At 70.4% G+C, this 114828-nt stretch carries 101 protein-coding genes, 1 tRNA gene, 1 pseudogene and 1 riboswitch (1 of these 104 only partly in view); of the genes and pseudogenes, 38 read left to right on the forward strand and 65 right to left on the reverse strand.

The genetic code is table 11. From position 1 onward, the window contains the following. Nucleotides 1–12: 12 nt before the first annotated feature. Nucleotides 13–306, reverse strand: coding sequence for a co-chaperone GroES (gene groES / locus MTQ12_RS00745; RefSeq protein WP_247423169.1), 294 nt, complete (start codon nt 304–306; stop codon nt 13–15). Nucleotides 307–1137: 831 nt separating this feature from the next. On the opposite strand from groES, the gene MTQ12_RS00750 reads away from it, so the two are divergent. Then, nucleotides 1138–2736, forward strand: a complete 1599-nt coding sequence (locus tag MTQ12_RS00750; protein WP_247423171.1) for an AMP-binding protein — start codon at nt 1138–1140, stop codon at nt 2734–2736. Nucleotides 2737–2812: 76 nt separating this feature from the next. On the opposite strand, the gene MTQ12_RS00755 is transcribed toward MTQ12_RS00750, so the two are convergent. From MTQ12_RS00755 to MTQ12_RS00795, 8 genes are all read right to left on the reverse strand, one after another. Continuing rightward, nucleotides 2813–3658: a formate/nitrite transporter family protein gene (locus tag MTQ12_RS00755; protein WP_282599070.1), complete on the reverse strand. Its 846-nt coding sequence runs from the start codon at nt 3656–3658 to the stop codon at nt 2813–2815. 88 nt (nt 3659–3746) lie between these two features. Beyond that, nucleotides 3747–4970: a resuscitation-promoting factor gene (locus MTQ12_RS00760; RefSeq protein WP_247423173.1), complete on the reverse strand. Its 1224-nt coding sequence runs from the start codon at nt 4968–4970 to the stop codon at nt 3747–3749. A 196-nt stretch (nt 4971–5166) separates the two neighbouring features. Continuing rightward, a complete protein-coding gene (locus MTQ12_RS14920) occupies nt 5167–6468 on the reverse strand; it encodes a transglycosylase family protein (RefSeq protein WP_348983826.1) in 1302 nt (433 codons plus the stop codon). 253 nt (nt 6469–6721) lie between these two features. Then, entirely contained in the window at nt 6722–7642 is a 921-nt protein-coding gene (locus MTQ12_RS00775) for a TatD family hydrolase (protein ID WP_247423176.1), read from the reverse strand. Continuing rightward, nucleotides 7642–9165 (reverse strand): methionine--tRNA ligase, encoded by a 1524-nt coding sequence (gene metG, locus MTQ12_RS00780; RefSeq protein ID WP_247423178.1) that lies wholly within the window; start codon nt 9163–9165, stop codon nt 7642–7644. Before metG ends, MTQ12_RS00775 begins: the two co-directional genes overlap by 1 nt. Nucleotides 9166–9219: 54 nt before the next feature. Continuing rightward, nucleotides 9220–10095, reverse strand: a complete 876-nt coding sequence (gene rsmI / locus MTQ12_RS00785; protein WP_247423180.1) for a 16S rRNA (cytidine(1402)-2'-O)-methyltransferase — start codon at nt 10093–10095, stop codon at nt 9220–9222. A gap of 17 nt (nt 10096–10112) precedes the next feature. Then, a complete protein-coding gene (locus MTQ12_RS00790) occupies nt 10113–10586 on the reverse strand; it encodes a DUF4190 domain-containing protein (protein ID WP_247423182.1) in 474 nt (157 codons plus the stop codon). A 185-nt stretch (nt 10587–10771) separates the two neighbouring features. Next, nucleotides 10772–11434, reverse strand: a complete 663-nt coding sequence (locus MTQ12_RS00795; RefSeq protein ID WP_247423184.1) for a DUF4190 domain-containing protein — start codon at nt 11432–11434, stop codon at nt 10772–10774. A gap of 128 nt (nt 11435–11562) precedes the next feature. Between MTQ12_RS00795 and MTQ12_RS00800 the strand changes: the two genes are divergently transcribed. From MTQ12_RS00800 to MTQ12_RS00830, 7 genes are all read left to right on the forward strand, one after another. Next, on the forward strand, nt 11563–13269 hold the full coding sequence (locus MTQ12_RS00800) for a phospholipid carrier-dependent glycosyltransferase (RefSeq protein WP_348983827.1): 1707 nt from the start codon (nt 11563–11565) through the stop codon (nt 13267–13269). 119 nt (nt 13270–13388) lie between these two features. After that, entirely contained in the window at nt 13389–14546 is a 1158-nt protein-coding gene (locus MTQ12_RS00805; protein WP_247423186.1) for an acylneuraminate cytidylyltransferase, read from the forward strand. A 53-nt stretch (nt 14547–14599) separates the two neighbouring features. Further along, the gene (locus tag MTQ12_RS00810) at nt 14600–15484 is read left to right on the forward strand and encodes an N-acetylneuraminate synthase family protein (protein ID WP_247423188.1); all 885 of its coding nucleotides are present in this window, start codon (nt 14600–14602) and stop codon (nt 15482–15484) included. Nucleotides 15485–15547: 63 nt separating this feature from the next. After that, nucleotides 15548–16528, forward strand: a complete 981-nt coding sequence (locus MTQ12_RS00815) for a glycosyltransferase (RefSeq protein WP_247423190.1) — start codon at nt 15548–15550, stop codon at nt 16526–16528. Continuing rightward, a complete protein-coding gene (locus MTQ12_RS00820; RefSeq protein ID WP_247423191.1) occupies nt 16525–17883 on the forward strand; it encodes a hypothetical protein in 1359 nt (452 codons plus the stop codon). Before MTQ12_RS00815 ends, MTQ12_RS00820 begins: the two co-directional genes overlap by 4 nt. A 125-nt stretch (nt 17884–18008) precedes the next feature. Further along, nucleotides 18009–19220: a DUF6716 putative glycosyltransferase gene (locus MTQ12_RS00825; protein WP_137318992.1), complete on the forward strand. Its 1212-nt coding sequence runs from the start codon at nt 18009–18011 to the stop codon at nt 19218–19220. A 43-nt stretch (nt 19221–19263) separates the two neighbouring features. After that, complete coding sequence (locus MTQ12_RS00830; protein ID WP_247423192.1) at nt 19264–21555, forward strand: DUF6716 putative glycosyltransferase; 2292 nt, start codon at nt 19264–19266, stop codon at nt 21553–21555. On the opposite strand, the gene MTQ12_RS00835 is transcribed toward MTQ12_RS00830, so the two are convergent. Further along, on the reverse strand, nt 21498–22784 hold the full coding sequence (locus tag MTQ12_RS00835) for an N-acetylmuramoyl-L-alanine amidase (protein WP_247423193.1): 1287 nt from the start codon (nt 22782–22784) through the stop codon (nt 21498–21500). The two genes, MTQ12_RS00830 and MTQ12_RS00835, sit on opposite strands and share 58 nt — an antisense overlap. A 10-nt stretch (nt 22785–22794) precedes the next feature. Here MTQ12_RS00835 and MTQ12_RS00840 point away from each other — a divergent pair, with 10 nt between their 5' ends. Beyond that, complete coding sequence (locus tag MTQ12_RS00840; protein ID WP_247423194.1) at nt 22795–23202, forward strand: hypothetical protein; 408 nt, start codon at nt 22795–22797, stop codon at nt 23200–23202. 583 nt (nt 23203–23785) lie between these two features. Here MTQ12_RS00840 and MTQ12_RS00845 read toward each other — a convergent pair. Continuing rightward, nucleotides 23786–24346, reverse strand: coding sequence for a GtrA family protein (locus MTQ12_RS00845; RefSeq protein ID WP_137318989.1), 561 nt, complete (start codon nt 24344–24346; stop codon nt 23786–23788). A gap of 254 nt (nt 24347–24600) precedes the next feature. Between MTQ12_RS00845 and MTQ12_RS00850 the strand changes: the two genes are divergently transcribed. Genes MTQ12_RS00850 through MTQ12_RS00860 form a run of 3 tightly spaced genes read left to right on the forward strand, consistent with a single transcriptional unit; the run spans nt 24601 to nt 27130 of the window. Further along, nucleotides 24601–25560, forward strand: coding sequence for an ATP-binding cassette domain-containing protein (locus MTQ12_RS00850; protein ID WP_247423195.1), 960 nt, complete (start codon nt 24601–24603; stop codon nt 25558–25560). Continuing rightward, nucleotides 25557–26231, forward strand: coding sequence for a methionine ABC transporter permease (locus MTQ12_RS00855; protein ID WP_247423196.1), 675 nt, complete (start codon nt 25557–25559; stop codon nt 26229–26231). Before MTQ12_RS00850 ends, MTQ12_RS00855 begins: the two co-directional genes overlap by 4 nt. A gap of 59 nt (nt 26232–26290) precedes the next feature. Then, on the forward strand, nt 26291–27130 hold the full coding sequence (locus tag MTQ12_RS00860) for a MetQ/NlpA family ABC transporter substrate-binding protein (RefSeq protein ID WP_247423197.1): 840 nt from the start codon (nt 26291–26293) through the stop codon (nt 27128–27130). Between the two features lie 172 nt (nt 27131–27302). On the opposite strand, the gene MTQ12_RS00865 is transcribed toward MTQ12_RS00860, so the two are convergent. The 10 genes from MTQ12_RS00865 to MTQ12_RS00910 all read right to left on the reverse strand — a co-directional run bounded on the left by MTQ12_RS00865 (nt 27303) and on the right by MTQ12_RS00910 (nt 39899). Beyond that, nucleotides 27303–30059 (reverse strand): stealth conserved region 3 domain-containing protein, encoded by a 2757-nt coding sequence (locus tag MTQ12_RS00865; RefSeq protein WP_247423198.1) that lies wholly within the window; start codon nt 30057–30059, stop codon nt 27303–27305. Nucleotides 30060–30108: 49 nt separating this feature from the next. Continuing rightward, nucleotides 30109–31107, reverse strand: coding sequence for a hypothetical protein (locus tag MTQ12_RS00870; protein ID WP_247423200.1), 999 nt, complete (start codon nt 31105–31107; stop codon nt 30109–30111). Nucleotides 31108–31109: 2 nt separating this feature from the next. Then, on the reverse strand, nt 31110–32573 hold the full coding sequence (locus tag MTQ12_RS00875) for a stealth family protein (RefSeq protein ID WP_247423202.1): 1464 nt from the start codon (nt 32571–32573) through the stop codon (nt 31110–31112). A 279-nt stretch (nt 32574–32852) separates the two neighbouring features. Continuing rightward, the gene (locus tag MTQ12_RS00880; protein ID WP_247423204.1) at nt 32853–33905 is read right to left on the reverse strand and encodes a glycosyltransferase; all 1053 of its coding nucleotides are present in this window, start codon (nt 33903–33905) and stop codon (nt 32853–32855) included. Further along, nucleotides 33902–34777, reverse strand: coding sequence for a CDP-alcohol phosphatidyltransferase family protein (locus MTQ12_RS00885; RefSeq protein WP_247423636.1), 876 nt, complete (start codon nt 34775–34777; stop codon nt 33902–33904). The genes MTQ12_RS00880 and MTQ12_RS00885 overlap by 4 nt, the downstream gene beginning before the upstream one ends. Nucleotides 34778–34813: 36 nt before the next feature. Further along, the gene (gene tagD / locus MTQ12_RS00890) at nt 34814–35209 is read right to left on the reverse strand and encodes a glycerol-3-phosphate cytidylyltransferase (RefSeq protein ID WP_247423206.1); all 396 of its coding nucleotides are present in this window, start codon (nt 35207–35209) and stop codon (nt 34814–34816) included. Between the two features lie 198 nt (nt 35210–35407). Then, nucleotides 35408–36703 carry a CDP-glycerol glycerophosphotransferase family protein gene (locus MTQ12_RS00895; RefSeq protein ID WP_247423208.1) on the reverse strand — a complete coding sequence of 432 codons (1296 nt, stop codon included), beginning with the start codon at nt 36701–36703 and terminating at the stop codon, nt 35408–35410. Between the two features lie 175 nt (nt 36704–36878). Then, a complete protein-coding gene (locus tag MTQ12_RS00900) occupies nt 36879–37118 on the reverse strand; it encodes a hypothetical protein (RefSeq protein ID WP_247423210.1) in 240 nt (79 codons plus the stop codon). Nucleotides 37119–37255: 137 nt separating this feature from the next. Continuing rightward, on the reverse strand, nt 37256–39079 hold the full coding sequence (locus MTQ12_RS00905; RefSeq protein ID WP_247423212.1) for a formate--tetrahydrofolate ligase: 1824 nt from the start codon (nt 39077–39079) through the stop codon (nt 37256–37258). Between the two features lie 202 nt (nt 39080–39281). Continuing rightward, nucleotides 39282–39899: a hypothetical protein gene (locus MTQ12_RS00910; RefSeq protein ID WP_247423214.1), complete on the reverse strand. Its 618-nt coding sequence runs from the start codon at nt 39897–39899 to the stop codon at nt 39282–39284. Between the two features lie 264 nt (nt 39900–40163). Here MTQ12_RS00910 and MTQ12_RS00915 point away from each other — a divergent pair, with 264 nt between their 5' ends. The 3 genes from MTQ12_RS00915 (at nt 40164) to MTQ12_RS00925 (ending at nt 42950) form a co-directional block, all read left to right on the forward strand. Then, a complete protein-coding gene (locus tag MTQ12_RS00915; RefSeq protein ID WP_247423216.1) occupies nt 40164–41171 on the forward strand; it encodes an aldo/keto reductase family protein in 1008 nt (335 codons plus the stop codon). A gap of 472 nt (nt 41172–41643) precedes the next feature. Then, entirely contained in the window at nt 41644–41853 is a 210-nt protein-coding gene (locus tag MTQ12_RS00920) for a hypothetical protein (RefSeq protein ID WP_247423218.1), read from the forward strand. A gap of 53 nt (nt 41854–41906) precedes the next feature. Continuing rightward, nucleotides 41907–42950 (forward strand): hypothetical protein, encoded by a 1044-nt coding sequence (locus MTQ12_RS00925; protein ID WP_247423220.1) that lies wholly within the window; start codon nt 41907–41909, stop codon nt 42948–42950. Here the strand turns inward: MTQ12_RS00925 and MTQ12_RS00930 are convergent. From MTQ12_RS00930 to MTQ12_RS00945, 4 genes are all read right to left on the reverse strand, one after another. After that, complete coding sequence (locus MTQ12_RS00930; protein WP_247423222.1) at nt 42926–43417, reverse strand: NUDIX domain-containing protein; 492 nt, start codon at nt 43415–43417, stop codon at nt 42926–42928. The genes MTQ12_RS00925 and MTQ12_RS00930 overlap by 25 nt on opposite strands. 76 nt (nt 43418–43493) lie before the next feature. Then, the gene (locus tag MTQ12_RS00935; protein WP_282599071.1) at nt 43494–44240 is read right to left on the reverse strand and encodes a DNA-3-methyladenine glycosylase I; all 747 of its coding nucleotides are present in this window, start codon (nt 44238–44240) and stop codon (nt 43494–43496) included. A 45-nt stretch (nt 44241–44285) separates the two neighbouring features. Then, complete coding sequence (locus MTQ12_RS00940) at nt 44286–45155, reverse strand: LysE family transporter (protein WP_247423223.1); 870 nt, start codon at nt 45153–45155, stop codon at nt 44286–44288. A 317-nt stretch (nt 45156–45472) separates the two neighbouring features. Then, a complete protein-coding gene (locus MTQ12_RS00945) occupies nt 45473–46849 on the reverse strand; it encodes an NAD-dependent succinate-semialdehyde dehydrogenase (RefSeq protein WP_247423225.1) in 1377 nt (458 codons plus the stop codon). 199 nt (nt 46850–47048) lie between these two features. On the opposite strand from MTQ12_RS00945, the gene MTQ12_RS00950 reads away from it, so the two are divergent. After that, nucleotides 47049–47402, forward strand: coding sequence for a nuclear transport factor 2 family protein (locus MTQ12_RS00950; RefSeq protein ID WP_247423226.1), 354 nt, complete (start codon nt 47049–47051; stop codon nt 47400–47402). Here MTQ12_RS00950 and MTQ12_RS00955 read toward each other — a convergent pair. Continuing rightward, nucleotides 47378–48124, reverse strand: coding sequence for a 3-hydroxyacyl-CoA dehydrogenase NAD-binding domain-containing protein (locus tag MTQ12_RS00955; protein ID WP_247423227.1), 747 nt, complete (start codon nt 48122–48124; stop codon nt 47378–47380). The genes MTQ12_RS00950 and MTQ12_RS00955 overlap by 25 nt on opposite strands. 105 nt (nt 48125–48229) lie before the next feature. Here MTQ12_RS00955 and MTQ12_RS00960 point away from each other — a divergent pair, with 105 nt between their 5' ends. Then, nucleotides 48230–49141 (forward strand): hypothetical protein, encoded by a 912-nt coding sequence (locus MTQ12_RS00960; RefSeq protein ID WP_247423228.1) that lies wholly within the window; start codon nt 48230–48232, stop codon nt 49139–49141. Nucleotides 49142–49378: 237 nt separating this feature from the next. Here MTQ12_RS00960 and MTQ12_RS00965 read toward each other — a convergent pair whose 3' ends face one another. From MTQ12_RS00965 to MTQ12_RS00995, 7 genes are all read right to left on the reverse strand, one after another. Further along, nucleotides 49379–49885 carry a GyrI-like domain-containing protein gene (locus tag MTQ12_RS00965; RefSeq protein WP_247423229.1) on the reverse strand — a complete coding sequence of 169 codons (507 nt, stop codon included), beginning with the start codon at nt 49883–49885 and terminating at the stop codon, nt 49379–49381. A gap of 1 nt (nt 49886) precedes the next feature. Further along, entirely contained in the window at nt 49887–51530 is a 1644-nt protein-coding gene (locus MTQ12_RS00970) for a long-chain-fatty-acid--CoA ligase (protein WP_247423230.1), read from the reverse strand. A gap of 379 nt (nt 51531–51909) precedes the next feature. Continuing rightward, nucleotides 51910–52806 carry a crotonase/enoyl-CoA hydratase family protein gene (locus MTQ12_RS00975; protein ID WP_247423231.1) on the reverse strand — a complete coding sequence of 299 codons (897 nt, stop codon included), beginning with the start codon at nt 52804–52806 and terminating at the stop codon, nt 51910–51912. A gap of 70 nt (nt 52807–52876) precedes the next feature. After that, complete coding sequence (locus MTQ12_RS00980; RefSeq protein ID WP_247423233.1) at nt 52877–53641, reverse strand: glucose 1-dehydrogenase; 765 nt, start codon at nt 53639–53641, stop codon at nt 52877–52879. Nucleotides 53642–53647: 6 nt separating this feature from the next. Then, nucleotides 53648–54430 carry an enoyl-CoA hydratase-related protein gene (locus MTQ12_RS00985; RefSeq protein WP_247423235.1) on the reverse strand — a complete coding sequence of 261 codons (783 nt, stop codon included), beginning with the start codon at nt 54428–54430 and terminating at the stop codon, nt 53648–53650. A 102-nt stretch (nt 54431–54532) separates the two neighbouring features. After that, nucleotides 54533–55507 (reverse strand): NADPH:quinone oxidoreductase family protein, encoded by a 975-nt coding sequence (locus MTQ12_RS00990; RefSeq protein ID WP_247423237.1) that lies wholly within the window; start codon nt 55505–55507, stop codon nt 54533–54535. 101 nt (nt 55508–55608) lie between these two features. Further along, nucleotides 55609–57153: an acyl-CoA synthetase gene (locus MTQ12_RS00995; protein ID WP_247423239.1), complete on the reverse strand. Its 1545-nt coding sequence runs from the start codon at nt 57151–57153 to the stop codon at nt 55609–55611. A 285-nt stretch (nt 57154–57438) separates the two neighbouring features. Here MTQ12_RS00995 and MTQ12_RS01000 point away from each other — a divergent pair, with 285 nt between their 5' ends. Beyond that, complete coding sequence (locus MTQ12_RS01000; RefSeq protein ID WP_247423242.1) at nt 57439–58011, forward strand: PaaI family thioesterase; 573 nt, start codon at nt 57439–57441, stop codon at nt 58009–58011. Continuing rightward, nucleotides 58008–59096: a zinc-binding dehydrogenase gene (locus MTQ12_RS01005; protein ID WP_247423244.1), complete on the forward strand. Its 1089-nt coding sequence runs from the start codon at nt 58008–58010 to the stop codon at nt 59094–59096. The genes MTQ12_RS01000 and MTQ12_RS01005 overlap by 4 nt, the downstream gene beginning before the upstream one ends. A 310-nt stretch (nt 59097–59406) precedes the next feature. Here the strand turns inward: MTQ12_RS01005 and MTQ12_RS01010 are convergent, their stop codons facing one another. From MTQ12_RS01010 to MTQ12_RS01030, 5 genes and pseudogenes are all read right to left on the reverse strand, one after another. Continuing rightward, on the reverse strand, nt 59407–60039 hold the full coding sequence (locus MTQ12_RS01010; RefSeq protein ID WP_247423246.1) for a DUF1697 domain-containing protein: 633 nt from the start codon (nt 60037–60039) through the stop codon (nt 59407–59409). Between the two features lie 138 nt (nt 60040–60177). Continuing rightward, complete coding sequence (locus tag MTQ12_RS14925; protein WP_348983834.1) at nt 60178–60609, reverse strand: hypothetical protein; 432 nt, start codon at nt 60607–60609, stop codon at nt 60178–60180. Between the two features lie 45 nt (nt 60610–60654). Next, nucleotides 60655–61721: pseudogene (locus MTQ12_RS01020) on the reverse strand (AMP-binding protein); the annotation flags it as partial. A gap of 203 nt (nt 61722–61924) precedes the next feature. Next, nucleotides 61925–62593 (reverse strand): TetR/AcrR family transcriptional regulator, encoded by a 669-nt coding sequence (locus MTQ12_RS01025; RefSeq protein WP_247423248.1) that lies wholly within the window; start codon nt 62591–62593, stop codon nt 61925–61927. Nucleotides 62594–62616: 23 nt separating this feature from the next. After that, entirely contained in the window at nt 62617–63369 is a 753-nt protein-coding gene (locus tag MTQ12_RS01030; RefSeq protein ID WP_247423250.1) for a 3-hydroxyacyl-CoA dehydrogenase, read from the reverse strand. Between the two features lie 244 nt (nt 63370–63613). Here MTQ12_RS01030 and MTQ12_RS01035 point away from each other — a divergent pair, with 244 nt between their 5' ends. The 7 genes from MTQ12_RS01035 to MTQ12_RS01065 all read left to right on the forward strand — a co-directional run bounded on the left by MTQ12_RS01035 (nt 63614) and on the right by MTQ12_RS01065 (nt 72930). Then, nucleotides 63614–64756: a thiolase family protein gene (locus MTQ12_RS01035; RefSeq protein ID WP_247423252.1), complete on the forward strand. Its 1143-nt coding sequence runs from the start codon at nt 63614–63616 to the stop codon at nt 64754–64756. 40 nt (nt 64757–64796) lie between these two features. Next, entirely contained in the window at nt 64797–65966 is a 1170-nt protein-coding gene (locus MTQ12_RS01040) for an acyl-CoA dehydrogenase family protein (RefSeq protein ID WP_247423254.1), read from the forward strand. A gap of 267 nt (nt 65967–66233) precedes the next feature. Further along, the gene (locus MTQ12_RS01045) at nt 66234–66770 is read left to right on the forward strand and encodes a TRAP transporter small permease (RefSeq protein ID WP_247423256.1); all 537 of its coding nucleotides are present in this window, start codon (nt 66234–66236) and stop codon (nt 66768–66770) included. A 27-nt stretch (nt 66771–66797) separates the two neighbouring features. Beyond that, nucleotides 66798–68318 carry a TRAP transporter large permease gene (locus MTQ12_RS01050; RefSeq protein WP_247423258.1) on the forward strand — a complete coding sequence of 507 codons (1521 nt, stop codon included), beginning with the start codon at nt 66798–66800 and terminating at the stop codon, nt 68316–68318. A 190-nt stretch (nt 68319–68508) separates the two neighbouring features. Next, complete coding sequence (locus tag MTQ12_RS01055; protein ID WP_247423260.1) at nt 68509–69807, forward strand: C4-dicarboxylate ABC transporter substrate-binding protein; 1299 nt, start codon at nt 68509–68511, stop codon at nt 69805–69807. Between the two features lie 192 nt (nt 69808–69999). Beyond that, the gene (gene dctP / locus MTQ12_RS01060) at nt 70000–71301 is read left to right on the forward strand and encodes a TRAP transporter substrate-binding protein DctP (protein ID WP_247423262.1); all 1302 of its coding nucleotides are present in this window, start codon (nt 70000–70002) and stop codon (nt 71299–71301) included. Between the two features lie 330 nt (nt 71302–71631). After that, a complete protein-coding gene (locus MTQ12_RS01065; protein WP_247423264.1) occupies nt 71632–72930 on the forward strand; it encodes a C4-dicarboxylate ABC transporter substrate-binding protein in 1299 nt (432 codons plus the stop codon). 73 nt (nt 72931–73003) lie between these two features. Here MTQ12_RS01065 and MTQ12_RS01070 read toward each other — a convergent pair whose 3' ends face one another. The 3 genes from MTQ12_RS01070 to MTQ12_RS01080 all read right to left on the reverse strand — a co-directional run bounded on the left by MTQ12_RS01070 (nt 73004) and on the right by MTQ12_RS01080 (nt 77399). Further along, nucleotides 73004–74605, reverse strand: a complete 1602-nt coding sequence (locus MTQ12_RS01070) for an AMP-binding protein (RefSeq protein ID WP_247423266.1) — start codon at nt 74603–74605, stop codon at nt 73004–73006. A gap of 195 nt (nt 74606–74800) precedes the next feature. After that, nucleotides 74801–75973 (reverse strand): PLP-dependent aspartate aminotransferase family protein, encoded by a 1173-nt coding sequence (locus tag MTQ12_RS01075; protein WP_247423269.1) that lies wholly within the window; start codon nt 75971–75973, stop codon nt 74801–74803. A gap of 121 nt (nt 75974–76094) precedes the next feature. Next, entirely contained in the window at nt 76095–77399 is a 1305-nt protein-coding gene (locus tag MTQ12_RS01080) for an MFS transporter (RefSeq protein ID WP_247423271.1), read from the reverse strand. 222 nt (nt 77400–77621) lie between these two features. Here MTQ12_RS01080 and MTQ12_RS01085 point away from each other — a divergent pair, with 222 nt between their 5' ends. Further along, on the forward strand, nt 77622–79040 hold the full coding sequence (locus MTQ12_RS01085; RefSeq protein WP_247423273.1) for an SLC13 family permease: 1419 nt from the start codon (nt 77622–77624) through the stop codon (nt 79038–79040). A 72-nt stretch (nt 79041–79112) separates the two neighbouring features. On the opposite strand, the gene MTQ12_RS01090 is transcribed toward MTQ12_RS01085, so the two are convergent. Both MTQ12_RS01090 and MTQ12_RS01095 read right to left on the reverse strand, forming a co-directional pair. Continuing rightward, nucleotides 79113–79658, reverse strand: coding sequence for a GNAT family N-acetyltransferase (locus MTQ12_RS01090; protein ID WP_247423275.1), 546 nt, complete (start codon nt 79656–79658; stop codon nt 79113–79115). Further along, nucleotides 79655–80617, reverse strand: a complete 963-nt coding sequence (locus MTQ12_RS01095; RefSeq protein ID WP_137318947.1) for an ornithine cyclodeaminase family protein — start codon at nt 80615–80617, stop codon at nt 79655–79657. Before MTQ12_RS01095 ends, MTQ12_RS01090 begins: the two co-directional genes overlap by 4 nt. Before the next feature lie 298 nt (nt 80618–80915). On the opposite strand from MTQ12_RS01095, the gene MTQ12_RS01100 reads away from it, so the two are divergent. Further along, complete coding sequence (locus MTQ12_RS01100; protein ID WP_175406885.1) at nt 80916–81236, forward strand: GNAT family N-acetyltransferase; 321 nt, start codon at nt 80916–80918, stop codon at nt 81234–81236. A 33-nt stretch (nt 81237–81269) separates the two neighbouring features. Here MTQ12_RS01100 and MTQ12_RS01105 read toward each other — a convergent pair whose 3' ends face one another. Both MTQ12_RS01105 and MTQ12_RS01110 read right to left on the reverse strand, forming a co-directional pair. Continuing rightward, nucleotides 81270–81644, reverse strand: a complete 375-nt coding sequence (locus MTQ12_RS01105; RefSeq protein WP_137318945.1) for a DUF488 family protein — start codon at nt 81642–81644, stop codon at nt 81270–81272. Continuing rightward, nucleotides 81641–81985 (reverse strand): cupin, encoded by a 345-nt coding sequence (locus tag MTQ12_RS01110; protein WP_247423277.1) that lies wholly within the window; start codon nt 81983–81985, stop codon nt 81641–81643. Before MTQ12_RS01110 ends, MTQ12_RS01105 begins: the two co-directional genes overlap by 4 nt. 188 nt (nt 81986–82173) lie before the next feature. Between MTQ12_RS01110 and MTQ12_RS01115 the strand changes: the two genes are divergently transcribed. Then, nucleotides 82174–83631 carry an NAD-dependent succinate-semialdehyde dehydrogenase gene (locus MTQ12_RS01115; RefSeq protein WP_137318943.1) on the forward strand — a complete coding sequence of 486 codons (1458 nt, stop codon included), beginning with the start codon at nt 82174–82176 and terminating at the stop codon, nt 83629–83631. A gap of 126 nt (nt 83632–83757) precedes the next feature. Here the strand turns inward: MTQ12_RS01115 and MTQ12_RS01120 are convergent, their stop codons facing one another. The 4 genes from MTQ12_RS01120 to galU form a co-directional block, all read right to left on the reverse strand. After that, a complete protein-coding gene (locus MTQ12_RS01120; RefSeq protein ID WP_247423279.1) occupies nt 83758–85608 on the reverse strand; it encodes a hypothetical protein in 1851 nt (616 codons plus the stop codon). Between the two features lie 111 nt (nt 85609–85719). Beyond that, nucleotides 85720–86388, reverse strand: a complete 669-nt coding sequence (locus tag MTQ12_RS01125) for a GNAT family protein (RefSeq protein WP_247423281.1) — start codon at nt 86386–86388, stop codon at nt 85720–85722. Between the two features lie 3 nt (nt 86389–86391). After that, nucleotides 86392–87162 carry a hypothetical protein gene (locus MTQ12_RS01130; protein ID WP_247423283.1) on the reverse strand — a complete coding sequence of 257 codons (771 nt, stop codon included), beginning with the start codon at nt 87160–87162 and terminating at the stop codon, nt 86392–86394. Continuing rightward, a complete protein-coding gene (gene galU / locus MTQ12_RS01135) occupies nt 87159–88091 on the reverse strand; it encodes a UTP--glucose-1-phosphate uridylyltransferase GalU (RefSeq protein ID WP_137318939.1) in 933 nt (310 codons plus the stop codon). Before galU ends, MTQ12_RS01130 begins: the two co-directional genes overlap by 4 nt. A gap of 23 nt (nt 88092–88114) precedes the next feature. Between galU and MTQ12_RS01140 the strand changes: the two genes are divergently transcribed. From MTQ12_RS01140 to mscL, 4 genes are all read left to right on the forward strand, one after another. Continuing rightward, nucleotides 88115–88846 (forward strand): 5-formyltetrahydrofolate cyclo-ligase, encoded by a 732-nt coding sequence (locus tag MTQ12_RS01140; RefSeq protein WP_247423285.1) that lies wholly within the window; start codon nt 88115–88117, stop codon nt 88844–88846. A gap of 67 nt (nt 88847–88913) precedes the next feature. Then, the gene (locus MTQ12_RS01145; protein ID WP_247423287.1) at nt 88914–89288 is read left to right on the forward strand and encodes an FmdB family zinc ribbon protein; all 375 of its coding nucleotides are present in this window, start codon (nt 88914–88916) and stop codon (nt 89286–89288) included. A 154-nt stretch (nt 89289–89442) separates the two neighbouring features. After that, nucleotides 89443–90135, forward strand: a complete 693-nt coding sequence (locus tag MTQ12_RS01150; RefSeq protein ID WP_247423290.1) for an SAF domain-containing protein — start codon at nt 89443–89445, stop codon at nt 90133–90135. A gap of 267 nt (nt 90136–90402) precedes the next feature. Further along, complete coding sequence (mscL, locus tag MTQ12_RS01155) at nt 90403–90867, forward strand: large conductance mechanosensitive channel protein MscL (RefSeq protein ID WP_247423293.1); 465 nt, start codon at nt 90403–90405, stop codon at nt 90865–90867. Nucleotides 90868–91032: 165 nt separating this feature from the next. Here the strand turns inward: mscL and MTQ12_RS01160 are convergent, their stop codons facing one another. Both MTQ12_RS01160 and MTQ12_RS01165 read right to left on the reverse strand, forming a co-directional pair. Further along, nucleotides 91033–91275 carry a hypothetical protein gene (locus MTQ12_RS01160; protein WP_247423295.1) on the reverse strand — a complete coding sequence of 81 codons (243 nt, stop codon included), beginning with the start codon at nt 91273–91275 and terminating at the stop codon, nt 91033–91035. An 8-nt stretch (nt 91276–91283) separates the two neighbouring features. After that, nucleotides 91284–96269: a DUF4011 domain-containing protein gene (locus MTQ12_RS01165; RefSeq protein ID WP_247423298.1), complete on the reverse strand. Its 4986-nt coding sequence runs from the start codon at nt 96267–96269 to the stop codon at nt 91284–91286. 153 nt (nt 96270–96422) lie between these two features. Here MTQ12_RS01165 and MTQ12_RS01170 point away from each other — a divergent pair. Next, nucleotides 96423–96495 (forward strand) — tRNA-Arg (locus MTQ12_RS01170). A gap of 85 nt (nt 96496–96580) precedes the next feature. Here MTQ12_RS01170 and MTQ12_RS01175 read toward each other — a convergent pair. The 4 genes from MTQ12_RS01175 to MTQ12_RS01190 form a co-directional block, all read right to left on the reverse strand. Next, nucleotides 96581–97363, reverse strand: a complete 783-nt coding sequence (locus MTQ12_RS01175; RefSeq protein ID WP_247423300.1) for an EcsC family protein — start codon at nt 97361–97363, stop codon at nt 96581–96583. 120 nt (nt 97364–97483) lie between these two features. After that, nucleotides 97484–99073 (reverse strand): hypothetical protein, encoded by a 1590-nt coding sequence (locus MTQ12_RS01180; protein WP_247423302.1) that lies wholly within the window; start codon nt 99071–99073, stop codon nt 97484–97486. A 14-nt stretch (nt 99074–99087) separates the two neighbouring features. Continuing rightward, nucleotides 99088–99678: an ATP-binding cassette domain-containing protein gene (locus tag MTQ12_RS01185; RefSeq protein WP_247423304.1), complete on the reverse strand. Its 591-nt coding sequence runs from the start codon at nt 99676–99678 to the stop codon at nt 99088–99090. Nucleotides 99679–99785: 107 nt separating this feature from the next. Continuing rightward, the gene (locus MTQ12_RS01190) at nt 99786–100787 is read right to left on the reverse strand and encodes a universal stress protein (RefSeq protein ID WP_137318931.1); all 1002 of its coding nucleotides are present in this window, start codon (nt 100785–100787) and stop codon (nt 99786–99788) included. A gap of 365 nt (nt 100788–101152) precedes the next feature. Here MTQ12_RS01190 and MTQ12_RS01195 point away from each other — a divergent pair, with 365 nt between their 5' ends. Further along, nucleotides 101153–101425 carry a GlsB/YeaQ/YmgE family stress response membrane protein gene (locus tag MTQ12_RS01195; RefSeq protein ID WP_137318930.1) on the forward strand — a complete coding sequence of 91 codons (273 nt, stop codon included), beginning with the start codon at nt 101153–101155 and terminating at the stop codon, nt 101423–101425. A 219-nt stretch (nt 101426–101644) separates the two neighbouring features. On the opposite strand, the gene MTQ12_RS01200 is transcribed toward MTQ12_RS01195, so the two are convergent. From MTQ12_RS01200 to pdxH, 5 genes are all read right to left on the reverse strand, one after another. Beyond that, nucleotides 101645–102148 carry an HNH endonuclease gene (locus MTQ12_RS01200; RefSeq protein WP_137318929.1) on the reverse strand — a complete coding sequence of 168 codons (504 nt, stop codon included), beginning with the start codon at nt 102146–102148 and terminating at the stop codon, nt 101645–101647. Nucleotides 102149–102607: 459 nt separating this feature from the next. Next, nucleotides 102608–103510 carry a C40 family peptidase gene (locus tag MTQ12_RS01205; protein WP_247423306.1) on the reverse strand — a complete coding sequence of 301 codons (903 nt, stop codon included), beginning with the start codon at nt 103508–103510 and terminating at the stop codon, nt 102608–102610. A 2-nt stretch (nt 103511–103512) separates the two neighbouring features. Continuing rightward, nucleotides 103513–103655, reverse strand: a riboswitch (cyclic di-AMP (ydaO/yuaA leader). Between the two features lie 258 nt (nt 103656–103913). Continuing rightward, the gene (locus MTQ12_RS01210; protein ID WP_247423308.1) at nt 103914–104609 is read right to left on the reverse strand and encodes a metal-dependent transcriptional regulator; all 696 of its coding nucleotides are present in this window, start codon (nt 104607–104609) and stop codon (nt 103914–103916) included. A 109-nt stretch (nt 104610–104718) separates the two neighbouring features. Beyond that, a complete protein-coding gene (locus tag MTQ12_RS01215) occupies nt 104719–106191 on the reverse strand; it encodes an aldehyde dehydrogenase family protein (protein ID WP_247423310.1) in 1473 nt (490 codons plus the stop codon). 97 nt (nt 106192–106288) lie between these two features. Further along, the gene (pdxH, locus tag MTQ12_RS01220) at nt 106289–106960 is read right to left on the reverse strand and encodes a pyridoxamine 5'-phosphate oxidase (RefSeq protein ID WP_217494910.1); all 672 of its coding nucleotides are present in this window, start codon (nt 106958–106960) and stop codon (nt 106289–106291) included. A 97-nt stretch (nt 106961–107057) separates the two neighbouring features. Here pdxH and serC point away from each other — a divergent pair, with 97 nt between their 5' ends. After that, a complete protein-coding gene (serC, locus tag MTQ12_RS01225) occupies nt 107058–108191 on the forward strand; it encodes a phosphoserine transaminase (protein ID WP_137318925.1) in 1134 nt (377 codons plus the stop codon). Between the two features lie 181 nt (nt 108192–108372). Here serC and MTQ12_RS01230 read toward each other — a convergent pair whose 3' ends face one another. The 4 genes from MTQ12_RS01230 to MTQ12_RS01245 all read right to left on the reverse strand — a co-directional run bounded on the left by MTQ12_RS01230 (nt 108373) and on the right by MTQ12_RS01245 (nt 110566). Beyond that, nucleotides 108373–108870: a DUF456 domain-containing protein gene (locus tag MTQ12_RS01230; protein ID WP_247423312.1), complete on the reverse strand. Its 498-nt coding sequence runs from the start codon at nt 108868–108870 to the stop codon at nt 108373–108375. A gap of 17 nt (nt 108871–108887) precedes the next feature. Continuing rightward, the gene (locus MTQ12_RS01235) at nt 108888–109859 is read right to left on the reverse strand and encodes a DUF3027 domain-containing protein (RefSeq protein ID WP_247423314.1); all 972 of its coding nucleotides are present in this window, start codon (nt 109857–109859) and stop codon (nt 108888–108890) included. Next, nucleotides 109859–110233 (reverse strand): cold shock domain-containing protein, encoded by a 375-nt coding sequence (locus MTQ12_RS01240; protein ID WP_137318922.1) that lies wholly within the window; start codon nt 110231–110233, stop codon nt 109859–109861. The genes MTQ12_RS01235 and MTQ12_RS01240 overlap by 1 nt, the downstream gene beginning before the upstream one ends. A 99-nt stretch (nt 110234–110332) precedes the next feature. Beyond that, nucleotides 110333–110566 carry a hypothetical protein gene (locus MTQ12_RS01245; RefSeq protein WP_137318921.1) on the reverse strand — a complete coding sequence of 78 codons (234 nt, stop codon included), beginning with the start codon at nt 110564–110566 and terminating at the stop codon, nt 110333–110335. Nucleotides 110567–110687: 121 nt separating this feature from the next. Between MTQ12_RS01245 and MTQ12_RS01250 the strand changes: the two genes are divergently transcribed. Together MTQ12_RS01250 and MTQ12_RS01255 are read left to right on the forward strand one after the other, a co-directional pair. After that, a complete protein-coding gene (locus tag MTQ12_RS01250) occupies nt 110688–112898 on the forward strand; it encodes a helicase-associated domain-containing protein (RefSeq protein WP_247423316.1) in 2211 nt (736 codons plus the stop codon). Further along, nucleotides 112895–114595, forward strand: coding sequence for a DNA repair helicase XPB (locus MTQ12_RS01255; RefSeq protein WP_247423318.1), 1701 nt, complete (start codon nt 112895–112897; stop codon nt 114593–114595). The genes MTQ12_RS01250 and MTQ12_RS01255 overlap by 4 nt, the downstream gene beginning before the upstream one ends. Nucleotides 114596–114619: 24 nt before the next feature. Here the strand turns inward: MTQ12_RS01255 and MTQ12_RS01260 are convergent, their stop codons facing one another. Continuing rightward, a protein-coding gene (locus MTQ12_RS01260) for an EamA family transporter (protein ID WP_247423319.1) crosses the window boundary here: on the reverse strand, nt 114620–114828 show its 3' portion. The gene runs 823 nt beyond the window's last position; the window shows 209 of its 1032 coding nt (coding positions 824–1032); the start codon falls outside the window, past its right edge — the gene reads right to left on this strand; its stop codon occupies nt 114620–114622.

Below are 114828 nucleotides of genomic sequence, written 5' to 3' on the forward strand. Positions count from 1 at the left end.
GTCGGAAGCGGTTCAGCCGATGACGGCGAGCACGTCGCGCGCCGAGAGGACGAGGTACTCCTCGCCCTGGTACTTGACCTCGGTGCCGCCGTACTTGGAGTAGATGACCTTGTCGCCGACGTTGACGTCGAGCGGGACGCGGTTGCCATTGTCGGCGACGCGGCCGGGGCCCACAGCGACGACCTCGCCCTCCTGGGGCTTCTCCTTGGCGGTGTCGGGGATGACGAGACCGGAAGCAGTGGTCTGCTCGGCCTCGACCTGACGGATGACGAGCCGATCTTCGAGCGGCTTGATGGAGACCGACATGTTCGGCACTCTCCTTCGTGTGTAGTCGTTCCGAATTCTCAGATCCGGGGGCGTCCGACGGGCACGCGCACGGTGCGCGCGTGACCGGTGGACGTCCGGTCGACCTCTCGTCGTCGCGGGTGCCGAGTGGCCGGAGCCGTTTCTGAGTCCTGTTAGCACTCACTGGTGTGCTGTGCTAATTCGACTCTAGGACGGGGTTGGCACTCGGTCAACTCGAGTGCCAGATCGAGTGTCGGATTTTGAGTCGGCCCACAGGGAACAGGGTCGTGAGGACCTGCGGTCGGGCCGGCGGGGCCTGAGACGAAGGGGGCCTTTGCCCTGCCCGTCAAGGCTGCAGCCGGCACTGCAGACTCCGTCGCACGCCCGACCTGAAAGCGCGATCGGAACGAGTCTGGGGCTGGAGACTCCCGCGATTCCTGCAGCCGCCCACTCGAACAGACCTGTTTTCGCGGGAGTTTGCAGTTCCGGCAGGAGTTCTATCACCCACCGCCCGCGAATGGGCCGTTCTGAGGTCGTGATGCGTCCAGAAGCGCGATGCAGGCAGAAGCGCGATGCAGGCAGAACCGCGAGGCAGCGAGAAGCGTGATGGAGCCGAGGACCCGGTGGCGCGAACCGCTCTCCTGCGCGTGGACACCATAGTGCGCGCCCTTGACACCTGGTCTAAAATCGCCCTAGCGATCATTCACTGATTCTGTCGCCGAGGTGCCGGCCCGGTCACCGGGCACGTTGCCTCAGCTCGCGCTCGCCCGCCGGGCGGAGCCCCCGTCCACGAGCACCCGCACCGCCGCACGCACCACCCGTCACCGCTGAACACAGTCGTTTGGAGGCCCCATGTTCACCACGCCCGCCGAGATCTACGAGCACTCGTTCCGGATCCACGCCACCCGCCCCGCCGTCCGCGAGGACGACCGCGAGTTCACCTATCGCGACATCTGGGCCTGGTCGGACGCCACGATCGATCTGCTCCGCGAGCTCGGCGTCGGCCCCGGTGACGTCGTCGCGATGTACGCGGGCAACCGCGCCGAATGGATCGTCTTCGACACCGCCGTCGCCCGGCTCGGCGCGGTGAAGACCCCGGCGAACTACATGTCCGCGCTCGACACCGTGCTCTACCAGCTCGAGTTCGCCGGCGCCTCCGTCGTCATCACCGACTACGAGCTCGGCAGCGCGCTCGCCGAGCGCCTCGCCAGCAACCCCGAGGCCCCCGCCGGCACCACCACCCCCGGCCGCCCGCGGATCGTCCAGCTCTCCGATCCGGCCGGCCGCACGATCCCCGGCGCGATCCCCTTCCCCGAGGTCCCGGGAGCCGACTACACCCCGCGGGCCGGCGAGATCCCGGCCGACCCGCACGTCCGATCCCAGCTCAACTTCACCGGCGGCACCACCGGTCGGCCCAAGGCGGTCGCCCACACCCGCCGCTCGGCGGCCGCCGCGTTCTACATCCAGATGATCGAGGCGGACATCGCCGTCGGCGAGCAGATGCTCGTCATGTCCCCGCTCGCCCACGCCGCCGGCGCCCTCGCGCTCGCCGGGATCGGCCGCGGCGCCACCGTGCGCATCCTCGCGGCCTTCGACGCCCAGCGCGTCGTCGATCTCCTCATCGAGGAGGGCATCACCTGGACCTTCATGGTCCCGACGATGATCTATCGGGTGCTCGACATCATCGACGCCCTCGACGAGCTCCCCGATCTGCGCCTGCGCACGATCGTCTACGGCGCCGCCCCGATGTCGCCCACCCGCCTGGAGCACGGCCTGCGGATCTTCGGTCAGGTGTTCATCCAGCTGTTCGGCCAGACCGAGGCGCCGCAGTTCTGCACCCGCCTGTCCAAGCTCGACCACGACCCCGCGCGCCCGCACCTCCTCGCCTCGTGCGGCAACCCGACGCTCTTCACCTTCGTCAAGGTCACCGACGACACCGGTGCGGAGCTGCCGCTCGGCGAGCTCGGCGAGATCACGGTGAAGACGCCGTTCGCGCTCACCGAGTACGTCGGCAACCCGGAGGCCACGGCGGAGAAGTTCTGGGACGGGTGGGTCCGCACCGGCGACATGGGCGTGATGGACGCCGACGGCTACGTCTACCTCAAGGACCGCCGCAATGACATGATCATCTCCGGCGGCTTCAACGTCTACTCCCGCGAGGTCGAGGACGTGCTCGCCGGCCACCCGCAGGTGGCGCAGGCCGCGGTGATCGGGGTCCCGCACCCGGACTGGGGCGAGGCCGTCCACGCCATCATCGTCGCCCGCACCGTGCCCGAGGCGCCCCTCACCGATGCCGCCCTCATCGAGTTCAGCCGGGACAAGCTCGCGAACTATGCCCGCCCCAAGACCGTCGAGTTCGTCGCCGAGCTGCCGCAGACGCCGTTCGGCAAGATCGACAAGAAGGCGCTGCGCGCCCCGCACTGGGAGGGCCGCGACCGCTCGATCGGCTGACCGGACGGCTGGGCGGGTCGGGCCTACCGGATCTCCGGGCCGCTCGATCCGCCCCTGGGCAGCCCCACCCGGCCCCTCAGCTCGCTTCCTTCTCGAGGTCCTCGAGCGAGAGGTCACCGCGGCGCACCGCGGAGAGGATGCGGTGGGTGCGCAGCAGGCGCGGCAGGGTGATGATCAGCAGCCCGCCGAGCATGTTGAGAGGGATGACGACGACGAACCACGACAGGAAGTCCCCCACGGTGACGGATGCGCCGGCGAGCATCGCGCCGAAGATCACGATCGCGTTGAGCGCGCCGTGGAGCATGCCGAGGCCGATCACGAGCAGCCCGGAGATCATGCAGATGAGCGCGACGACGACGTCGTTCGAGGTCCCCTGCTGCATGCGCGTCGAGAGCGTGATCGTCGCGCCGGCGAGCAGGGAGAGCCCGATCATCGTCCCCACGGATTCGGGGTAGAGATAGCCGTAGGCGGTGTCGATGAGGGTGTCGTGGTAGTCCGGCAGCGCGAGCACGGTGAGCCAGGCGAAGACGAAACCACCGACCAGATTGCACACGAGGGTGACCGACCACAGCCGGAACAGCTGGGTCCACGTCCCCTGCCCGGCGACGATCGCGTTGATCGGCAGCAGGAACTCCTCGGTGAAGAGCTCCGAGTGGGCCATCTTCAGCGCGAGCAGACCGACGCCGAACGCCATCCCGGCGAGGATGTCGGAATCGGTGGCCTGCTTGACGAGGATCATCGCGAGGATGCCGAGGCCGATGTCGATGCCGCCGAACAGCCCGGTGACGATGAGCTCGATCCACGTCCGGTTGAGACGCTCGGTGCCTTCGGTCACCGTGAATGCCGCTTCGCCGAGCAGCTCCTCCTCGATGTCGAGGTCGGTGTCGCCCATCCGTTCGCGCTGTGCCTGCTGATCCACCATGGGCACAGACTATCGGCCCGGCACATGCGTGCCGGGCCGAGGGAGTCGGGGTTCCGCAGCACATGCCGCGGATCGCGGGGTCAGTCGCTCAGGCGCAGGCCCACTGTCCCCAGCCGGCCTTCTCCTGGAGGATCTTGGCGCGCTTGAACTGCTCCTGCGGGCTGGCGTCGACCGGGTTGCCCTTGCCGCCCACCGACTGCCAGGTGGCGAGCTTGAACTGGAAGAGCCCGAAGTGCGCCCGGTTCTGCTGGTTGACGGCGCGCGGGTTGAACTCCGACTCGCACTTGACGATCTTGTACCAGCGGGTGCCGGGGCCGCCGAGCATGTCAATGATCTCCTGCTTGCTCATCGTGCCGCCGGAATCCCCGGAGCCGGAGCCGCTGGAGCCGGAGCCGCTGGAGCCGGAGTCTTCGGACGACCCGGAATCGGAGCCGCCGCCGGTGGAGGAGTCCTCGGACGGTGCGGGCTCGGGCGCGCGGGTGCCCTTGACGACGACCGCGTCGACGGGCTCGGCGACGACCTTCTCCGAGACCTTCTCCTTCTTGACCTCGGCGCCGTCGACGGTGCGGATGTCGTAGACGACCTCGCGCACGCCGTCCTTGCCCTTCTCCTCGACCTTCGTCTCACCGCGGTCGAGTGATGCGGATTCCTTGACGGTGGTCTTCTTCTCGATCTTCTCCTCGACGGCCTTCGTCTCCGACTTCACGCGGAGCACGTCGAGCACCTGGCCGTCGGACACGGGCGCGGTGAGCGGCGCGGACACGATGTCCTCCCCGGAGACCTCGACGCCGGCCTCGGCGAGCACTTCGGAGACGGTCGTCGTCGTGGCGTTGACGACCTTCTGCTCGCCGTCGGCCACGACGGTCACGCCCTTGGGGGTGACGACCTCGAACGCGGCGCCGTCCTCGGTGAGGGTCTCGTCGAGCGGCAGGGACACCTCGGCGCCCTCGGCCTCGACGCCCAGGTCGGCCAGTGCCTGGCCGACGGTGTTGGCGGTGGTCCACTCCTCGACGGGCACGCCGTCGATGGTGAGGTCGAGGTCCTTGGCGGTGTTGAGCACGATGTTCATGTCGCGCTCGATCTGCGCCTCGGCGCCGGGCTGCACGGCGTCGCGCTCGTCGACCTCGAGGCCCTGCGCGGCGAGCACGTCGCCCACCGAGGAGCCGAAGGTGCGCACCTGCTCGGACTGCCCGTCCACGGTGAGGTTGACCGACTTGTTCAGCGCGACGAACGCACCGGTGCCGCCGACGAGGGCGGTGATGATCACTGCCTGTCCGGCGATCTGAACCTTGCGGTTGCGCAGCATGTCCATGTGTCTCCTCCAGATGCGCTCGGTGAGGATCGCTCACCGGGTCACGCTTCCGTGCTCCGCGCGGCCCCTGTCGAGGTGCCCGCGGGCGGTGCGTTCGTGTTCCGTCGTCGTGCTCAGTGGTGCGGTGGTGCTCGGTGGTGCAGTCGTGCCGCGGCGCTCAGCAGCTCCGGGCTGTGGGGAAGTGTTCCGGGTCCGCTCAGCGGATCCCGAGTTTGCGGGTGCAGGCCGGCCAGGCGCCCCAGCCCTGCTGCTTCTGGACCTTCTTGGCGATGTCGATCTGCTGCTCGCGGGTGGCCTGGTGGGCGTTGGGGGCGTACTTCCCGCCGCCGAATCCCTTCCAGGTCTGCGAGCTGAACTGCAGGCCGCCGTAGTAGCCGTTGCCGGTGTTGATCGACCAGTTGCCGCCGGACTCGCACTGCGCGAGGCGGTCCCACACGCTGCCGTCATCGACGTCCGGGGCCTTCTTGCCGGAGTTGCCGCCCTCGTCGGAGTCCGTCTTCTTCGAGGAGTCCTTCTTCTTCGAGGAGTCCTTCTTCTTCGAGGAGTCCTTCTTCTTCGAGGAGTCCTTCTTCTTCTCCGAACCGCCGGTCGAGTCCTGGGAGTCCTTCTTCGAGTCCGAGCTCGAATCCCGCTCCGGGGCCGGGGCGGGGGCCGGCGCGCGGGTGCCCTTGACGACGACCTCGTCGACGGGCTCGGCGACGACCTTCTCCGAGACCTTCTCCTTCTTGACCTCGGCGCCGTCGACGGTGCGGATGTCGTACACGACCTCGCGCACACCGTCCTTGCCCTTCTTCTCGACCTTCGTCTCACCGCGGTCGAGCGATGCGGACTCCTTGACGGTGGTCTTCTTCTCGATCGTCTCCTCGACGGACTTGGTCTCCGACTTCACGCGGAGCACGTCGAGCACCTGCCCGTCGGTGACCGGGGAGGTGAGCGGCGCGGACACGATATCCTCCCCGGCCACCTCGACGCCGGCCTCCGCGAGGACCTCGGACACAGTGGCGGCGGTCGCCTCGACGATCTCCTGCTCACCGTCGGCCACGACGGTCACACCCTTGGGGGTGACGACGTCGACGGTGGCTCCGTCCTCGGTGAGGGTCTCGTCGAGCGGCAGGGACACCTCGGCGCCCTCGGCCTCGACGCCCAGGTCGGCCAGCGCCTGGCCGACGGTGTTGGCGGTGGTCCACTCGTCGAGGGCGATGCCGTCGACGGTGAGGTCGAGGTCCTTGGCGGTGTTGAGCACGATGTTCATGTCGCGCTCGATCCGGGTGTCGGCACCCGGCTGCACGGCGTCACGCTCATCGACCTCGAGGCCCTGCGCGGCGAGCACGTCGCCCACGGTCGACCCGAAGGTGCGCACCTGCTCGGACTGCCCGTCGACCGTGAGGTTGACCGACTTGTTCAGCGCGACGAACGATCCGGCACCGCCGACGAGCGCCGTGATGACCACGGCCTGGCCGGCGATCTGGACCTTGCGATTGCGCAGAATCGAGTGCACGCGTGTTCCTCCGAGGGAGTCTGAGGGCAGGAAAAAGACTGCACCAAGCGTAACCGGTTCGTTATCAAAATGGCAATCCTGTTACATGCGCAAGACAACGCCCGAGGTCAGGGCCGCGTTACCGACCTCGCACCGGGTCACAGCGCAGGTCACGAAAGGGTGTCGCAGCCCGCTCCCAGCTGTCCGCTCCCAGCTGCCTGTTCACCGTTTCCCGGTCACTGCCGTCGGTGCGCCACCAGTCGGCGCCCCCGCCTCACAGGGCCCAGGTGCCGAAGGCCTGCTCGGCGTTGGCGGTGATCTGCTCGCAGAGCTCGGCGAGCGGGGCCTCGCGCACCTCGGCGAGCTTCCGCAGCGTCACTGCGGTGAGGTACGGTCCGCCCGGCCGGCCGCGGTGCGGGTGGGGGGTGAGGAACGGGGCGTCGGTCTCGCTCAGCAGCAGGTGCGCGGGCACCACTGCCGCTGCGTGCCGCAGGTCAGCGGCGTTCTTGAAGGTGATGTTCCCGGCGAAGGACATGTAGTAGCCGCGCTCGGCGCACTCCCGGGCGAAGGCGGCATCCCCGGAGAAGCAGTGGAACACCGTGACATCCGGCGCACCCTCCTCGGCGAGGATCCGCAGCACGTCGGCGTGGGCGTTGCGGTCGTGGATCTGCAGGGCGAGGCCGCGCCGCTTGGCGGTCTCGATGTGGGCGCGGAACGACTCCTGCTGCGCGATCACGCCCTCGCCCTCGGTGCGGAAGTAGTCGAGGCCGGTCTCCCCCACCACCCGCATCCGCGGGCCGGCGGTCAGCGATTCGATCTCGGTGAGCGACTCCTCGAGGAGGCCCACCGCGGCCAGGCGCGGGGCCTCGTTGGGGTGGATCGCCACCCCGCCGAGCATCCAGTCCCGGCCGGCGGCGGCCTCGCCGGCGACGAGCTCGGCGGTCCAGCGCGCCGAGCGCATGTCGCAGCCGATCTGCATGATCCGGGTGATCCCGGCCTGGATCGCGGTGTCGTGGAAGAACGACAGCGGCGGGAACTCCTCGTCGTCGCCGGGTTCGACCTCCGGGCTCGGCTCCCCGGACTTGATCGGCCCGCGGGCCCCGGTGCAGATGTCGAGGTGGGTGTGGGTGTCGACGCCCGGGTGCGGGAGCGGTGCGGGCACCTCGGGATAGTCTCCGGCGGCGCGGGATGCCATCAGTCCTCCTGGAACTTGGGGAACACCGGCACGGGCTTGGGCAAAGGCGTACCGGCGACGAGCGGGGTGTCGAGGGCGGCGAAGTCGCGGGCGTCGGCCGGCACCGCGAGCAGGTCGAGGAGCTGCGCGGTGGACTGCGGCATCACCGGCTGCACGAGCAGGGTGATGATCCGCACGACCTCGATGGTCACCCACAGCACGGTGGCCATGCGCGCCTCGTCGGTCTTCTTGAGCTTCCACGGCTCCTGCGCGCTGAAGTACTTGTTCGCCGCCGCGAGCACCTTCCAGCACGCCTCGAGGTAGAGGTGGAGGCTCTGCGTGCCGATGTGCTCGCGGGCCTGCATGTAGGCGCCGCGGGCGGCGGCGAGCAGCGCCTCGTCCTCGGCGGTGAGCGGTCCCGGGGTGGGCACCGCGCCGTCGCAGTTCTTCGCGACCATCGACAGCGAGCGCTGCGCGAGGTTGCCGTACTCGTTGGCGAGGTCGGTGTTCTTGCGGGTGACGATCCCGTCGTGGGAGTAGGAGCCGTCCTGGCCGTAGGAGATCTCGCGGAGCAGGAAGAAGCGCACGGTGTCGAGCCCGTAGCCGTCGACGAGGTCGTAGGGGTCGACGACGTTGCCGACGGACTTCGACATCTTCTCGCCCTTGTTGAAGAGGAAGCCGTGGACGTGCACGCGGCGGGGCAGTTCGATCCCGGCGCTCATGAGGAACGCCGGCCAGTAGATCGCGTGGAAGCGGGCGATGTCCTTGCCGATGATGTGGACGTCGGCCGGCCACCAGCGCTCGAACGCCTCCGCGTCGTGGGGGAAGCCGGCACCGGTGAGGTAGTTGGTGAGCGCGTCGACCCACACGTACATCACGTGCTTCTCGTCGCCCGGCACCGGGATGCCCCAGTCGAACGTCGTGCGCGAGATCGACAGGTCCTTGAGCCCGGAGGCGACGAAGGAGGCCACCTCGTTGCGGCGCACGTCGGGGCCGACGAACTCGGGGTGCTCGCGGTAGAGCTCGAGGAGCGGCTCCTGGTACTTCGACAGGCGGAAGAAGTAGGACTCCTCCTCCGTCCACGTGACCTCCGCGCCGGAGGACTGCGCGACCCGCACGCCGTCGACGAGCTCGGTCTCGTCCTCGGTGAAGTACGCCTCGTCGCGCACCGAGTACCAGCCGGAGTAGGAGTCGAGGTAGATGTCGCCGGCGGCCTCCATCCGCCGCCACAGCTCCTGGCTGGCGGCGGTGTGGTCCGCGTCGGTGGTGCGGATGAAGCGGTCGTAGGAGATGCCGAGCATGTCATCGAGCGCCTTGAACGCCGCGGAGTTCGTGTCCGCGAGCTCCTGGGTGCTCACGCCGAGCTTCTGCGCCGTCTGCTGCATCTTGAGGCCGTGCTCGTCGGTGCCCGTCATGAAGAAGACGTCCTCGCCGGCGAGCCGTTGGAACCGTGCAATGGTGTCCGCGGCGATGTACTCGTAGGCGTGCCCGATGTGCGGGGTGCCGTTCGGGTACGCGATGGCGGTGGTGATGTAGAAGCTCATGGGCACCCAGTCTACTGACCTCGCAGGGATCCTCGGGCCCCGGTCCGCGGGCGCTCAGCCCTTGGCTCGGAGGTGCTCCTCGTACATCGCGCGGGTCGACATCCCGTGGCGGGCGGCGACCTCGGCGGCGGCGGTCTTCGCGCGCATCCCGGCGTCGACGAGCCGCTGCATCTCCTCCAGGTGGTCCGCCGGCGCCTCGGCTTCTCCGGAGTGCCCGGCGATGACGAGGGTGAGCTCCCCGCGCAGGCCGTCGGCGGCGCGCTCGCGGAGCTCGGCCGCGCTGCCGCGCAGCACCTCCTCGTAGGTCTTGGTGAGCTCGCGCGAGATCGTCATCCGCCGCTCGGGGCCGAACGCCGCGACGATGTCGGCCAGGGCGTCGGCGATCCGGTGGGGGCTCTCGAACAGCACGAGCGTGCGCTCCTCGCGGGCGAGCGCGGCGAGCACCCGGGCGCGCTCCCCGGCCTTGCGCGGCAGGAACCCCTCGAACGCGAACCGGTCCGAGGGCAGACCGGACAGGGCGAGCGCGGTGAGCACCGCGGACGGGCCCGGGGCCGAGGTGACGGGCAGCCCGCGCTCGGCGACCTCCCGCACCACGCGGTAGCCGGGGTCGGACACGGCGGGCATGCCGGCGTCGGTGAGGAGAACGACACGCTGCCCTCGGGCCACGGCATCGGCGAGCTCGCCGGCCTTCGCCTGCTCGTTGTGGTCGAACAGGCTGACGACCGACCCCGTGTGGGTGATCCCGAGCCGGTCGGCGAGCCCGAGGAAGCGACGGGTGTCCTCGGCGGCGATGAGGTCAGCGGCGGCGATCTCGGCGCGCATCCGCTCCGAGGCGTCGCCGAGGTTGCCGATCGGGGTGCCGACGAGGACGAGGCGCCCCTCCCCGGGATGGGGAGCGGGCACCTCGGGCGCGGTGGAGGTGTGGGTCATGGGTTCATGGTGGCGGGTCAGTAGGTGGTGGTCTGGGAGCCCCAGATGGCGAGTCCGAACATCCCGACGATGATCAGGATGTAGACGATCCAGAACAGGATCCACAGGCCGAGCACGACGTAGCCGACGATGAGGCCCCACAGCGCCATCTGGTCGCCGCTCTCACCGGTGCGCTTGATCTGCTTGCGGCCGATGTGGCCGAAGATGACGCCGAGGATCGAGGTCATGCCACCGGTCACGATGCCGACGAGCGACATGATGAGGGACAGCAGCGCCATGGTGTTCGTCGGGGGCGGCTGCACGTATCCCCCGCCGACCGGGTAGTGCTGGGGTGCGGAGTAGGCCGCCTGCGCGGCATAGGGGTCCGCGGCGTACGGGTCGCTCTGCGCGGCGTAGGGGTCGTACTGGCCGCCGCCGGAGGTGGCGTAGGGATCGGACTGGTAGCCGTAGCTCGACATGGTGGTGACCTTCTTCTCTGCGGGCGTCTGCAATCAACGGTAGGACTTCACCGGTCCCGCGGCAATCGGCGGATGTCACGGTTCGGCCATACTCGCGCCGATCCTGACGCAGGCGCCCGCATGGACCCGGAGCCGAGGTGCGGCCGGAACCGGGGGCTGCGGGTGATTGTCCGGAGCCGGGGCGAGGACGAGTCGTTCCGGATCGTTCGCAGTGCGACTCAGAGGGCTCCGGCGAAGCCGTAGGCGAACCCGATGATGAACGCGATCACGGTGAACAGCACGCAGAAGCCGACGACCACGTAACCGGTGATCATGCCGGCGAGCGCCAAGCCGCTGCCGCTCTGACCGGTCCGCGAGATCTGGGACCGCGCGATGTGGCCGGTGACGACCGCTCCGGCCCCGGCGAGGAAGGCCGGGATGATGAGGATCCCGATCAGCAGGCCGACGAGTGTGAGGAACGCGGCGACGCCGCCGAGGATCAGCGAGGTCAGCGCCAGCGGGTTCGACTGCTGCTGCCCGGCGATGCCTCCCAGAGCCGCAGCGTACTGCGGCGATGCGTACTGCGGTGCCCCGTACTGCGTCGATCCGTACTGCGGTCCCGGCGTGCTTCCCGGCTGCCCGGGGTACGGCGATGGTGCGGCCGGGTAGGGATCCGGCTGGGCGGCGCCGGGATACGGCTGCGGCGCAGCGCCGAACGGGGATTGCTGCGCACCGGGGTACGGCTGCGGCGGACCGCCGGCGGAGGGATTCTGCGGGGGACCGGGGTACGGCTGCGGCGGACCGCCGGCGGAGGGATTCTGCGGGGGACCGGGGTACGGCTGCCTCACGCCGCCGGCGGAGGGATCCTGCGAAGCGTACGGGTCCTGCGGGTTGAACGACATCGTCGCGTCAGCTTCTTTCGTGAAGGGGATGTTGTATCCCAGCGTAGGTGCCGTCCGGACCGCGGACCAGCGGCTCGCGCACCGCCGCGCCTCCGGCGGATGCCGCGCGCCTGTCTACACTGAGCCGTGTGAGCTTCTCCACCCTCGAGTCCCGCCTGCTGCCCCTGCGCTCCCCGCGCGGGCCGCTCGCGTGGCTGATCCCGGCGCTGCTCGCAGTGCTCGGCGGGGTGATGCGGTTCATCCGCCTCGACTTCCCGAACCGCCTCGTGTTCGACGAGACCTACTACGTCAAGGACGCGTACTCGCTCACCCGGTTCGGATACGAGAAGGACTGGCCGGACGAGCCCAACCCCGCGTTCGAGTCCGGCGACACCTCGATCATCCTCGACTCCCCCTCCTACGTCGTCCATCCGCCGCTGGGCAAGTGGATCCTGGGCGCGGGCATCGAGCTGTTCGGCGCCGACTCCTCGTTCGGCTGGCGGTTCGGCGCCGCGCTCGTCGGCGCGCTCTCGATCTTCCTCCTCGCCCGGATCGCGATCCTCCTGTTCTCCTCGGTGTGGATCGGGTCGATCGCCGGCCTGCTCCTCGCCGTCGACGGCGAGCACTTCGTGCACTCGCGCACCGGCCTGCTCGACATCTTCCTCATGTTCTTCATCCTCCTGGGCTTCGGATGCCTGGTCCGCGACCGGGCGTGGGCCCGACGCCGCCTCGCCGAACGGATGAAGGACCACCCCGCGGTCCTCGCCGCGCACCGCCGACAGTCCTCGACGGGATCTGCGGACCGCGCAGACGCCCGGCACGGCGGCACCCCCGCCGCCACGGATCCGCTCCACCTCCTCTCCCCCCGGAAGCTGCGCGGCCTCGCCGGCCAGCTCGCCGCCGCCCGCCGCTGGCTCGTCTCCGCCCAGCACGGCCCCGGGCTCGGTTGGCGCCCCTGGCGGCTGGCCGCCGGTGTCAGCCTGGGCCTGGCGATGGGCGTCAAGTGGTCCGGTCTCTACGCGCTCGCCGTGTTCGGGATCCTCACCGTGCTGTGGGATGTCGCCGCCCGCCGGCAGGCCGGCATCGCGCGTCCGTGGCGCGCCGTCCTCGTCAAGGACGCGGTGCCGGCGTTCCTCTCCCTCGTGCCCGTGGCGTTCGTCGTCTACGTACTGTGCTGGCTCGGCTGGATCCTCAACCCCGGCGGCTGGGACCGGGAGTGGGCCGCGGACAACGAGGGCTGGTGGTCGTTCCTCCCCGACTGGCTCGCCGGCCTCGGCCACTACCACTACACCGCCTACACCTTCCATGTGGGCCTCGACTCCGAGCACCCCTACATGTCGAACCCCTGGGGCTGGATCGTCCAGTGGCGGCCCACCTCGTTCTTCTACGAATCGGTGGAGAACGGGCAGGCCGGCTGCACGGTGGAGAAGTGCTCCCAGGCGATCACCTCGCTCGGCAACCCGGTGATCTGGGGCCTCGCACCGGTCGCGATCATCATCCTGCTCGGCGCCTGGCTGCTGCGCCGCGACTGGCGCGCCGGCGGCATCCTCGCCGGACTCGCCGCCACCTGGGGACCATGGTTCTTCTACCAGGACCGCACGATCTTCACCTTCTACACCATCGTCATGGCGCCGTTCGTCGTGCTCGCCGTCGCCTACTGCCTGGGTCTGCTGTGGGGCGAGACCTCCGGAGACCGGTCCCGGCCGGACGGGCGGCTGCTCGGTCGCCGGCTCGCGGTCGCCGGGATCGTCGCCGCGGCGATCCTCGCCTTCGCGTGGTTCTACCCGATCTACACCGGCCAGCTCATCCCCCACGACGCCTGGCGCGCCCGCATGTGGAACCCCACCTGGGTGTGACCCTCCCCACTCCGACTCCGCGGCCGTCTCCCTCCGGCCCCGGTGGGACCCGGCGACGTCACCTGCAGTCCACCTCCCGGACACCCGACTGACACCCGAACAGGTATCCTGGAGGCCTTGTGACTGTCCAGAATGAGCTCCCGCGCACCGTCGCGATCATCCCCGCCCGAGGTGGATCGAAGGGCATCCCCCTCAAGAACCTCCAGAAGGTCGCCGGCAAGACGCTCCTCGCCCGCGCCGTCGAGGCCGCCTCCGAGGCGACCGGCGTCGACCTCGTCGTGGTCTCCACCGATCACGACGGCATCGCCGCCGAGGCCGAGCGTGCAGGCGCCACGGTGGTGCGCCGCCCCGACGAGATCTCCGGGGACTTCGCGAGCAGCGAGGACGCCCTCCTCTACACCCTCGAGCAGCTGCCGGAGCAGTACGCGATCACCGCGTTCCTCCAGTGCACCTCGCCATTCATCGACCCGCAGTCGATCGGCAACGCGATCGAGCGCGTCGCCGCCGATGCCGCGGACGTCGTGTTCTCCGCCGTCGAGGACCACAGCTTCCTGTGGACGCTCGATGACGAGGGCCACGCGCAGGCCGTCGGCCACGATGCCGCGTTCCGCCCGCGCCGGCAGGACCGCAAGATCCACTACAACGAGACCGGCGCGTTCTACATCATGCGCACCTCCGGTCTGCAGGAGCACCGCCACCGGTTCTTCGGCCGCATCGAGATCGAAGAGGTGCCGCTCGAGCAGGCGCGCGAGATCGACACGATGGCCGACCTCACGCTCGTCCGGGCGGTCGCCGCGGCCGGCGGTCAGCCCACCGTGCTCGACGTCGACGCCCTCGTCACCGACTTCGACGGGGTCCACACCGATGACGCCGGCTACGTCAACGAGCACGGCGACGAGATGGTCCGCGTGCACCGCGGCGACGGGATGGGCGTGAGCCGGCTGGTCCGCAGCGGCCTGCCGTTCCTCATCCTGTCCAAGGAGCGCAATCCGGTCGTCACCCGGCGGGCGGAGAAGCTCGGCGTGGAGGTCGCGCAGGGCATCGACAACAAGGCCGACGTGCTGCTGGCGTGGATGCGGGAGAAGGACCTCGATCCCTCCCGCGTGGCCTACGTCGGCAACGACATCAACGATCTCGAGGCGTTCTCCGTGGTCGGCTGGCCGATCGCGGTCGCCGATGCCCATCCGGAGGTCCTCCTCGCCGCGCGGCTGGTATTGTCGCAACGCGGAGGCCACGGGGCGGTGCGCGAAGTATGCGACCTCATCCCGGACAACTGAATGATCCAGCACCCGAATCACCCAGCCCGCTCAACCACCAGAAAGAAGGTCTCATGTCTGTGAACGAGATCAAGCCGGTCGCCATCGGCGACATCCTCGTCGGTCCCGGCCAGCCGGTCTACATGATCGGTGAGATCGGCATCAACCACAACGGCGACGTCGAGATCGCGAAGCAGCTCATGGACGTGGCTGCCAAGGCCGGCGCGCAGGCGGTGAAGTTCCAGAAGCGGAACCCCGACGTCGCGGTCCCGGAGGACCAGAAGTCCAAGCGGCGGGACACCCCCTGGGGCGAGATGACCTACCTCGAGTACAAGTTCCGGGTGGAGTTCGAGGACGAGGAGTACACGGAGATCGACCGCTACGCCCGGGAGCTCGGGATCCAGTGGTTCGCCTCCCCGTGGGACATCGACTCGGTGAACTTCCTCGACCGCTTCGACGCCGTGACCTTCAAGATCGCCTCCGCCTCGGTCACCGACATCCCGCTGCTCGAGGCCGTCAAGGCCACCGGCAAGCCCGTCATCCTGTCCACCGGCATGTCGACGCTCGAGCAGATCGACAAGGCTGTGGAGACCCTCGGCACCGAGAACCTCGTGATGATGCACGCGACCTCGACCTACCCGCTGCCCCCGGAGGAGGTCAACCTCCTGGCGATCCCGGCCCTGCGCGAGCGCTACAACGTGCCCGTCGGCTACTCGGGACACGAGATCGGCACCGCGATCTCCGTCGCCGCCGTGGCCCTGGGCGCGGTCACCGTCGAGCGCCACATCACGCTGGACACCTCGATGTGGGGCTCGGACCAGAAGGCCTCGATGGAGCCCGAGGAGTTCACTGCACTCGTCGCGGACATCCGCACCGTGGAGACCGCCCTGGGCGACGGCAAGAAGCGCGTCATGCCCGGCGAGGAGTCGAAGATCGAATCGCTGCGCGTCGTGAAATGAACACTCCGGTCCAGGGCAGTGCCGATGCGACATTCGGCACTGCCCTGGCGCAGAAGGGCTGACATGACCGACCCGCTCGTCACTGTCATCGTCCCGCAGAGGAACGCCGGAAATCTGCTGGGAATGGCACTCCACAGTCTTGAAATTCAAACCATCGGCACCGACGCGTTCGAGGTCGTCGTCATCAATGACGGGTCCACGGACTGGACACCGGAGATCGTCGCGGAGTTCTCGGAGCGCCTGAACCTCACCGTGATCGACAATGCCGAGCCCCGCGGTGTCTCGACCGCACGCAATCAGGGTCTCGACATCGCCGGTGGCGAGCACATCGCGTTCCTCGATTCCGACGACTGGTTCGGCCCTGATCGGCTGCGAACACTGGTCGACGAGATCACGCGCCTCGACGTGGAGTTCATTCGGACTGATTACGTCCGTGTTCGCGGGTTCCAGCGGTTGCTCTCCGCCGCTCCGCTGCGGCGGCGCTGCGAGGCACTGGACCCTCGGGACTTCATCAACCCGCTCACAGTTCCGACCATGGTCGACTATCCGCAGGTGTGGAACGGTCTGTACTCGCGAGCGATGAAGGAGAAGGGCCTGTTGCACATGCGCCCGGACCTCCGGACCTGCGAGGACCGCGCCTGGACATGGCACCACCACATTGCTGCGGAATCGTTCGCTGTAGTCGATTGCCCAGATGTCTTCCACCGACGAGACCTGGAGTCGAGCCTGGTGAGCGTCATCGATGATCGGCAGCTCGACTTCATCCCGGCTTTCACCCATATTTTCCAGCTCCTGATCGAGCACCCTGAGCTGGAGGAGTTCTATCCGAAGGCCCTGCGGTCCTACCTCGCATTGGTGAACAACCATATTGAGAAGAGGGTCGCGAAGCTGCCTGACGTCCTCCGCACGAAGATGTTCGAAGACGCGCCCGTCCCGATCGGGATGTTCGGCGAGGAAGTCCTCGACCGGGCCCTCCTCCGTTTCGGTCGCGATCGGCTCGACACCATCTCTCCGATCCTCGAAAGCGCGAAGGCAGACCGATGACCACTCTGTATCTGGCTTCCGGAATCTACGACCTCGTCTGTCTGACAGAGCTCCTGCGCAACGGCTCTGCGCTTCCGCCCGACGATGAGAAAGTCCTGGTGGCATACGACAGCACCTACGCCCCGGAGCTCAATGTCCCGCTCCAGGATTCTCCTTTCGCGCAATCGATGCTCACGCACTTCGATGCGGTCGTCGACTGGAACGCCGTCTGCTGGCCATCCCATCCAGCTCACTTCAACGTCGACGACGAGAACCGAGCTGCCCAACTGCGAGGCTTGATCGAGCGCGCGTGGCAACTGGACGGTTCTCCCACTGCGCTCGTGCTCAACAGCTTCTCCGACCGACCAGCGCAGACGATCGCGCGCATCTGGTCCTCCTCTCAGCTGACCGTCTACATGAACGGTCCCGAGGTCTACGGCCCGCTCACGGCTGAGAACCGGTCGTTCTCGCGACCTGTGCAGGCATGCATTACGTGGGATCTCGTTCCCCGGCTCGAGCCGCGCACGCCGCGCGGGGGATCGCCTGCATGGCAGGTGAGGAGCATCGATTCGATAGGAACGGTGATCGACGAGGCGGTACGCAAGAACCCCGATGCCGACGTCGTCCCGGCACTCCGCCCGGGACGCCGACGAGCCCTGATCGAGCGAGCCGACCTCATCGGCATGAAACTGGCTACCGAATCCGAAGAACGCGCCCAGCTCGACAGGATGCTCGCATACGCCGCAGACGCGGGCGCAGATGAGGTGATCCTCTGCGACCCGCCCTCATCGACGGGCCCGGCCACGACCATGCACAGCAGAGCGGAAGAACGGGGTCTGGACCTGTTCGTGGCATCCCCGTCGGTTCCACTGTCATTCCTCAACAGGATCGCAGAACCTGAGATCACCATCTGCATGACAGGGCGGGGGTTGGCGGAGGCGCGATCCGCCGGCGCTCGGCGGATCGATGCGCCCGAGGCCGGGAAACTCCTGTCCGGCCTGACACAGATGAATGACGCGCACCGTGTGCCATTGACGGTCCTCGACATCCTGTACGGCCCGAGCACGGATCCAGGACGTCCGGGCATCGAGCGCTCCGGCGCTTCGGAAATTCTCGATGCGGTCGTCTACGCAATGTCTCCGCAGGATCGAAGAGCACTGAGAACGGCTGCCACGGCAGCTGCGGATGCAGCCGACGATGACATTCTCACCCGATATTTCACCCCAGAAGCTCGTGACCTGCTGAGCAGCGCTTCATCTCCGCGACCGCCCACCGACGCCGGCCTCGACCGGCCCAGTGAGAACTCCGTCGCGCAGCGCGCCGAGCGGTCCCCCCTCGCGTCCATCGGACGGCGACTGTTCGGCCGGCGGCAGTGATGGGGCCGCCGAATCCGGCTAGACCGGACGCCGACACCCCCACCTCGCTCATCGGCCGGGACCCTACCAGATCTTCCCGGAACCCCGAGATCAGTCGTGAATCCGACAGAACCCTGAAGGAGAACATGTCCTCGATCCGTCTTCTCGCCATTGCGGACAGTGAGTCCTACCTCAAGTGGGCGGCGCACCTGCTCCAGGCGCTCACCGACAACCACGCCGACGCTTCCGTGGACGTGGCGATCATCGATTCGCCGATCCGTCCGACTGCCGCCCAGGTTCAGCATGCGGTCGCGGGAACACAGTGGGCGCACGGCCGCGTGCGCGTACTCGACGGCGAGCAGCTCACACAGGAACTCGACGAATCGCAGCCGAACGTCATCCTCGCCGCGGCGACCGGCCCGGTCGTCGAACGGATCTTCTCCGTTGCAGCCTCGAGGCCGCAACGACCTGCCCTCGTCTCGGGGCTGCCCGGGATGGGGCTGCCGGCCACGGTCAAAGGCCAGAAGTACCGCCGACTCGGCGATCTCTTCATCGCGCATTCTGAGGTCGAACGGGAAGCGTACGCCATTGCCGCCGAACGGGCAGGGATCGGCACCAGACAGGCTGTGGCGCGCCTACCGATGCTCAAGTCCGCGGGTCTCCCCCACATCGTGTCGCAGCATGATCACCCAGTGACGACGGTGGTCTTCGCCACCCAGGCGAAAGTACCCGTCCAAAGGGGACAGCGCCGACAGATCCTTCTGGCGCTCGCAGAGTTCGCCCGCCGAGACCCTGACCATCGCGCGATTCTCAAAGTGCGCAGCCTCCCAGGAGAGCATGAGACCCACCGGGAGAAGCACAGCTTCATCGAGATCCTCGACGAACTCGTCTGCGACGGGGTGGTCCCCGAATCCGCGATCGACGTCATGGCCGGTCCGATGACCGACTTCCTGCAACCGGGCACCGCCCTCGTCACGGTGAGTTCTACAGCCGCACTCGAATCCTTGGACCGCGGGCTGCCGACTCTGATCATCGGTGATTTCGGCGTGACCCTCCGCAACCTGAACAAGGTTTTCATCGGGTCCGGGATCATCGGATCACTGTTCGACGTGGCCGCCGGGAGGTTTCAGTTCGCCCGTGAGGAGTGGCTGCTCGACAACTACTTCCAACCGCGCACCGAGGAAGTCCACGCAGAGCTGTCCGGGCTCGCGAAACTCGCCTCGGCAGGCCGTCTGAGATCAGTGCCCTGGGCGATTGAGATATACAAACTGCGACGGTTTCGTCAGCAGATCCGCGCATCTGCACCGCGACCTGTTCTGCGGAGCTACCGGAAGGCACGGAAGGCACTCCGCTTCTGAACCAGCAGCAGCCCGACCATGTGACCGAACACCGATGGAAAGCGTGCAGCCCGGCGACCGGGCCACGAGCATTCGCCCCACGGCGAGGAAGGAGACAGGAGCGATGCAGTCGTTCGCGTGGATCGAGTCACCGCTGCAGTTCCTCTCGGCACTCGAAGCACGCGCTGAGGGTGAGTTCATGGAACTGCAGGTGAGAGGCGACGCGAGTGGAATGCAATCCTTCCTCAAGTCGTTCGAGACCAGGTGGCTCCCCGCGGAGGTGACCTTGCGCACAGCAATGGCCCGGCCGGAGGTCCCTGCCCGACCGCCCCAGGCCACCGTCACCCGGGCGCGGCATCCTGTGCGTCTTCTCGTCGGGGATCCCTGCTCGGGACGGTTCCAGTCTGCGCTGGCGAACGGATCCCTCGGGCGGCCGGAGCACATCACTCTCATCGATGACGGTTTGGCCACTGAGCATGCAGTTCGTCTGCTCACCACGACCTATCCCACACCGCTTCGCCGAGCGCGGCAGCAGCTGTCTCCCACTCGAGCGGCTCTGGCGTACAGCACTGCGCTCAATCTGCGTTCAGCGCTGCGCTCGGGCCGCATGAGCTGGACCACCGCCCTACCGCTCCCCGGATACCTCATCGCCGCTTTCACCGCGCTCGGCGGAACCGTTGCCCGGCACGATTTCGAACGTCTCCGATCGTTGGATCTGCCTGCACCGGATCTGCACGGCGAGATCGTGCTCGGCTCGTCGCTGGCCGTCGACGGCCTGATCCATGACGACGCGTACATGTCCTGGGTGGAGACGGCGACGGCCGGCCGCACCTGCGCCTACCTCCCCCACCGCAGAGAGAAGCCCGAGGATCTCGCACGGATCGCAGCACTGCCCGGGGTCACTGTCCTTGCACCCGGGCTGCCGGTCGAGCTGCGGCTCGCATCTGCCCCGCGCGGTGCACGACTCCTCAGCCTTCCGACCACGGCGGCGAGCACCTTGCGGCTCACCATGGACTCCCCACAGATCGAGGTGACACCTATCCCGCCGTCGTGGTGGACAGATGCGGCTCCCGACGGCCTCCGCCGAGCTCTGAACAGGTCATTCAACATACGGCAGTACGATGAGCGCGTGGATCCATTCACTATCGTCGCAGTGTGCGACAGCGAGTCCTATCTCAAGTGGGCTGCACGCACGATGGACGCGCTCGGACCTGATGCCGACAGCCATCTCTGGTTGATCGACACTCCCATCCTGCCCACCGCGGAGCAGACTCGGAATGCTCTTCTCGGATCGTCGTGGGCAGGACGCACGATTCCTGTGGTCAAGCGCGGCGATCTCGCGGACGGTTTCCTGAATCTCACCCCCGATGTCGTCCTGGCGGCGGCCACCGGCCCCGTGGTGCAGCAGATCTACGCGAGCGCCGCACGGCTGCCCCGGCGGCCCGGGCTCGTGTCCGGTCTCCCCGGAGTGGGTCTCCCAGCCACGTCGAAGGGGATGCGCTATCGGCGGATCGGCGATACGTTCATCACCCACTCTTCACGAGAGCGCGAGGAGTACCTGCGCATCACCCGGGAGCTTCGGATTCCCGCCGAGGTGATCGTCAGCCGGTTGCCCCTGCTGGCGTCCGCTGAACCGCCGACTCCTGCATCCGATCTCGGTCGTCCCCCGGAACGGATCGTCTTCGCCACCCAAGCGAAGGTGCCGCACGGAAAAGAGGACCGAGTGCGGATCCTGCTGGCGCTCGCGGAGTACCGCAGACGCCACCCTGGGAGCGAAGTCATCGTCAAGGTGCGTTCGCGCCCGGGTGAGCAGGAGACGCATCGCGAGGAACACACGTACATGTCCCTCATCGACGAGCTCGTCGCCGACGGGCGAATGCAGCCCGGCGAGCTCACCGTCGGCGTCGGAGCGATGTCGACGTTCCTCTCCCCCGGCACGGCGCTCGTCACGGTCTCGTCGACCGCGGCGCTCGAAGCGATCGACCACGGCCTGCCGACGCTCGTGCTCGGAGATTTCGGGGTGGGCGAGGAGATGCTCAACCTCGCGTTCGCCGGTTCCGGGGCGATCGGCACCCTGCAGGACCTGGTGGCCGGGAATATCGGATTCCCGAATCGCGAGTGGCTGCTCGCGAACTACTTCCACCCGCCCAGCACCGAGCTCGCGGATTCGATCGCGCTGCTGGCGGTGCGCTCCCGCGAGCGCCAGCTGCCCGACATCCGTACCGCCGCACGGGTGCAGGACTTCCGCCGGATCCGAGCCGAACTCCGAACCTTGGCCCCGGACCCGGTGGTGCGCGGCTACCGCGCTGTTGCCAACCGTGCCCGGCAGATCGGCAGGAGGATCACCGACTCCTGAGGCAGATCGGGGTAGTGCCGACGAGAGTTCGCGCATGCGTCGACACCGCCCCGATCAGTCGGCTCAGGAGTAGAAGATCCGCGCCCCGGCCTTCGAGGACCAGAGGATGTAGCCGCCCTCGTAGTTCTGGCGCTTGTCGCACCGGAACTGTATTCGTCGCTCGTCGGGTAACCCAGACGACCGCGCTCATAACCCTGGGTGCGCCACGCACGTTGGATTCTCCCCTGAGTGAAGTGGGCACCCGTGCTCTGGGTCCAGTGCATCGACCCGCCTTCGAACTTCTGGTAGCACCCGCCACGAATCAGGCCACAATCCTGATTCGAGGTCGGCAGCCTAGCCGCACTGCGCTCCCATCCATCGGCCTTCCAAGCCCTTCCGATCGGACCGTAGATCGACCACGCGCCGGTCCCCGCCGAGTAAGAGATGATGCCGCTCATGAAAGATTGAACATTCGCACCGGAGCGGAACTTGAATGGCTCCTCTTCACTCTTGGGATACCCCAATTTCCCGCGCTCGTACGACTGGACGCGCCACTGCCGCTGGATCGGACCGCCGGCCTTCGTGAAGTGAGCACCTGATACAGAGCTCCAGTGGACGGAGCCATTCTGGAACTTCCGGTAGCACCCCTTGTTCTTCAGGCCGCACCGCTCGTCCGTGGTCGGGGAGCCGGTCTTCGCAGTGTTGGCGTAGTAGAACTTCGTGATGGCCGAGGCGTTCGTCGGCGGGGTGAACCCGGCAAGGGACTTGGTGCGCACCTGGCGGAGCTGGCCGTAGAGGCCGTTACCCGGGCAGGACGTATGGGAGGTATCGCGATGACCGAAGATCCGCGGCAGCGTGACCTTCCGACCTGCCGGATAGCGTGAGGTGTCGCCGCCTCCCGAGGTCAGGGTCACCCGGCTGGTCGGGTCCCATCCCCACTTGTTCGCCTGCCATGCGCCGACCCTGCCGAGGGCGTTCACTACCGCCCCAGGAGCGGGCGACGAGTAGGTGCCCATGACCGACACCCCGAATGTCCCGGAGTTGAAGCCGGAGGCGTGCGCTCCCACGACGGCCCGGTCGAGCCCGCCGGATCGGCCCTCGTAGATCGTGCCGTAGCGGTCGACGAGCATGTTGTACCCCATGTCGCACCAGCCGCGGCTCTGCGTGTGGTAAGTCAGGATTCCGCGCAGGATGCCGGGCACCTGAGCACGGGTATAGCTCGTCGCACCCGCGGTGTGGTGCACGACCATCGCCCGGTTCGTGGACGTCGTGTCCGCTTCGGCACTTCTTGAGGCTCTCGTTCGCACCCCATTCAGCACGGGAGACATGTGTCAGGCCGGCGTTGACCGCGACCGTGGCGGCGCCGAAGCGGTGCGCATCGCTGTCGACCACCGCGGCAGCAGCTTCACTGCGTGGCACAAGACCCATCCCGGTGTCCCAGGCTCCGCCGGTGAAGGACGAATTCTGCGCGATCTGTTCGTCTGCGCCCGTGGTGGGAGTGGTCACGGTCTCGACGCTCACCTCCGCGTCGGCCGGACCATCGACCTTCACCTCCACGGCTACGCCCACGGCGACCACGACCGGTTCCGTGCCGGCGGTGGCGCCGCCGGACTCCGAAGTGCCGGCATCGGGGCCGGCACCATCGCTTACCTCGAACTGCTCCCATGAACTCCACGCACCTTCGGGGTCCTGCGTACGGTAGCTGATGGAATCCGGGGTGTGCGCACCGTCCCACACCGCTCCCATCACGGTGACGGAGTCTTCGCCCGCCCCTCCCCCGGCGTCGCCGTCGAGTTCGATGACCGAGGAGTCATCGCCGTCGACGGCCCGAGAATCCGTGCGGGCCTCCGCCTCCTGCGGGCCTGCACCCGGCGAGGGTTCCGAGGACGACCCGCTCTCCGGAGGGGCCGATTCGGCCGGGGCCTCAGGGGTACCGCGTTCGCCGGGATCGGTGCTGCCGAGTTCCGGCAGGCCCGTCGCCGCGGATGCGGTGGCTGGCGCGAACACCAGGCCTGTGATGAGCAGGGGGATGACGAGCTGCCGCTGCATGAGATCTCCTCGCGGCGGGTTACGAGCCCGCAGTTCGGTGGGGCGGGCATGTGCCTGATCGTCATGCACCGATATTCGGCTAATCGTAACCGAAGTCACAGGGAGCTCGCGGACCTCTTAGTCGAAGAAGCCGCGTTCCGGACACCGCAGGCCGGACATGCTCCGTACTGCACGGGCCGCCACCGACTCCGCAGAGCCCTGGTCAGTGAGAGTGCGCCTCGACGCCCGCGCTGGTGTCGAGATCGAGCTTCTCCACCCGTGGGCGATCGCGGAAGACGAAGGTGCGGTAGGCCCAGAACCGGAACACCATTGCCAGCCCGATGCCCACGATGTTCGTCGAGATGTTGTAGCTGATGGGGTCGCGCAGCCCGAGGACGTACCAGGTGAGGCCCAGCGGTGCGATGACGATGACCATGCCGAGCGCGTTGACGACGAGGAACGACCACAGGCCGGTCGTCGACGAACCCGTGCTCCGCTTGCCATAGGTCCAGAATTTGTTGCCGATCCAGGCGACGCCGACGGACACAACCGTGGAGACGATCTTCGCCTTGAGCGGCCCGTCGTGGAGCACGGCGGGGAATCCGAGGAAGCCGTAGACCAGGAGGTTCGAGAGCCCCACGTCGACGAGATAGGCAGCACCGCCGACTGCGAGGAACTGGAGGATCTCGGTGAGCAGGCGACGCCATCGGCCGAAGCGTGCGGCATTGCGTCCAGCCGTGTCCGCCAAGTCCTCAGCGGCGCTCCGGGCCTCTTCATCCTGCATAGGTCTCCACGGTACCGCGTCCGGACGCGCCGGGACCGACCGGCCGACCCGTGTCATCCCATCTCGGTCGCTGGCATCGGTGTGATCTAGCCGACGTTCACCCCCGAATGCGTCGTTCCGTGTCATTCTGATCCACCCCTCCCCCGCGCGCGGCGCATCATGGACGACGGTCCCCGCCTCCCCGCGCCTGCCCCCACCGGGCCGGCACGGACGCGGCACACGGACCACCCCGACACCTGACCCAGGAGAACCCCGTGATCGAACTGCGCAGCCTGCGCAAGGAGTTCGCCGGCGTCGTGGCACTCGAGGACATCGACCTGTCCGTGCCCGCCGGCGAGATCCACGGCATCGTCGGCCGCTCCGGCGCCGGCAAGTCGACCCTCATCCGCTGCCTCACCGGGCTGGAGAGGCCGAGCGCCGGAACCGTCGCGATCGACGGCGTGGAGATCAGCGGCCGCCGCGGCGAAGAGCTGCGCCGGGCCCGCCGGAGCATCGGCATGGTGTTCCAGCACGCCAACCTGCTCGACTCGCGCACCGCGCTGGGCAACGTCGAGCACCCGCTCGAGATCGCCGGGGTCGGCAAGCGGGAGCGGCGCGAGCGCGCCCGGGAGCTCCTCGAGCTCGTCGGGCTCTCCGACCGGGCCGGCAACCACCCCTCCCAGCTGTCCGGCGGCCAGCAGCAGCGCGTCGGGATCGCCCGGGCGCTCGCCGCGGACCCCAAGATCCTGCTGTGCGACGAGCCGACCTCCGCGCTCGACTCCGGCACCACCCGGCAGATCCTCGGCCTCATCCGCTCGCTGCGCGAGCGCCTGGGCATCACCGTGCTCATCATTACCCACGAGATGTCGGTGGTGCGCGAGGTGTGCGATTCGGTGACCCTGCTGGAGAACGGCCGGATCGCCCGCACCGGCACCCTGCTCGAGGTCATCCGGGACACCGATTCCCCCCTCGGCCGCGAGCTCCTCCCCCTGCCGCCCCGCCAGCCCGGCGAGGGCACCGTGATCGAGGTGCTGCTGACGGACGTGGCGCTGCGCACGCTGCTCGAGATCGTCGACCGCCACGCCGTCGACGCGCGCGTGGACTCCGGGGCGATCGAGACCATCACCGGCTCCCAGGTGGGCCGACTCCAATTCACCGTGGACGATCCCGGCGCCGCCCAGGCGCTCGTCGCGGATCTCACCACGGCAGGCATCCACGCGGAGGTGGCACGATGAACGCACCGACCTGGTTCGACAACCCCGCGATCACCGTCGAGCTCCTCCCCTCGCTCGGGGAGACGATCGCGATGACCGCATGGTCGACCGCGATCGCGATCCTGCTGGGCCTGCCGCTGGGGATCTGGCTGTTCGTCACCACCCGGGATTCCCTGGCCCCCAACGTCGTCGTGCACCAGGTGCTCGGCGCGATCGTCAACATCGGGCGCTCGATTCCGTTCATCATCCTCATCATCGCGCTCATCCCGTTCACCCGGTTCGTCGTGGGCACCGCGCTCGGCTGGCAGGCGGCGGTCGTCGCGCTCACCATCAGCGCGATCCCGTTCTACGCCCGGCTCGTCGAGATCGCCCTCCACGAGGTGGCGAGCGGCAAGGTCGAAGCCGCACAGATGATGGGGGCGTCACGCGGGCAGATCATCCGCCAGGTGCTCGTCCCCGAGGCGCTGCCGGCGCTCATCAGCGGCGCCACGGTGACCGCGGTCGCGCTCGTCAACTACACCGCGATGGCCGGTGCGGTGGGCGGCGGCGGCCTGGGTGACCTCGCGATCTCCTACGGCTACAACCGCTACCAGGCCGACGTCATGCTCGCCTGCGTGGTGCTCCTCGTCGCTTTCGTCGGGATCATCCAGCTCGTCGGCGACCGCCTCGCCCGCCTCGTCGACCACCGCTGAGGCGCACCGTCCTCCCGCTCCACCGTCCTCATCCACCCCGTCCTCATCCAAGGAGAACCATGAAGCTCACGCACGCAGCACTCGCCGCGACCACCGTCCTCGCCCTCACCGGCTGCGGCCTCACCGGCGGCGGCTCGGGCGAGGTCGGCACCGAGTCGAACGGCGTCACCACGCTGACCATCGGCACCTCGGTCACCCCGCACGGCGACATCTGGCGCTACATCGACGAGAACCTCGCCGCGGACGCCGGCCTCGACCTCGAGATCAAGGAGTTCACCGACTACTCGCTGCCCAACCGGGCGCTCGTCGACGGCGAGCTCGACGCGAACTACTTCCAGCACCTGCCGTTCCTCGACTCCGAGCGGGAGAACCAGGGCTACGAGCTCTACAACTTCGAGCAGGGCCTCCACATCGAGCCGTTCGCGCTCTACTCGGAGAAGCACACCGACGTCGCGGAGCTGCCCGACGGCGCGACGATCGGCATCAACAACGACCCGGCGAACCAGGGACGTGCGCTCAAGCTGCTCGCCGACAACGGGCTGATCGAGCTGGCCGACGGCGTCGACCCGATCACCGCGACGATCCACGACGTCGCGGAGAACCCGAAGAACCTCGAGTTCGTCGAGGCCGAGGCCGCGCAGCTCGCTCGTACCCTGGCCGACACCGACGCCTCGGTGATCAACGGCAACAACGCGCTCAACGCCGGCCTGTCCTCGAAGGAGGACGGCCTGCTCGTCGAGTCGCCCGAGGGCAACCCGTACCAGAACGTGCTCGTGGTGCGCGCGGGGGACGAGGAGAACGAGGCGATCCAGAAGCTCAACGAGATCGCCCACGACGACTCGGTGCGGACCTTCATCGAGGAGACCTGGCCCAAGGGTGAGGTCATCCCCGCCTTCTGATCGACCCGCTCCTCAGCGACTCCGCCGGATGGGCCGACAGGACGGTCCTGCGACCGGCCGTCGACAAACACCCGAAGGGCCTGCACACCGCCTCGGTGTGCAGGCCCTTCGGCGTACTGTCGTGGTGCACGGCGGACGGCTCAGCGAGCTGCGGACAGTTCGCGCGTTCGCGTCACGACGACTTCTCGAACTCCGTGGGGATGGGCAGGATCTCCTCGAGGAAGTTCGCGACGGCGAAATCGATGATCTCAGGATTCTCCGGGGTCTCCGCCGGCTCACCGAGGGTGATGACATCGAACGATCCCCGGCGCGCCCGCTGCATCCGGCGGCCGAGGTCCCCTGCCCCGAGCGGCAGGTAGGTATAGCGGACGCTGCCGGGCACCGCCCGACCGGTCGCAAAGGCGTAGTACATCGAGAGCGACGAGGCAATAGACAGGTCATCGCTGCCGCGGAATTTCGAACGTACGGTGTCGGCCCATTCCGCGGCATAGCGCTCCTCGATCTCTTCGTTGACCGAACGCCGCTGCGGGTAGGGAGTGTGAAGCATTCCCTGGGTGATGGTGATCCCGAAGTCCCGCTCGAGGAGTGAGCGGTTGCGCATCCCCGCAGCCAAGTGCGGCGGGATGAGACCGGGCAGGTCGTTGATCTTCGTCGGGGAGACGAAGAACTTCATGAGCCCATTGCTGAGGAAGTAGTTCTCCGGCCGCTGGTAGCGCGTAAGCAGGGTGTCGTCGTTGAAGTACAGGTAGTGCTCCGACAGTCCCTCGATGTGGTGGAGGTTCGCCTCGATCGCGTGGGAGTTGAAGGTCGGCAGCGCAGAGTCGTCGGAGAAGATCTCGGAGTGGTCGACGAACTTCAGGCGGTCGCTGCCGGGCCGGTACCACGAGGGACGCTGGCCGGCGGTGACGACGTAGATGTTCCGGATCCAGGGTGCGTTCGCCTCGAGCGCGCGCAGTGCGTACTTGAGCTCGTCGCGGTTCCGGAACCGCCCGGCACTCGTCGCCTCGGCATGGACGGCCCGGTGGAGGAGGACCGACTCGCGGGCGCGTGCCTGCTGCCACTGCTCATCGGTGTCATCCACCCACGTGAAGACCGCGTCGATCGGGAAATCCACGGTCGACCAGAGCCGGCGGGTGACGACTGCTGGGGCAGGGACATTGCGCTCGCCCACCGTGACGTTGGAAAGTGTTCCGAGCTGCTCGGGGGCGATGAGATCGAGCGCTCGGTTGTGCCGCGGCGGGACCAGCCGCCCCTCATCGTCCTCCGCCCAGAGCTCGATGTCGCAGTAGGTGACGGATTCTCGCGTCCCGGCGGTGTCCGCTGCGCTGAGAACGACCCGGAGGACATCGGCCTGTGCCATCTGCACCGGCGGCTCCTCCGCGCTGCTCGGGTTCCAGTGCTCCGTGATGAGACGGGAATTCCCCTTGAACAGGATGATCGACGCTGCCGGTGGCACCTGTTCCGCCAGCGCCGCCACGAGCGCGGGCCTCTCCTCGGCGGGCACCGCGAGCACATGGTGGACGGGGTCGTATGCCGGGATCCAGAACCGTCGGATCCTGGCATCGGCGAGGATCGCGTCGACGGTCGCGAGAACTCGCCGGCTCAGCTGCACCGGTCGCAGGTCGGAGGTCTCCAATCGCATCACCGCATCGGGCCGACCGGTCTGCTGGAGCTCCGGTTCGGAGTCGTGACCGAGGCGGTCCGGACCGGTGTCGGTATTCGCGTGATCCGCAGCGAAGCGGGCTGCGCGATCGAGTCGGTTCGGGATCTCTGACCGGCGTGCGATGAGGTCGCAGAAGAGGGACTTCCACTGCGTGTGGATCCGCTCGGCGGAGAACCGCTCGGCGACGGCCGGGGCACCCGCGGAGAGCTGCTCCCGCAGTTCGCGGTCCGACATGACCAGGGACAGCGCGCTTGTCAGACCGCCGATGTCCCCTGCGGGTACGAGCAGCCCGTTGACTCCGTCGTCGATGATCTCCGCCGGCCCGGTGTCGCAATCGTACGCGATGAGCGGCAGGCCGGCGGCCATGGCTTCGAGAGCGACGAGCGGCAGTCCCTCGGATCGCGAGCTCAGGGCGAACACCGAGGCCTTGGACCACTCCGCGAGCAGATCCGGGACCGGGGGGACCAGTTCGATCCGGGATTCCATCCCCAGCGTCCGGATGAGCTTGCGGAGCGCCTTCTCCTGCGGTCCGCGGCCGTGGATGCGCAACGTCCACCCGGGGTTGTCCGCAGCGGCCTCCGCGAAAGCTTGGATCAGATGGGCGAAGCTCTTCTGAGGCACGAGCCGGCCGGCGGCCAGGATCCGCGTGGAGGTCAAGGACGATTGCGGGTAGAAGATGTCCGGGATGGAGTTGTAGATCGTCTCGAGGCGCGGGGCCATGGGGCCGAGCTCCGCCCGCAGCCATTCGGTGGAGCGGTCGGTCAAGGAGACCAGGCAGTCGATCTCCGGTGCTGCACGCCGCAGCGGCTCCATGCTCGCTGCGCTGCGGCTCACTGCCGCGCGGTGCTCCTGTTCGACGATCACGACCTCCGGCGGTGCGAAGCGTGCCGCCAGGACGGTGAGCGCGGGGGTGGTCGTGACGAGGACGTCGCACTCGACGGCCGCGAGCGCAGCGGGCAGGGCGCTGTCCGAGGCCGAGCAGAACTGATCGTCCCAGGCCTCCGGGATGAGTCTCGACGGGCCCCACCGGCGGTGGATCCTCTGGCTCAGGGTCAGGTCGGACTCGTTCGGCTCCGGCTCCGCTTCGACGACGTAGTCGACCCGGCATCGCGGATCCAGGTCGAAGTAGGGCGTTCCGACCTCTCGATAGACGCTGAGGATCGAAACGACGTCACCGTCATCCGCAAATGAGTTCGCCTGCGCGAAGATCGCGCGCTCCGTGCCGGCTCCGGCATCCGCCGTGGTGAGGACGTAGGTGATTCTCATGCAGGTGCTCCTGGGGTTCGGGTGAGCGGATCGGACCGGATCGCAGGGATCACGGAGCCGGCGGGGGCTCCGTTCCGGTCCGTCGGTGTTCGACGACGAGCGCCCCGCCGGTGGTCCAGTAGGGCCGGAACCGCTCGCGCTTCGGGTGGGCGGCCAGGACGACGGTGTCGTAGCGGACGGCCCCCCGCGGATTGCACAGGTCGCTCAATGAGCGAGCGGGGCGCAGGCGGCCCGCTCCGGTCTCGCAGAAGATGTTCCACACTATCGATGCGCGGTCCTCCGGGAGCTCCGTGCACTCGGACAGCGCTGCGAGCGGGATCTCGAGGATCCACCGCCCGTTCAGCGGCCGGGCCGGGATGGGGACGGCCACCTCCGTGCCGCGGAGCTGGAGCGCCGCGCCGGTGAGATCCGTCGCCACCGGCCGGACCTCGACGACCATCCGGTAGAGAGTGGTGTCGACGTTCTCCACGTGGACCGACGGCCGAGGTGCCAGCACCTGCAGCCCCAATGCTCCGGCCGGGGTCGCCTCCGTGCGACGGACGACGCCGTCGGCATCGTCGGCCGGATCCCGGCGCATCGTCGCGGAGTTCGGCTCGCTGCGCGGTTCGTGGACGAGCGGCCGGATGTCCCGGCCGATCCGGACCCCGATGTCCCAGGCACCGGGTGCGAGGTCGAGGCCCGAGGCATCGAGCACCGCCGTGGCGGTGAGGCGCCGGGGGCCGCGGATGATCGTCGATCCGGCGGTCCGCGGTGCTCCGCCGCCGCGCGGCGTGACGACCACCTCGACCGGGCCGGCCGGTTCCCTCCACAGCTCGATGTCGATGTTGAGGGTGCGGCCGTCGAGCACCACCGCGCGGTGAGCGGTCCCGGCGCTCCGTCTGCGCGTGAGGCGGCGCAGCACCGTCGCCGAGATGCCCACGGCCCGATCGCGACCCGATGCGCGCAGCGCCGATGCCCGACGGCGGGTGCCGCGCAGCACGGCGCGGGCGAGACCGACGGGGTGCGAGATCGCCCGTGCCGCACGTGATGCAGGGGTTCGGGAGCGCATCCTCACACCTCGAAGCTGCTGGGAACGGGGAACCGGTCTTCGAGGAAGTCGCCGAGCAGCGCGGCGAGCTGCTCCTGCTGGTCGTCGGACGTGTTCGTGTCGTTGAGACACAGCACGTCGAGATCGGTGCGCCTGCCGAACCGGAGGAGCCGCAGAGCGGCGTCGGGCCGAGCGATGTCGAGGTACCCGTACCTGATCCTCCCCTCCACCGCCCTGCCGATCGCGTAGGCGTGGAAGTGGTAGAGGGCCGAGGGGATCGAGTAGTCCGCGGGGTGCCGCACGCGGGACGCGGCCACCTCGGCGAACAGTTCCGGGTTCTCGTCCTCCATCGCCTGCAGCACGGAGCGGAGCTGCGGGTGCGGGGTGTGCTTGAACTTGTTCGTCACCGTGCGCCCATGGGTCTCGATCATGAACCTGCGGTTGTTCTTCGCCGCGGCCATCACCGGCAGATCCCGCGCGCTCGGCGGATCAACGTCGAGAACGGCCTTGGACGGGTAGAACTTCGACAGTCCGTTGCCGGTATAGAACAGCTCGGGGCTCGTGGGCCGGCAGAAGAACACATCGTCATTGAGGTAGAGGTAGCGCTCCGCCAACCCCGGGATGTGGTGGAGCTGCGACTCGATGGCATGGGAGTTGAAAACCGGCAGGGCCGACGGGTCGGTGAAGATCTCCGTGTGGTCCACGACGGTGAGCTTCGGATGATCGGTGACCAGCCAGTCGGGCACCTGCCTGTCGGTGACGAGGTAGATGTGGTTGACCCAGGAGCTGTACATCTCCAGTGATCGCAGCGAGTACTTGAGCTCGTCGCGGCTCGCGAATCGCGAAGCCGAATGTGCTGTCTCGTTGACCTCGCTGATGTCGACTCCGAGCAGCGCCGCGTTCTTCCGCTTCAGCCACTCCGGATCGTCGCCGTCCACCCACGTGTAGACCACGTCGACCGGTTCGGTGACCTGCTGGAGCCGAGGCGCGATGATGTCCACCTGTCGCTCGGGGTGTTCCAGCGCGGTCCGCCACACCTCAGGAGTGAGATAGTCGACCACCGTTCGCCGATGGCGGGGCAGGCGGTGGAGCGTGCCGGGCAGATGGGTGGAGCCGTCGACCCGCTCGACGCCGTCGGGAAGCCTCTCCCAGAACAGCACCGTCACCGCTTCCCGCGGGGTGGAGAGCTCACGGCCATCCGGTGACACGATGCGTCGCCGCACCACCGCGGAATCGGCTCCATCACTGGCATCGATATCCCAACCTTCACGCGGGTCGAGGACTCGGAGGGCGCGCACCACCATCGACGCCGCGGCCCGATCGACCACGATCACGGGATCGAAGACGTCGAATCCGGGGAGACGGACGTATTCGCAGTCTGCCGCATCCAGCGCTGACCTGACCGCGCGGACGGCGTCGTCCACTGCCGTCCGGGCGTCGTAGGCGCGATCCACTGTTGCAGGAACGACGTGAGAGGTGAATGGCACCCACCCCTGAACCCGCCCGACGTCCTTGATCCGCCGCTGCCACCGCTCCTCACCGTGTCGAATTCGCGTGATCCTGATCTTCTGTTCGACGGAAAGACGGGAGCCCACCGCGGATCGCAGCCGTCCTACCCAAGGTTTCAGCGGCATCGTCTCAACCACACTCCATACTCGTGATCTGCGCGGGCATCGCCATGGTAGGCAACCGCCCGCATCCTCCTCGTCAGCGTCGATGCCCGGATCCGTTCGACGGCCGGGCACCTCGACCGCTTTTCGCTCCGGTTACACCACCGGGGGGCGACCGTGAATCGTCATCCGGGCCACTCCTCGGCCGGTGAGCTTGGTGCGCACCTCGTCCGGCCCCCACGGGTCATCCTTCCAGCCGTCCCGCCAGCCCTCGAACCACGGACGCAGCTGCTCCGGCTTGCCGGACCAGGCGAGCGTCTGCATCACCGTCCACGAGCCCACGTAGGCCAGCCCGATGGGCCACGGGAGGTTGCGTCGGGCCAGCCACACCCGGTTGCGCGCATTCATGTAGAAGTACTCGTCGTGGCGCCGCTGGTCGATGACGGGGTGGGCCACGGCGACCTCCCCCATGTACCAGACCTGGAAGCCCGCGTCCCAGATCCGCCAGGCGAGTTCGATGCCCTCGTGCGCGTACCAGAACGGGGCGGGCCAGCCGCCGGCGGCGTCGAAGGCCTTGCGCTGCAGGCACACCGCACCCTCCCACACGGAGAACACGTTGGAGGAGTGCGCGGCGGAGCGCTTGTAGAGGCGCGGGATCCAGCGGCGCGGCGCGGTGGCCGCGTCCGGGTCGAGGACGCGGGGCTGGATCAGGCCGATCCCCGGCTTCGTCCGCATGAGCTGGGCCATCTTCATCAACGTCGTGTCGTCGGACAGCCAGGCGTCGTCGTCGAGGAAGAAGATGAACTCGCCGGACACGTGCGGCACGCCCTCATTGCGCCCGGCGGGAATCCCGATGTTCTCCGGCAGCTCGAGGGTCTTGACGCCGTCGGGCAGCCCGGTGGGCTTCCAGCCGTTGCCCACGCACACGACGTCGAGCTCGACGCCGCGCTGGGCGAGCACGGAGTCGACGGCACGGCACAGCTCGCCGCGGCGCTTCCCCTGGGTGAGGATCACGACCCCGAAGCGGTACTTCCGCGAACGCGGGGGCCGCAGCACCGGGGTGCGGCGCGGAGCCGTGTTCGGGGCCTCATGGGTTCCGCGCACCGCGCGCTCGCGCGCCCGCCGCGCACGGGCGATGTCGTGCTGGCGCGAGGTGCGCGAGCCCCCGAGGTCGTCCGGGGACAGCGGATAGGCGCTATCAGGACTCATGCGCGCAGCCTCCTCGAGGCCATGATCGCCACGAAGTGGCCGATCACCGACAGCAGGCACAGCGGCACGAGCAGGAGCACGAGCCACCGCTCGCCGAGCAGCCCGGGATCGCCGACGACGGGCACGGGCCCGGCGACGCCCATGATCGCGGCACCCGCGGTGACGAGCGCAGCGACGACGGCGAGCATCGAGAGCTCGACGGAGTGGTAGATCCGGTGGAAGGGGACGAACCGGGCCGCGCGCCGCGCCGCACCGAGGACTCCCCCGTGCACGGCGGTGGCCTGGGCGGTGTCCGCCAGCCGTCCGAAGCCGGCGAAGGCGCGCGACACGTGCACCATGTCGTTGAGCGCCTTGTTGAAGAGGACGAGCGCGGCGAGCAGGGCGCCCGCGAGCAGGTAGGGGTAGGCGGTGCCGGGGTCGGTGCGCAGCAGCCCGAGCTCGCCCACGGCACGGACGCCGAGCGCCACGGCGACGAGACCTTCCGTCGTGTAGTGCCCGACCTTGTCGAGGAAGACTCCGGCCGCGCCCGAGGTGCCCCGCCAGCGTGCCACCTCGCCGTCGCAGCAGTCGAGGTAGAGCTGCACCTGGGAGAACAGAAGTGCGAGCACCGCACCCCAGATCCCCGGGATGAGCAGGGAGGCGGCGATGCACCAGCCCGCGAGGATCATGAGCGCGGTGACGCCGGTGGCGGAGATCCGGGTCCGCACGAGGAGTGCGGTGCAGTAGATCGAGATGTGGCGCAGGTACAGCTGAGCGGTCCAGTGCTCGGCGTTCTTCCGGCTGCGGACCTCGGGCGGCTGGGCGACGGCGCGGAGCTGCTCGAGCGTGGGGCGGGCAGGTCGGGATGCACCGGTGCTGCGCTCCTGCTGCATCGTCATCGCGTCCTCCTCTCCCGTGTGTGCGCTCGCTCAGCGCGGCTGCGCGGCGAGGTCGTTCTTGATCCGGGTGGTGGAGATCTCCGGGGTGCGCGGCAGGTACACGACCTCACAGCGACCCTTGAGGAAATCGAACTCGCCCATCCAGTCGTCACCCATGACGAAGGTGTCGATGTGGAATCGGTCGACGTCGGCCTCCTTCTGCTCCCAGGTCTCCTCCGGGATCACGAGGTCCACGTAGCGGATCGCCTCGAGCATGTTCTTGCGGTCGGTGTAGGAGAAGAAGGATTCCTTGCCCTTGCCGGCGTTGAATTCGTCGGTCGACAGCGCGACGACGAGGTAGTCGCCCTGCTCCTTGCAGCGCTGGAGCAACCGGATGTGGCCGTAGTGGAGCAGGTCGAAAGTGCCGTAGGTGATGACCCGGCGCATACATGCCTCCGCGGTGGTGGTGTTTCACTGGCTCCGCACCGGCATCATCGGCGGCCTCGAGGAGCGCAGTCGTTCATGGTTGTGTCGCAGTATAGTTCCTGTTTCGTCACCGTGCGTTCACCTGGGCGGCAGGGGCCTCCCCTGGGCCGCCGGGAGAGGCCGAACACCGTCCGATCCGCGGGGCCGGGCGGTCACCCCTCAAGAGTCTGCGAGCTGCGCGTCCCGCAGGCGGAGGAGCTCCAGGCTGCGGTCCTCGAAGCGCGCCTGCTGGGCACCGGGGCTCGTGTCGCCCAGGTAGTGGCGACCGGCGGCGAGGCGCTCCTCCCGGCCGGTGCCCCCGGTGAGCTCAACGGACAGCGCCGCCACTACCTCGGTGGCGGCACCGGGCATGTTCGGCCGCACGGCGGGGACCCGGTCGAACAGCCCGCCGGCGAGCACCTCGGCCCCGGGATGGACGGGGCGGAGCATGACGAGCGGCTTGCCCGTCGCGAGCCAGTCGAAGGCGACCGAGGACATCTCCGCGATGCACGCGTCCGCGGCATCGAACTGCCAGCCCACGTTCGGGGAGTCGTCGACACGCGAGCCCGGTGCGGCGGAGACGAGGGCGGACACCCGCTCGTGCGCGCGGGCGAAACGCGGATCGATCCGGCCGGTGCGCGGGTGCGGCCGGTAAAGGACTCGCATCCCGGCCGCGTGGAGCGCCGTCACGAGCGCTTCCCCCGCTTCCGGGAGGGTGCCGTAGGCCATCGCCGGCGAATCACCCTCCCAGGTGGGGGCGAGGAACACGAGCGGGCGGGGATCGGCGGCTGGGTGATCGCCTCCGCCCAAGATGCCGGCGAGCACGTCTTCCGGCGTCGCGCGCGGGGCGTCGAGCTGGGGACGGCCGACGTCGACGAGGCGCTCGGCGGGCAGCTCGATGAGCGTGCCGAGCAGGCGGGCCCGGGCCGCGGGGCCGGCGGTGAACACGCGGTCGTAGGCCTTGAGCTGGTTGGAGATCATCGAGATCTTCTCGCTCTCCCCGTGGCTCAGATGGACGTGGGCCGGCCGCGGGTACCGCAGCGCCTGGAAGTTCTGGGTCGCCTGGTTGGCGTAGAACACCACCCGCAGGCTCGGCGCCGACATGAAGGCGCCGAGTCCGGAGGAGTGCCTGGAGTAGCGCACTGGCAGGTCCGTGCGCTCGGTGAGGCGCTGGGCATGGGGGGCCGAGCGGGTGAGGATCCCGAAGGGCTCGGCGATCCCGGTCTCCTCCCGCAGCCGCTCGGCGAGCCGCTCGAAGGGCCACAGCCACTGCTCGAGCTGGTAGAGCGAGCCGTCGTCCCCGGCATGGTGGGCGGCAGCGATGAAGGTATCCGCGGGCTGCGGGCGGTAGGCGGCGGGGAGCCGGGCCGCAGCGGTGCGCTCGGCGAGGAGGCGGGAGCCGGCGCGGGCTGCGGATCGAGCGACCCGGGCCGCCAGGCGCAGACGCGAGGAGGGGGACGGCTCGGGGCGATTCATGCGACCTATTATGCCGGGGCCCGGGAACCGGGCCGACCCGGCGCGGGAGGTGCAACCCCGACCTGCCCAGGGTTCGACGATCACCATCCGTGACCACCCCATGTTTTCCTGGGAGACGACTGCGGAAACGTCGATCCGCGGCGGGTTCGTCAGCCGTGGCTTCGGTGCAACAGCATCAACCGTTGTCATCCTCACCATCGGAGTCGCCATCGCCGGGGTTCTGCTCGCCATCACCAGTGCCCTGGCCGCGGTCCTCGGAATCCTCACCACCTGAACCGTCACCATCGGGATCCCCGCCGTCGGAATCACCGTCGGATTCGCCGTCCTCGTCCGCGCCGCCACCCAGGTCGAAGGTGACCGGGTTGTCGAACCACGGATCTTCGGAGTCGTAGAACATCGGCGACGACCCCAGCATGATTCAGATTGCGGCCCGACGAGGAGCCCGATGATCCCGCCTACGGCCACGGCTCCCTAGGCCACCAGGCACCCCGGTGGATTCCGTCCCTGTGCGTTCATGTCGTCATCGTCATCGGCCGGGACACCCGGGCAGTGTCAGAACAATCCGGTGATCCGCCCGTCGCCGTCCACATCGATCTTCAGCGCCGCCGGATTGCGTGGAAGCCCCGGCATCGTCATGATCTCACCACAGATGACGACGACGAATCCCGCGCCTGCGGACAGCCGGACATCGCGCACCGTGAGCGTGTGGCCGGTCGGCGCGCCCAGCTGCGCGGCATCCGTCGAGAACGAGTACTGCGTCTTCGCGATGCACACCGGCAGCCCGCCGAAACCCTCCTCGGTGAACATGTCGAGCTTCTTCCGCACGGCGGCGAGGATCTCGATGCCCAATGCCCCGTAAGTCCGCACCGCGATCGCCTCGATCTTGTCCTCCAGGGACTCGTCGAGGTCGTAGCAGTACTGCGGCGTGGGAGCATTCGGTGCGGGAGCAATCGACGTGGGTGCATTCGATTCGGATTCAGTGGCTCCCGCGGCACCGGCAGAGGCACCCGTGCTGGCACCGGCGGCAGCACCCCCGGCCGCAGCGCCACCCTCCACCGCGCCGACGACGGCCCGCGCCAGGTCGACCGCACCCGCGCCGCCATCGGCCCAGTGCGTCGCAGGCACCGCGGCGATCCCCTCGGCGGCGAGCAGCTCGACGAGGCGGTCCACCTCGGCGTCAGTGTCCGAGGGGAACCGATTGATGCTCACCACCGTGGCCACGCCGAACACCTCGCTCAGGTTCGACAGGTGCCGCCGGAGGTTCGGCAGCCCCGCCTCGAGCGCCTCGAGGTTCTCCAGCTCGAGGTCGGCCCGCGGCACCCCGCCGTGATACTTCAGCGCGCGCACCGTCGCGACGACCACCGCCGCATCCGGCCACGAGTCCATGGCCCGCATGGTGATATCGAGGAACTTCTCCGCACCCAGGTCGGCGCCGAATCCCGCCTCTGTCACGGCCCACTGGCCGAACCGGCGAGCGGCGGCCGTGGCGAGCACACTGTTGCAGCCGTGGGCGATGTTCGCGAACGGCCCGCCATGGATGAACGCCGGCGTATGCTCGATCGTCTGCACGAGATTCGGTCGCAGTGCATTGCGCAGCAGCGCAGTCATCGCCCCGGCCGCGCCGAGGTCGTCGACGGTCACAGCCTTCTTCGAACGGGTGCGCGCGACGACGATCCGGCCCAGGCGCTCCTTGAGGTCCTCGAGCGAGGTCGCCAGGCAGAAGATCGCCATGACCTCGCTCGCGACGACGATGTCGAAGGCGTCCTCGCGCGGGATCCCACCGTTGTAGCCGCCGAGCCCGATCGCGATCTGCCGCAGGGCACGGTCGTTGAGATCGACGACGCGCCGGATCGTGATGCGCCGCGGGTCGATGTCGAGCTCGTTGCCGAAGTGCATGTGGTTGTCGAGCATCGTGCACGCGAGGTTGTTCGCGAGCGCGATCGCGGCGAAGTCCCCGGTGAAGTGGAGATTGATGTCCTCCATCGGCAGCACCTGAGCCCAGCCGCCGCCGGCTGCTCCGCCCTTCATCCCGAACACCGGGCCGAGGCTCGGCTCACGCAGCGCGAGCACCGCCGGCGCCTTGCCCTCGACCGCCGGCCAGTTCTCCTCGCGCGCAAGGTGTCCGAACGCATCGGCAAGCCCGATGCTCGTCGTCGTCTTGCCCTCACCGGCAGGCGTCGGGCTCATCGCGGTGACGAGGACGAGCCTGCCGGGAGCGGCGACCGCCTCGGCCCCGGTCGCGAGCACGCTCAGCGGCAGCTTCGCCGCGTGGTGACCATGGGGCACGATGTCCTCATAGCTCAGCCCGATCGACGCGGCGATCTCACCGATCGGCTTGAGCTCGGCGCGGGACGCGATCTCGATATCAGTGGACATGAGCCCAGTATGCCCGGACCACCCCATCGAACACAGATGAGCGATGCGCTCGTTTCGCAGAGTGCTTCCCGGCCAGCCCGGCCACAGCGCTCCGGCGACGGGCACAGTCTCGGACGCCTCCCCTCCACCCGGCTCGACCGCGGGCACCGACGGCGGCACGGCACGTCTCAGCTCACGCGGGGCGCCTCGGACGGAGCGCGGTTCAGGCCCAGCCGAATCGGTCCTGGTAGACGTGGTCGCACACGCTGGCCTCCGGCTCCCAGGGCTCGGGCGCAGGCAGCGGCTCTCCCGATTCGGTGTCGACGAGCCAGCAGTCGCCGGCGCGGATCCGCACCCGTTGCTCCTCCTGGTCGTAGTCGAAGACGGAGATCTTCGCGCCCAGCGTGAACACGTGGGCGTGCACGTGGGCGGCGACCGACATCGCCGAGGATCCCAGGCCGTGGATGAAGATTGCGCGCCCAGCCCGGCGCAGCTCGCCCTGCTCGAGGTAGAACTTCTCCCACGCCACCGGGTCGATCTCGCGGAGGTCGTCGATGTCGGGCACGTGGTAGCTCGGGGTGAGGAGCTGGTGGTGGAGCACCTCCTGGTCGGCGAAGTGCGCGTAAGGGTAGATATTCTCGCCGAGGATCGGCTCGCTCGGATCGGTGAGACCGGCGTCACGCGCCTTGCGGATCATCTTCCCCATCGCGCAGGGGCGCCGCTCGGGGAAGATCGCCTTCTCCTCGAGCACGTCGTGCTGGTACTGCGCCTGCACCTCGGGCCGGCGCACGCTCGTCGCCTCGAGCGTGATCTGCGGGGTGAGGGTTCGTGAGGTGTCCACAGTGAGCGAGTATACGAGCGGCGATGACCGGCAGCAGTCGCCGAGGTGAATGGCGCGCGAGCCTGCCCGAGGCCGACCGGCACCGCCGCTGCCCGGACTCTTCCCCGGATTCCGGACCGGCACCGGCGTCACTCTGGCCCAGCGCCCCGACCACGGCTGAGGCCCGGCACCCTTTCCGCGGTGCCGTCGCCTCGGTAGGCTCGCACATGGCACGCATGCGCTCGCGCACCCGTGAGCACCCACCCTCACCAGCAGGAGGAACACATGGAATTCCGGTATCTCGGCAACAGCGGTCTCAAGATCTCGGAGATCACCTACGGCAACTGGCTCACCCACGGCTCCCAGGTGGAGAACGACATCGCCACACAGTGTGTGCACGCCGCGCTCGACGCCGGCATCACCACCTTCGACACCGCCGACGTCTACGCCAACACCCGCGCCGAGCAGGTGCTCGGCGACGCGCTCGCCGGGCAGCGGCGCGAGTCCCTGGAGATCTTCACCAAGGTCTACTGGCCCACCGGGCCCCGCGGCCACAACGACTCCGGCCTGTCGCGCAAGCACATCCTCGAGTCGATCAACGGTTCGCTCAGGCGGCTGGGCACCGACTACGTCGACCTCTACCAGGCGCACCGCTTCGACTACGAGACCCCGCTCGAGGAGACCATGCAGGCCTTCGCCGACGTGGTCCGGCAGGGCAAGGCCCTCTACATCGGGGTGAGCGAATGGACGGCGGAGCAGATCCGCGCCGGGCATGCGCTCGCGGAGGACCTCGGCGTGCAGCTGATCTCCTCGCAGCCGCAGTACAACATGCTGTGGCGCGTCATCGAGGCCGAGGTCATCCCCGCGTGCGAGGAGCTCGGCATCTCCCAGATCGTGTGGTCGCCGATCGCGCAGGGCGTGCTCACCGGCAAGTACGCTCCCGGCGGGGAGCTGCCCGCCGGATCGCGAGCGACCGACGAGAAGGGCGGCGGTGCCCAGAGCATCAAGCGCTATCTCACCGACGAGGTGCTCGCCGGGGTCGAACAGCTCAAGCCGATCGCCGCGGATCTGGGGCTGTCCATGGCGCAGCTCGCCGTGGCGTGGGTGCTCGCGAACGACAACGTCGCCTCTGCGCTCGTCGGTGCGTCGAAGCCGGAGCAGGTGGCCGACAACGTCGGCGCCGCCGGGGTGAAGCTCGAGCCCGAGGTCCTGTCCCGCATCGACGCGGTCGTCGGGAACCTCGCAGTCACCGATCCGGCGAAGACCGTCTCCCCCGACACCCGCCCGAGCTGACCCGACGGCCCACTACTCACCACTCAATTTCCTGCGGTTTCTGTGAACGAAACCGCAGGAAATTGCGGTTTCAGGGGGTGCGTGAGTTGGCGTGTTGGTGGTGATTCAGAGATGGCGGGTATGCAGTGCTGGGCTGATGGAAGCTCAGCGAGCCAAGTCTGGCAGTCAGTCCGCCCGAAGTGCTGACACTTGTGCCCAGCCGGTCCGACTCGCCGAACCCGGGACTCGGGCGGAGCAGCGCGCTGATTCCAGGACTTACTCAGCTCGTCGAGGTGTCACTCATGCTCGGTCGGCTCTTCGAGCTGCCATGTGCGCACGATTTCTGCCTGGGAGTTCGAGCCCGAGCGGCAGGTCGGCGGGATCGGCAGGTCGATGCGGCCCGTGTGTCGGAACCGGCACAGGTTCGCCACGTTCGAAAGCGCGCCGAGGGGTTGACTGGTCCCAGCACCCGCCGCCACACCGAGGAGACCCCGTGCAGCACTATCGGCACTCCCCCACATCGCGCGACATCCCTCGCGACCTCTACGGCATTCCCGTCATCCCCGGCTCCACCTCGGTGCCGACTCCTGCCGCTGCCGGCAGGCGCCCCTCGCGGAAGATCCGCACCTTCCTGCTCGTGGCCGTGCTCGGCGGCCTCGGGCTCGGGGTGCCGGTCGCGGCATCGGCATTCGGGATGCTCTGATTCGCCCAGCGTCGGCCTGACCACCAGCTCCTACGCCCGCGTAGACTTGATCCATGTCTGACACCCCCGACTCGACCGCGAGCGCATCCGCGAAGCCCACCTCTGCATCCGCCTCGTCCGGATCGGCGAAGTCGGGTTCCGCCTCGTCCGCATCGGCGACGACCTCGCAGGCGAAGTCGACCCAGAAGGACACATCGACCTCGACATCGAAGAAGACCGGCGCGAAGAAGGCCGGAACGAAGAAGGCCGGCGCGAAGAAGACCGCTACCGCCAAGTCCAGCCCGAAGGCAGGTGCGAAGTCGACGAGCGCGAAGCCGAAGTCGTCAGCGAAGAAGTCGGTGAAGAAGCCGAAGTCCTCGGCGAAGTCGACCGCCGAGTCGACCGCGCAGTCGACCCCCTCCACACCGTCAGCGACGTCGTCGCAGACGAAGTCCGGCCCGCCCTCGCAGACACCTGCGAAGTCAAAGCCGCCGACGAGATCGAAGTCCCCGGCCACCGCGGCACCGGTCGCAGCCGAGAAGCCGAGCTCGTCTGCATCGGCATCCGCATCGGCGCCGGCGACGAGCACGGGCCGGGGCTCCGCCGCGCCCGTCATCGACAGCTCCTTCGTCGCGGAGTTCGCGCCGCGCTACGAGATCACTGGGATCGAGCAGCGCGTCCTGGAGAAGGACGGGCCGAAGGCCCGCAAGAAGGGCCGGATGAAGCGCAAGGGCTTCCTCCGCGTGGGTCAGTGGAAGGGCCTCGCCGTGCTCAACCGCCTTGAGCACCACGCGAAGCACGACATCCGGTTCATCACCTCGGTCGCGCTCGACGACGACACCCCGGACAAGTTCCGCATCGACATCCTCCGCACCCTCGACGGCGTCGGTGTGCCGCTCGCCAGCTCGCTCCTGTCCGCGGTGTACCCCAAGCGCTTCGCGATCATGGACGCCCGAGCCGTGGGAGCACTCCACGCCGCCGGTCACCTCGATTCGGACAACCCGGCCCGGATCGACTACCTCGACTACAACTCCACGCTCATGACCCTCGCCGATGCCTGCGGCTGCGCACCCGTCGAGCTCTACCGCGCCCTCTACGCCTGGTCCGACGCCCAGTAACCCGGCGTCGAATCCCGCGGTGCCTGCACCGATCGAGCGCGCAGCCGTTTGCGCAGGTGCGGGATCACGTGGTCGCGGGTGAGAGAAGCGAACTGCCGCGCCGGGGTGTCCGCCGGCAGCGCGTCCCAGGGGAACCAGCCGGCCTCCTCGATCTCCTCGAGCACCTGCGGTTCCTCGACGTCGAGCCCGTCCGGGATCCCGTCATGGAGGAACACCGTGCCGGTGACGGAGAACCCCGCCTCGTTGGCCGCCCGCGCCGTCCACGTCCCGAGCTCCTCGAGATCGACCGGGTCGAGCGCGAGCCCGAGCTCCTCGGCGATCTCCCGTACGATCGCCTGCACTGCGGACTCGCCCGGTTCCGGCTTGCCGCCGGGCAGCATGAAGGACGTCGTCCCGGACTTCCGCACCATGAGCAGGCGCTGCCCATCCGGGTGCACGACGACGAGCGCGGACACGACGATGTTCATTCCGGCCACCGCCTCGGAACCGCTGCACCATCCACGGGGATCGTCCCGGCCCCGGCCCAGGCCCGCGCAGCTGCCCTCATGCAGGCCACCGCCCTGACACCCCTCGTCGGTGCGAACCGAGCAGGTGCGTGTCGACGATCCCGACCGCCTCGAACAGCGCGTACATGGTCGTCGGACCGACGAACGCGAAGCCGCGCTTCTTCAGCGCCTTCGACAGCGCCGTCGACTCCGCGCTCACCGTGGGCACCTCCGTCATGGTCCGCGGCTGCGGCGTCGTCTCCGGAGCGAAGGACTCGATGAACGCCACGAGACCGCCTCCGTCACGCAGTGCGATCGTGGCGCGAGCATTCCGGAGGCAGGCCTCGATCTTGCCGCGGTGCCGGATGATTCCCGGGTCCTCGAGCAGCCGCGCGACGTCCCCGCTCCCGAACTCGGCGACCGCGTCGACGTCGAAGCCGGCGAACACCTCGCGGAACCGCGGGCGCTTGCGGAGGATCGTCAGCCACGACAGCCCCGCCTGGAACCCCTCGAGGCTCAGCCGTTCGAACATCCCCGTCTCCGAGGTGACCGGCAGTCCCCACTCGGTGTCGTAGTAGTCGAGCAGCAGCGGGTGCCCGTACGCCCATGGCGTCCGCGCCTTCCCGTCCTCGCCGACGACCGGCCCGCCGGGTTCATCGGCAACCTGCCGGCTCACCGGCCCCGAGGCGGGTTCTCCTGCGGAGGTCGGCAGCTGGGTCGGTGCCGCACCGGGGCTGTCGGCCGGCCCTGTCGCGGCCGGCTCTGCCGCCTCATCCGTCCGACGGGGTTCCTGCGGTGCACTCATGGATGCGAGTCTACGGGCGCGGTCCGATGGTGGAGGCCGACCCTCTCACACTCCGCCCCACGGCAGCAGAGCGAGGCCGAGCACGACGAACACAAGACCCACGACCGTGTCGATCGCGGTCTGCGCCCGCTCGTAGGCGCGGATGACGAGCGGCCGGCCGGTGGCGAAGGCGAGCGCGGCGAAGAACACGAGCGCGATCCCCGCCATCGCCAGGCCCACCGCCACGGACTCCCCCACCTCGATCCCGGCGGGCAGGATGCCGGCGAACAGCGCCCCGAAGAACACGACGGCCTTCGGGTTGCCCACGGTGTTCGTGAGGAAGCCGAGGCGCACATCGGCCCAGCCCGACCGCGCCGGAGTCGAGGTGGATGCGGGGGCGGGTGCCGGAGCCGGGGTTGTTCCCGGGGCCGAGGCGGGTGCCGAAGTCGGGGCGGGTGCCGGAGCCGAGGCAGGCACCTGAGTCGAGGTGGGCATCTGAATCGAAGCGGCCACCGATGTCGACGTCGACCCAGTCGTCGACTCGGATGCCGAGCCCGGGCCCGACGACACCGTGCTCGCACTCTCGCCTCGATCCCCCGCAGGGTCCGCTTCGGGGTCCCCCACGTGACCGCTCTTCTGCTTCCTCGCTCGAGCGAGCGAGTTGAGGATGTACCCGCCGTAGAGCACGAGGAACACCGCGCCCGCCCAGCGCACCGCGAGGAACACCGTCGGGTGCGAGGAGATCAGTGCGACGATCCCGATGAGCGCGGCGGCGATCCACACCGCGATCCCGGCCACCACACCTGCTGCCACGCGGAGTCCGCGCGCCGTGCCGCCGGCCATCGAGCCGCGCAGCACCGCGACGAAGTCGGGCCCGGGCGAGGCGACCGCCACCGCCCAGGTGCCGAGCAGCACGGCCCACGCCCCCGCGGTCATCGGGAGGCTCCAGCGGTCCAGGCCGGCGAGTCAGCGGTTCGGGTCACGGCATCACGGTAGTGCATGTCCCAGCTGCCCAGCACGCCCGGCGCCCCGACGCCCGGTGCCCCAACATGTCCCAGCTGCCCAGCACGCCCGGCGCCCCAGCACGCCCAGCGACACAGCATGTCCCAGCGCCCAGCACCCCGCGATCAGGCATTCCCGCCCCACGCACGAGGCGCCCGCCGGCACGATGCCGGCAGGCGCCTCGGGAGCGGTTCGCACCTCACCCGAACCGATCGGTCCACCCGATCAGGCCCGCGCGAGGAGCTGCGCGATCACTGCTGCTTGTAGAACAGCTGCTTGTTGCAGAACTCGTCCATCGCGAGCGGCCCGAGCTCACGGCCGACGCCGGAGCGCTTGACCCCGCCGAAGGGCAGGAACTCACGCGACTGCTCGGGGCTGTTGATGAAGACCATGCCCGCGTCGATCTGCGAACCGACCTTCGCGGCCTTGTCGACGTCGGCGGAGAACACGGCCGAACCGAGCCCGAACGGGGTGTCGTTGGCGAGCTCGATGGCCTCTTCCTCGCTCGATGCCTTGAACACCATGAACGCCGGGCCGAACAGCTCCTCGTGGTAGCCGCGCTTGCCGGGCTTGACGTCGGTGAGCACGACCGGCTTCACGAAGGCACCGGGGGTGTCGTAGTCGCCCTCGCCGGCGTGAATGGTCGCACCGTCGGCGATCGTGGCCTGGACCTGCTCCATGAAGCGCTCCTTGGCCGCGAGGCTCGACAGCGGCGAGAGCTTCGAGCCCTCCGCGGTCGGGTCCTCCGGCGTCGCCTCCTTGGCGACGGCGGTGAGCTTCTCGACGAACTCGTCGTACATGTCGTCCATGACGATCATGCGCTTGGGCGAGTTGCACGCCTGGCCGGTGTTGCCCATGCGGGTGCCGAAGAAGGTCTTCACCGTCGCGTCGAGGTCCGGCGAGTCGAGCAGGATGTACGGATCGGATCCGCCGAGCTCGAGCACGACCTTCTTGAGGTTCTTGCCCGCCGCCGCGGCGACGGCCGAGCCGGCGCGCTCGGAGCCGGTCAGCGACACGCCCTGGTTGCGCGGGTCGGGCAGGATGACGTCGGAGACCTGCTCATTTGTCGCGTAGACGTTGATGTAGGCGTCCGCCGGGAGGCCGGCATCCTGGAAGATCTGCTCCATCACGGCCGCGGACTTGGGGCACTGCGGCGCGTGCTTGAGGATGATCGTGTTGCCCAGCGCCAGGTTCGGAGCGGCGAAGCGGGCGACCTGGTAGTAGGGGAAGTTCCACGGCATGATGCCGAGCAGCGAGCCCACCGGACGGCGGAGGATGTAGGCCTCGGCGTTCTTCGGGCCCTTGAGCTTCTCCTCCTCGATGAAGGCCTTCGCGTTGTCGGCGAAGTAGTTGTAGATGAGGCCGACGAGCGCGATCTCGCCCTGGCCCTCCGGAACCGCCTTGCCCATCTCGAGCTGGATGATCTTCGCGAGCTCCTCGGAGCGCTCGTTGTAGATCTCCGCGACGCGGGCCAGCACCTTGGTGCGCTCCTCGATCGGGGTCTCACGCCATGAGGCGTAGGCCTGGTGCGAGCGCTCGAGCGCATCGGTGATCTGCGCATCGGTGGCGGTGGGGTATTCCTCGACCACCTCGCCGGTGGCAGGATTGACGACCTGGTACTTCGACATGTGCACGCTCCTCTGCGTTGAAGGTCCTCTACCCACGCTATGCCCCGCATTCCAGGCCTGGCAACCGCGAAGCCACCGACGCCCGCCTGGTGAGACAGGTCACAGCGATCGCGGGACGAGTCGGATGAGTAGACTGCTGACGACGGCTCGCGCGCACCGTGCGCCGGCAGTCCCGCCGCATCCGGACGAAGGAGTTCACATGGCCGCCGCCGAGGCGCTCGCCCGCACCTACTACGACACCGTCGATGCCGGGGACCCGGCCGCCACCGCGGCGCTGTTCGCACCCGACGGCACCTACAACCGGCCGGGCTACGACACCCTCACCGGCGCGCAGATCAGCGAGTTCTACCACGGCGCGCGGGTCATCGAGTCCGGCGCGCACACCCTCGACGAGATCATCGCCGACGGCAACCGGGCGGCCGTCCGCGGCCGGTTCGACGGCGTGCTCAAGTCCGGCGCCGAGGCGCACGAGGGGTTCGCCGACTTCTTCGTCTTCGACGACGCCGGCCTCATCGCGAAGCGCACGAGCTACTTCTTCCGCGCCGCGGTCTGAGCACCGGGCCCGGAGCCGCGAGGAGGACCCGCATCGAGCCCCTCCCGCAGCACCGCGTTCTGCAGCCGGTTCCCCACGAAGCCGGCCGCCTCGGCCCGCAGCACGACGGGTTCCTTGCCGCAGCGCCGGTAGATCGCGAGCGCGCGCTCCACCGACTCCGGTGCGGTCCGCTCCCCCGGCACGATCTCGACGAGCGGCATGACATGGGGCGGGTTGAAAGGGTGGGCGATGAGCACGCGGGCGGCGTCCGCATCGGTCATCCGGGCTGCGATCGTGGACGCGGTGATCGCCGAGGACGAGGACACGAGGAGCGCCTCGTCCGGGGCGTACTCGGCGAGGTCGGCGAACAGCTGGGTCTTGGCCGCCGGGTCCTCCGGCCCGCTCTCCTGGACCAGGCGCACCCCGTCGACCGCATCGCCGAGGCACTTGGCCACGATGAGCAGATCCGCGCACTCGGGTGCCTCGGCGACGATCCCGGCGCACACCTCGGCGAGGTCGGGGCGCGGGTCGAAGATCCGCACGGGCGCCCCGCAGGAGGCGAACAGCCGCGCCCATGACAGTCCGATCGTGCCGGCGCCCACCACGGCCACCGGGCCGAGCCGGGGCTGCCCGGCACGGGCCGCCTGATTCCCGGCGGCGGGCCGATCGGATCCACCGGAGGGCGGGGCACCACCGGCAGCGGGCACGTCGACATGGGTCAGATCGAGATCCGAATCGCTCATGCGAGCAGGGTACTCGCTCGCTCGCCGTCCGCCACCGAGCCGTTGTCGGAACCGCCGCCGGGCCGGGCGGTACCTCGACCGGCCGACGAGTGGCAGAATGAGGCCATGAGCTCTGTAGATTCGAAGGTCCTCGCGATCGCCGAGGACGAACTTGCCGCCGCCCAGGAGTCCGCCGGGATCACCATGCGGGCACTGCACTCCGCGCAGGAGGCCGCCGAGGCGTCCCTCCTCCTCGACGAGGTGTGGAACGTCGGCCGCGCCGGCACCACGCAGCTCGAGCCGGGGCTGCTCATCGCGCTCGCCCACTCGGGGAACTACGTGGCCGGGGCTTTCGACTCCGAGGACGGCTCGATGATCGGCGTCACGGTCGGGTTCTTCGGCGAGCCGCTGGGCAAGATGATGCATTCGCACATCGCCGGCGTGCGCCACGAGCAGGTGGGCCGCGGCACCGGGGCGGCGATGAAGCTCCACCAGCGGCTGTGGTGCCTCAACCGCGGCATCCGGCAGATGACCTGGACCTTCGACCCGCTGATCTCCCGCAACGCGTACTTCAACTTCACCCGCCTGGGCGTCAACGCGCTCGAGTACTTCGAGGACTTCTACGGCCAGATGCGCGACGGCGTCAACGAGGGCCAGGCCTCCGACCGGCTCCTCGTGTCGTGGCGGCTCGATCGCCCGGCCAAGCGGCCGATGCTCGACGAGGAGGCGCTCGAGCGCGCGGTCTACGCCCTCGACCTGGGCGAGGCCGGCGAACCGGTGCTCAGCGAGGTGCCACGCAGCACCGAGGTCGCCGCTGCGCGGATCCCGGCCGACGTCGAATCGCTGCGCGGCGATGACGCCGAGCTCGCCACCCGCTGGCGGATGGCGCTGCGCGACGCGGCGACGGGACTGCTGGGCGACGGCTGGGAGGTCAGCGGATTCCTCAAGACCGGCGTCTACCTCTTCACCCACCCCGACGACGGCCCGCTCGCCGAGGACGAGATCAGCACCGCCGAGGAGGCCGGCCCCCGCGCCTGAGCGCAGCTGCTTCGCCTGAGCGCGACCTCCGCGCCTGACGGTTGCTCCCCCTCGACAGTCGGACATCGAATGTCCCACGAATACTGCAAGGTCCCACGATTCCTGTACAGGTTCGGCGGGCCCTTGCAGTTTTCGTGGGAAGTTCGCGCGGAACTGTGCGCCGAGCCCGTTCGATCCCGGCGCCCGGGTCATCGCCGGCCCCGCCTGGGACCGGCACCCCTGGGCACCAGCCGCCGGCTACTCCACGAAGGTGAAGAGGTCGGTGCGCATGGTCGCGGGATCCGCCTCCGGGCTCGGCTCGGTGACGTAGACCTCCCAGAACGGCAGCCGCGGGCTCGCCCCGCTGCGCTCGACCGCGGCCATGAACTCGTCCCACGCCTGCCCCAGGCCCTCGTAGCCGCCGAGGTGGCTGATCGCGGCGACGCGCCCGGCAGGGATCCGCGACTGCTCGACGACGAGATCACCGTCGAGCTCCGCGGGCTCGCCGAGGTCGGCCTCGATCGGCACACCGACCTCGATGTCCACGGTGTCGTCGGGCATCCGGTGGTACAGCGCGAACGCCGGGCCCGCCGGGTGGACGCCGCGCAGCCCGAGCACCGGGAACAGGCCGGAGAACGCGGTGTCGAACAGCGTGCGGAGCTCGGCCATCGGATACCCGACGGCCTTGACGACGGCCGTGGTCACCTCGGCGGTGTCGCCGAACTCGAGCCCGCTGCGGGGCTCGCCCACGGGGTCGACGCTCATCTCACTCGCTCCAGTTCGCGCGGAGCAGCTTCTTGTCGAGCTTGCCCACCGAGGTGCGCGGCAGCTCCTCGACGATGATGACCTGGTCGGGCAGCTGCCATCTGGCGAAGCGCTCGCCGAGCACCTCGGCGATGTCCTCGCGCGTGACGTCCTGGCCCTCGCGCGGGACGACGTAGGCGACCGGCCGCTCCTGGTACTTCTCGTCCGGCACGCCGATGACCGCGGCCTCGAGCACGTTCGGGTGGTCGAGGATCCCGTTCTCCATGTCGATCGAGGAGATCCATTCGCCGCCGGACTTGATGACGTCCTTGAGCCGGTCGGTGAGCTTGAGGTAGCCGGCCGGGGTGATGACGCCGACGTCGCCGGAGCGCCACCAGCCGTCGTGGAAGCGCTCGTCGTTGTCGGCGAGCTGGTGGTAGCTCGTGGTGATCCACGGTCCGCGGAGGAACACCTCGCCCACGCTCTTGCCGTCGCGCGGCAGCTCGACGCCGGTGGGGTCGGCGATCTTCATCTCGACGCCGGCGACCGGCAGTCCCTGCGAGCGCTTGAGGTCCCAGCGCTCCGCCTCGGACAGCTCGCCGAGGTCGGGCTTGATCTGCCAGTTCACGGACACCACGGGGCTCGTCTCGCTCGCCCCGTAGGCGTGGATGATCTGCGCGCCGGTGAGGTCGGAGAAGCCCTTCATGAGCGACAGCGGCGGCTCGGTGGCCCCGGACACCAGGCGGGCGCGGGACAGATCGGGGGTCTCCGGCAGCGCCTTGATGTACTCGAGGATCGGTGCGAACAGGGACGGCGCGCCATTGGCGACGGTCACGCCCTCGCTGATGAGCGCCTCGGCGACGTCGCCGATGTTGTCGGCGGTGAAGCGGCCGGGCAGCACGACGCGGGCCCCGGCGGCGACCGCAGCCTGCGGGATGCCCCAGGACACCACGTGGAACATCGGGGTGACCGGCATGACGGTGTCGGTGTAGCCCATCTTCAGGGCGTTCATGATGCCGAAGGTGTGGAGGTACATCGAGCGGTGGGAGTAGTAGATGCCCTTGGGGCGACCGGTGGTGCCGGTGGTGTATCCGGCGTAGCTGGCGGTCGTCTCCTCGATGAACTGCCAGTCGTACTCCTCCGGCCGGCCGGCGAGCAGGTCCTCGTAGAAGTGGACGTTGTCCAGGGTGGTCGAGATCTCCGACGACGGTTTGTCCGTCATCACCACCCAGCCCTTGACGGTGGAGCGGACCTCCTCCTTCTGCGCGAGCTGCTCGGCGATCGGCAGGAGCGATTCGTCGACGAACACCCATTCCGCCTGCGAGTGCTCGACGACGTAGACGAGGTCGGCCGGGGCCAGGCGGAGGTTCATCTGGAGCATCGTCGCGCCCACCGAGGGGACGGCGAAGTAGAGCTCGAAGTGGCGCAGCTGGTTCCAGTCGAGCACGCCGGCCATGGTGCCGGCGCCGATCCCGAGCTCGTCGAAGGCGTGGGCGAGCTGCGCGACGCGGCGGCGCATGTGCCCGTAGTCGGTGCGGTGCCAGGCGCCGTCGATGCTCCGGTGGACGATCTCCGTGTCCGGGAACACGGTCGCCGCGTGCGTGAGCAGGGAGCTGATGTTCAATGGGTAGTTGTCGCCCATGGTCGACGGGATTCCTCTGAGCATCGGAGCTCCTTCTCACTTCGCTGTGGCCGGATGGTGCGGTGCTGGTGGTGCGAGTGAAATCGTATCGCGCGATCGGCGTCACGCTCACATTCCGGACTAAAGGCTAACGTTTCTTCGTCGACCGCCGCCGAGGCGCCCGCCGGCAGGGCTGGTCACGTTCCGGGCCACGTACCCGGACCGCCGCCGAGATGCCCGCCGGCAGGGCCGGTCACGTTCCCGATCACATCACGCACCCGGGCATGTGCCGTGGGGACGAGAACGGGTCGGGGACCGCTGCTGCGATCCCCGGCCCGCTGCTCGAACCGTGCCGGCACCTCGATCTCGACTCACACCTCGGCACCGGCCCGCACCTCGGCACCGGCCTGCACCTCGGCGGGCGTCACTCCACCGGCTGCGGTCCCGGGAAGTCGGGCAGCCACTCGGGGTAGTCCGCGGGGATGCGGGCGGGGAACTCCGGCGGACGCTTCTCGAGGAACGAGGTCACGCCTTCCTTCGCGTCCGACATCCGGCCGAGCTCGTAGATCCCGCGCGAGTCGAGGCGGTGCGCCTCCCACGGCGAATCCGCACCGAGCATCCCCCACAGCATCTTGCGGCCGGCGGCCATGGTGAGCGCCGAGGAGCCCTCGACGAGCTCCCGGGCGACCGCGTAGGTCGTGTCCATGAGCTCGCCGGCAGGCACCACGCGGGACACGAGTCCCGCCTCGAGCGCCTCCTGCGGGCCGAACACGCGCCCGGTGTACACCCATTCGAGTGCCCGGTTGATGCCGACGACGCGCGGCAGGAACCACGTCGAGGCCGCCTCGGGCATGATCCCGCGCTTGGCGAACACGAAGCCGAACTTCGCGTCCTCGCTCGCGATCCGGATGTCGCACGGCAGCGTCATCGTCGAGCCGACGCCCACTCCGGCGCCGTTGAACGCGACGATCACCGGCTTGCGCATCGCCGCGATCGCGAGCGACACCCGGCCTCCGCCGTCGCGGCGCACGCCCTCGATCGTCTCCCCGCCGTCGCCGGCGACGTCGACCGCGGCGGATTCGCGCGCGTCGTAGTCGAAGGTGTCCGCGCCGCCGGACAGGTCCGCGCCGGGGCAGAAGAACCGCCCCTTGCCGGTGAACACGACGACCTTGACGCCGTCGTCGGCGTCCGCCTTCCGGAACGCCGCGATGAGCTCCTGGCCCATGAGCGCGGTGAACGCGTTCTTGGTCTGCGGGGAATCGATGGTGATGGTGGCGATCTGCTCGCTCACCTCGTAGGTGATGTGGGTGTACTCGGACATCCTCGTCCTCTCGCTCGGGTGGGGTGGCGCTCAGGTGCTGGAGCGCAGCTGCTGGGGCGCGGGCGCGCGCTCAGAAGACCGAGTACCCGCCGTCGATGACGAACTGCTGACCGTTGGTGTAGGCGCTGCCGGGCCCGGCGAGGTACACCGCGGCGGCCGCGAAGTCCTCCGGGGTGCCCCAGCGGCGGATCGGCACGCGCTTGATGACCTTCTCGGTGAAGGTGTCGTTGCCCACCGCCGCGCTCGTCATGTCGGTCGCGATCCAGCCGGGCAGGATCGCATTGGTGCGGATGCCGTAGCGCGCGTACTCGGTCGCCAGACCGCGCATGATCGCGAGCACCGCGCCCTTGGTCGCGCCGTAGTGGACGTTCGTCGCCGCGCCCTCGATGCCGGCGAGCGAGCTCACCGCGACAAGCGAGCCGCCGGACTCCTGAGCGATCATCTGCTTGATCGCGGCCTGGAAGCTCAACACCACGCCGTCGACGTTGACCGCCGCGACGTCGTGGAACTCGTCGATCGTCATCTCGTGGAACGGCCCCTTCTTCCCGCCGATCCCCGCGTTCGCAATGAGCGAGTCGACGCGTCCGAACGCCTCGATCGTGCCCGCCATCGCGGCCTGGACCTGGGCGGGGTCGGACACGTCGCAGGCGAAGGACTTGACGGGGGCGAGCTGTGAGAGCTCGGACTCCGCGGCGGCATTGCGCTCGGTGTTCCGGCCCCAGATCGCGACCGAGGCGCCCGCCTGCGCGAGCCCGCGGGCCATCCCGAGGCCGATGCCGTTGTTGCCGCCGGTGACCACGGCGACGTGACCTTCGAGGTTGAGGAAATCAGCCATCGTCGGTCACTTCCCTTCGAACTTCGCGGCGCGCTTCTCCCGGAAGGCGGCGACGCCCTCGGCGAAGTCGGCGCTGCCCTGCAGGCGCGACTGGCCCTCGGCCTCGCGGTCGAGGGCGGAGTCGAGCTCGGACAGCGCGACCTGGTTGACGGCGTACTCGGTCTCCCCGAGCGACAGCGTGGGGCCGGTGGCGAACCGGGCGGCGATCTCCCGCGCCCGTTCGAGGTAGGTCCCACCGGGAGCGACCTCGGTGGCCAGTCCCCAGTCGAGGGCGGTGGCGGCCTTGACCTTCTCCGCGGTGAGCGCCATGCGCAGCGCGCGGTGGCGCCCGGCCGAGGCGGCGACGAGGGCGGTCGCGCCCCCGTCGGGCATGAGGCCGATCTTGGTGAAGGCGAGCATGAGGTAGGAGTCCTCGCTCATCACGACGTAGTCGCAGATGAGCGCGAAGGAGCAGCCCACGCCAGCGGCCGGACCGGACACCGCGGCGATGGTCGGGACCTTGAGGTCGCGGATCTTGCGGATGATCGCGTTGATGATGTCGAGGCCGACGCCCTTGCGCTCACCGCCGGCCGCGGAGTCGCCGCCGAGGTCGGCACCGGAGCAGAAGGAGCGCTCGTCGCCGGTGATGACGACCGCGCGCGCCTCGGTCGCGGCCCGGTCGACCGCCGCTTCGAGGGCGGCGGCGACCTCGCGGGTGACCGCATTGAGCGCCTGCGGGCGGATGAACTGAATGGTCATGACACCGTCGTCGACGGTGACCTTGAGGTGCTGATCGTGCTGATCGGCCATGATCGGACCTTTCGTCTGTGGAGTGCGGGTGAGGGCTCGGCCGGGCCGGGCCGGGAGGACCCGCCCGGGGGCCGGAATGCCGGCGCCGAGCGGGTCGCAGGCTCAGGCCTCGGGCTTGACCTCGAGGAGGACCTTGCCGAGCACGGCCCGGTTGTCGAGCTCGGAGATCGCCGCACCCGCCTGCTCGAGCGGGTAGGTCGCGTGGATGTGCGGGTTGAGGCGGCCGGCGGCGACGTGCTCGGAGATCACCTCCCACTGCTCGGCGATGAGGTTCGGGTTGCCGCGGGTCGCCTCGCCCCAGGCCACGCCCACGACGGAGATGTTCTTCAGCAGCAGGCGGTTGACCTTGACGGTGGGGATCTCGCCGGCGGTGAAGCCGAGCACCTGGAGGTGCCCGAAGCGCTTGAGGCAGCGCAGCGAGTCGGTGAAGCGGTCGCCGCCCACCGGGTCGTAGACGACGTCGACGCCGTCGGGGAAGATCTCGAGGACGGCGTCCTTGAAGCCCTCGGCCTTGACGACGTGGTGCGCGCCGAGCTCCTTGACCATCGCGGCCTTGTCGTCGGTCGACACGACGGCGACGACCTCGAGGCCCATCGCGAGCGCGAGCTGCACGCCGGCCGAGCCGAGTCCGCCGGCGGCCCCGTGCACGAGCACCGTCTGGCCGGGCTGGACGTTGCCGCGCACGCGCAGCGAGAAGTCGGCGGTGAGGAGGTTCATCGGCATCCCGGCGGCGTGGGCGAGGCTGACCGGGTCCGGGACCTTGACGGTCTGCTGGTCGGCGGCGACGAGGTACTCCGCGAAGGTGCCCTTGCCGGTGATCGCGGCGACGCGGTCGCCGACGGCGAAGCGGGAGCCTTCACCGACCTCGACGACGGTGCCCGCGGCCTCGGAGCCGAGCACGAACGGCAGCTCGTGGCGCACCTGGTACATGCCGCGGGTCTGCAGCAGTTCGGGGAAGGTGACGCCGGCGACGGCGACCTCGATGAGGACCTCGCCGGGGCCGGGGACGGGACGCTCGGCGTCGACGAATTCGACGGCCTCGGGTCCGTCGAGGCGGGTGACGTGGATGGCCTTCATGTGTCTGTCTTCTCTCTGTCGGGGTTCGGGTGCGGTGTGTCGGGTGGGGGGGGTGGGTGCCTCGGGCCGGGCTGCCGGCGCCGAGGTGCCCGCGGGTCCGGCTAGGCGGGCGCCTGCTCGGTGAGCTTGCGTTTGACGAGCTTGCCGGTGGGGGTGCGGGGCATCTCGTCGATGAAGTAGAACTTCCGCGGGATCTTGTAGCGGGCGACGTGGTCGGCCAGCCAGGTCCGGATCTGCTCGGCGAGATCCTCGCCGGGGCGCACGTGGTCCTCGGCCTCGATGTAGGCCACGGCGATCTCGCCGAGCTCCTCGTCCGGTTCGGCGATTACCGCGACGTCCTTGACGTCGGGGTGGAGCGCGAGCTCGCTCTCGACCTCCTGCGGGTAGATGTTCACCCCGCCGGTGATGATGAGGAAGCTCTTGCGCTCGGCCATGAAGAGGAACCGGTCCTCGTCGAGGTGGCCGAGGTCGCCGATCGTCGTCCAGCGCTCGTGGACGGGATGCCGGGTGCCGGCGGTCTTGGCCTCGTCCTTGTAGTAGACGAAGAGGTCCTTGTCCGGGTCGGCCTCGAAGTAGATCGTGCCGACCTCGCCGGGCGGCAGCTCCTCGCCGTCGGGCCCGCAGATGTGGGCGATGCCCATGAGTCCGTCGCGGCCCACGGAGCCGGGCTTGCGCAGGGACTCCTCGCTGTTGATCACGGTGATGCCGTTGGACTCGGTGGCGGCGTAGTATTCGTTGATCACCGGGCCCCACCACTCGATCATCGCGCGCTTGACCTCGATCGGGCAGGGCGCGGCGGCGTGGATGGCGGCCCTCATGCTGGACACGTCGTACTTCTCGCGCACCTCGGCGGGCAGCTTGAGCATCCGGATGAACATCGTCGGCACCCACTGCGAGTGGGTGACGCCGTGCTCCTCGATGAGGCCGAGCGCGGTCTCCGCGTCGAACTTCGGCATCACGATCACGGTGCCGCCGCGGGCGTGGGTCGTCATCACGAAGCGGATCGGGGCGGCGTGGTAGAGCGGGGCCGGGGACAGGTAGACGGTGTCCTCGCCGAACCCGTAGAGGGCGGTGAAGAGCTGGATGAGCGGGACGTTCTCGTCCTCGACGGACTGGTCCTTGAGCGTCGGCAGGATCCCCTTGGGCCGGCCGGTGGTGCCCGAGGAGTAGAGCATGTCGTCGCCGCGCGGCTCGTGGTCCGGACGCTCGGGGCTTGCGGCGGCGAGCACCGCCTCGTACTCCTCCGCACCCGGCAGCGGGCCGCCCACGGCGATCCGGTGCGGGATGTCGGCGCACTCCTCGTTGAGCTCGTGCGCGGACTTCAGCCCGGTGGAGACGAGGACGACGGAGGCGTCGCAGTCGTGGATGATGTAGGAGCTCTCCGCGGGCGTGAGGTGCTGGTTGACGACGGTGATGAACGTGCCGCTGCGCAGGGCCGCCCAGTACGCCTCGATGATCTCCATCCGGTTCTCCGCGATCATCGCGACGTGGTCCCCGGGCTGCAGGCCGAGCGCACGGAAGTGGTTGGCGAGCCGCAGGGAGCGGCCCTCGAGCTCGGCGTAGGTGAGGGTCTCACCGGTGTCGGCCATGATCACGGCCGGCTTGTCGGGGGTCGTCGCCGCCCACTTGCCTGGGTACATGCACATCACTTCCTCGTGCTCGGAAACTGCCGCGTCGGCCGGGCGTCCGGACGGACCGACCGGCCGCGTCGCCGGCACACCCTTGTGAACCGGCGGTTGAGGACTACAATCAATCTTACCGAACGCTTGTTCAGAAACGTTAGTGGGAAACCCGGCCGGACACAAGACCCGCCCTCGGCCCGGTCGGTCCGGCCGGACCTGCCGGGACGGGTCGGACCGGACAGACCGACACTGGCCGACCCGACCAACCCCCGACCAGCCCAGACCCCGCCCTCGACCCGGATGAGGATCATGACCGCATCGCACTTCGCCGAACACACCGCCCGACTCACCCGCGAGCTCATCCACACGCTCGTCTCGGAGACCGACGACGCCCGCCTCGCCGAGCACACCGCGTTCATCGCGGAGAAGCTCGCGACCGCGGCGGCCGACCCGGCGGCGGTCACCCTCGACGACCCGCACCCGCAGCGCAGCCACATCGAGCACGACATCACCCCGGCGTCCTCGGCGCGGAATCCGATCGCCCCGCCGATGGACATCCGCTGGGACGGCGAGGAGTCCCGCTGCTCGCTCACGCTGCCGCTGCAGTACCAGGGCCCTCCCGGTCGGGTGCACGGCGGGGTCGTCGCGCTCATGCTCGACCACGTGCTCGGCAATGCGGCGAACTCCGGGGATGCGCCGCGCGCCTACACCCGCTACCTCAACGTGCAGTACGACGCGGCGACCCCGGTGGGTGAGCCGCTCGTGGTCACCGGCCGGGTCGCCCAGCAGGAGGGCCGCAAGCGCTTCCTCGAGGGCGAGGTCACCTGCCACGGCGAGGTGCGGGTGCGCGCGGAGGGGCTGTGGATCGAGGCGAAGCAGTGACTGCCGCGCAGCCGCTGCCGGCGACGATGCGGGCGGCGCGCCTCACACTCGATGAGAGCCTCGCGGCCGAGCAGCCCGTGCCCGCCCGTTCCGGGACGGGGCTGGAGGGCCGGGGCCTGAGCTACGGGGTCGCCGACTTCCCGGTGCCCGTGCCGGGACCCGGACAGGTGCTCGTCGAGATGGCGTACGCCTCGGTGTGCGGATCCGACGTGCACCTCGCGCTCGACGGCTTCCACCGCCCGGAGATGCTCGACGCACCGGGCTACCCGGGACACGAGGGCGCGGGCACGATCGTCGCGGTGGGCGCGGACGTCCACCTCACAGGCGCGGACGGCGAGACCACCCCGGGCGCGCTCTCCCCAGGCATGCGCGTCATCACGGTGCCGAGCGGGCGCCTCGGCGGATGCTTCGCTCAGTACCAGGCGATCGACGCCGGCTCCGTCATCCCGCTGCGAGAGGACGACGTGCTCGAGCGGGCCCTCATGGCCCAGCAGCTCGGCTGCACGATCGCCGCGCTCGCCAAGTACTGGCGTGAGGGCACGCGGACCGCCGCGGTGCTCGGCCTCGGCTCCGCCGGCCAGTTCTTCACCCAGCTGCTCCGGGCCCGCGGGGTCGAGGTGTACGCCTCCGACGTCGATGCCGCGCGGATCGGGTTCGGGCGCGAGCTCGGGGCGCGGGCCGTTCACGCCGATGAGCTCGACGCGGTCGTCGCCGGGGCGCATCCGGAGGGTGTCGACCTCGTCGTCGAGGCCGCCGGGCTCGACGCCACGCGCGCGCAGGCCGTCGAGCTCGCGCGTCACCGCGGCGTCGTGGGGGCCTTCGGCTACCCCGAGACCTGGGAGGGGACCTTCCCGACGATGGCGGCGTTCCGCAAGTCGGTCACCGTCGAATGGTTCTCCAACGCGCAGGGTGAACCCGGTCAGTGGTGCTTCCACGAGGCGCTCGAGGCGATTCGCACCGGCGCAGTCAGGGTCGACCACATGACGCAGGTGCGGATGGGGCTCGAGGACGTGCCCCGTGCGCTCGAGGCGACCCGCGCCCACGGTGAGGGAGCCGCCAAAATCACCATCACCATCCGCCCCTGAGACCTCAATTTTCGAAGGTTCCTGAGAGCGGAAACGCCGTTTTTCGCACAGTCAGTGCGCTGCAGCGGGTCCTGCAAGAGATGCACTGAGCGCGGATGCGCCGCCTCCAGATGCACTTCGCCGCGGAGCAGTGCGCGAACTGCGCGGTATCCGGAACCGAGCGCGCAATTGAGCGCCTTGATCGGGATACTCCGCGGTTCGCGCGCGTACCGGGTTCATTCGCGTGCGCTCCGGGTTCAGACGAGCCCCGTCACCCCGCTGCCGTGCCCCCACGGAATCGCGATCGAAGTTCGCGCGCGTGCCGCCCCGCTCACAACCGGTCGATGACCGCGTTGACGGTACGCAGATTGCGGGCCGTGCCGCCGAGGCGCCGGCTGATCGCCGCTGCCGGCTTCGACGCCGACAACCCACCCGGGGTGTGGAGGTAGGCCGTCGCCCCCTCCACCGCCACCTCGGTGTCCGTGCCCGAGGTGAGCGCCCGGATCTCCTCGAACGCACCGGCCGGCGGCCCGGACTCGAGCAGGATCAGGTGGCAGAACCGCGGGTCGTCCGGCGCGTAGGGGCAGGCCTGCCGGGCGGCGACGAGCGCCTCGGCGGAGCGCACCGCGGTCGGGACCGGGAAACCGGCGTGCTGCTCGAGCGCAGCGGCGATGCGCACGGCCCACGCCTCGGCCGCGGCGGCATCGGTGTCGCTGTCACCGTCGTGCTCACCGCCGCCGGCCGCCAGGTCTGCTCCCGCAGGATCGTCACCCGCAAGATCTTCACCCGCACCGGCCTCCCCGGTGAACACGATGTTCCCCGACTGGATGTACGTCGCCACGTCCGAGGCTCCGAGCTCGGCGAGCACAGCGCGCACCTCGGCCATGGGCAGCCGGTGTGCACCGCCGACGTTGATCCCGCGGAGGAAGGCGGCGAACCGCCGCTTGATCAGCTGCCCGGACATCGGTACTCCTTTCGCAGGAAGAACGCCCTCCCACCGCTCCCCCGGCCGCGGCACCAGCCGCTGCAACCGGGGTGAGAGTGCAAATTCTGAAGGATCTGTTCACAGAAACCTTCGAGAATTGCACTCTCGGAGGGGAGGTCAGTCGCCGGTGAGCTGGTCGCGCAGGGCCCGCTTGTTGACCTTGCCGACCGCGGTCTGCGGCAGGGAGTCGACGATGAGCACCTGCTTGGGCGCCTGCACCGCACCCTTGAGATCCTTGACCACGGTGATGAGCTCCTCCTCGCTCGCGCTCGCGCCGGACTTGAGGATGACCGCCGCCGTGACCTGCTCGCCCCACTTCTCGTCGGGGATCCCGAGCACCGCCGACTGCGACACCGCCGGGTGGGTGGCGAGGGCGTCCTCGACCTCCCGCGGGTAGACGTTGAACCCGCCGGAGATGATCATGTCCTTCTTCCGATCGACGATGAACAGGTATCCCTGCTCGTCCATCCGCGCGATGTCCCCGGTGTGCAGCCAGCCGTCGACGATCGTCTCCGCGGTGAGGTCGTCGCGGCGCCAGTAGCCGCTCATCGCACCGCGGCCGCGCACGCACAGCTCGCCGGACTCCCCGAGCGGCACCTCCTCGCCCAGCGGGTCGAGGATGCGGACGTCGACGGACTCCACCGGCTTGCCGCACGACAGGAGGAGCGCCGGGTCCTGGTGGTCCTCCTTCGACAGCACCGACACCGGGTAGCACTCGGTCTGCCCGTAGAGCTGCCCGAACACCGGCCGGTCCGCTCGATGCCCTCGCGCAGCCGGCTCTCCGACATCGGCGAGGCGCCGTAGAGGATGTACTCGAGGCTCGAGGTGTCGCGGGTGTCGAGGTCGGGATGGTCGAGCAGCGCGTAGACCATCGTCGGGACGAACAGGGTGAAGTTGATGCTCTCCCGCTCGATCGTCTCGAGCACGGCAGCCGGGTCGAACCCGGACATGAGGTGGACGGTGCCGCCCTTGATGAGCGTCGGCAGCACGTTCGTCCCGGCGACGTGGCTCATGGGCGGGATGAGGAGGTAGCGCGGGGTCTCCGGCAGCTCGAAGTCGGCGAGGATGTCCGCGGTCGACGGCCCCAGGTTGAACTGCCGCCGGTAGGCGCCCTTGGGCCGGCCGGTGGTGCCGCCGGTGTAGTTGATGATGCTGAGATCGGTGTGCTCGGCGGCGAGGCGCATGGGCTGCGGGCCGACAGCGGTGGCCGCCGTCTCGAGGTCGGTGACGAAATCCGCGGGGCTCATCGTCCACATCTGCAGCCCGGCATCCTCGGCCACCTGCTGAAGCTCGCGACCGCGCTCCCCATACGTGGATTCGTCGACGACGAGCGCCTTGACCTGCGAGTCCCCGATCTGGAAGGTCTGGTCGGCGAGCGAACCCATCGGGTGGAGCCAGGTGATGTAAAGGCCGAGCGACTGCACGGCCGCGCCGAGCACCCAGACCTCGTAGCGGTTGGCGCCGAGGGCGGCCACGCCGTCCCCGCGTTCGAGGCCCGCCGCGCTCAGCACCGCCTGGTACCGGCCGATGAGGTCGAGCACCTCGGCATAGGTCTGCTGCCCCCGGGCGTCGGAGAATGCGATGCGGTCGGGGTGGCGCTCGAGGGTGCGCTTGATCGTGGACCCGTAGGTGGGTCCGGTCAGGTGGGCGGCGATCTCCATTGATGCTCCTCTGAGGATGGGCGGATGGGGCAAATCAGGTGGGCGGGGCAGGCCTGCCTGCCGGGGCCGAGGCACCGACCGCTGGGAAGCCGTCGAGCGCGGACCCGATGCCACCCCGACCGCGCACGCCGGCGGTGCCCGCGCCGGAGCCGCTGCCGCCCCCGGCGTCAGCGGTGGGGCGATCCGCGGGCGGCACCACGATCTCAGTCCTCGGTCCCGAGGAGCGCGAGCGCGGTGCGCACCCAGGTGTTGATCATCGGCTCGGTGTCGGGATTGCGGCCGGAGAAGGTGTAGGTCAGGGCCATCCCGCGCATGCTCGTGAACACGACGTCGAGCATCGCGGGGAACGCGGGGTCGGCGCAGATCGTGGCGCCGAAGATCCGGTGCGTGTTCTCCCGCACCCGCAGGAGTACCTGCTTCTCGTGGTCGACGAGCTCACGTGCGAGGTCGGGGTCGGTGCGGGCGGCGATCCAGGTCTCGAGCGCGGCCCAGAAGTTCGGGTGGAAGAAGGTGAGCCAGATCGTGCCGATCGCCCAGCGCACACGCGCGGGCACCTCGGTCTCCGGCGGGGCGGTCGAGTAGTCCGCGGTGCTCGTGTCGAGCCGGTCGGCGGCGAGCCGGCGGATCGAGGCGGTGATGAGCGCCCGCTTGGACGGGAAGTGGTGGAGCAGCTTGCCGCGCGACACCCCGGCGCGCATCTGCACGCGCATGGTCGTCGTCGCCGCGTAGCCGTCCTCGAGCAGGCAGGCGATCGCCGCGGACAGGATCTCCTCCCGCGCCAGCCGCCCGCGTTCCTGGCCGCCGGCGGGGTCGCCGCGAAGCGCCCCGGGATCCGCTCCCGAGGCGCCCTGCGGCATCTGCTCGCCCGTCACCGGCCCGTGCGCCCGTTGAATTCTCAGCGCGGCGCCATCCGGATCGAGCCGTCGAGCCGGATCGTCTCACCGTTGAGCATGGGGTTCTCGATGATGTGCTGCGCGAGCGCACCGTACTCGTCGGGCTCACCGAGCCGCGAGGGGTGCGGCACCTGCTGGCCGAGCGACTTGAGCGTCTCCTCCGAGGCGCCGAGCATCATCGGGGTCTTGAAGATGCCCGGGGCGATGGTGACGACGCGGATGAACGAGGAGGCGAGGTCGCGCGCGATCGGCAGGGTCATGCCGGCCACCCCGGCCTTCGACGCCGAGTACGCCGCCTGGCCGACCTGCCCGTCGAAGGCGGCGGCGGAGGCGGTGTTGACGATGACGCCGCGCTCCTCGCCCAGCGGCTCGATCTTCTGCATGTGGGCGGCCGCGAGGCGGAGGACGTTGAAGGTGCCCACGAGGTTGACCTGGATGACCTTGTTGAAGGCGTCGAGCGGGAACGGGCCCTGCTTGCCCGACACCCGGATCGCGTTGCCGATCCCCGCGCAGTTGATCACCATGCGGAGGTCGCCGAGCTCGGAGGTGCGCTCGATCGCCGCCGCCACCTGCTCCTCATCCGTGACGTCGCCGGCGACGAAGATCGCGCTGTCGCCGAACTCAGCCACGGCCTCCTCGCCCTTGAGGTCGAACACGACGGCCTTGCCGCCCTGGGCGATGATCCGCTTGACGGTCGCGAGCCCGAGGCCCGAAGCTCCGCCGGTGACGAATGCCACCTGGTCCTTGATCTGCATGTCGTTGACTCCTCGTCGAATGAACGCGTGTGTGCGCAGTCGGATTGCTTACCAGTCCATATTGACTGTTTTTGTCGGATATGTGAAGCTGAACGCGCGATAAGTCAACGCCGACCGCCTGCGCGGATCGGACCGGCCCCGGCTCCGCGCCCTGCGCCGCTCCGCCTCGGGCACCCCGGCCGCCGTCCGAACCGCCCCCGCACACCCGAGCAGGACCGCATCCCGCACGAACAGAGGAGTTCCCATGACCGATGCAGTGATCGTCGCAGCCCGCCGCACCCCGACCGGAAAGCGCGAGGGTGTGCTCTCCGGCATCCACCCCGCCGACCTCTCCGCCCTCGTCCTCGAGGATCTCGTGAAGACCTCGGGCGTCGATCCCGAGCTCATCGACGACGTCGTCTGGGGCTGCGTCACCCAGGCCGGCGAGCAGACCGGTGACATCGCGCGCACCGCCGCCCTGTCCGCCGGCTTCCCCGAGACCGTCACCGGCGTCACCGTCGACCGCCAGTGCGGCTCCTCGCAGCAGGCCGTCCACTTCGCCGCCGCCGGTGTCATCGCCGGCCAGTACGACATCGTCGTCGCCGGCGGCGTCGAGTCGATGTCCCGCAACCCCATGGGCTCCTCCTCGCAGGGCAAGAACCCCTACGGCGAGAAGTTCATGGCCCGCTACGACAACACCAAGCCCAACCAGGGCGTGGGCGCTGAGATGATCGCCGAGCGCTGGGGCTTCGACCGCAAGGCGATGGACAGCTTCGCGCTGCTCTCCCACGAGCGCGCCGCCGCCGCCACCGACTCCGGCGCCTTCGAGTCCCAGATCGTCCCGGTCGAGACCGAGCACGGCCTCATCACCGCCGACGAGGGGATTCGCCGCGGCGGCACCCTGGAGAAGCTCGGCAAGCTGGGCACGGTGTTCAAGGAGGACGGCGTCGTCACCGCCGGCAACGCCTCGCAGATCTCCGACGGCACCGCCGCCCTGCTCATCATGAGCTCGGAGCGCGCCAAGGAGCTCGGCCTCAAGCCGCTCGTGCGGGTGCACACCGCGGTGCTCGCCGGATCCGACCCGGTGATCATGCTCACCGCTCCGATCCCGGCCACCCAGAAGGCGCTCGCGAAGTCCGGCCTGTCGATCTCCGACATCGGCACCTTCGAGGTCAACGAGGCCTTCGCCTCGGTCCCGCTCGCCTGGCTCAAGGACCTCGGCGCGGACCCGGAGAAGCTCAACCCGCACGGCGGTGCGATCGCCATGGGCCACCCGCTCGGCGGCTCCGGCGCGCGCCTCATGACGACCATGGTCCACAACATGGTCAACAACGACATCAAGTACGGGCTGCAGACGATGTGCGAGGGCGGCGGCCAGGCCAACGCCACCATCCTCGAGCTGCTCTGAGCGGCCCCGTCCGCAGCCGACCGAGAACCAGGAGAGTGCGATGAAGCGCAATCTGTACACCGCCGACCACGAGGACTTCCGCGCCACCGTGGCGGCCTTCCTCGACAAAGAGGTCGCCCCCCACTTCGACGAGTGGGAGAAGAACAAGATCGTCGACCGCTCGATGTGGAAGGCCGCCGCCGACGCCGGCGTCATCGGCTTCTCCCTGCCCGAGGAGTATGGCGGCTCGGGCATCAAGGACTACCGCTTCGAGATGGTCCGCGGCGAGGAGGTCGCCAAGCGCGGCTTCGGCTCCGCGACCTCCGGCTGGGGCGTGTCCGACGGCATCGTGCCCGGCTACTTCGAGTCCTTCGCCAACGACGAGCAGCGGCAGCGCTACCTGCCGGGGCTCGCGGCCGGTGAGAAGATCGCCGCGATCGCGATGACGGAGCCCGGCGCGGGCTCGGACCTGCAGAACATCAAGACCCGCGCGGTGCGCGACGGCGACGAGTGGGTCATCAACGGCGCGAAGACCTTCATCACCAACGGTCAGAACTGCGACTGGGTCGTCGTCGTGGCCCGCTCGAACCCGGACGTGCCGGCATCGAAGGGCGTCTCGCTCTTCATCGTGGACTGCGACACCCCCGGCTTCGAGCGCGGTCGCAACCTCGACAAGGTCGGCCTCGCTGCGCAGGACACCTCGGAGATGTCCTTCAGCGATGTCCGCGTCCCCCACGCGAACCTCCTGGGCGAGGAGGGCAAGGGCTTCATCCACCTCATGACGAACCTGCCGTATGAGCGCATGGGGATCGCCACCGGCGGCCTCGCCGGCGCCCGCGCCGCACTCGACTGGACCTCGAAGTACGTGTTCGAGCGCGAGATGTTCGGCGGCACCCTGGGCGATCTGCAGAACACGCAGTTCGTCCTCGCCGAGCTCGAGGCGCGCGTCGATGCGTTCGAGGCCTACGTCGATCGCTGCGCGCTCGCCCTCAACGAGGACGAGCTCACCGCGGTCGAGGCGTCGAAGGCCAAGCTCGTCGGTGCGGAGCTCCAGCTCGAGGTCATCAACCGCTGCCTCCAGCTCCACGGCGGCTACGGCTATATGCTCGAGTACCCGATCGGTCGTGCCTTCCGCGACAGCCGCATCCAGACGATCTACGGCGGCACGTCCGAGGTCATGAAGTACATCATCGGCAAGGACATCAAGAAGCGCTACGCCGCGAAGAAGTAGGCGCACCCCGCCTTCCTACGAGGGGCCGCACGGCGTCCGCTCCCCCGCGAGGGGACGGCGCGGTGCGGCCCCTCGGCATTCCCGGATCCCGCCCAGCGGGGGGGCCGGAATCACGGCCCGGGAGAAACTTGATAACGGTTTCAGTTTCTCGACCCGCCCGTCTTGTAAATCTAATGAGCAATCGTTAAGTTGATCCAAGCGAGCCGGCACCGTGCCGCAGCTCACAGTGGCCCCACCGGCCGACCGTCGAAGACGAAGGTGACTCCGATGTTGAAATTCAACCAGGGCGTGGACAAGATCCTCTCCGTCCTCACCGCGATCGCGCTCATCGTGATGATGCTGCACGTCGTGGCGCACGCTCTCCTCCGCTACTTCTTCAACTCCCCGATCTACGGCACGAACGAGATCGTGGCCTACTGGTACCTGCCGATGATCGCCCTGCTCGGCATCCCGGCCGCCCAGCTGCAGAAGGAGCACATCACCGTCTCCCTCGTCATCGAGCGGATGAGCCACGGCACCGCCGCGTTCTTCAAGGTCTTCGCCTTCGCGCTCTCTGCGCTCGTGAGCATCGGGTTCGCGTGGTTCGGCTTCGAGGAGGCGCTGGAGAACATGGAGATGGGCTCCACCGCTGGCGTCACCGACATCATCACCTGGCCGGTGTACTTCCTCGTCCCGCTCGTGTTCGTCGTCCTCGCGATCCTGTTCATCGTCGACATCGTCGTCACGCTGCGCACCGGCGACCCGGAGATCGACCTCCTCACCGGTGAGCATGCGGAGCACGACATCGAAGAAACCGTCATCTGACGCGGCCCCCAGACAGGATTACTGCATATGTCTCACACCACTGACACCAATCTGGGGACGATCCCCAGCGTCCTGCCCTCGGACTCCCGCCGCAAGAAGCCCGGGCTGATCTCGCTCATCGTCGGCTTCGCCCTCGTCGCGGTCTGCCTCGTGGGCGTGTTCACCAGCCCGTCCGGCGCTGTCGCCGGCATGTGGTGCATCGCGATGATGATCGTCCTGATGTTCCTCAGCGTCCCCGTCGCGATCGCCCTGGCGGTACCGAGCCTGATCGGCGTCTACGCGCTGTCGGGCATCCCGGCCACGATCAACATCCTCTCCACCGCACCCTTCCACGGCGTCTCGAAGTGGTCGTACTCGGTGCTCCCGATGTTCATCTTCATGGGCATGCTGCTCACGCAGTCGGGCATGACGACCCGGATCTACCGCGCCACCGACCGCTGGTTCTCCTGGCTGCCCGGCGGCATCGGCATCGGCACCACCGCCGCCGGCGCGGGCCTGTCCTCGGTCTCCGGTTCGACGATCGGCATGACCTACGCGCTGGGCCGGGCCGGCATCCCGGAGATGCTGCGCGCCGGCTACGACAAGCGCGTGGCCGTCGGCACCGTGATCGTCGCTGGCCTGCCCGGCAACCTCATCCCGCCGTCGATCCTCCTCGTCATCTACGCCGGCATCGCCAGCGTGCCCGTCGGCCCGCAGCTCGTCGCCGGCGCCGTCCCCGGCATCCTCATCGCGCTGACCTTCGCGCTCTTCATCCTCATCCTCGGCCTCGTCGCCCCCAAGCTCGTGGGCCGCGGACCGGATGCCACCGGCACGCGGGAGAATGTCACCTGGGGCGATCGCTTCCGTTCGCTCGGCGAGATCTGGGGCTTCCCGGTCATCATGGCCGTGCTGTTCGGCGGCATGTTCTCCGGCATCTTCACCCCGACCGAGGCCGGTGCGGCCGCCGCCTTCACCGCGCTGCTGCTCACCCTGTGGTACACCCGCAAGGACAAGCCCTTCCAGAAGGTCACCCACGCCGCGTTCTCCACGGTGAGCGCGACCGCAGCGATCTTCTTCATCATGATCGGCGCGGAGATGCTCACCCGCCTCCTCGCGATCACCGGCCTGGCCCCGATGATGACGGACTTCATCCTCGGCTTCGGGCTCAACCGGATCGGCTTCCTGCTCGTCCTCGTGGTCCTCTACATCGTCATGGGCATGTTCTTCGACACCCTGTCGATGATGCTGCTGACCATCCCGATCCTCCTGCCCACGCTCGAGGCGATGGAAGTCAGCCCACTGTGGTTCGGCGTGTTCGTCGTCCTCCTCGGCGAGCTCGGCATGATCACCCCGCCGGTCGGCCTGCTGTCCTACATCGTCCACAACATCTGCAAGAGCCCGGAGGTCAACCTCGGACAGAACGTCACGCTCAAGGACGTGTTCGTGTCCCTGTCCTGGTTCCTGCCCGTCGCGATCCTGTTCCTCGGCATCATGATCGCGGTGCCGCAGATGACCGAATGGCTGCCCGCCCTCCTCGAGAGGACCAGCGGCGGCACAGCCACCCAATAGCCGCAGACCCGCACCGCCGGAATCACGGCACCGTCGCCGGCCCCGCACCTGCGGGACCGGCGGCACCGGCGGGGCAGGGCGCACGATGCCCTGCCCCGCCAGCCCGGTCCGCACCGCACCGCAGTCCGGTGCGGCGGAGCGGATCGCACCACAATCGTTCAACGAGGAACGACAGAAAAAGGGAGACACAGTGAAAACACTCACCACGACCCGCTTCCAGGGCCGCGCGCTGAGCATCTGCGCCATGGCCGCCGGCCTCACCTTCGCGCTGAGCTCGTGCGCCGGCAGCGCCGGCTCGGGCGGCGGAGGCGGTGACGGCGGGGACGCCGGCAGCGGCTTCGAGTACGGCGCCTCGCAGGAGGACGTCAACTCCGCGATCGAGGGTCTCGATCCGATCACCATCAAGTTCCAGCCCTCGGCCGCCTCGCAGAACTCGGTGATGGCCCCGGCCGGCACGGTTTTCAAGGAGATCGTCGAGGAGCGCTCGAACGGCCAGATCGAGGTCGAGATCACCTGGGGCCAGGCGATCGCCGGCTACGCCGAGGTGCACGACGCGCTCGCCGACGGCCGCCTCGACGTCGCGTACACCCTCCCGGTCTACCAGCCCACCGAGTTCCCCGCGGTCAACGACCTCGGCACCGCGATGGCCGGCCTCTCCGCTTCCCCGTACCTCGGCGAGCTCGTCGCGAACGCGGTCGGCAACGAGATCGGGTGGGGCAACGAGAACGTCCTGTCGCAGTACGAGGAGAAGGGCCTCGTGCCCCTCACCCCGCTCGCGGCGTCCGGTGGCTACTACACCGTGTGCAGCGAGCCGGTGGAGTCCGCCGACGACTGGCAAGGCCTGCAGACCCGCATCGCCTCGACCGCGCAGTCGGCCCAGGTCCAGCACCTCGGCGGATCCCCGGTGTCGATGGAGTACGTCGAGACCTTCGAGGCGCTCCAGCGCGGCACCGTCGACTGCACCCTCGGCCAGCTCGTGCCGTCCGCCGAAGCCGGCATCTTCGAGGTCGCCCCGAACCTCGGCTACACCACGACCGCGAGCTTCTCGCGTTCACCGGGTGCGTACCTCGCCGGGTCGAGCTTCGCGGACATGCCGCTGGCCTACCAGCAGATCATCTTCGACAGCAACGCGCTGGCCTCCTCCGGCGGCATGGAGGCGGTCATCGGCGGCAACGCCGCGGCCGTCCAGCAGGCCAAGGATGCCGGTGGCGAGGTGACGCCGTTCGCCGACGACATCCAGGAGGAGATCAGCAACTACTCCACCCAGCTCACCGACGAGGCGATCGGCAACGGTCAGATCGATGAGAACATCGAGACGATCATCCAGGACGCCGGCGAGAAATGGGCGAAGGAGTTCGAGGACCTCGGCTACACCGATGAGGGCGAGACCGCGGACTTCAACGACTGGTACGACGAGAGCAAGGACTTCATGGACTACGCAACCGCTTCCTACGAGAACGGCAACGCCATGAAGCACCGTCCGAGCTGACCCGCAGCAGGGCACGGCGGTGGCGGGGGCCGGTGACGGTCCCCGCCACCGGTGGGTCGGGAGACCGGCCCGCACCGCATCCGCAGCACCCTGCACGCCGCGAGCACCGGCACCGCCTGCGCCGCCGGCTCGAACCCCACAGATCCGCAGGCCCCCACCGGGGCAGGCATACGAGAGACACAAGGAGTCATCATGAGAACACTGCGCTCGCACTTCACGCGCACCCGCACCATCGGGGTCCTGTCCGCGGCGTCCGCCCTCACCCTCGGGCTCAGCGCCTGCGCCGGCAGCGCCGGCGGCGGCGGGGGCGGGGGAGGCGCCGGGAGCGGCGACGGCTACGAGGTCGGCGCCTCGCAGGAGGACATCGACGCGGCCATCTCCGAGCTCGATCCCGTCACCATCACCTACCAGCCCTCGGCCGCATCCGAGGCGTCCATCCAGTCGCCCTCGGGCACCGAGCTAGCAAAGGCCATCGAGGAGAAGTCCGGCGGCAAGATCACCGTCGACGTCGTCTGGGGCCAGGCCATCGCCGGCTACGGCGAGGTGCACGACGCGCTCGCCGACGGCCGCGTCGACCTCGCCTACACCCTCCCGGTGTACCAGCCCACGGAGTTCCCGGCCGTCAACGCGCTCGGCGACATGCTCGCCGGCATCTCCCCCTCCCCGTTCACCGGCGAGATGATCGCCAACGCGGTGGCAGCCGACGTCTCCTGGGGCTCCCCGGAGATCATCGAGGAGTACACCTCGAAGGGCATCACGCCGCTCGTCCCGGTCGTCGCCTCCGGCGGCTACTACTCCGTGTGCTCCGATCCGGGCATGGAGAAGGACGACTGGCAGGGCCGACAGGTTCGCATCGCCTCGAAGACGCAGAACGACCTCATGGCCTCGCTCGGCGCCTCCCCGGTGTCGATCGAGTACGTCGAGACCTTCGAGGCCCTCCAGCGCGGCACCGTCGACTGCACCCTCGCGCAGCTCGTGCCCTCGGCCGAGGGCGGCATCTTCGAGGTCGCACCCCACGTCGGCTACATGACGGAGACGAGCTACACCCGCTCGCCGGGTGCGATCCTCGCCGGCTCGAAGTTCGAGCAGCTCCCACTCGCCTACCAGCAGATCCTGTTCGACGTCTACGCCGACTACTACCAGGGCCAGATGATGACGACGATCGGCGGCAACGCCGAGGGCATCAAGCAGGCCAAGGCGGCCGGCGGCGAGATCGTCGAGTTCCCCGCGGACCTGCAGACGGAGATCGGCGAGTTCGACGAGGCGAAGAAGGAGGAGATCCAGTCCTCCGGCATCCTCGGCGACGACATCACCTCCCGCGTCGAGGAGTCCGAGCAGCAGTGGGCCGAGAAGATCGAGGAGCTCGGCTTCACCGACGGCGGCTCCACCGCGGACTTCGACGAGTGGTACGACACCGAGACCGACTACCGCGAGGTCGGCCAGGCCGTGTACGAGGACGCATTAGCCGAGCACCGTCCGGGCTCCGAGGGCTGATCGGGCTCACGCACCGATCGGGCTCATGTGCTGACCCGACTCATGCACTGACCTGGCACGCTCATCGGGTACACGCACGTCCACCCACAACGGCGCCGCCGGCAGGGGATCTCCCCTCCGGCGGCGCTGTCGTGCGTCCTGGAGGGTCCGCGGGCGCGCGTCCAGGGACCCCATCATCCGGGAACGGCCCACCGTCGTGCGCGCTGGACCACGGCACCGCCCTGGCGAGCCGGAGACGGGACTGTGGCGATCGTCATACCGCAGGCCCGATCGGATCGCCCACCTGCGGAATAGGGTGGGTGCACGCCCGCCAAACGCCCTAGGAGAACCATGCACCGCACCCCGGCCACCATCGCCCCACCCCTCGCCCGCCGCGGAGCCGGCCCGGGGATCGCACTCCTCGCCGCCGCCGGCCTGCTCGCCGGGTGCGCCGGCGGCGCGGGAGGCGCCGCGGACCAGGGGTCCGCCGAGGCGGGCGCCGGGTTCGCGTTCGGGGCCGCGCAGTCCGAGGTGGATGCCGCACTCGCCGAGCTCGACCCGGTGACGATCACCTACCAGCCCTCCGCGACCTCGGCGGAGTCGATCCTCGGCCCCAACGGCACCGACATCGCGGAAGCGATCGAGACGCGCTCCGGCGGGAAGATCACCGTCGACGTCGTGTGGGGGCAGGCGATCGCCTCGTACGCGGAGATCGACGACGCGCTCGCCGACGGCCGGGTCGACCTCGCCTACACCCTGCCGTCCTACGCCCCGACCGAGTACCCGGCCTTCGACGCGATCAGCACCGCGATGTCGACGCTGTCGTCCTCCCCGGTCTCCGGGGACCTCACGACGAACGCCGCCGGGGTGCAGGCCGGGTGGGACACGCCCGAGGTGCTCGCGGAGTTCGCAGACAAGGACCTCGTCCCTCTCATCCCGCTGCTCGCCTCCGGCGGGTACTCGACGATGTGCTCCGAGGCGCTCACCGGGCGCGCCGACTGGCAGGGCACGCAGATGCGGATCGGCTCCGCGGCCGCCGGCGAGCAGGCCACGGAGCTCGGCGCCTCACCGGTGTCGCTGTCGTTCCCCGAGACCTACGAGGCGCTCCAGCGCGGCACCGTCGACTGCGACCTCGGACAGCTCGCCCCCAATGTCGAGGCCGGCACCTTCGAGGTCGCCCCGCACATCGGCTACACGACGGAGGCCGGGTTCTCCCGCGCCGCCGGCGCCTATGTCGCCGGGCAGACCTACTCCGAGCTGCCGCTGGCCTACCAGCAGGTGATCTTCGATTCCATGGCGACGGCGTTCAGCACGATGACCGAGCTCGTCATCGGGGCGAAGGCGGTCGCGGTCGAGCAGGCCCTGGCCGCCGGCGGTTCGGTCCGGCCCTTCGATGCGGACGTGCAGTCGGCGATCGCCGAGCACGCCGGCCAGCTCAGCACCCGCACCGCGGAGGACGCCGGAGTGCCCGAGGTCCCGGCGCGGCTCGACGAGGCCGCGCAGGCGTGGGCCGAGCAGGTCGAGGAGCTCGGCCACACCGACGGCGGGGAGTTCACCCGGATGCCCGAGTGGTACCCGGAGGATGCGAGCTACGACGACCTCGGCGCGGTGCTGTTCGAGCAGACCATGCTCCCCCACCGCCCCCACTGAGACCTCAATTTTCGAAGGTTCCTGAGCGCGAAACCTTCCGAAATTGCACTCTCACCCGGGCGGATGCCCCGCTTCACACCTCGTCGCGGAGCACCGTCTTCTGGATCTTGCCGGTGCCCGAGCGGGGGAACGCATCCTTGACGACGACGTCCTTGGGCAGCTTGTAGCGGGCGAGCTTGCCGTCGCAGAAGTCCCGGATCTCCTCGAGCGTCGGGGCCTCGTCATCGGACTTCGGCACGATCATCGCCACCGGCACCTCGCCCCACTTCTCGTCGGCCCGCCCGACGACGGCGACCTCGGCGACCTTGGGGTGCCAGGCGATGACGTTCTCGAGCTCGGCGCAGTAGATGTTCTCGCCGCCGGAGATGATCATGTCCTTGACCCGGTCGACGACGTAGAGGAACCCCTCCTCGTCCTGCCGCACGAGGTCCCCGGAGTGGAACCAGCCGCCGGCGAACGCCTCGGCCGTGGCCGCCTCGTTGTTCCAGAAGCGGCTCATCACGCCCGGCCCGCGGTAGACGATCTCGCCCACCTCGCCCGGCGCCACGTCATTCATCTGGGCGTCGACGACGCGGATCGCGTAGTTGCGGTCCGGCAGCCCGACGGAGCCGAGCTTGCGCAGGGAGTCCTCGTGAGACAGCGACACCCCGCTCGCGGTGGTCTCCGTCTGCCCGAATGCCGCCTGCGAGCTCGCCTGCGGGAAGGTCTCGCCCATCGCGGTCAGGAGCGCCTCGGTCGCCGGCGCCGCACCCCAGCTGTAGAACCGCAGGTCGACGGCGCGCGGGCTGCGGCGCTGCTCGTCGACGATGAGCTGCCACTGCGCCGGGACCATGAAGGTGCGCGTCACGCCGTGCTCCGCCATGACGTCGAGGAGGTGCCCGGCGTCGAACCCGGTCGAAGGCGTGATGACCGAGGTGGCGCCGTTGGCGATGTTCGTCGTCATGACGTTGAAGGCCGCGATGTGGAACATCGGGGAGGCGACGAGCACCGCGTCCTCGCCCGGCACGTACTGCCAGGACGCGGAGGAGCGCATGGTCGTGGCGAGGAAGTTCGAGTAGCTCAGCACCGCGCCCTTGGGCCGCCCGGTGGTGCCCGAGGTGTACATGATCGCCTGATCGTCCTCGAGCGCGCAGATCACCGGATCCGGCGCCGGGAGGGTGCCGTCCGGGTCCGGCGCGGCGACCTCGAGCAGGTCGAGGAGGACCGGCGCGGAATCCCTCGTCGCCGAGGCGCCGTCCTCAGTGCTCCCGCTGCCCGCACCCGAGGCGCCGGCCGGCTCGGCACCGGACGCATCCGCGAGTGCGGTGCGCGTGACCTCGGCCCGCTCGGCATCGGTGACGACGACCGCCGGCTCGCAGTTGCTCAGGATGTAGGCGATCTCCCCGGCGGCGAGCCGGAAGTTCACCGGCACGATGATCGCACCGAGGAGGTTCGCGGCGTAGGGCACGACGGCGAACTCCGCGGCGTTGCCGGCGACGAGCGCGACCCGGTCCCCACGTCCCACCCCGGCAGCGGCGAGGCGCGCGGCGGCGGCCCGGACGCGGTGGAGCAGCTCGCCGTAGGAGATCACCGTGTCACCGGCGACGAGCGCCGGGCGGTCGGGCATCTCGTGCGCGTGCCGGTAGATCCCGGCGACGGGCAGGTGGGTGCGGGAAAGTTGGAACTCCAGGTCCACGGCGACTCCTCGGGTGATGCCGGCCCGCCGCCGACTGCTCTGTCCGGCACTCTGCGGGTGCGACTGATCAAACGTTCAGTAACTCGAGTCTAACCAGTCAGCCGTGACGGGTAAAGGGAGTCACCCATCCGAGCCGAGGTGCGCCCGAGCAGGCTCGCCCGAGCAGGGGCGCTCCCTCACCCGAGCGGCGCGCGCTCACCCGAGTGCGGTGTCGAGCGCCTGCTCCAGGTCGGCCCAGAGATCGTCGACGTGCTCGATCCCGACGCTGAGGCGGAGCAGACCCTCCGGGACGGACTCCGGCTCCGCGGCATGGCGGCGTCGGCGCTCGATGAGGCTCTCGACTCCCCCGAGCGAGGTCGCCGGTGTCCACAGCCGCACCGATTCCGCGACGGTGCGGGCGGCCTCGGCGGTGGGCAGGACGATGCAGAGGATCGACCCGAAGCCGGTCATCTGCGCCGCCGCCCGGGCATGGCCGGGGTCGGTGGCGAGGCCGGGGAAGCGCACCTCGAGCCCGGGATATTCGCTCAGCCGCTCGGCAAGCGCGAGCGCGTTCGCCTGCGAGCGCTCGACGCGCAGCGCCAGGGTGCGCAGGCCGCGCAGCGCCAGCCACACCTCGAAGGGCCCGGCGATGCCGCCGCGCACCGAGCGGTGGTGATGGAGCAGCTCGCGCAGCTCCGGATCCGCGGTGACCGTCGCGCCGAGCACCACGTCGGAGTGCCCGGACAGGGACTTCGTCACCGAGTGGAGGACGACGTCGGCACCGTGCTCGAGCGGCTTCTGCACGAGCGGGGTGGCGAAGGTGTTGTCGACGACGCTGAGCGCCCCGGCGGCGCGGGCGTGGGCGAGCAGCGCGGGGAGATCGGCGACCTCGAGCATCGGGTTGGTCGGGCTCTCGAGCCACAGCAGGACGGAGCGGTCGCGGCCGGAAGCCCTGTCGCCCGCCCCGGCGACGGCGGCATCGATCGCGGCGGTCACCTCGGCGGTGTCCTCGATGTCGACGGTGACGATCCGGAACCGGCCGGCGGCCGCGGACTCCTGCGCCCCGGACAGCGCGCCGAGGTAGCAGTGCCGGGGCATGATCACCGTGCCGCCGGGCGCCACGAGGTCGAGCGCGGCGGTGACGGCGGCGAGCCCGGAGGCGAACACGAGCCCCGGCAGGGCCGAGCCCTCGAGCTCGGCGAGCGCGGCCTCGAAGGGCTCCCACGTCGGATTGCCGTAGCGGCCGTACTGCCGACCGCCGTCCTCGATCCCGGCGGTGCCGATGAACGTCGAGGTCAGGGTGATCGGCGGATTGAGCGCGGCGTCGTGCTCGCGCGGTGGACGACCGGTCTCGACGACGACGGTCTCGGGGGCCCAGTTCTGCGTCATGGGGCCACTGTAATCCGCGTGGGCTCCGGCCGGCACAGGTGTCCGTATAGGGGCCGGCCGGCGCGGGTGGCCGCGTAAGGGGCCGGTCGGCGCGGGTGTCAGCGGGCGGCTCCCGCCGAGCTCAGCGCGCCGGGCGCATGTGCGGCAGCGCCCGCAGCGCGAACACCACGGCGATGACGAGCACGAAGGTCGCCATGAGGTTGATCCACAGGAAGCCGCCGAGCCCGAGCACGGCCCCGGCCATCGCGGCCATGAGCGCGCCCCCGAGGTTCATCGCGGAATCGGACACGCCCTGGAGGGTGACCTTGGCCTCCGGCGGCACCGAGCGGGTGAGGAGCGCGGAGCCCCCGATGAGGTACATCGACCAGCCGACCCCGAGGAGCACGAGGGCGGTGCTGAGCAGGACCATCGAGGAGCGCGCGGCGAGCGCGTCGACGACGCCGAGCACGATCGTCACCGCGAACACGAGCGTGCCCACCCCGATCACCGAGCCCGGCCCCCAGCGGTCGGACATCCAGCCGAACAGCGGGGACAGTCCGTACATCCCGGCGATGTGGATGCTCACGACGATGCCGACCGAGCCGAGCGAGAACCCCTGGTGGTCCATGTGCACCGGCGTCATGACCATGACGTTGGTCATCATCATCTGCCCGGTGATGATCGTGACGATCGCGAACAGCGGCACCGGCCGGGCGAGCGCATAGCGCAGCGCCTCCCCGAGGCCGAGGCCGAGGCGGCGGCCGGGCCGGGCTGCCCCGGCCGGGGGCGACCCGTCGCCGTCCGCAGCCGAGGCGTCGCGCGCCGAGTCCGCGGCCTCGGTGCCGGGCTGCTCCGGCATGCCCCCGGTGAGCCCGCGGGCGAGAGTCGAGGCCGCGATCGCGGCGATCGCGAACGCCGCCATGGAGATGACGTAGGGACCGGCGAGCGGGTTCATGCCGAGCGCCTCGCCCAGCCGGGCGCCCGGAGCGGTGAAGTTCGGACCGAGCACCGATCCGACGGTGGTCGCCCAGACGACGAGCGACATCGCTCGCCCGGTGGCGGCGGGGTCGGCGAAGTCAACGGCGGCGTAGCGCGCCTGCAGACCGGCGGCGGTCGCCGACCCGCACATCATCATGCCGAGCATGAAGAGCGGCAGGAAGCTCAGTGCGACCCCGAGGAGCACGATGAGCGCGCCGAAGGTGCCGATCCCGAAGCCCAGGGTGAGCGCGGTCCGGCGGCCGGTCCGGGCGGCGAGTGCGGCGAGCGGGTAGGCGACGAGGCCGGCACCGAGGATGACGCTCATCTGCGCGAACCCGGCCATCGCCGTGCGCCCGGTGATCTGCTCGGCGAGCAGCCCGCCGACGGCGTAGCCCGAGGCGATCCCCGCCCCGGAGAACAGCTGGGCGGTGATGAGCTTGGCCTGCTGGACAGCGCGCGGCGAGGGCACTCACGACTCCTTCGGTGAACTGGGGACCGGCCCGGCGGAGAGCTCAGCGGTGAACGTCCGAACCGGTGTCCGCGCATCATCCCCCATCGGCCCGCCGCGTCTCCGAGCCGTCCGCCCCTCGGCCGCGTCCACCCCTCGGCCGCGTCCCCCTGAGAACCGGGCGGTGATCCTGTAGCGTCCATGAGGTCAGCTCACCGTCGAGCCCCGGTCAGGAGGCCTGTCGTGTTCGCACAGATCGCGGCCATCATCATCTTCATCGCACTGTTCGCCATCGGCGCCGTGCGCGGTGTGCACATCGGCGTTCTCATGGTCGCCGGCGCGGCGGGCACCGCGCTCCTGTTCACGGAGATGGCCACGGACGAGGTCGTTGCGGGCTTCCCGCTGTCGATCATGGTGCTGCTCGTCGGCATCACGTACTTCTTCGCGATCGCGCAGACGAACGGCACCATCGACCGGATCATCGACGGCGCGCTCACCCGGGTCGGGTCGAAGGCCGCGCTCATCCCGGTGGTGTTCTTCGTCCTCACCTCCGGCATCGCTGCGATGGGCGCCCCGCTCGCCGGCCTCGTGATGATGCCGGTGGGCATGCAGGTGGCCCGCCGCTACAACGTCGACTACGCGCTCATGGGCCTGGCGATCTGCTTCGGCGTGGGCGCCGGCGGCTTCGCTCCGACGAGCCTCTACGGCATCGTCACCTACGGCACCGCCCATGACGCCGGGATCGGGCTCAATCCGATGCTCCTGTTCGGGATCACCGTGCTCGTCTACCTCCTGCTCCTCCTCGCCGCCCACGCGATGTTCGGCCGCGGCTTCTTCTCCCGCCGGGGCCGCGCCTCCACCGCGCACATCGACATGCCGGACCTCGCGACGATCTCCGGGCCTCCCGCCAACCACCCGTTCGAGCGCGAGACCGCGCTGCGCCGCGGCTCCGCGTCGACGACCGGCATCCAGTTCGGTGAGGACGAGGAGGACCAGGCACTCTTCGACTCCTCCCACTCCGAGGACGAGGACGCTCCCCTGCCGCCGTTCACCCCGATCCAGGTCCTCACCGTCATCTGCATGATCGGCCTCATCGCCGCCGTCGTCGCGATCGCCGCCTTCGGCCACGAGCCCAACATCGGTCTGCTGTGCTTCGGCTTCGCCGCGCTCCTCACCATCGTCGACCCGGGCACCGGCAAGAACGCGGTGGGCAAGATCGACTGGTCCACGGTGCTGCTCGTCGGCGGCATCATCATGTTCGTCGGCGTGCTCGAGACGATGGGTGCCGTCGATCTGCTCGGCGAGGGCGCGAAGGCCATCGGCTCCCCGATCGTCGCCGCGCTCGTGCTCTGCGCGGTCGGCGGTCTCGTGTCCGCGTTCGCCTCGACGACGGGAATCCTCGCAGCGCTCGTGCCGCTCGCCCTGCCGCTCGTCGCAGACGGCAGCCTGCCGGGTTGGGCGCTCATCACCGCGCTCGGCATCTGCTCGGCCGTCGTCGACGTCTCCCCGTTCTCCACGCTCGGCGCGACCGTCGTCGCGACCGCGCCGTCCGAGCACAAGGAGAGGCTGACGAAGCTGCTCCTGCGCTTCGGCCTGTCGATGGTCGTCGTCGGACCGATCCTGCTCGTCGGCGGCCTCGTCGTCCCGGCGATGCTGTTCTGAGCGGCGCCGATCGGAGGGGCACTGCGCTGAGGTGCGCGACCCGTCCCCGCGCGCACCCGGTCCGGGTCGACGTCAGGCCGGAGTCGGGCCGAGCTCCTTGACGAGGACGACGAACTCGAGGTCGTCGGTGCGCGGCCGGCCGAAGCGGTCCTCGCCGTAGGGGAACGGCTCGCGCTCCCCCGTCTGCAGGTAGCCGCGGCGCTCGTAGAACGCGATGAGCTCGGTGCGCTTGTCGATGACGGTCATCCGCATCCGCTCGGCCCCGAACCGGTCGCGGGCGAAGGCCTCCGCGTGGGTCATGAGCTCCTTGCCCACGCCCCGGCCCTGGGCGCGCGGGGACACCGCGAAGGTGCCGAAGTACGCGGTCCGGTCGCCGAGGTCGCGCAGGTGCACGGTCCCGAGGGCGGCTCCGGACTCGTCACGGACCAGGAGCACGGTGCTGCCGGGTTCGGCGAGCATCTCCGCGGCCATGTCCGCGTCGATCCGCTGCCCGTCGAGGAGGTCGGCCTCGGTCGTCCAGCCGGCCCGGGAATCGTCCCCGCGGTAGGCGGATTCGATGAGCGCGACGAGCTCGGGGATGTCCGCCGGCCCGGCGGTCTGCGGGTTCAGGCCGGTCACGACACCTCCTCGTACACGGCCTTGGCGACGACGAGGTCCTCCCAGGACATGCCGGAGGTCTTGAACACGATGGGGCGGTCGTCGGCGAGCACCGCGCCGCCGCTCGTCACGACCTCCTTGAGGGTCACGGTGTCCTCGATCGTCAGTGCGCCGTCGGCGATCGCGAGCACGACGTCGCCGCACTCGTCGAGCGCGGTGTGGCGGCTCTCGACGATGACGGTCGCCCGGCCCAACAGGGCGGAGGGCAGTTCGCGGGCCTCGGGGCTGTGGGAGCCCATGGCGACGACGACGGCGTCGTCGCGGATCGCAGCGGCGTCGAACAGCGGCTCCGCGGCCGAGGTGGCGGCGATGACGAGGTCGGACTGCTCGAGCGCCCGGGTGAGGTCCGGCGAGTCGCCGCCGGATCCGTCGCCGCCGAGGACCTCCGTGCCGGGGATGCCGAGCACGGAGAGGCCGGCGAGGAACTCCTCGCCGCGACCGGGCCTGCGCACGACGACGGTGACCTCGCGGACTTCGACGACGGCGCGGGCGGCCTCGACGTGGAGCAGTCCCTGCACCCCGGCGCCGAACACGGTCATCCGCACGCCGTCGGGGAATCGGCCGGTGAGGGCGTCGGAGACCCCGGCGAGCGACACTGCGGGGGTGCGCAGGTTGGTGATCGCCGGCCCGTCGAGGATCGCGAGCGTGCGGTGGGTCTGCGAGTCGAGGAGCAGGCAGCTGCCCTGGATGCGGGGGTGGCCGGCCGCCGGGTTGTCCGGGGTGACGGTGAGCACCTTGACCGCGGCATAGGCACCGATCTCGGAGGGCATGAAGAGGAACTCGCCGCGGGTCAGCGGGGCCGACATCCGCGTGGCGTCGTCGGCGGGATCGAAGTCCGAGGTCAATGCCGTGCGCAGAGCGGTGATCGCGCCTGCGTAGTCCAGGGCGGCGGTGACCGTCGCCTCGTCCAGAATCCTCATGAAGTTCTCCTCCGCCGGGTGGGCGCACTTCGCCGCACGCGCTGCATTCCATGCGCTGCGGGCGGTGCGCCCGCGACGCGTTGCATCTGCGCACCACTGTACTGGCACCCTCGGACACGGGCGGGAGGGAATGAACGGCCCACCACGCACAGCCCGGCACACCACGACGCAGTCGGCCGCACACAGCACAGGCCGACTCCGCGGAATAGCACCACGGGCTCCGGCGTTGACCCGATCAGTCGCTGCGTGCGACCACCGGTCCGCACCGAGGACGTCGGTTCCGCATCGAGGAGGACACATGAGCCAGGATGCCCGCACCATCGAGATCGACGGCGAGACCTTCGAGCTCCGCCACGACGCCGAGGCCTCGAACTTCGCCGCCTGGCACGGCGACACCCGGGTGAGCCTCGCCGCATACCGCGACCGGGGCGAGCAGCGCCTGTTCCCCCACACGGAGACCCTGCCGGCCTGGGGCGGGCGCGGACTCGCAGGCGCGGTCGTGCGCTACGCGCTCGACTCCACCGTCGCCGAGGGGCTGACGATCGTCCCGGCGTGCTCGTTCGTCGCAGGCTTCGTCCGCGAGCACGACGACTGGGACGAGCACGTCTCCCGCCGCTGAGGCACGCGCAGGGACCGCAGCTCTCGCAGCCTCTCAGCGCTCCTGCGCGAGCTCCCGCAGCCTCTCAGCGAGCACCTGAGCGTGGTTGTGCTCGTCGTCCTTCGCCCCGTAGAGCAGCACGAGGATGCGCTGCGGCGCGGCTTCGAAGCGGTCGAGCAGCTCCCCCGGCGCCGCCGAATCCGTGAGCTCCTGCCGGTAGTGCTCGGCGAAGGTCTCGAAGTCCATCCCGCCGGAGTGGAAGGCTCGGCGCAGGTCTCCGCTCGGCGCGACGTCCCGGCACCACTCGGCGTGCTCGAACGCGGTCTTCTTCACCCCACGCGGCCACAGCCGATCGACGAGCACACGGTACCCCGGACCAGAGGCCGAATCGTAGAGGCGCTCGCACCGGATCTCGGGGACGGCGGTCATGCGCCGTCCGGCAGCCCGGTGACCGTGGTGAGGACGAGCACGCTGTCGGCGAGCGCGTGCACACCGTGCCGCTCGTGTCCGATCACGGTGAGCTCTCCCGCACCGAGCTCCACCGCGGGCGTCGACGACCCTGCGGCGTAGCTCAGCCGCACCCGGCCCTGCAATCCCTGGAGGGTGGCGGCGGCCGGGGCGTTGTGCTCGGCGAGCTCGGCGCCCGCGGCGAGCGCGAGGACGAGCTGGCGCAGCACCCCGTCGTGGACCACGAGCTCCGCGGCGCGGCCGTGCTCCTCGGCCCGGGCGCGGGTGAGCAGTTCATCTGCGAGTGCGGTGATGTCGACCATGGCTCTATCCAAGCAGGCGCGAGCACCCGCGTCCACGGCTCGCCGTCATCGCTGCGGGAACCCGGCACCGCGTGCGCCCGCCCGCTGCGTCCACGGGTCGAACAGGCGGGTGGAATGCACCGCGTGTCACATTAGACTGACACCAGCCCCTGGCAACCAGGATCACCCAACGGAAGGGAACGAGCGCTATGGACGTCCAGCCCATCATCGACCGCATGAATACCGGCCTGTTCATCAACGGACAGTGGCGTGACGCCGAAGGCGGGAAGACCATCGACGTCATCAATCCCGCCACCGGGAAGGTCCTCACCAGCGTGGCCGACGGCTCCGCCGCGGACGCCGAGGAGGCCATCGAGGTCGCCGGGGAGACCCAGGACTCGTGGGGCCGCACCGCACCGCGCGAGCGAGCGGAGATCCTGCGCCGCGCCTACGAGATCCTCATCGAGCGCGCCGACGACATCGCCGCGGTGATGACCGCGGAGATGGGCAAGCCGCTCGCGGAGTCCAAGGGCGAGGTGACCTACGGCGCCGAGTTCTTCCGCTGGTTCTCCGAGGAGGCCGTGCGGATCGACGGCGACTTCACCAAGTCCCCCGACGGCAGCACCCGCATCATGGTCTCCCGTGAGCCGGTGGGCCCGTGCGTGCTCGTCACCCCGTGGAACTTCCCGCTCGCCATGGGCACCCGCAAGATCGGCCCCGCGATCGCCGCCGGCTGCACGATGGTGTTCAAACCCGCCAAGCTCACCCCGCTGACCTCGCTGCTGCTCGTCGAGGCGCTCGTCGACGCCGGGCTGCCCGCCGGGGTCCTCAACGTCGTCACCTCGAACTCCGCCGGCCGCGTCGTGACGCCGTGGATGGAGTCCGGGATCGCCCGCAAGGTCACCTTCACCGGTTCGACCGAGGTGGGCATCGGCCTGCTCGAGCAGGCGGCGAAGACCGTGATGAACACTTCGATGGAACTCGGCGGCAACGCCCCGTTCGTCGTCTGCGAGGATGCGGACCTCGACAAGGCCGTCGAGGGCGCGATGGTCGCCAAGATGCGCAACATCGGCGAGGCCTGCACCGCCGCCAACCGCTTCTTCGTCCACCGCTCCGTGTCCGACGAGTTCGCCCGCCGGCTCGCCGAGCGGATGGGTGCGATGAAGGTCGGCAACGGCCTGGACGAGGGCACCGAGGTGGGCCCGCTCGTCGAGGAGAAGGCGCTGAACAAGGTCGCCGAGCTCGTCGATGACGCCGTGGGCAAGGGCGCGAAGGTCCTCACCGGCGGGAAGAAGATCGACGGCGAGGGCTACTTCTATGCTCCGACCGTGCTCACCGATGTGCCGGAGGACTCCGACATCCGCATCGAGGAGATCTTCGGACCGGTCGCCCCGATCACTCCGTTCGACACCGACGAGGAGGCGATCGCGCTGGCCAACGAGACCGAGTACGGCCTCGCCGGCTACCTGTACAGCGAGAACATCGGCCGCGCGATGCGTCTGGCCGAGGAGCTCGAGTGCGGCATGATCGGCCTCAACACCGGCCTGATCTCCAACCCGGGCGCACCGTTCGGCGGGTACAAGCAGTCGGGTCTGGGCCGCGAGGGCGGCCGCGTGGGCATCGACGAGTTCCTCGAGGTCAAGTACGTGGCTCTGCCGCGCGGCTGACCAGCGACGTAGCACGCGCCCTGCACACGCAGATGGCCCCCGGTCCTTCGACCGGGGGCCATCTGCGTGCTGGTGCGATGCGGGTGTTCGGGAGGTGCGCGTCCCGGCTCGCTGCGCGGGGTGAGCTCAGGCGCGGCGGCGGGCGAGCACCTCGTCGAGGCGGCCGACGCCGCGGGTGCGGGCGCCGCCGATCGCGGTCCGGCCGTGGGCGAGCGGCCCGGCGTCCGCAGCGGTCTGCGCGTCGTCCTCACGGGCGGCGTCCTCGAACTCCGGGCGGTAGCCGAGCTCGGCGGCGAAGCGCTCGGCGAGGCTCTCCTTGGACTGCGGTTCGAGCCGGAAGGACGAGGCATCGGCCACGACCGGCTCCGGCTGCGCCCGATCGACGACCGGGGCGTCGACGTAGGTGGGGGTGGGCACCGGCGAGGGGTTCCAGCCGGTGGCCGCGAAGCGGGTGGCGAGCAGGTCGTCGCTCCCGGCGGGCGCGGGGGTGCCGCTCGCCGGGGGCTCCGTCGCCGAGGTGCCGGTCACCGAGGCACCGGCCGGCTCGTCCGTGTCCTCGTCCCCAGCGAGGTCGGTGCCGAGGCTGAGCACGACGCGCTCGCGCACCTGGGTGACCTGGAGCTCGCGACGCGCCCGGTGACGCGCTGCGGGGGCCTCGGCGGTGGAGGATGCGGCCGCGGTGGAAGATGCAGGCGCGGAGTCCGAATCCGGGGCCGAAGGCTCGGTGGGCTCGGCGGAATCAGCGGACTCGCGGGATTCCTCGGTGGCCGTGGGCGCCTGCGCGCGCGGAACCTCGGTCCCGGCTCCCGGGTCGCGCTCCGCCCCGGCCCGGTGCTCCGCCCCGCGCCCGGCACCGAAGACGGCGCGGATGGCGGAGAGGTCCACGGTCGCATCGCGATCGTCGTCCTCGACGAGGGCGACGGCATCGGGAGTGCGCCGGGACTCGGGGGTCGCGGCAGTTCCGGGGGTCGCAGCGGTGGCGGAGGCCTTCGGGGCGGGCGCCTCGACCCCGGCGCGGCGGAGTCGGCGGATGGAGAGGTTGATCGAGCGGACCATGAGCAGGCAGCCGCCGGCGAGGACGAGGGTGAGCACCGGCACCGCCCAGGGCAGCACGCCGAAGGGCACGAGCACCGCGGTCACGAGGGTGGCGAGCGCGGTGGCGAGGAAGCCGAGGCCGACGAACGGCAGCGCCGTGCGCAGGCGGGCGATCTTCTCGCTCGATTCCCGGTCGGCCGGCTGCGGGCGGAGAACCTGATCGGCGGCCGGGGTGGAGCGCGTGGGCGCCGCGGAGCCGCCGGACCCCTCACCTCGCGCACCGGCAGGCGCGCCCGAGGCGGGCCCCCGGCCCGGACCGGCCGCCGGGGTGCCGACGCGCGCGCCGACCGTGCCGGCGGTGTGCCGGGAGTCGGCGATGCGAGCGCGGAGGTGGGCGGGCAGGTCACGGTTCGTGCGGTGCTGCATCGACGGGCCCGTGGCGGGTGACTGGGAAGAGGTCATGTGAGAGTCCATCGGTTCGTGGTGGGTGGAGAGCGGAAGGAACGCGGTCTGGCCGACCGCCAGCGGCGGCGCGGCCGCCTCGGCCTCGGGATCGAGCGGGGCGGCGAGGTCGAGGTGCGCGGTCCCCCTCTCCGCAGGCGAGCTGTCGGCCGGCCGTGCGCTGTTCGGGACATCGCCGTCGATGACCGCGAGGCGCGGGGCGGGCTTGGACAGGTGGAGCACCGGCGCCGAATCGGCCACCCGGTGGACGATCTGGGGCGGTTCGAAATCCGCGGCGTCACGATCCGCGGCGTAGAGCCGGGGTGCGTCGGCCGGCCGCAGGCACGAGGTGGCGCGCACCTCGGCGCATTCCCGCGCAGTGGCGGGGACGTCGTGGACGTGGCCGTGGGTGAGCGTGCGGTCGATGCGGCGCAGGGACGCGGGCAGCATGAATACGAACAGCACTGCGATGACGAGGGCGATGGTGATGCTGGTATCCACAGTCCAACTGTAGAAGGGTGGAGCAGGTCACGATCGGATCACAGGGGGCGTGTCGGGATCCGTCCGGTGTTCTGGGCCGGGTTCATCCCCTCGGGGGTCCGATTCCGCGTCTCAGGACCAGGATTCCGTGCCACCGGGCCAGTGGCGGTCGTCGGCGACCGGGCCGGGGCCGACGGTGCCGGCGGAGGAGTTCCGGACGCGTTGCCAGTAGTCGAGGAGGCCGAAGGGCACGTCCTCGGCGACGAGGGCGAAGGTGCGGTGATCGCACCACTTCCCGTCGATGTGCATGTAGCGCTCGCGCACGCCCTCGTCGCGGAAGCCGAGCTTCTCCACCACCCGCAGGCTCGCCGTGTTCTCCGGCCGGATGTTGATCTCGATCCGGTGCAGACCGAGCGCGGAGAAGCAGTGGTCGGCGGCGAGCGCGACCGCGGTGGGCGTGTGTCCCCAGCCGGCGACCCGCTCGTCGATCCAGTAGCCGATCGTCGCGCTGAGCAGGGACCCCCACTGGAAGGAGCTCACCGTGAGCTGGCCGCGGAACCGGCCGTCGACCTCGATCGCGAAGGGCAGGATGAGCCCCTGGCGGGCCTGGCTCGCGAGCATCCGGCGCAGCGGGTGGAAGCTCGGCAGGGTGTACCCGGGGTCCGGGTTCGTCGCCTCCCAGGGGCGCAGCCAGTCGGCGTTGTGGCGGCGCACCTCGGTGTACTCGCGCGCATCCTGCCGGTGGAGCGGCCGGAGGACGAGTCCACCCTCGGACAGCACGACCGGCCAGAAGCTGCTCATCGCTCAGTCCGCGGACCCGGACTGCGGGCCGTCGGTGGGCATCGTGTCAGTGGGCATCGTGTCGGAGAGCGCCGTGTCGGTGGGGCGGCCGCCGGCGGGGGCGGGCCCGTCCGCATGCTCCTCGTCGCCCTCGGCAGGGCCCTCGCCCGCCCCGGACTGCGGGCGGCGCTCGGCGTTCCACATCTGGAGGATCGTCGCATCGGGATGCGGGTCGTCGACGACGACCGGCCACGGCAGGGTCTCACCGGATCCGGTCTCGAGGTCGAACTCGAGCCCGTCCGCCGGCGGCTCGTCGAGCTCGGCGAGCATCTCCGCGGCGAGTCCGGCGAGGAGCTCGGCACTGGCGGCGACCGCCTCGGCGCGGTCCGGCAGGGTGACGACGAGAGTGCCGTCGATCCGGCCGCACACGAGGTTCTCGAACACCGCTGCACGGTGGCCGGCGGCGTACTGCTCACGGCGGAGCAGCTCGGACAGCCCTGGCACCTCGACCTCGATCTCGGTGCGCAGGATGTCGGCGATGTCGGGGTCGCCGTTGGCCCGCAGCCCGCCGATCGTGACGAGCACGTCGAACGAGGACGCCGCGTCGTCGATGAGCGCCTGGAGCCGGTCGCCGGAGCCGAGGATCGATTCGACCACGGAGAACTCGTGGCCCTCGAAGGCGGTCACGAGCGTCCGGACGAGGCTGGTGTCCACCGCGGCGGACACCGGTACGACGAGCGCGGAGAACGGCTTCATCGCCCGGTCGTCGACCCACGGTTGGGGGATCTCGGTCATCGGTCGGAGGCGCCGCCGGACTGCGGGGCGTCGAGCGCGGCGACGTAGTCGCGGAGCCACGCGTGGAGCTCGTCGGCGAGGTCGTCGCGCCGGCCGGCGAGCTGGACGACGGCCTTGAGATAGCTGATCTTGTCGCCGGTGTCGTAGCGGTCCCCGGAGAACACGACGCCGTAGACCCCGGCCGAATCCGGATCCGCGGCGAGGGTCTCGAGCGCATCGGTGAGCTGGATCTCGTTGCCGCGCCCGGGAGGGGTGACGCGCAGGACGTCGAAGATCTCCGGGGCGAGGACATAGCGGCCGATGATCGCGAGGTTCGACGGCGCGGATTCCGGTTCCGGCTTCTCCACCAGCCCGGTGACGCGCACGACGCCGTCCTCCCCGGTCTCCTCGACCGCGGCGCAGCCGTAGAGGTTGATGGTGTCGGCCGGGACCTCCATGAGCGCGACGACGCAGCCGCCGGTCCGCTCCTGGACCTCGATCATCTTCGGCAGGATCGGGTTCGCCTCATCGATGAGGTCGTCGCCGAGCAGCACGGCGAAGGGCTCCTGGCCGACGTGCTGATGGCTCTTGAGGACGGCATGGCCGAGTCCCAGCGGGTCGCCCTGGCGGACATAGTGGATGTCGGCGAGCTCCGAGGCGTTCTGCACGAGGGCGAGCTTCTTCTCGTCGCCCTTGTCCTTGAGCGCGCTCTCGAGGCCGTCCACCCGGTCGAAGTGGTCCTCGAGCGGACGCTTGTTCCGGCCGGTCACCATGAGCACATCGGAGAGCCCGGCCCCCACCGCCTCCTCGACGACGTACTGGATGGCCGGCTTGTCGACGACGGGGAGCATCTCCTTGGGGGTCGCCTTGGTCGCCGGGAGGAACCGGGTGCCGAGCCCCGCGACGGGGATGACGGCCTTGCGCACGGGAACGTTCTGCTTGTCTGCCATGCCGGTCAGTCTACGCTGTAGCCGTGGACACGACGCCGGAAGCCGCGAGCTCGGAGGCCGCCGACAAGGCGCGGCTGCGCAGGAGGGTGCGCACCCGTCGCCGGGAGCGCGCGCGGGCCGCGGCCGAGGCGCTCGCCGGGGGAGCAGGGGTCCGGGAGCCGGGTGCCGGGCCGACCGCCCCCGGGGAGCCGGAGCGGTTCGCGGCCGTGCTCGCCGAGGTGCTCGCCGGCTCCCGCGCTGTCCTCGGCTATGCCTCCTTGGCCGGTGAGCCCTGCCTCGATCTCGCACTCGATCAGGCGAGGGCCGCGGGCGCCGCGGTGCTCCTCCCCCTCACCACCGCCGGCCGGCCCCTCGACTTCGGCGTGCTCACCGGGCCGATGAGCACGCTCCCCCGCACGGGGAAGTGGCAGATCCGCGAGCCGAGGTCCGGGGCACCCGCCGCCGAGGCGCTCGCCGGTGAGATGGCGGGGCCTGCCGGCCGCCCCCTCCCACCGGTCGACACGATCCTCGTGCCCGGCCTCGCGTTCTCGCGCGCCGGGGTGCGGCTGGGCAACGGCGGCGGCTTCTACGACCGCACCTTCGGTCCGCGGGGGGCCGCCCCGCCGACCGGGTGCGGGGCGCAGGTGCTCGGGGTGTGCTTCGCAGAGGAGCTCGTCGATGCGCTTCCCCACCAGCCCTGGGATCTGCGGGTCGACGCCGTCGTCACCGAGCGCGGCATCGTGCCGGTGGGGGTGAGACGCTCGCCGGTGGGCTGAGACGCGACCCGGCAGGGCATGCGTGCTGGTCTATACTTCTTCGGGACTCTGACGAGAAAGGCCGACAATGCCCACGTACTCCTATGCCTGCAAGAACTGCGGTCACGCCTTCGACATCCACCAGGCGTTCACCGACGATTCGCTGACCGTGTGCCCGGAGTGCCAGGGCACCCTGCGCAAGGTCTTCGGCAATGTGGGAGTGACGTTCAAGGGTTCGGGCTTCTACGCGACCGACTCCCGCTCCTCCGGCGGCTCCCGCGCAGCGGCGAAGTCGGGCGGATCCGAGTCGGGTTCGAAGGACGCTGCTGCTGCCGGCGGCAGCACGGGCGCCCCCTCCGGCTCCTCGGGGTCCGGCTCCTCGGGGTCCGGCACGTCGAGCACCTCGGCGACCGGCGATTCGAGCTCCTCGTCCTCGAAATCCACGGCCTCGACCTCCGCCTGACGGTCTCCTGCTCCCGGCACGGGGCACGATCGAGAACCGTCCTCTGGTCACAGTGCACCGTCCTCAGGTCACATTGGGGACGGCCGCGCGCCCTCCATCCACAGGCGCACGACGGTCGTAGCGCGGTCCGGGCTCCGCGGGGCACAGTCGGGTCATGGTCTCCTTCCGACTCCCTCTCCCCCTGCAGCGGTTCGCCGCGCTGTCCGTCAAGGATCGCCGCCGCACCCGTCGCCTCCTCGCCTCACTCGCGCTCGCCCTCGCGACCACGCTCGTCGTCTGGGCGCTGACACCGCGTCCCGCGGGCACCCCGGTGGTCGTCGCCGCCGGTGACATCGCCCCGGGCTCGACGATCGGTGCCGGCGACCTCGGGACCCGCACCTATCCCGCCGCGCTCGTCCCCGCCGACGCCATCGAATCCGTCGCCGAGGCGATCGGCAGCACCTCCGCGGCGCATCTGAGCCCCGGCCTGCCGGTCACGCGGTCCGGGCTGCTCGCCCCGCGCGCCGAACCGCTGGCAGAGGGGCAGCTCCTCATGCCGGTGACGGTGACCGACGAGGCCGCGGCGGCCACCCTGCGGCCGGGGCACCGGGTCCGGGTGTTCGCTCCGGGAGCGGGCACCTCGGCCGCAGGCGGCGCCGATGGAGAGGTCGAGGGGGTGCCGGGTGCCGCAGGGGCGGACGGGACCGGCGCGGTGATCGACGAGGCGGTGGTCGCTTCGATCTCCCAACGGGCGGGGACCGCGGTGTCCGGGTCGACGACGGTGATCACACTCATCGTGTCCGGACCCCAGGCCAGCGCGCTCGCCGCGGTGTCCGGCACGGCGCTGAGCTTCGCCCTGCTCAATTGAGAGGGAGCGAGAGGACATCGGCAGGCGTCCGATGCTGCTGCGGTCGCGGTCGATCCCGGCCGCTCACCGGCACATCGGCCACCTCACCAGCGGCTCCGTGTGCTCAAGCTGTCAGTCTCTCGAGAACCGGCCCGGTAATGTGACGAGTATCAAATTCTGAGATGCTTGAAATGTCTACTGGATCGTCTTTTCGCCGCTATCATGTTCTGGGCGCTCATGCGCACACGGGAGCAGTGTGCTCCTGACCCATCTGTGAAAGGACACACTATGCTCAAGGGCTTCCGGGATTTCATCCTCCGCGGCAATGTCATCGAGCTGGCGACCGCCGTCATCATCGGTACCGCGTTCACCGCGATCGTGACCGCCATCTCCGACAACATCATCAACCCGCTCATCGCGGCCGTCGGCTCGCCGGACGTGGGCGGTCTCGGCTTCCGCATCCGTCCCGACGTCGAGGCGACCTTCCTCGACTTCGGTGCCGTGATCACCGCGGCGATCAACTTCCTCATCGTCGCCGCTGTCGTCTACTTCGTCATCATCATGCCGATGAACAAGCTCAACGAGCTCCGCAAGCGCGGTGCCGCTGAAGAGGACGTGCCCCCCACCCAGGAGGAGCTGCTCACCGAGATCCGCGACCTGCTCGCCAAGGGTACCCAGGACGTCGTCCCCGACCAGCGCCTCGAGGGCGGCCCGGCCACCGGCATCGACCCGAACTACCCCCCGCGCCACTGAGTCGAAGAGGCAGACCTCCACGCAGAGGCGCCTCGGACCCGACGCGATCACAGCGCCCCCGGACAGGAGTCCGGGGGCGCTGTCGTGTCGATGGCACCTCAATGCCGTGCGCCGCGCCCGGGCCGGTGAACGGGGTGCGGTGGTGCACCAGGACGGTCAACCCGCTCAGCGCGGCTTGGTCTGCCAGTGGGGCGGGCGCTCGGCGAGCAGCCGGGCCTCCTCCGCGCTGAGCGCTCCGGGCCCGCCGGGCTCGCGATCGAGGCCGTCGCCGGCCGATGACTCGTTGCGCAGCGTACGCCGGTAGGCCTCCACTGCCGCGCGGGTCCGTGCGTCGCGGGCGCGCCGCTGCGCGGAACCCTGTTCATCTACAGCGCTCGGCTCGACGCCGTTCTGCTCCTCCGGCGGCATGGGACGCCTCAGCTCCGTGCGTCCCCGCCTTCGGAGGCGGATTCCCCGGCGTCGTGGGCATCACCGTCCTGCGCGACGCGCTTCCCGGGATGCTTGCCAGCACCGCCGCCATCCGCAGCACTCTCTGCTCCTTGGCCAGTGCTCTCCCGTGTGGTACCTGCCTCGGGCGCATGCTCCTCCTCCGAGCGTCGGCCCTGCTCGGACTCGCGGAGCCCGGCGTCGAGGAGGTCCTGCTCGCGGAGCTTGCCGGTGTTGTACAGCGGCATGACCTCGCTCTGGCCCACGGAGCCGCCCGCGGCGGGGAGGAACACCTCGTCCTCGGTGCGACCGGCCTGCTCGGCCGGCGGCGCGGCGGACCGCTTGGCCTGCGCATAGCGGTCGCGGTAGCGGGCGACGGCGGCGTCGAGCCCGGACTCCACGCGCCGGGAGCGGCCCTTGAGCGCGAGTGCGGCGCGCAGCTGCGCCTTGAGCTCGTCGTCGCCGCGGGACACACGGTCGGACTGGATCCAGTCGACCATCGCGTCGAGGTCCTCGGCGGAGTACGTGTGGAGCGGGAGCCCCGGGGTGAGCTTGGGGCGGTTGCCCTGCCGGCCCACGACCACCGCTGCGGCGCGGGCGGCATCGAGCACGGCCTGCGGGGAACGATCCTCGACGGTCTCCTTCCACATCTCGAAGATCCGATCCGCCTCCGCCTGCGGGTCGACGAACGCATCCGTCGACCACACCCGCAGATAGCGCCAACCGCGTCGGGCGAGAGCCTCCGCGCGGAGCCGCTCGCGCTCACGGATGCTCTCCGTCGCGGCGTAGTCCGCACCGTCGGTCTCCACCGCGAGCGCCATCCCCTGGGTGGGGTCGGCGGATACGGAGACGGCGAGGTCGATGTCCTCGTACCCCTCGTCGGAGTACACCCCGCTGCGCAGCAGGCGCTCGGCGATGTCGGAGATCAGCGGGTCGCGCTCCGCGTCACCGGCGGCGGGCATGGTGCGGCCGCCGGCGGCGGCGTCCGCGAGCAGCCCGGGCAGCACACGGGCGCCGTGGCGGAGGCGGGCGAGCTCGAAGTCGTCGGCCTCGAAGCACGACACGACGGTGAGCTTGCGCCGGGCGCGGGTCACCGCTGCGGCGAGCAGCCTCTCCCCGCCGGGCTTCGACAGCGCCCCGAAGTTGTAGACGACGCGACCCTGCCGGGTGCGGCCGTAGCCGAGTGAGAAGATCACGGCATCCCGGGCCATCCCCTGGATCCGTTCGCAGTCGGTGACGACGAACGGCTCCTTCGTCGGGTCGGTGAAGAACGACGCGACGTAGGGGTAGGTGCGGATCGCCTGCTGGATCGCCGCGGCGACGCGCTGCGCGTGCCACGGGGTGAGGGTGACAACGGCGAGCGACTGCCGCGAGCGGGTGCGCGCGTGCTTGAGCACGAGGTCGACGACGCGGTCGACCTCGACATCGAGGCTCTCGACCTGACCGGTGGCGGTGTCGGGACTGCCGAGCGCGTCGGGCACGAATGAGAACTCGACGCCGGAGCCCTCGTTCGTCAGGGCGGTCGGCAGGCTCGAGATCGTCGAGTCGTAGAACCGGCGGTTGACGAGGTCGACGAGGCCGGCCGGCGAGTGCCGGTAGCTCGTGTGGAGGCGGTGGGACGGGAGGAACTCCGCGAGCGCGCCGAACACGCTCGGGCCGCTCGCGTTGTCGCGCTGGCCGCGGCGGTCGACGGCGACGCTGAACTCGCGCGGGCCGAGCAGCCGGTCGTCGCCGAGTGCGATGACCTGCTTGGAGCGGGCGATCGCCGGGAGCACCTCGGTCACGGACATCCGCCCGGCGTCGGCGATGATCACGGTGTCGAACAGCGGCACGTCGGCGAAGTACTCCGGCACCTGGAAAGGACTCATCATCCACACCGGGGCGAGCGCGGTGAGCACGCGCGGTGCCTGCTCGCTCAGCGCCTCGACGTGGAGGTGGCGGGAGCGCAGGGCGTCGCGCACGGCCTGCGCCTCGTCCTGGTGCTCCTCGATCGCGCGCTTCCAGCCCTGGCCGTGGCTGTAGCGCAGCCGGGCGGCGCCCGCGGCGACGTACTGCTTGTCGCAGATCCGGTAGTCGGCGACGACGCGATGGAGCTCGGTCCCGTCGTGGCGGCCCACCTGGGGATCGGCGGCGGCGAGCTGCTTGAGCACGGTCGCCCAGTAGGCGAGGTCGAACTCCTGGCCCACGAGCTCGTGCGGCACGCGGCGTTCGCGCAGGTCGCTGAGGAGATCGCCGAGGCCGCGGCCGCGGAGCTCGGTGTCGATCCGGGTGCGGGCAGGCAGGTCCGCGAGGCTGTCGCGGTCCTCGCCGAGCGCCTGCAGCCGGGCCTGCGCCTCCTCGACGAGCATGGACCCGAGGTCCCCGCCGTCGGGGGTGTCGCTGAGCACCGGTTCGAGCTTGCGGAAGTCGGCGACGATCTCCTGGTGGAGCTCGTCGGCCTCGAGCAGGCCGCGCGGGATCTGCGGGCGGATGTCACGCCCGGCGATGTCGCGCAGCTCGGCGCGCTGCTGGGCGGCGGCGAGCAGTGCTGCGTGCATGTCGTCGACCGTCGCGCCGGGGCGCAGGAACTCGCGTGCGGCCTTCTTGTACCGGTTGCGCTCGAACATGCCCATCTCGATCTGGTGCTCGCGGCGATATTCGGCGCTGCCGGTCGCGGCGATGAGATCGGACAGGTTGTGGTCGTAGACGTCGGGCGAGAACCGGTCGAGCGTCCTGCGCACGCCGAGCAGGACGGCGAGGCAGCGGCCCCAGGCGTCGACGGTGCGGGCGGGGTTGAGGCCGGCTTGGCGGAGCAGCGGCTCGACGAGCTCCACGAGGGCCGGGATCTTCTTCCCGGCGCGCTCGGCGACGCGGCGGGCCGCCTCGGCGTCCTCATCGCTGGCGAACCGGGCGCCGAACCACACGGTGTCCTCGACGTCGAGGGTGAAGGCGCCGAGCTCGGAGAACTCGATGAGGCGGGCGCGGAGGTCCTCCCGCTCGGCCTCGCTCGCCTCGACGACGGACGAGTCGAAGCGCACCGCGGTCGACGGACCGGGTTGCTCGGCGGTGAGCTGCGCGAGGCGCCGCATGGTCGACAGCACGGACACGCCCCAGGGTTCGCGCACCCGGTGGAGCGACTCGGAGTGCTCGCTGAGGATCGCCCGCTGGTCGTTGAGCTTGGCGAGCAGACCGCCGAGGTCGGGGCGGGGTGCGCGTTCGGCGTCGGCGATGAGCGAGATCAGGCGGGTGTGGACCTCGGTCGGGGTCATCCGACCGTCGACGGCGAAGCCGCCGAGCCCGGCGCGCTCGAGGCGGGAGGCGAAATCGCCGAGCGCATCGGAGTTCTGCGCGAGGTAGAGGACGCTGCGGCCGGTGTGGGCGAGCGTGGTGGCGATCGCGACGGCGACCTGGGTGGCGCCGGTGCCGGGCGGGGTGTCGACGACCACGGATTCGCCCATCACGGCGGCATCAACGACGGCCTGCTGGTCGCCGTCGACGTCGATCGCGAGGAATTCCTCCTGCGGCTTCCGGTCCGGCAGCGGCCGGGGCAGCTCGCGCGGCTTCGGCGTCGGTGCGGACACGGCGCCCGGGTCCGCGGCGCTCGCCTCGTCCAATCCGGTGTCGTCCCGGTCGGAGCCCGAGGAGTCGTCGCGGGACGCCGAGCGCGGGGTGCGGCGCTCGGCTGCGTGCTTCCGTGCGGCCCGCTTCTGCTCCCGACGCCCGACCGGCACGGCGGTGCTGCCGGTGGGGGCGTCGTCAGCAGTGGAATCCTCGTCGGACTCGGCGTCGGCGGTCGAGGCGTCGGCTGCTTCGGACTCCCCGGTGCCGGAGCCGGCGGGGGGCGGCCCGTCGGGGTCGTCGGCCTCAGGGCCCTCGGTGCTGTCGGGCCGGTCAGGGCCGTCGGTGCTGTCGGTGCTGTCGGAGCCGATGGGATCGGCCTTCGCATCATCGGCCGGCGCGGCTTCGGGATCGTCGGAGGCACCCTCACGCGGGGCACCCTCCCCCGAGGTCTCCACCGCCGGCTTCTCAGCACCGGACGGGGCGCCGTCGGCAGCGGGCGCGGATGCGGCGGCCGGAGCAGCGGAGGCCTTCCCGGGGATGTCGGCGTCGAGGATCGGCTCGGTCGGCTGCCCCTCGTCGAGAGACACCTCGGCCGAGGATTCGCGCGCCGCCTTCCCGCCGGCCGGCGGCTTCCCGGCGGAGGGCGCCTCGGGAGCGGAATGCGACTGGACGCTGCGTTCGGGTGCCCGGGCGGCGGGGCCGCCGAAGCTGCGGCAGGCGGCATCGTCACCGGCGAGCGCACGGAGCACCGGGTGGCCGCCGGGCAGCTCCTCCCCGCTGAAGGGGGTCGTGATGTTGGCGAAGGTCGACACGACGAGACGCTGGTTGACGAGCAGGCCGGGGATCCCCTTGGCGAGCGCGCGGAGGCGCTCGAACACCGGGGCGGGGTCGAAGCCGTGGCTGTTGCCGGTCGCCTCGACCCATTCGTCGACATCGATCGTCACCCGGTGGTGGCGCTCGAGGTAGGACACGAGGGCAGGATTGATCGTGATCTCGTCGTCGAGCACGATCTCGAAGTCCTCGACCCGGCTGCCGCGGGGCACGAGCCGCACGTGGCGGAGCATGACGGGGGCGATGTAGTCGGTGCGGCCGCCGGACTCGTCGCGGCTCCAGGTGGCGAAGCCGATCGCGAGGTGCGCGGTGTTGATCCCGCGCTCACTGGCGAGCTGCTCGGCCTTCTGCCGGATCGAGCGGGCGCGACGACGGGCGTCGGACAGCAGCTCCTGGTCGCGGATCAGGCTCGACAGGCGCGTGGGCCGGCCGGCGAGCAGCTGGGCGAGCCCGGAGGGATGCGCACCGGTGAGCTCGATCGAACCGTCGCGGGAGTCGCGGTACTGGAGCATGGTGTCCCGGCCGCCGATCCGGGCAGCCTGTTCCTTCCACGCCGCGAACGTTCCGCCGACGGAGGCCTGAGTAGTGGAATCGGAATATGACACAGCTCGAGACTATCGGGATCGGGCCGCGATCACCGCCCGGCGCACCGTCAGCGGCGAAATTTCGGCGCCGATCGGACTGCTAGACTGTCCGTGCGCCGCGACCGGCGCGCCCCCACGATTCCGACAGGGCGCGCTGACCTGCCCGCGGCGCGTGCCCCCGTAGCTCAGGGGATAGAGCACCGCTCTCCTAAAGCGGGTGTCGTTGGTTCGAATCCAATCGGGGGCGCACTTCTCACCAGGGGAAACACTCCGGTGACCCGGCCAGGCGCTGCCGCCGCCGCGCACCCCGGCCTCCCCGTGGACGCGCGCGCTCACACCTGCGGGAACATCACGAGCGCGCTCCGTGCGATCTTCTTCAGCTGACCGCGGTCGCTCGCCGCTCCGATGACGCCGCCGAGGCCGGGGATCGCCTTGCCGAACAGCCGCACCGAGCGCAGTCCGAACCGGCGCAGGATCCGGCCGCCGATCGCGTTGGCGACCGCGGAGATCTCCGGCTGGGGCCGGCGCTTGGCGACCTGGCGGCTGGCGAAGCCGGCCACCGGCCCGAGCCCGATGTTGCGCAGCACGTCGCCGGACTCCTCGCCGACGAGCGCGGCGAGCACCCGGGTGCGCACCTCGTCGTCGCGAAGGTCGTAACCGCGCACGGAGGCGATCGCGGCGATCATGCGGGTGGCCTGGACGTAGAACTCGAAGACGTTCGTCGGCAGCAGCACCGGCAGCGTGATCGCACCGCCCAGGCCGGTGAGGAATCCGCCGGCGGTGATGCCGCGGCGGTGACTGCGGATGATGCGCCGGATCGCGAGCTCCGGGTCGCGCTTGCCGCGGCCGCGCTGGGCCTTCCGGGCGACCTTCTCCGCCGAGTCGAAGGTGAGCTTCCCGTCGATGCCGATGTCGCGGAACGCCTCGACCATGTGCTGGAGCGCGCCGCCGTCCTCGGCGGCCGGGTCCGCACCGGCCTCACCGGAGCGCGGCGGCTTCTGCGCCTCCTCCACGGCCTGGCGGGTGGTCTTTTCGTCCGCGCGGTCGCGGCGCAGAAGGCTGAGGATCCCCATGGCGACTCCGGTCTCGTGATGGTGGGTGAACCTCTCCATCATGCCGTGATCCGCCTCTTCGCGCATCCCCCGGCCGGCAAGGCGCCTGGACGGAATGCGCCGACGGCCCGAGGAGCCCCTCCCGGTGAGCTCCGCGGCTCGCCCCGGCCCGTCCGGCTGCTCTCATTCCGCGGCGCGCGCGGCGAGCCGGAAGTGCAGCAGGACGAGGAGCGTCGCGAGGGTGCCGCCGAGCAGCGCGAGCGCGGGCCCTGCTCCGACGGCGGCGAGCTGTCCCACGATCACCGCACCGATCGCCCCGGTGAGGAGCACCGCGTCGAAGTGCCAGAGCACGACGAGGACCATGACGGGGTCGCCCACCGGGGTGGGCACCGAGGAGGTGAGCATCGACACGGGCATCGCGCCCTTGGCGCTGTCGCAGGCACGCGCCGCGACGGCGAGGACGCCGAGGAGCACCGCGGCGAGCACCCCGGTCCGTCCCGCGTCCACCGGCGCCCCGGTCAGGAGCACGGTGAGAGCGGCGCCGGCCCCGGCGAGGACCGGCGCCGCGCCGGCAGGCAGGAGCGCGTGGAGTCCGTAGAGCCGGGCCGTCGAATACCCGTAGAGCGCCGGCGCTCCGACCGTCTCCGCCGCGTGCCGGAATCCGGCGCAGAGCACCCCGGAGGCCGTGAACAGCAGGGCGGCAGCCGGTGCGGCGAGCACCCACGCGGGCATCAGCGCAGTCGTCACCGCAGCCACGCTCAGTGCGCCCGCGGCGACGATCCCGGCCGCCCCCACGAGGAGGGTCGTCGGCGTGCGGGCCGCCCCCACGAGGTCACGCAGCAGGAAGCGGAGGGCGGTGGAGCGCGCCCGCACCGCCCGCCAGCCCCGCCCGGTGACGGGCACAGCGCGGTAGGCGGCGAGCGCGAAGGTGAGGTCGCCGGTCCCCGCCGCGGCCCCGGCCGCCTGCCTGCGCGCGGCCTGCGCGGCGAGCGCCTCGGCCCCGACCTGATCGAGAAGACGCGGGACGCACAGCGCGAGCACCCCGGCGAGCACGCAGAGGAGCACCACCGGCAGCCCGGCGAGCACTCCCCCGGTGTGCCCCGCGAGCGGGCCGGCGGCCGGCCAGCTGAGCCCGAACCAGCCCCAGGGCGCCACCCACTGCAGCGGCGGCACCGCGAACGAGGCGAGCACGTGCACCGCGACCCCCAGCGCACCGCACGCCGCACCCGCCCCCGGGCCGAATCCCGGGATCCGCGCCTGCCCGGCGAGCCAGACCACCGAGCAGATGAGCCCGAGTCCGGCGGCGGCGATGACGAGCCGGACGACAGCGAGCACGGGCACCCCGGCTGCGACGCCCAGCACCCCGCCGACGCCCCCGGCGACGATCAGGAGCACCCCGATCACAGCGAGCGCGGAGATCCAGAAGCCGCGTCGGAGCGCCGTGCGCCGGGGCACATCGGTGCGGGCGAGCAGGAGGACGGCGAACGGGGCGAGCGCCACCGGCCCGCGCACCCGCCCGAACAGCGCGAACGCGATGAGCAGTGCGCCGGCCGCAGCACCGGCCCAGCCGGGTGCGGCCGCGGCCACGAGGGCGGTGGACACCTCGGCGGAGGCGAGGAGGAGCACCGCGCCGCGGGCGAGCGGCACCCCGAGGACGAGCACGAGGAGGACGACGGCGTAGGCGATGACGGTGAGGTCGTCCCGGGAGGGTGCTGCGCCGCGCTGCCGGTGGAGCCGGCACAGGAGCGCGAGGCGGGAGACGGGGGTGCTCACGGAGGCCGCAGTGCTCACGCGGCCGGCTCGGCGAGGGCGACGACGGCATCGGCGACGGCCTCGACGAGCACCGGCGAGTGGCTCACGAGCACGATCGTCGTTCCCGCGTCCCGGCGACGGCGGAGCGCGGCGGCGACGAGACCGCGGCGGTGCTCGTCGAGGCGCTGCTCGGGCTCGTCGACGAGCAGCACCGCGCACGGCCGCACGAGGGTGAGGACGAGGGCGAACAGCTGCCGCTGCCCCGAGGACAGCTCGTGGGGGAAGCGGGCGGCGAGGTGGGCGATCGCGAGCTCGGCGAACACCGCATCGGCCCGCGCCTCGGCCTCGGGCAATGCGATGCCCCAGGAGGCGGCGACGAGGACGGCGTGCTCGCGCAGCGTGAGATCGCGGGCGAGCGGCGGCAGCCCGAGGTGGGCGGCGACGAGTCTGCGGAACTCCGGGCTGCGGTCGTCGGCGGGGCGCCCGGCGATCGCCACGGTGCCCGAGGTCGACCGGGCGCGGCCGGCGAGCGCTCGCAGCAGCGTCGTCTTGCCGGCCCCGTTGGGCCCGGTGACCGCCAGCGCGCGCCCGGCCGCGAGCGCGAAGGACGTCGGTGCGAGGAGCACCTGGCCGTCGAGGGAGACGCCGAGGTCACGGGCCTCGATGCAGGCGTGCGGGCCGCCGGGCTCGGGACCGCCGGGAACGGGTGCGCCCGGGCGCGGGCTGCCGCGGCTCAGCGCGGCACCCTCACCACCATGGTCGGGCAGGCGGCATAGGGCAGCACCGACTGCGAGGTCGAGCCCAGCAGCAGGCCGGCGAACCCGCCGCGGCCGCGCGAGCCGATGATGAGGACGTCGGCGGTGTCCGAGGCGCGCACGAGCACCTCGGCCGGCTGGCCGTCGAACAGCGTCCAGTCGACCTCGAGCCCGGGGTGCTCGGCGGCGACGGCGGTGCGCGCGGACTCGAGCTTGTCCGCACCCTCGTCGAGGAACCGCTTCATGTCCCCGGTGCTCGGCAGCCATTCGGGGCCGACGACGGTGGTGGTGAGCACACCGAGGATGTGGAGCGGCGTGCCGCGGTGCAGCGCGTGCTCGGCGGCCTTCCACAGCGCCGGCGACTCCTTGGCGAGCGAGTCGACGCCGACCACGACGGAGCCGGAGAAGTCGAGGCCCGGCACCGCCTCGGCGGTCTCGTCGTAGCCGAGGAGCTCGCCGCGGCTCGAGCGGACCGGTCGGGAGGAGCTGTGCTTGGGCGCGGTCTCCCGGCCCGGGGTCCACCCTACGGGGACGACGATCGTCGGGCAGTGGGAGTGGGCGGGCAGGGCGCTGGAGACGGTGCCGAGCAGGCGGCCGGCGAAGCCGCCGCGCCCGCGGGAGCCGACGACTGCGAGCGAGGCCTGGCGGGACTCCTCGACGAGGACGCCGGCGGCATCGCCGATCTCGATGACGGCCTCGACGGGGACGCCGGCGGCCTTGACCTCGGCGGCGGCCTCCTTGAGGGAGGCGGTCACTGCCGCGCGGATCGAGGTGTCGTCGATCGGGACGTAGGAGACGTCGATCGTCGCGGCGGCGACGCTCGGGATCGTGTAGGCGCCGACGAGCCGGATCGACCGTCCGAGGGCCCTGGCCTCCTCGATCGCGAAGCGCAGGGCGTTGCGGCTCGCCTTCGAACCGTCCACGCCGACGAGCACGGCTTGGGGGTCGGCGACTTCTGGGGAGGAGAGTTCCTCGGTCACGGCAGCTCCTTCGTGGCGGTCTCGCGTGCGCCCGGTGGGTGCGCCGCACCGGTTCGGGCGCGGTGTTCTCGCTCACACCGGTGTGCCCACGATACCCGGATGCGGCGGTCGTGCGAACCGCTGGTCATGCGCATGGTTCCGCGGATCTCACGACTCGAACGGCGTTCGCCGCTCACCCCGGAACACCGGATCCCGCCGCTTGTCGCGCCGCGCCGGGCCGGACGATCATTGAGGCTCACAAGTATCCTTGATATATTTAACCGGTAATCGTCAGGAACTACTCCTGCTCGGTGCGGTAGGTCCGCATCACAGAATCCCGGCAGTCGCAGACGGCTGTCCGGACATCCAGAGATAAGGATCAACTCATGGGTATTCTCGCATTCCTCGTCCTCGGCCTCGTCGCCGGCGCCATCGCCAAGGCGATCCTCCCGGGTCGTCAGGGCGGCGGCTGGCTCGGCGCCCTCGTGTGCGGCGTCATCGGCGCCCTGCTCGGCGGCTGGATCGGCTCGGCTCTTTTCGGTGAGGGCGTCGACAAGTTCTTCTCGCTGAGCTCCTGGCTGCTCGCCATCGGCGGCGCACTCATCGTGCTCGTCGTCTGGGGCTTCATCTCCGGTCGCGGCTCCCGCGCCAACCGCTGATCACCTCAGCACACCGCTGAAGGGCGGTGCGATCCCTCCGGGAATCGCACCGCCCTTTCGCATGTCCGGGAATCCCGGACGGTCGAGCAACCTCTCCTCCCCCTCCCCTCTCGAAGCACCGGGCACGGGAGTGTGGGGGTTTCGACGATGAGTATGAGCTTCAACGCCACCACTCTCGACCGGAAGCCCCACACTCGCCCGGTGGAGTCGCGGGTCGGCTCAGGCGGCGGAACCGTATTCGAGGAACGGCCGCCACGACTCTGCGGGGTTGTCGAGGTCGCGCAGCCACCAGCGGCCGACCCGCGGCACGTCGGGGACGAAGCCGAGCACCCAGCCCATCTCCTCGGGCGTCCGGTTCCCCTTGATGTTGTTGCACCTCCGGCAGCACGCCACGAGGTTGCGCCAGGTGTTGCCGCCGCCGCGCGAACGGGGCAGCACGTGGTCGACGGTCGTCGCATGGCCGGCGCAGTAGGCACAGGCGAACCCGTCCCGGCGCAGCACCCCGCGCCGCGACAGCGCCACCGAGCGACCGGACGGCGGCCGCACGTAGCGGCGGAGGATGATCACCGAGGGCTGCGGCATGGAGACGTGGACGCTGCGCACCGGTGCATCGTCGTCGGCCGCGAGCACGGAGGCCTTGCCGGCGAGCACGAGGACGACCGCCCGGCGGTAGGACACCACCGACATCGGCTCGTAGCCGGCGTTGAGGACCAGGGTCTTCATCCGCGCTCACCCGCCCGGGAAACAGCGAAGGCGCTGCGCGAATGCGCAACGCCTCCATGCTCCACAACCGTCGGTATCGAATCGACGATGACATCACCGAGCAGATTCCGGGACCGGCTCCACGCCGCGCAGAGGCGCACGGCGGCACTCGGCCCGGTCCGATGGACCGGCACCCGGTCTCCCTGCGATGCGGCGCTCACGCGGCCTCCTGTCGGATGAAGTGCAACGGCTGGAACCAGAGTAGCGGAGGCCGGCGCCCGCGCAAGCGTCTGCGCGGTCGCAGCGCGCCGCCCCCACCATGATTTCCACGCCGGTTCACCCACCGTTCCGCGACTGCTCACGAGCAGGGCCGGGGCGGAGCATGCGGAATGCTCGCAGACACGACGGAACCCGCCGCCGGGTGGACCATGACCCGGGCGGCGGGTTCCGTCAGTGCGTCGGGCCGTGCCCGACCGTGGATCAGAGAACGCGGATGTAGGTGACCGAGCCCATCCACGAGTGGCTGCGGTACGAGGTGTTCGAGCTCGGGGAGCCCGCGTCGTACATCATGCCGTTGCCGGCGTAGATGCCGATGTGGCCGGGACTGAATACGAGATCGCCGGGCTTCGCCTCAGAAGCCGAGACGACAGTCCCGGCAGCCTTCTGCGCGCCGGAGGTGCGGGGCAGGTTCACGCCGACCTTGTCGTAGACGAACGCTATGTAACCGGAGCAGTCCCAGCCGCTGGGGGTGGTGCCGCCGTAGACGTAGGGCACGCCGACGTACTGCTTGGCGATCGCGATGACCTGCTCGGCCTTCGAGCCGTCCGGCACGGAGACGCTGTCGCTCTTCTTCTCGCTCTTCTTGGAGTCCGAGGAGCGCTCGGTGCTGCGCGAGGTCGAGGAACCGCGGTCCGAGGAGTCCGAGGAGCGCTCGGTGCTGCGCGAGGTCGAGGAACCGCGGTCCGAGGAGTCCGAGGGCTCGGTCGAGTCGGAGCTCTGTGCGGGGGCCGGCTCCGGTTCGGGCTCAGGCTCGGGCTCCGGAGCGGCGGTGGAGGTGGTGGTGGAGACGTTCGAGGTGCCGGGCAGTGCGGCGTCGTCCTCGGTGTCCTCGGCGGCCTCCGGGATGACGGTGGCGGCCTGGTTGGAGAAGTCGGCCTCGACGTTCGAGTCGGCGGCCTCGGCGGAGACGACCGCGTCGGACTTCTCATCGCCCTGGGTGGCGGCCGGGAGCACGGCGGTGGCCATGAGTCCACCGGCTGCTGCGACGACGGCCGCGCGGCGACCGACGACACCGGAGTTGGCGCTCAGCGCCTCGGTGAGCTCGGTCAGCGGGGTCTTGACGGGGGTGCTGGCCGCGCGGCGGCCATGCTTCTTCTGTGCCACTGGTGTGTCCTCCACGAAACCTACGAGGTGAGCTGTCGGGCTCGAGCTGGAGTTGCTCGGTCGCTCGTGAGTGAACTTGGCCCCGAGTCCCGGTGTCCGGGACGAGTGGTGGTTCCCCCGTTGCCGCTTCAGGTCCTGGTCTCCGCAGGCGGGAGCGGCACTCGGTTGCCCACCTGGAGCCGGGTTCGGTGGAACCCGACCGCTCAACCGTAACCGATGCCGGACCGCAATGTCACATTTGGATCACGGGTTTCGTGACAAAAGTGTCAGGTCGGCAACAAAACCCCAGGTCAGGGCGACTATGAGCGTCGAAAAAGTTCTGTAACGAAAGCCTGCGAAGCCGTGATCCGGCGTGTCGGCCGTGACCGGAACGTGACGGTCGCGCTGCTCCCAACGCGCGCGATCACTCGCCCTCGAGCGGGCGCACGAAGACGTTCGCGGCGGTCTCGAGAGGCAGGTCGAGCACGGTCGCGGCCTCCGGGGCGCGCAGCGTGATGTACTCCCCGGCGGGCTCCGCAGTGACGGTGGCCCCGGGCAGGATCCCGGTCTCGCGCAGCTGGACGAGGAGATGGGCATCGACCTGGAGCGGCTCGGCGAGCCACTCGACGCACACCTCGGCCCGGCCCTGGGCGGGGCAGGCCTCGGTCAGGGGGACGACAGGGGCGGCAGGCGCGGCCTCCGCGCCGATCGCGTCGAGGCCGGGGATCGGGTTGCCGTAGGGACTCGTGCTGTGCTCGGGGAGCATCCGCACGAGCCGGCGCTCGACCTGCTCGCTCATCACGTGCTCCCAGCGGCACGCCTCGTCGTGGACGAGCTCCCAGTCGAGCCCGATGACATCGGCGAGGAGGCGTTCGGCCAGCCGGTGCTTGCGCATGACCGAGGTGGCGAGCGCCCGGCCGGTCCCGGTGAGCTCGAGGTGCCGGTCGGCGTCGACGACGAGCAGGCCGTCGCGCTCCATCCGGGCCACCGTCTGCGACACGGTCGGCCCGGAGTGGTCCAGGCGCTCGGCGATGCGTGCGCGCAGCGGGACGATCCCCTGCTCCTCGAGCTCCACGATCGCCTTGAGGTACATCTCGGTGGTGTCGATGAGATCGTTCACTGGCGGTTCCACTCCTCTGTGCTCACCGGGACAGTCTAGCCCGGCACGGTAATACGGCTCGGCAGTCCGCCGGTGGGCGGACGGCCGTGCAACGGGCCGACAGCCGGCCTCAGCCGGCGTTGATGTAGGCGGTCTTGTGGACGGTGTAGAACTCGCGCGCCGCCCGCCCCTGCTCGCGCGGGCCGTAGCTCGAGCCCTTCCGGCCGCCGAAAGAGGTGTGGTAGTCGACTCCCGCGGTGGGGGCGTTGACCATGACCATGCCGGCGTTGGAGTGCCGCTTGAAGTGCGCGGCGTGCTGGAGCGAGGTGGTGAAGATGCCCGAGGACAGCCCGAACGAGGTCCGGTTCGCCACGGCGAGCGCCTCCTCGTAGTCGGCGACCTCGATGACCGAGGCGACGGGTCCGAACACCTCCTCGCGGTTGATCGTCATCTCCTCGGTAGTGCCGGTGACGAGGGCGGGGGCGAGGAAGTAGCCCTCCGTGCCGGTGTCGACGACCGCGCCGCCGTGCACGGTCCCGCCCTCGTCGGCGGCGATCTCGAAATACTTGCGGTCCTGGTCGAACTGCGACCGGGACACGACCGGTCCCATCGTCGTGTTCGCATCCCGCGCGTCGCCGACGACGAATCCGTCGATCCGCTCCTTCACCCGGGCGACGAACTCGTCGTGGATGTCGGAGGTGACGATGAGGCGGCTCGAGGCGGTGCAACGCTGGCCGGTGGAGAAGAAGGCCCCGTTGACGGCCGCCTCGACCGCGGCGTCGAGGTCCGCGTCGCCGAGCACGATGAGCGGGTTCTTCCCGCCCATCTCGCACTGCACCTTGGAGCCGGCGGCCGCGGCGTTCGCGATGACGCCGGCACCCACGCCGACCGAGCCGGTGAAGGTCACCGCGTCGACCTCGCTGGAGCCGGAGATCGCGTCGCCGACGACCCGGCCGGGCCCCATGACGAGGTTGAGCACGCCGTCGGGGAGGCCGGCGTCGATGAGGATCCGCACGAGCTCGTGGGCGCTCGCCGGGACGAGCTCGGCGGGCTTGAACACAACGGTGTTGCCGTAGGCGAGCGCCGGGGCGATCTTCCAGGCGGGGATCGCGATCGGGAAGTTCCACGGGGTGACGACGCCGACGACGCCCACCGGCTCATGGGTCATCTCGACGGTGAGGCCGGGGCGCACGGACTCGACGAGCTCGCCGGTGTTGCGCAGGGTCTCCCCGGCGAAGAACTTGAAGATCTGGGCGGCGCGCATGACCTCGGCGGTGGCCTCGGAGACCTGCTTGCCCTCCTCGCGGGCGAGCAGCTCGCCGAGCTCCGCCGCGCGCTCCTTGATCACGGTGCCGGCGGTGTCGAGGATGTCGAAGCGCTGCTGCACGTTCCCCAGCGACCAGGCCGGCAGGGCTGCGCGGGCGGCGGTGATCGCCTGCTCGACGGTCGCGGCGTCGGCGCGGGCGAAGCGGCCGAGCACGTCGGAGGTGTCGGAGGGGTTGATGTTCGCGCTGCGGTCCTCGCTGCCGACCCACCGGCCGCCGATCCAGTTGTCGAACTGTGCCTCGGGGCCGTAGGCGGGTGCGGTGGTGGTGTCGGTCATCGTGGGATTCCTTCTCTGTGCGATGGGGTGTGGTCGAGGTGGGGTGCGGACGAGGTGAGGCGCGCCCGTCGGCACGCTGCCCCGCTGCGGGGTGCGCTCAGGGGTCGAGGCGGGCGACGGTCCAGGCAGCGGCGTCGTCGAGCGCGGCCGGGCGGTCGGCGGACTCGTAGACGAATCGGTCGTGGAACCGGTTCGCCTGCCCCTGCCAGAACTCGATCCGGTGGGGGGCGACGGTGTAGCCGCCCCACTGCTCGGGGCGCGGCACCTCGGCGTCGGCGAACTCGGCCTCGACCCGGTCGAACGCGGCGTGCATCGCCGCCCGGGAGTCCACGGGCTGCGACTGGCGGGAGGCCCGCGCCCCCACCTGGGCGCCGCGCGGGCGGGCGGCGAAGTACTCGTCGGACACCGCCGCCGAGGTGCGTGTCGCGATCCCCTGCACCCGCACCTGCCGGTGCATGTCGTGCCAGGGCAGGACGAGGGCGACCCGCGCGTCGGCGGCGATCTGGAGGCCCTTGGCCGAGGTGTAGTTCGTGAAGAAGGTGAAGCCAGCGGGATCGACGCCCTTGAGGAGGACGATCCGGGCATCCGGACCGGAGCCGGAGGCGGTGGCCAGGAGCATCGCGTTGGGTTCGCGGATCTCGGCCTGCGCCTCGGCGTACCACTGGGAGAAGAAGGTGAATGGGTCGGTCCCGGCGGCGGCCTCGCCGCGGGCACCGTACTCCACGCGCTGGTCGGACAGCCGGGACAGCGGCGAACGGTCATCGGTCATGGATCCACACTACTGCGCGGGGACGCGGGTGCCCAGGGTGTCCGCGCGGTGGGCCGAGGCGCTCGCGCGTACGGCGCCGCGGTAGGATCCCGGTGTGATGAACGCAGAGCAGACCGTGAAGATCCCGTCCGAACTCCTGCCCGCCGACGGCCGGTTCGGCTCCGGCCCGGCCCGCATCCGCCCCGCCCAGATGACCGCCCTGCAGGCGCTCGGCACGACGGTCATGGGGACCTCCCACCGGCAGCCGCCGGTGAAGAGCCTCGTCGCCCGGACCCGCACCGGGCTGACCGAGCTGTTCGACCTGCCCAGCGGCTACGAGGTGGTGCTCGGCAACGGCGGCTCGACAGTGTTCTGGGACGTCGCCGCGTTCTCGCTCGTGCGCTCGCGTGCCGCACACGCGACCTTCGGGGAGTTCGGCGCGAAGTTCGCCGAGGCCACCCGGACCGCACCCTTCCTCGAGGACTCGGTCATCACCGAGGTCGCCCCCGGCACCGGGGCCGTGCCCACCGCAGTCGAGGGCGCGGACGTCTACGCCTGGCCGCACAACGAGACCTCGACCGGAGTCGCGACGACGATCACGCGGCCGGCCGGCATCGCCGAGGACGCCCTCGTCGTCGTCGATGCGACGTCCGCCGCCGGCGGACTGGCCGTCGACATCCGCGAGACCGACGTCTACTACTTCGCCCCGCAGAAGAACATGGGATCCGACGGCGGCCTGTGGCTGGCGATCATGTCCCCGCGCGCGATCGCCCGCGCGCACGAGATCAAGGACTCCGGACGCTGGATCCCGGCCTCGCTCGACCTCGTCACCGCGATCGAGAACTCGGCGAAGAACCAGACGTACAACACCCCGGCAGTGGCCACGCTGGCGCTGCTCGCCGAGCAGATCGAGTGGATCAACGGCAACGGCGGGCTCGCCTGGGCCGCCGAGCGCACCGCGCGGGCCGCCGCGGCCGTGTACGCCTGGGCGGAGGAGAATCCGGCGACGACCCCGTTCGTCGCCGATCCCGCCGACCGCTCGAACGTCGTGTGCACGATCGACTTCGCCGAGGACATCGACGCCGCGGCGATCGCGAAGATCCTCCGGGCCAACGGCGTCGTCGACGTCGAGCCCTACCGCAAGCTCGGCCGCAACCAGCTGCGGATCGCGACCTTCGTGTCGGTCGAGCCCGAGGACGTCACCGCGCTCCTCGGCTGCATCGACTACGTGCTCTCCGCGCTGGGGAACTGACCCCGGGCACCTCGTCCGCACCGAGCCGCCTCGGGCGGTCGCTGCGAGTGCTTCTCACGGGAGCAGCTGGTTCTGCGCCGATCCGGGGCGCCCGCGCCTCGAATCGGTCGTCATCCGCAGGAACAGCTGCACCCGCGGCGGGAGGGCCCGCGGCGGGAGGGCCCGCGGCGGGACGGCCGCCTCAGACGAAGAAGTGGATGACGGTCGCGACGGCGAAGGCGCCGGCGGCCACGGCCGCGCAGCTGAACTCGACGGCGATCCCGATCCCGGCGGCCTTGATCGCCGTCCAGCTCGAGTCCCAGGCGGCGCGCGCGTCGCGGCGGCGCAGGTACTCGGCGAGGTAGAGGCCGGCGACGAAGCCGACGAGCAGCCCGACGACGGGGATGACGAAGAAGCCCACGATCGCGAGCAGCCCGCCGATGAGGAGCGAGGAGGTCGGCACCTGCTCGGCCTTGAGACGCCGGCCGGTGAGGATGAGCGAGGCGCTCATGCCGAGCGCGACGAGCACGGCGATGACCGCGAAGGCCGTCCACACCGGGGCCGAGCCGAGGACGAGCGCCCAGATCAGCGCGGCGATGCCGATGAGGATCGAGCCGGGGAGCACGGGGACGACGATCCCCACGCAGCCGACGAGGATCGCCGCCCCGGCGAGCACCGTGGTGACGATGTCGAGCGTCATCGTATCCATCGCGGCGCTCAGCCCGAGGCGCCGCTCGTCGACACCTCGGTAACGGGTGCATCGGCAGCCGGCGCCTCGGCCGCGGGTGCCTCCTCAGCGGCAGACGCCTCAGCAGCAGACGCCTCGCCGGCCGACACGTCGACGGTGTCGTGGAGGTCGTCGATGACGGGCTGCGCGGTCTCCGGGGCCTGCCGCTCGACGTCGGTCTCGGAGTGCGCACCGCAACCGGCGTCGAGCGCGACGACGCGCCCGTCGAACGGCGACCACTGGTTGGCGCACACCCCGAACTGGGTGCGCAGGCTGCCGGCCATCGGCAGCAGGTAGCCGCAGGTGACGCACTGGGCCGAGGCGCGCTTGGCGAACTCGCCGTCCGGTCCGGCCTCCGAGTCGTGCCAGCGCTCCGCGGCGTGGGAGATCCCCTGGGCGGAGAGCACGCGGCGGCGGCCGAGCCCGAGCTCGAAGATCGGCAGCTGGTCGACGGCGTCGTCCTCGTCCTCGGCGAGCGGCACCTGTTCGAAGCCGGCCTCGAGGTTGGGATCGTCGTCGACCTTGGGCAGGGTGTCGCGGGCGCTCAGGTCGCCCGGCTGCAGGCGGTCCTCCCACGGCAGCCAGCGGGGCGCGACGAGCGCGTCATCGCCGGGCAGCAGCGCGGTCTCGCACACGGTGATGGTCTTCGAGCGCGGGGCGCGGGCGAGCACGGCGACCCAGTGCCAGCCGCGGTAGGCCTTCGCGGTGCAGGCGAAGGAATGGGTGGCCAGCCGCTGCCCCTCCATCACCGCGCCCAGGTGGGCGCCGATGTGGTTCGGGTCGGCGACCTCGGCGATCGCGCTGCGGGCGGCGTCGACGGCCTCGAGGAGGAGCGAGTCCGGGCTCGGCCGGGCGGCGCGACGGGCGGTCGGGCGATCCGCGGCGGCGGCGTGGGCAGGAGCGGACCCGGCGGCGGGTGCCGGTTCCACGTCGTGCAGCCAGCGGGAGAAGAGTTCCGACATCAGCCCTCCAGGTCGTCGGCGATGGCACGCAGTACTTCTGCCACCTTATGCGAATGCCCGCTGTCGGGATAACGGCCCCTGCGCAGGCCGTTCGAGGTGTCGTCGAGGAGCCGGATGACGTCCTCGATCATCATCGCCGTCTTGTCCGGGTCGCGGCGGGCGCGCTTGGCGACCGGGGGCTCGATGAGCCGGGCCTTGAGCACCTGCTTGCCCTTGCGGCCGTCGATCATGTCGAAGTCGAGGCGGGTGCCCTGCTTGATCTCGGCGCCGTCGGGCAGCGCGGTCGAATGGAGGAACACCTGTTCCCCGTCGTCGGCGGTGACGAAGCCGAATCCCTTGTCGGCGTCGAACCATTTGACTCGTCCGGTCGGCATGATGTCCTTTCGCGGGAAGTGATGTGTGCAGTGGTGGTGCCCGGGGAGCGGCGCAGCGGCGGTGCCGGGCGGCGGGGCGCCGGGTGCGGGCAGCGCAGCTCAGGCCCGGCGGCGGCGTGCGATGGCGCGGGCGAACTCCACGAGCAGGAGGAGGAACGCCACGGGGATCGTGATCATTCCGATCCAGGTCAGGGCACCGGACGGCGTTCCGCCCGAGACCCCGACGATGACGACGAGGGCGAGCGCGACGAGTCCGACGAGGCTGAGCGCCAGGGCGGTCACGACGATGATCGCATCGGCGCGGCCGGTCTCCGCGGTGGGTTCGACTGCCATGTGCCGTACCTCCTCCGTGCGGTCGTGGGTCTGGTCGTGGATCATGTCGTCGGTGCGGTCGTGGGCACGGTGGCCCCGATCCCGCAAGCTCCACCATTGTAGCCGGACTACACTGGAGCGGATGCCTCAGCTCATCTCCTTCGCCTCCTGGCTCTCCCGCGCCGAGGACTCCTGGTTCCTCGCCGTGTGCGAGGCCCGGCCGGACCTCCTCCGCAGCGACACCCCCGACGCCGCGGCCCTGGCTGCGCGGGCCGCGACCCGGGCGGCCGTCGCCGCCGCCATCGAATCGCTCGACACCGAGCAGCTGCGCGCCGTCCACCGCGCGGCCGTGGCCGCCCGCGTCGATCCCGCGGTCCCCGCGTCCACCCTCGCCGCCGCGCCCGGGGTGCTCACCCGGCTGCTCGCACTCGGCCTCGTCTGGCCGGCCCAGGCCGAGCACATCGCGGACCCCCTGTCCGCCCCGCTCCTGCGGGTCCATGCGGAGACGGTCGGCCTGCTGCCGACCTCCGCGGCGGACCGCGCCCAGGACATCGACTGGCTCACCGCGCAGCGCCCGGTCCCGGTGGAACCGGTGCGGATCCCGGCCGCCCTCGTCTCCAATGCGCAGGCCGCGGCCGCCTCGGGCCTGCTGTCCGAGGTGCTCTCCCTCCTCGACGCCGTCGACGACGACCCGCCCTCCCAGCTCACGAGCGGCGGGGTGGGCAAGCGCGACGTCCAGCTCCGCGCCCGGGCCGCGCGCCTCGAGCCCGAGCACGCGGTGTTCCTCCTCGAGCTCGCCGGAGCCTCCGACCTGCTGGGGGTGGGCGGCTCCGACGTCGACCCGCAGTGGCTGCCGACGGCGCACTACGACGAGTTCCTCGCGCTGCCCGGCGCCGAGGCGCACGCCCGGCTGCTCACCACCTGGCTCACCGGCACCGTCGACACCACCCACGTGCTCGCCGGCCGGACCGGGCGCGGCGAGCGCGTCCACGCCCTGTCCTCGGCCGCCGGGCACGGCCGCCTCAACCCCTACGCGGGCTTCCCGTCCGCGCTCCCCCAGCTCCCCCTCCTCAAGCACCTCGTGCTCGCCGCGCTCCTCGCGGCCGCTCCCGCAGACGGCGCGGCGGACGCCGGTGCGATGACCGGCGGCGCAGATGCCGAGGTCAGCGACGCCTGGGCGGTCCCCGTCGACGCCCTGCTCGCACAGCTGCGCTGGGAGCGGCCGCTCGCCGCCGCGCTGAGCCCCGGAACGCTGGCCCAGGTGCTCCGCGAGGCGCAGGCGTTCGGACTCGTGTGCTCCCCACTCACCGCCCCGCACGCCCACGGGCTCACGGGATTCGGACGGCTGGCCGCACGTGCGCTCGTGACCGCGATGCGCGCCGCCGCGACGCCGGCCGGCTACGATCCGGCGCTCGTCGAGCTCGGGCCGGAGCTGCCTGCCCGGGTGGACGCCGCGCTCCCGGAGCTGCAGACCACCGTGCTCGTCCAGTCCGATCTCACCGCCGTCGCCGCCGGGCCGGTGGCGCCGCGCCTCCACGCGCAGCTCGACGACATCGCGCTGATCGAGGCGCGCGGGCAGGGGACCGTCTACCGGTTCACCGCCGATTCGGTGTCCCGCGCGCTCCGACGGGGGCGCTCCGCCGCGGACGTCCTCGCGTTCATCGAGCAGGTGTCCTCGACCGGCGTCCCGCAGCCGCTGCGCTTCCTCGTCGAGGAGGCCGCCGCGAAGCTCCACCGGGTGCAGGTCGCCCCGGCCCGCGCCGTCGTCGTCGTCGACCGGCCCGACGACCTCGACCCGCTGCTCGCCGACCCGCTGCTCGCCGGCGCCGGCCTCGAGCGCATCGCCCCCACCGTGGCGCTCGCGAAGGTCTCGCAGGACCGGCTCACCACGCTCCTCGAGGCGACCGGGCAGCCGATCGGCTCGCACAGCGCCGGGGCGGGCCCCCGGCCGCGCGCGGTCCGCCGCCGGCACTCCGGCGCCGTGGCCCGCAGCTCGCTGCGGATCCCCGCGGACGAGCGTCCCGCCTTCATCGCCGGCCTGCTGCGCGGCCGCACCGCTGCGGCTCCGGTGCAGGCGGGCGCGTCCCCGCTCAGCGTGCTCGACGTGCTGCGGGAGGCGCAGGCCGCCGGCCGCGCCGTCGAGGTCACCGTCGTCGGCGCCGACGGGGCGCGCCGACGCCTCGCACTGCGCCCCACGCAGATCACCGGCGGCCGCGTGCGCGGAGTGCGCCAGGCCGGCGGGCGCACCACCGAGATCGCCCTCGCGGTGTCCCGGATCGCAGCGGCGGCTCCGCTCGATCCCCCTGCCGGGGAGCCGGACGGCGGACCGGCGGCCGAGGCGGGGCCGGCATGAGCGGCCCGCTCATCGTCCAGTCGGACCGGACGATCCTCCTCGAGGCCGCCCATCCGGACGCCGCCGAGGCGGCCGTCGCGATCGCGCCCTTCGCACAGCTCGCCCGCACCCCGGAGCACGTCCACACCTACACGATCACCCCGCTCGGGCTGTGGAACGCGCGCGCCAGCGGCCACGACGCGGAATCCGTCGTCGACACCCTGCTCGAGTTCGCCGGGCACCCGGTGCCGCACGAGGTGCTCCTCGACATCGTCGACATCATGGACCGGTTCGGCGTCCTCACCCTCGTCACCTCGCCCGTCCACGGGCTCGTCCTCACGAGCGCCCGCCCCGAGCTCCTCGACGATCTCGTCGGGCAGCCGGAGCTGGCCGGCATCCTCGGTGCCCGGATCGATGCGGGCACCGTCGCCGTCCACCCCTCCGAGCGCGGCGAGCTCAAGCACCGCCTGCTCAAGCTCGGCCACCCGGTGGCCGACCACGCCGGCTACGTCGACGGCGAGGCCCACAGCATCGCCCTCACCGCCGACGCCCCGGAGCCGGACCCGGAGGCCGAGGCGGCCGACGACGATGGGTCCGGGCCGGGGAGTCCGGCGCACTGGCACCTGCGCGACTACCAGCAGCGGGCGGTCGACTCCTTCCTCACCGGGGAATCCGGCGTCGTCGTGCTGCCGTGCGGGGCGGGCAAGACCGTGGTCGGGGCGGCGACGATGGCCGCCGTCGGCACGACCACGCTCATCCTCGTGACGAACTCGGTGTCCGCCCAGCAGTGGAAGGCCGAGCTGCTGCGCCGCACCTCGCTCACCGCCGAGGAGATCGGCGAGTACTCGGGCACCGTCAAGGAGATCCGGCCGGTGACGATCGCGACCTACCAGGTCCTCACCACCCGCCGGAAGGGCTCCTACCTCCACCTCGAGCTGCTCGATGCGCGCGACTGGGGGCTCGTCGTCTACGACGAGGTCCACCTGCTGCCCGCTCCGGTGTTCCGCCTCACCGCGAGTCTGCAGGCGCGCCGCCGCCTGGGCCTCACCGCGACGCTCGTGCGCGAGGACGGGCGCGAGGAGGAGGTGTTCTCCCTCATCGGCCCCAAGCAGTTCGAGACGCCGTGGAAGGAGATCGAGAAGGCCGGCTACATCGCCCAGGCGACCTGCCACGAGGTGCGGGTGCGCCTGGATTCCGGCACCCGGATCGCCTACGCCCGGGCCGACGGCGAGGACCGCTACCGGCTCGCCGCCTGCTCGGATGCGAAGGTGCCTGTGGTCGAGGACCTCGTCGCCGCGCATCCGAGCGCCCAGGTGCTCGTCATCGGGCAGTACCTCGACCAGCTCGAGGAGCTCGGGGCCGCGCTCGGCGCGCCCGTCCTCACCGGGCAGACCCCGGTGAGCGAGCGCACCCGCCTGTTCGATGCCTTCCGGTCCGGGGAGGTGCGCGTGCTCGTCGTGTCGAAGGTCGCGAACTTCTCCGTCGACCTGCCCGAGGCGTCCGTCGCGATCCAGGTGTCCGGCGCCTTCGGCTCCCGGCAGGAGGAGGCGCAGCGCCTGGGCCGGATCCTGCGCCCCAAGGCGCACGCGGAGCCGGCGACCTTCTACACGGTCGTCGCCGCGGACACCTTCGACGAGCAGTTCGCCGCGCACCGTCGCCGGTTCCTCACCGAGCAGGGCTACGCGTACACGATCCACAACCACCCGTTCGAGGACTGAGCCTCCCGCCGGTCAGCCGGCAGCTCAGCCGTCGACGGCCCGGAGCTCCGGGCTCGCGGCATCCCCGGCGGCACGGGGGCCCGCCCCGGAGCTCGCGTCCTCGGTGAGCGCGTCCTCGGCCGCGGTGACCTCGTCGACCACGACCTCGCGGACGGGGGCGCGGGACTCCCCGAGCTTGATGAATACGACGCCGGCGATGATGAACACGCCGCCGACGAGCTGCACGTAGCCGG

The sequence above is a fragment of the Brevibacterium sp. R8603A2 genome (assembly GCF_023072605.1).
GTDB classification, from domain to species: Bacteria; Actinomycetota; Actinomycetes; order Actinomycetales; family Brevibacteriaceae; genus Brevibacterium; species Brevibacterium pityocampae.

Bases quoted from the DNA above. Each gene is read 5' to 3' on its own strand.
- groES (WP_247423169.1), bottom strand. From the start codon at position 306: ATGTCGGTCTCCATCAAGCCGCTCGAAGATCGGCTCGTCATCCGTCAG.
- MTQ12_RS00750 (WP_247423171.1), top strand. From the start codon at position 1,138: ATGTTCACCACGCCCGCCGAGATCTACGAGCACTCGTTCCGGATCCAC.
- MTQ12_RS00755 (WP_282599070.1), bottom strand. From the start codon at position 3,658: ATGGTGGATCAGCAGGCACAGCGCGAACGGATGGGCGACACCGACCTC.
- MTQ12_RS00760 (WP_247423173.1), bottom strand. From the start codon at position 4,970: ATGGACATGCTGCGCAACCGCAAGGTTCAGATCGCCGGACAGGCAGTG.
- MTQ12_RS00775 (WP_247423176.1), bottom strand. From the start codon at position 7,642: ATGGCATCCCGCGCCGCCGGAGACTATCCCGAGGTGCCCGCACCGCTC.
- metG (WP_247423178.1), bottom strand. From the start codon at position 9,165: ATGAGCTTCTACATCACCACCGCCATCGCGTACCCGAACGGCACCCCG.
- rsmI (WP_247423180.1), bottom strand. From the start codon at position 10,095: ATGACCCACACCTCCACCGCGCCCGAGGTGCCCGCTCCCCATCCCGGG.
- MTQ12_RS00795 (WP_247423184.1), bottom strand. From the start codon at position 11,434: ATGTCGTTCAACCCGCAGGACCCGTACGCTTCGCAGGATCCCTCCGCC.
- MTQ12_RS00810 (WP_247423188.1), top strand. From the start codon at position 14,600: ATGTCTGTGAACGAGATCAAGCCGGTCGCCATCGGCGACATCCTCGTC.
- MTQ12_RS00815 (WP_247423190.1), top strand. From the start codon at position 15,548: ATGACCGACCCGCTCGTCACTGTCATCGTCCCGCAGAGGAACGCCGGA.
- MTQ12_RS00820 (WP_247423191.1), top strand. From the start codon at position 16,525: ATGACCACTCTGTATCTGGCTTCCGGAATCTACGACCTCGTCTGTCTG.
- MTQ12_RS00825 (WP_137318992.1), top strand. From the start codon at position 18,009: ATGTCCTCGATCCGTCTTCTCGCCATTGCGGACAGTGAGTCCTACCTC.
- MTQ12_RS00835 (WP_247423193.1), bottom strand. From the start codon at position 22,784: ATGGTCGTGCACCACACCGCGGGTGCGACGAGCTATACCCGTGCTCAG.
- MTQ12_RS00845 (WP_137318989.1), bottom strand. From the start codon at position 24,346: ATGCAGGATGAAGAGGCCCGGAGCGCCGCTGAGGACTTGGCGGACACG.
- MTQ12_RS00855 (WP_247423196.1), top strand. From the start codon at position 25,557: ATGAACGCACCGACCTGGTTCGACAACCCCGCGATCACCGTCGAGCTC.
- MTQ12_RS00860 (WP_247423197.1), top strand. From the start codon at position 26,291: ATGAAGCTCACGCACGCAGCACTCGCCGCGACCACCGTCCTCGCCCTC.
- MTQ12_RS00865 (WP_247423198.1), bottom strand. From the start codon at position 30,059: ATGAGAATCACCTACGTCCTCACCACGGCGGATGCCGGAGCCGGCACG.
- MTQ12_RS00870 (WP_247423200.1), bottom strand. From the start codon at position 31,107: ATGCGCTCCCGAACCCCTGCATCACGTGCGGCACGGGCGATCTCGCAC.
- MTQ12_RS00880 (WP_247423204.1), bottom strand. From the start codon at position 33,905: ATGAGTCCTGATAGCGCCTATCCGCTGTCCCCGGACGACCTCGGGGGC.
- MTQ12_RS00885 (WP_247423636.1), bottom strand. From the start codon at position 34,777: ATGCAGCAGGAGCGCAGCACCGGTGCATCCCGACCTGCCCGCCCCACG.
- tagD (WP_247423206.1), bottom strand. From the start codon at position 35,209: ATGCGCCGGGTCATCACCTACGGCACTTTCGACCTGCTCCACTACGGC.
- MTQ12_RS00895 (WP_247423208.1), bottom strand. From the start codon at position 36,703: ATGAATCGCCCCGAGCCGTCCCCCTCCTCGCGTCTGCGCCTGGCGGCC.
- MTQ12_RS00900 (WP_247423210.1), bottom strand. From the start codon at position 37,118: ATGCTGGGGTCGTCGCCGATGTTCTACGACTCCGAAGATCCGTGGTTC.
- MTQ12_RS00905 (WP_247423212.1), bottom strand. From the start codon at position 39,079: ATGTCCACTGATATCGAGATCGCGTCCCGCGCCGAGCTCAAGCCGATC.
- MTQ12_RS00915 (WP_247423216.1), top strand. From the start codon at position 40,164: ATGGAATTCCGGTATCTCGGCAACAGCGGTCTCAAGATCTCGGAGATC.
- MTQ12_RS00925 (WP_247423220.1), top strand. From the start codon at position 41,907: ATGTCTGACACCCCCGACTCGACCGCGAGCGCATCCGCGAAGCCCACC.
- MTQ12_RS00930 (WP_247423222.1), bottom strand. From the start codon at position 43,417: ATGAACATCGTCGTGTCCGCGCTCGTCGTCGTGCACCCGGATGGGCAG.
- MTQ12_RS00935 (WP_282599071.1), bottom strand. From the start codon at position 44,240: ATGAGTGCACCGCAGGAACCCCGTCGGACGGATGAGGCGGCAGAGCCG.
- MTQ12_RS00940 (WP_247423223.1), bottom strand. From the start codon at position 45,155: ATGACCGCGGGGGCGTGGGCCGTGCTGCTCGGCACCTGGGCGGTGGCG.
- MTQ12_RS00945 (WP_247423225.1), bottom strand. From the start codon at position 46,849: ATGTCGAAGTACCAGGTCGTCAATCCTGCCACCGGCGAGGTGGTCGAG.
- MTQ12_RS00950 (WP_247423226.1), top strand. From the start codon at position 47,049: ATGGCCGCCGCCGAGGCGCTCGCCCGCACCTACTACGACACCGTCGAT.
- MTQ12_RS00955 (WP_247423227.1), bottom strand. From the start codon at position 48,124: ATGAGCGATTCGGATCTCGATCTGACCCATGTCGACGTGCCCGCTGCC.
- MTQ12_RS00960 (WP_247423228.1), top strand. From the start codon at position 48,230: ATGAGCTCTGTAGATTCGAAGGTCCTCGCGATCGCCGAGGACGAACTT.
- MTQ12_RS00965 (WP_247423229.1), bottom strand. From the start codon at position 49,885: ATGAGCGTCGACCCCGTGGGCGAGCCCCGCAGCGGGCTCGAGTTCGGC.
- MTQ12_RS00970 (WP_247423230.1), bottom strand. From the start codon at position 51,530: ATGCTCAGAGGAATCCCGTCGACCATGGGCGACAACTACCCATTGAAC.
- MTQ12_RS00975 (WP_247423231.1), bottom strand. From the start codon at position 52,806: ATGTCCGAGTACACCCACATCACCTACGAGGTGAGCGAGCAGATCGCC.
- MTQ12_RS00980 (WP_247423233.1), bottom strand. From the start codon at position 53,641: ATGGCTGATTTCCTCAACCTCGAAGGTCACGTCGCCGTGGTCACCGGC.
- MTQ12_RS00985 (WP_247423235.1), bottom strand. From the start codon at position 54,430: ATGGCCGATCAGCACGATCAGCACCTCAAGGTCACCGTCGACGACGGT.
- MTQ12_RS00990 (WP_247423237.1), bottom strand. From the start codon at position 55,507: ATGAAGGCCATCCACGTCACCCGCCTCGACGGACCCGAGGCCGTCGAA.
- MTQ12_RS00995 (WP_247423239.1), bottom strand. From the start codon at position 57,153: ATGTGCATGTACCCAGGCAAGTGGGCGGCGACGACCCCCGACAAGCCG.
- MTQ12_RS01000 (WP_247423242.1), top strand. From the start codon at position 57,439: ATGACCGCATCGCACTTCGCCGAACACACCGCCCGACTCACCCGCGAG.
- MTQ12_RS01010 (WP_247423246.1), bottom strand. From the start codon at position 60,039: ATGTCCGGGCAGCTGATCAAGCGGCGGTTCGCCGCCTTCCTCCGCGGG.
- MTQ12_RS14925 (WP_348983834.1), bottom strand. From the start codon at position 60,609: ATGAGCGGCTACTGGCGCCGCGACGACCTCACCGCGGAGACGATCGTC.
- MTQ12_RS01030 (WP_247423250.1), bottom strand. From the start codon at position 63,369: ATGCAGATCAAGGACCAGGTGGCATTCGTCACCGGCGGAGCTTCGGGC.
- MTQ12_RS01035 (WP_247423252.1), top strand. From the start codon at position 63,614: ATGACCGATGCAGTGATCGTCGCAGCCCGCCGCACCCCGACCGGAAAG.
- MTQ12_RS01040 (WP_247423254.1), top strand. From the start codon at position 64,797: ATGAAGCGCAATCTGTACACCGCCGACCACGAGGACTTCCGCGCCACC.
- MTQ12_RS01045 (WP_247423256.1), top strand. From the start codon at position 66,234: ATGTTGAAATTCAACCAGGGCGTGGACAAGATCCTCTCCGTCCTCACC.
- MTQ12_RS01050 (WP_247423258.1), top strand. From the start codon at position 66,798: ATGTCTCACACCACTGACACCAATCTGGGGACGATCCCCAGCGTCCTG.
- dctP (WP_247423262.1), top strand. From the start codon at position 70,000: ATGAGAACACTGCGCTCGCACTTCACGCGCACCCGCACCATCGGGGTC.
- MTQ12_RS01065 (WP_247423264.1), top strand. From the start codon at position 71,632: ATGCACCGCACCCCGGCCACCATCGCCCCACCCCTCGCCCGCCGCGGA.
- MTQ12_RS01075 (WP_247423269.1), bottom strand. From the start codon at position 75,973: ATGACGCAGAACTGGGCCCCCGAGACCGTCGTCGTCGAGACCGGTCGT.
- MTQ12_RS01095 (WP_137318947.1), bottom strand. From the start codon at position 80,617: ATGAGGATTCTGGACGAGGCGACGGTCACCGCCGCCCTGGACTACGCA.
- MTQ12_RS01100 (WP_175406885.1), top strand. From the start codon at position 80,916: ATGAGCCAGGATGCCCGCACCATCGAGATCGACGGCGAGACCTTCGAG.
- MTQ12_RS01105 (WP_137318945.1), bottom strand. From the start codon at position 81,644: ATGACCGCCGTCCCCGAGATCCGGTGCGAGCGCCTCTACGATTCGGCC.
- MTQ12_RS01110 (WP_247423277.1), bottom strand. From the start codon at position 81,985: ATGGTCGACATCACCGCACTCGCAGATGAACTGCTCACCCGCGCCCGG.
- MTQ12_RS01115 (WP_137318943.1), top strand. From the start codon at position 82,174: ATGGACGTCCAGCCCATCATCGACCGCATGAATACCGGCCTGTTCATC.
- MTQ12_RS01125 (WP_247423281.1), bottom strand. From the start codon at position 86,388: ATGAGCAGCTTCTGGCCGGTCGTGCTGTCCGAGGGTGGACTCGTCCTC.
- MTQ12_RS01130 (WP_247423283.1), bottom strand. From the start codon at position 87,162: ATGACCGAGATCCCCCAACCGTGGGTCGACGACCGGGCGATGAAGCCG.
- galU (WP_137318939.1), bottom strand. From the start codon at position 88,091: ATGGCAGACAAGCAGAACGTTCCCGTGCGCAAGGCCGTCATCCCCGTC.
- MTQ12_RS01145 (WP_247423287.1), top strand. From the start codon at position 88,914: ATGCCCACGTACTCCTATGCCTGCAAGAACTGCGGTCACGCCTTCGAC.
- MTQ12_RS01150 (WP_247423290.1), top strand. From the start codon at position 89,443: ATGGTCTCCTTCCGACTCCCTCTCCCCCTGCAGCGGTTCGCCGCGCTG.
- mscL (WP_247423293.1), top strand. From the start codon at position 90,403: ATGCTCAAGGGCTTCCGGGATTTCATCCTCCGCGGCAATGTCATCGAG.
- MTQ12_RS01160 (WP_247423295.1), bottom strand. From the start codon at position 91,275: ATGCCGCCGGAGGAGCAGAACGGCGTCGAGCCGAGCGCTGTAGATGAA.
- MTQ12_RS01175 (WP_247423300.1), bottom strand. From the start codon at position 97,363: ATGATGGAGAGGTTCACCCACCATCACGAGACCGGAGTCGCCATGGGG.
- MTQ12_RS01195 (WP_137318930.1), top strand. From the start codon at position 101,153: ATGGGTATTCTCGCATTCCTCGTCCTCGGCCTCGTCGCCGGCGCCATC.
- MTQ12_RS01200 (WP_137318929.1), bottom strand. From the start codon at position 102,148: ATGAAGACCCTGGTCCTCAACGCCGGCTACGAGCCGATGTCGGTGGTG.
- MTQ12_RS01215 (WP_247423310.1), bottom strand. From the start codon at position 106,191: ATGACCGACACCACCACCGCACCCGCCTACGGCCCCGAGGCACAGTTC.
- pdxH (WP_217494910.1), bottom strand. From the start codon at position 106,960: ATGACCGATGACCGTTCGCCGCTGTCCCGGCTGTCCGACCAGCGCGTG.
- serC (WP_137318925.1), top strand. From the start codon at position 107,058: ATGAACGCAGAGCAGACCGTGAAGATCCCGTCCGAACTCCTGCCCGCC.
- MTQ12_RS01230 (WP_247423312.1), bottom strand. From the start codon at position 108,870: ATGACGCTCGACATCGTCACCACGGTGCTCGCCGGGGCGGCGATCCTC.
- MTQ12_RS01235 (WP_247423314.1), bottom strand. From the start codon at position 109,859: ATGTCGGAACTCTTCTCCCGCTGGCTGCACGACGTGGAACCGGCACCC.
- MTQ12_RS01240 (WP_137318922.1), bottom strand. From the start codon at position 110,233: ATGCCGACCGGACGAGTCAAATGGTTCGACGCCGACAAGGGATTCGGC.
- MTQ12_RS01245 (WP_137318921.1), bottom strand. From the start codon at position 110,566: ATGGCAGTCGAACCCACCGCGGAGACCGGCCGCGCCGATGCGATCATC.
- MTQ12_RS01250 (WP_247423316.1), top strand. From the start codon at position 110,688: ATGCCTCAGCTCATCTCCTTCGCCTCCTGGCTCTCCCGCGCCGAGGAC.
- MTQ12_RS01255 (WP_247423318.1), top strand. From the start codon at position 112,895: ATGAGCGGCCCGCTCATCGTCCAGTCGGACCGGACGATCCTCCTCGAG.